Source organism: Acidovorax sp. ACV02 (genome assembly GCF_014851475.1).
GTDB lineage: Bacteria > Pseudomonadota > Gammaproteobacteria > Burkholderiales > Burkholderiaceae_C > Acidovorax > Acidovorax delafieldii.
Window position 1 is genome coordinate 509,312 of sequence record NZ_JACUZU010000003.1, and the last position, 115,343, is coordinate 624,654.

97 protein-coding genes and 2 tRNA genes (2 of these 99 running past the window's edge) are annotated in these 115,343 nt (G+C 65.1%); 37 read left to right on the forward strand and 62 right to left on the reverse strand.

Translation table 11 applies throughout. The features are described 5' to 3' along the window. From IB236_RS09700 to IB236_RS09710, 3 genes are all read left to right on the forward strand, one after another. On the forward strand, window positions 1-590 hold the end of the coding sequence (locus tag IB236_RS09700) for an autotransporter assembly complex family protein (protein ID WP_370539908.1). 1,348 nt of this gene lie to the left of the window's left edge; only the last 590 of its 1,938 coding nucleotides appear in the window; its start codon lies off the left edge, out of view; the stop codon is at window positions 588-590. Continuing rightward, on the forward strand, window positions 590-4,990 hold the full coding sequence (locus IB236_RS09705; protein WP_192420353.1) for a translocation/assembly module TamB domain-containing protein: 4,401 nt from the start codon (window positions 590-592) through the stop codon (window positions 4,988-4,990). Before IB236_RS09700 ends, IB236_RS09705 begins: the two co-directional genes overlap by 1 nt. Before the next feature lie 55 nt (window positions 4,991-5,045). Continuing rightward, window positions 5,046-5,120, forward strand: a tRNA-Arg gene (locus IB236_RS09710). A gap of 827 nt (window positions 5,121-5,947) precedes the next feature. Here IB236_RS09710 and IB236_RS24595 read toward each other — a convergent pair. Further along, window positions 5,948-6,196: a phage integrase N-terminal SAM-like domain-containing protein gene (locus IB236_RS24595; RefSeq protein ID WP_370539909.1), complete on the reverse strand. Its 249-nt coding sequence runs from the start codon at window positions 6,194-6,196 to the stop codon at window positions 5,948-5,950. Window positions 6,197-6,372: 176 nt separating this feature from the next. Between IB236_RS24595 and IB236_RS09715 the strand changes: the two genes are divergently transcribed. Both IB236_RS09715 and IB236_RS09720 read left to right on the forward strand, forming a co-directional pair. Continuing rightward, a complete protein-coding gene (locus tag IB236_RS09715; RefSeq protein WP_192420356.1) occupies window positions 6,373-7,056 on the forward strand; it encodes a hypothetical protein in 684 nt (227 codons plus the stop codon). Between the two features lie 97 nt (window positions 7,057-7,153). Next, window positions 7,154-7,981: a hypothetical protein gene (locus IB236_RS09720; RefSeq protein WP_192420358.1), complete on the forward strand. Its 828-nt coding sequence runs from the start codon at window positions 7,154-7,156 to the stop codon at window positions 7,979-7,981. A gap of 115 nt (window positions 7,982-8,096) precedes the next feature. Here the strand turns inward: IB236_RS09720 and IB236_RS09725 are convergent, their stop codons facing one another. From IB236_RS09725 to IB236_RS09785, 13 genes are all read right to left on the reverse strand, one after another. Next, window positions 8,097-8,837, reverse strand: coding sequence for a hypothetical protein (locus IB236_RS09725; protein ID WP_192420360.1), 741 nt, complete (start codon window positions 8,835-8,837; stop codon window positions 8,097-8,099). A 24-nt stretch (window positions 8,838-8,861) separates the two neighbouring features. After that, window positions 8,862-9,266 (reverse strand): hypothetical protein, encoded by a 405-nt coding sequence (locus tag IB236_RS09730; RefSeq protein WP_192420361.1) that lies wholly within the window; start codon window positions 9,264-9,266, stop codon window positions 8,862-8,864. Window positions 9,267-9,274: 8 nt separating this feature from the next. Then, the gene (locus IB236_RS09735; protein WP_192420363.1) at window positions 9,275-9,625 is read right to left on the reverse strand and encodes a hypothetical protein; all 351 of its coding nucleotides are present in this window, start codon (window positions 9,623-9,625) and stop codon (window positions 9,275-9,277) included. 9 nt (window positions 9,626-9,634) lie between these two features. Then, complete coding sequence (locus IB236_RS09740) at window positions 9,635-12,460, reverse strand: hypothetical protein (protein ID WP_192420365.1); 2,826 nt, start codon at window positions 12,458-12,460, stop codon at window positions 9,635-9,637. A 14-nt stretch (window positions 12,461-12,474) separates the two neighbouring features. After that, on the reverse strand, window positions 12,475-13,203 hold the full coding sequence (locus IB236_RS09745; RefSeq protein WP_192420367.1) for a toprim domain-containing protein: 729 nt from the start codon (window positions 13,201-13,203) through the stop codon (window positions 12,475-12,477). Continuing rightward, complete coding sequence (locus IB236_RS09750) at window positions 13,200-13,730, reverse strand: hypothetical protein (protein ID WP_192420369.1); 531 nt, start codon at window positions 13,728-13,730, stop codon at window positions 13,200-13,202. The genes IB236_RS09745 and IB236_RS09750 overlap by 4 nt, the downstream gene beginning before the upstream one ends. A gap of 2 nt (window positions 13,731-13,732) precedes the next feature. Then, window positions 13,733-13,969, reverse strand: coding sequence for a hypothetical protein (locus tag IB236_RS09755; protein ID WP_225581046.1), 237 nt, complete (start codon window positions 13,967-13,969; stop codon window positions 13,733-13,735). A 308-nt stretch (window positions 13,970-14,277) separates the two neighbouring features. Continuing rightward, the gene (locus IB236_RS09760) at window positions 14,278-14,565 is read right to left on the reverse strand and encodes an ogr/Delta-like zinc finger family protein (protein WP_192420373.1); all 288 of its coding nucleotides are present in this window, start codon (window positions 14,563-14,565) and stop codon (window positions 14,278-14,280) included. Further along, on the reverse strand, window positions 14,565-14,906 hold the full coding sequence (locus IB236_RS09765; protein ID WP_192420375.1) for an AlpA family transcriptional regulator: 342 nt from the start codon (window positions 14,904-14,906) through the stop codon (window positions 14,565-14,567). The genes IB236_RS09760 and IB236_RS09765 overlap by 1 nt, the downstream gene beginning before the upstream one ends. Window positions 14,907-15,236: 330 nt before the next feature. Continuing rightward, complete coding sequence (locus IB236_RS09770; protein WP_192420377.1) at window positions 15,237-17,483, reverse strand: S8 family peptidase; 2,247 nt, start codon at window positions 17,481-17,483, stop codon at window positions 15,237-15,239. Beyond that, window positions 17,483-18,586 (reverse strand): AAA family ATPase, encoded by a 1,104-nt coding sequence (locus tag IB236_RS09775; protein WP_225581047.1) that lies wholly within the window; start codon window positions 18,584-18,586, stop codon window positions 17,483-17,485. Before IB236_RS09775 ends, IB236_RS09770 begins: the two co-directional genes overlap by 1 nt. Before the next feature lie 896 nt (window positions 18,587-19,482). Further along, complete coding sequence (locus IB236_RS09780) at window positions 19,483-20,664, reverse strand: integrase arm-type DNA-binding domain-containing protein (RefSeq protein WP_192420379.1); 1,182 nt, start codon at window positions 20,662-20,664, stop codon at window positions 19,483-19,485. Between the two features lie 234 nt (window positions 20,665-20,898). After that, window positions 20,899-21,294: a hypothetical protein gene (locus IB236_RS09785; RefSeq protein ID WP_192420381.1), complete on the reverse strand. Its 396-nt coding sequence runs from the start codon at window positions 21,292-21,294 to the stop codon at window positions 20,899-20,901. 436 nt (window positions 21,295-21,730) lie between these two features. Between IB236_RS09785 and IB236_RS09790 the strand changes: the two genes are divergently transcribed. Continuing rightward, window positions 21,731-22,300 carry a hypothetical protein gene (locus IB236_RS09790; RefSeq protein ID WP_225581048.1) on the forward strand — a complete coding sequence of 190 codons (570 nt, stop codon included), beginning with the start codon at window positions 21,731-21,733 and terminating at the stop codon, window positions 22,298-22,300. 24 nt (window positions 22,301-22,324) lie between these two features. Here the strand turns inward: IB236_RS09790 and IB236_RS09795 are convergent, their stop codons facing one another. Beyond that, a complete protein-coding gene (locus tag IB236_RS09795; RefSeq protein WP_192420383.1) occupies window positions 22,325-23,227 on the reverse strand; it encodes an EamA family transporter in 903 nt (300 codons plus the stop codon). 100 nt (window positions 23,228-23,327) lie between these two features. Between IB236_RS09795 and IB236_RS09800 the strand changes: the two genes are divergently transcribed. After that, on the forward strand, window positions 23,328-23,819 hold the full coding sequence (locus IB236_RS09800; protein WP_056066136.1) for an Lrp/AsnC family transcriptional regulator: 492 nt from the start codon (window positions 23,328-23,330) through the stop codon (window positions 23,817-23,819). Between the two features lie 33 nt (window positions 23,820-23,852). Here the strand turns inward: IB236_RS09800 and IB236_RS09805 are convergent, their stop codons facing one another. The 3 genes from IB236_RS09805 to IB236_RS09815 form a co-directional block, all read right to left on the reverse strand. Next, window positions 23,853-24,845, reverse strand: a complete 993-nt coding sequence (locus IB236_RS09805; RefSeq protein WP_192420385.1) for a 2-dehydropantoate 2-reductase — start codon at window positions 24,843-24,845, stop codon at window positions 23,853-23,855. A 228-nt stretch (window positions 24,846-25,073) separates the two neighbouring features. Beyond that, window positions 25,074-26,438, reverse strand: a complete 1,365-nt coding sequence (locus IB236_RS09810; RefSeq protein ID WP_192420387.1) for an ATP-binding protein — start codon at window positions 26,436-26,438, stop codon at window positions 25,074-25,076. Window positions 26,439-26,562: 124 nt separating this feature from the next. Next, window positions 26,563-27,222, reverse strand: a complete 660-nt coding sequence (locus IB236_RS09815; protein WP_192420388.1) for a response regulator transcription factor — start codon at window positions 27,220-27,222, stop codon at window positions 26,563-26,565. Window positions 27,223-27,437: 215 nt separating this feature from the next. Here IB236_RS09815 and IB236_RS09820 point away from each other — a divergent pair, with 215 nt between their 5' ends. Then, complete coding sequence (locus IB236_RS09820; protein WP_167514365.1) at window positions 27,438-28,469, forward strand: ABC transporter substrate-binding protein; 1,032 nt, start codon at window positions 27,438-27,440, stop codon at window positions 28,467-28,469. A 51-nt stretch (window positions 28,470-28,520) separates the two neighbouring features. Here IB236_RS09820 and IB236_RS09825 read toward each other — a convergent pair whose 3' ends face one another. The 10 genes from IB236_RS09825 to IB236_RS09870 all read right to left on the reverse strand — a co-directional run bounded on the left by IB236_RS09825 (window position 28,521) and on the right by IB236_RS09870 (window position 39,799). Beyond that, complete coding sequence (locus IB236_RS09825; protein WP_192420390.1) at window positions 28,521-30,044, reverse strand: DegQ family serine endoprotease; 1,524 nt, start codon at window positions 30,042-30,044, stop codon at window positions 28,521-28,523. 265 nt (window positions 30,045-30,309) lie between these two features. Then, the gene (locus tag IB236_RS09830) at window positions 30,310-31,299 is read right to left on the reverse strand and encodes a catalase (protein ID WP_192420392.1); all 990 of its coding nucleotides are present in this window, start codon (window positions 31,297-31,299) and stop codon (window positions 30,310-30,312) included. Between the two features lie 70 nt (window positions 31,300-31,369). Next, window positions 31,370-32,482, reverse strand: coding sequence for an aldose epimerase family protein (locus IB236_RS09835; RefSeq protein ID WP_192420394.1), 1,113 nt, complete (start codon window positions 32,480-32,482; stop codon window positions 31,370-31,372). A gap of 9 nt (window positions 32,483-32,491) precedes the next feature. Then, a complete protein-coding gene (locus tag IB236_RS09840; RefSeq protein ID WP_192420396.1) occupies window positions 32,492-33,421 on the reverse strand; it encodes a DMT family transporter in 930 nt (309 codons plus the stop codon). Between the two features lie 83 nt (window positions 33,422-33,504). Beyond that, window positions 33,505-35,079, reverse strand: a complete 1,575-nt coding sequence (gene garD, locus IB236_RS09845) for a galactarate dehydratase (protein ID WP_225581049.1) — start codon at window positions 35,077-35,079, stop codon at window positions 33,505-33,507. 69 nt (window positions 35,080-35,148) lie between these two features. Continuing rightward, a complete protein-coding gene (locus IB236_RS09850) occupies window positions 35,149-36,441 on the reverse strand; it encodes a TRAP transporter large permease (protein WP_056066169.1) in 1,293 nt (430 codons plus the stop codon). 52 nt (window positions 36,442-36,493) lie between these two features. Continuing rightward, window positions 36,494-36,982, reverse strand: coding sequence for a TRAP transporter small permease (locus tag IB236_RS09855; protein WP_099729349.1), 489 nt, complete (start codon window positions 36,980-36,982; stop codon window positions 36,494-36,496). Window positions 36,983-37,071: 89 nt separating this feature from the next. Beyond that, window positions 37,072-38,049, reverse strand: a complete 978-nt coding sequence (locus tag IB236_RS09860) for a TRAP transporter substrate-binding protein (RefSeq protein ID WP_056066174.1) — start codon at window positions 38,047-38,049, stop codon at window positions 37,072-37,074. A gap of 41 nt (window positions 38,050-38,090) precedes the next feature. After that, window positions 38,091-38,972, reverse strand: a complete 882-nt coding sequence (locus tag IB236_RS09865; RefSeq protein WP_192420400.1) for an SMP-30/gluconolactonase/LRE family protein — start codon at window positions 38,970-38,972, stop codon at window positions 38,091-38,093. 8 nt (window positions 38,973-38,980) lie between these two features. Further along, entirely contained in the window at window positions 38,981-39,799 is an 819-nt protein-coding gene (locus IB236_RS09870) for an NAD(P)-dependent oxidoreductase (RefSeq protein WP_056637251.1), read from the reverse strand. A gap of 122 nt (window positions 39,800-39,921) precedes the next feature. Between IB236_RS09870 and IB236_RS09875 the strand changes: the two genes are divergently transcribed. The 3 genes from IB236_RS09875 (at window position 39,922) to IB236_RS09885 (ending at window position 44,631) form a co-directional block, all read left to right on the forward strand. Then, a complete protein-coding gene (locus tag IB236_RS09875; protein ID WP_056746871.1) occupies window positions 39,922-40,650 on the forward strand; it encodes a FadR/GntR family transcriptional regulator in 729 nt (242 codons plus the stop codon). A 303-nt stretch (window positions 40,651-40,953) separates the two neighbouring features. Then, window positions 40,954-42,393 carry an aldehyde dehydrogenase family protein gene (locus tag IB236_RS09880; RefSeq protein ID WP_192420402.1) on the forward strand — a complete coding sequence of 480 codons (1,440 nt, stop codon included), beginning with the start codon at window positions 40,954-40,956 and terminating at the stop codon, window positions 42,391-42,393. Between the two features lie 447 nt (window positions 42,394-42,840). Then, window positions 42,841-44,631 carry an ATP-binding protein gene (locus IB236_RS09885; RefSeq protein WP_225581050.1) on the forward strand — a complete coding sequence of 597 codons (1,791 nt, stop codon included), beginning with the start codon at window positions 42,841-42,843 and terminating at the stop codon, window positions 44,629-44,631. A gap of 37 nt (window positions 44,632-44,668) precedes the next feature. Here the strand turns inward: IB236_RS09885 and IB236_RS09890 are convergent, their stop codons facing one another. Then, complete coding sequence (locus IB236_RS09890) at window positions 44,669-46,306, reverse strand: iron ABC transporter permease (RefSeq protein WP_192420603.1); 1,638 nt, start codon at window positions 46,304-46,306, stop codon at window positions 44,669-44,671. 121 nt (window positions 46,307-46,427) lie between these two features. Here IB236_RS09890 and IB236_RS09895 point away from each other — a divergent pair, with 121 nt between their 5' ends. After that, the gene (locus tag IB236_RS09895) at window positions 46,428-47,492 is read left to right on the forward strand and encodes an ABC transporter ATP-binding protein (RefSeq protein WP_056066206.1); all 1,065 of its coding nucleotides are present in this window, start codon (window positions 46,428-46,430) and stop codon (window positions 47,490-47,492) included. Window positions 47,493-47,576: 84 nt separating this feature from the next. On the opposite strand, the gene IB236_RS09900 is transcribed toward IB236_RS09895, so the two are convergent. The 7 genes from IB236_RS09900 to IB236_RS09930 all read right to left on the reverse strand — a co-directional run bounded on the left by IB236_RS09900 (window position 47,577) and on the right by IB236_RS09930 (window position 53,665). Beyond that, complete coding sequence (locus IB236_RS09900; RefSeq protein ID WP_192420404.1) at window positions 47,577-48,809, reverse strand: Yip1 family protein; 1,233 nt, start codon at window positions 48,807-48,809, stop codon at window positions 47,577-47,579. A 186-nt stretch (window positions 48,810-48,995) separates the two neighbouring features. Further along, complete coding sequence (locus IB236_RS09905; RefSeq protein ID WP_099729343.1) at window positions 48,996-49,733, reverse strand: 1-acyl-sn-glycerol-3-phosphate acyltransferase; 738 nt, start codon at window positions 49,731-49,733, stop codon at window positions 48,996-48,998. A 33-nt stretch (window positions 49,734-49,766) separates the two neighbouring features. After that, window positions 49,767-51,062: a dihydroorotase gene (locus tag IB236_RS09910; protein ID WP_099729342.1), complete on the reverse strand. Its 1,296-nt coding sequence runs from the start codon at window positions 51,060-51,062 to the stop codon at window positions 49,767-49,769. A gap of 79 nt (window positions 51,063-51,141) precedes the next feature. After that, window positions 51,142-52,104 (reverse strand): aspartate carbamoyltransferase catalytic subunit, encoded by a 963-nt coding sequence (locus IB236_RS09915; RefSeq protein ID WP_056066217.1) that lies wholly within the window; start codon window positions 52,102-52,104, stop codon window positions 51,142-51,144. Window positions 52,105-52,116: 12 nt separating this feature from the next. Then, window positions 52,117-52,641: a bifunctional pyr operon transcriptional regulator/uracil phosphoribosyltransferase PyrR gene (pyrR, locus tag IB236_RS09920; RefSeq protein ID WP_060987636.1), complete on the reverse strand. Its 525-nt coding sequence runs from the start codon at window positions 52,639-52,641 to the stop codon at window positions 52,117-52,119. Continuing rightward, complete coding sequence (ruvX, locus tag IB236_RS09925; protein WP_099729341.1) at window positions 52,638-53,069, reverse strand: Holliday junction resolvase RuvX; 432 nt, start codon at window positions 53,067-53,069, stop codon at window positions 52,638-52,640. Before ruvX ends, pyrR begins: the two co-directional genes overlap by 4 nt. Next, window positions 53,066-53,665 (reverse strand): YqgE/AlgH family protein, encoded by a 600-nt coding sequence (locus tag IB236_RS09930; RefSeq protein WP_015015583.1) that lies wholly within the window; start codon window positions 53,663-53,665, stop codon window positions 53,066-53,068. The genes ruvX and IB236_RS09930 overlap by 4 nt, the downstream gene beginning before the upstream one ends. A gap of 21 nt (window positions 53,666-53,686) precedes the next feature. On the opposite strand from IB236_RS09930, the gene IB236_RS09935 reads away from it, so the two are divergent. Continuing rightward, the gene (locus IB236_RS09935; RefSeq protein WP_192420605.1) at window positions 53,687-55,171 is read left to right on the forward strand and encodes a deoxyribodipyrimidine photo-lyase; all 1,485 of its coding nucleotides are present in this window, start codon (window positions 53,687-53,689) and stop codon (window positions 55,169-55,171) included. A gap of 39 nt (window positions 55,172-55,210) precedes the next feature. On the opposite strand, the gene IB236_RS09940 is transcribed toward IB236_RS09935, so the two are convergent. The 7 genes from IB236_RS09940 to IB236_RS09970 all read right to left on the reverse strand — a co-directional run bounded on the left by IB236_RS09940 (window position 55,211) and on the right by IB236_RS09970 (window position 66,626). Further along, entirely contained in the window at window positions 55,211-56,383 is a 1,173-nt protein-coding gene (locus IB236_RS09940; protein WP_192420607.1) for a PilT/PilU family type 4a pilus ATPase, read from the reverse strand. 111 nt (window positions 56,384-56,494) lie between these two features. Continuing rightward, window positions 56,495-62,746: an Hpt domain-containing protein gene (locus IB236_RS09945; RefSeq protein ID WP_192420406.1), complete on the reverse strand. Its 6,252-nt coding sequence runs from the start codon at window positions 62,744-62,746 to the stop codon at window positions 56,495-56,497. 51 nt (window positions 62,747-62,797) lie between these two features. Continuing rightward, window positions 62,798-65,086: a methyl-accepting chemotaxis protein gene (locus tag IB236_RS09950; RefSeq protein ID WP_056746880.1), complete on the reverse strand. Its 2,289-nt coding sequence runs from the start codon at window positions 65,084-65,086 to the stop codon at window positions 62,798-62,800. A 21-nt stretch (window positions 65,087-65,107) separates the two neighbouring features. Beyond that, entirely contained in the window at window positions 65,108-65,635 is a 528-nt protein-coding gene (locus tag IB236_RS09955) for a chemotaxis protein CheW (protein WP_056066233.1), read from the reverse strand. Between the two features lie 15 nt (window positions 65,636-65,650). Then, window positions 65,651-66,016, reverse strand: a complete 366-nt coding sequence (locus tag IB236_RS09960; RefSeq protein ID WP_005796104.1) for a PleD family two-component system response regulator — start codon at window positions 66,014-66,016, stop codon at window positions 65,651-65,653. Continuing rightward, window positions 66,016-66,414, reverse strand: coding sequence for a PleD family two-component system response regulator (locus tag IB236_RS09965; RefSeq protein WP_005796099.1), 399 nt, complete (start codon window positions 66,412-66,414; stop codon window positions 66,016-66,018). Before IB236_RS09965 ends, IB236_RS09960 begins: the two co-directional genes overlap by 1 nt. Window positions 66,415-66,473: 59 nt before the next feature. Continuing rightward, window positions 66,474-66,626 carry a rubredoxin gene (locus IB236_RS09970; RefSeq protein WP_165836572.1) on the reverse strand — a complete coding sequence of 51 codons (153 nt, stop codon included), beginning with the start codon at window positions 66,624-66,626 and terminating at the stop codon, window positions 66,474-66,476. A gap of 115 nt (window positions 66,627-66,741) precedes the next feature. Here IB236_RS09970 and IB236_RS09975 point away from each other — a divergent pair, with 115 nt between their 5' ends. Further along, window positions 66,742-67,701 (forward strand): bifunctional hydroxymethylpyrimidine kinase/phosphomethylpyrimidine kinase, encoded by a 960-nt coding sequence (locus tag IB236_RS09975; protein WP_056746881.1) that lies wholly within the window; start codon window positions 66,742-66,744, stop codon window positions 67,699-67,701. Further along, window positions 67,685-68,995 carry a glutamate-1-semialdehyde 2,1-aminomutase gene (hemL, locus tag IB236_RS09980; protein ID WP_056066239.1) on the forward strand — a complete coding sequence of 437 codons (1,311 nt, stop codon included), beginning with the start codon at window positions 67,685-67,687 and terminating at the stop codon, window positions 68,993-68,995. Before IB236_RS09975 ends, hemL begins: the two co-directional genes overlap by 17 nt. 100 nt (window positions 68,996-69,095) lie before the next feature. Here the strand turns inward: hemL and IB236_RS09985 are convergent, their stop codons facing one another. Continuing rightward, complete coding sequence (locus IB236_RS09985; protein WP_056066242.1) at window positions 69,096-69,875, reverse strand: IclR family transcriptional regulator C-terminal domain-containing protein; 780 nt, start codon at window positions 69,873-69,875, stop codon at window positions 69,096-69,098. Between the two features lie 260 nt (window positions 69,876-70,135). Here IB236_RS09985 and pobA point away from each other — a divergent pair, with 260 nt between their 5' ends. Then, complete coding sequence (gene pobA, locus IB236_RS09990) at window positions 70,136-71,320, forward strand: 4-hydroxybenzoate 3-monooxygenase (RefSeq protein ID WP_192420408.1); 1,185 nt, start codon at window positions 70,136-70,138, stop codon at window positions 71,318-71,320. A 43-nt stretch (window positions 71,321-71,363) separates the two neighbouring features. Here pobA and IB236_RS09995 read toward each other — a convergent pair whose 3' ends face one another. The 5 genes from IB236_RS09995 to IB236_RS10015 all read right to left on the reverse strand — a co-directional run bounded on the left by IB236_RS09995 (window position 71,364) and on the right by IB236_RS10015 (window position 75,684). Then, on the reverse strand, window positions 71,364-71,873 hold the full coding sequence (locus IB236_RS09995; protein ID WP_192420424.1) for a c-type cytochrome: 510 nt from the start codon (window positions 71,871-71,873) through the stop codon (window positions 71,364-71,366). A gap of 41 nt (window positions 71,874-71,914) precedes the next feature. Further along, on the reverse strand, window positions 71,915-73,516 hold the full coding sequence (gene purH / locus IB236_RS10000; protein WP_192420426.1) for a bifunctional phosphoribosylaminoimidazolecarboxamide formyltransferase/IMP cyclohydrolase: 1,602 nt from the start codon (window positions 73,514-73,516) through the stop codon (window positions 71,915-71,917). Between the two features lie 95 nt (window positions 73,517-73,611). Next, window positions 73,612-73,845, reverse strand: a complete 234-nt coding sequence (locus IB236_RS10005) for a Fis family transcriptional regulator (RefSeq protein WP_015015597.1) — start codon at window positions 73,843-73,845, stop codon at window positions 73,612-73,614. Next, window positions 73,842-74,888 (reverse strand): tRNA dihydrouridine synthase DusB, encoded by a 1,047-nt coding sequence (gene dusB, locus IB236_RS10010; RefSeq protein ID WP_192420427.1) that lies wholly within the window; start codon window positions 74,886-74,888, stop codon window positions 73,842-73,844. The genes IB236_RS10005 and dusB overlap by 4 nt, the downstream gene beginning before the upstream one ends. Window positions 74,889-75,099: 211 nt before the next feature. Beyond that, entirely contained in the window at window positions 75,100-75,684 is a 585-nt protein-coding gene (locus IB236_RS10015; RefSeq protein WP_192420429.1) for a M15 family metallopeptidase, read from the reverse strand. A gap of 151 nt (window positions 75,685-75,835) precedes the next feature. Between IB236_RS10015 and IB236_RS10020 the strand changes: the two genes are divergently transcribed. Next, window positions 75,836-76,318 carry a YqaA family protein gene (locus IB236_RS10020; RefSeq protein ID WP_116747895.1) on the forward strand — a complete coding sequence of 161 codons (483 nt, stop codon included), beginning with the start codon at window positions 75,836-75,838 and terminating at the stop codon, window positions 76,316-76,318. Window positions 76,319-76,341: 23 nt separating this feature from the next. Here the strand turns inward: IB236_RS10020 and IB236_RS10025 are convergent, their stop codons facing one another. From IB236_RS10025 to IB236_RS10045, 5 genes are all read right to left on the reverse strand, one after another. Beyond that, complete coding sequence (locus tag IB236_RS10025) at window positions 76,342-77,982, reverse strand: bifunctional aminoglycoside phosphotransferase/ATP-binding protein (RefSeq protein ID WP_192420431.1); 1,641 nt, start codon at window positions 77,980-77,982, stop codon at window positions 76,342-76,344. Between the two features lie 167 nt (window positions 77,983-78,149). Continuing rightward, window positions 78,150-79,391 (reverse strand): diguanylate cyclase, encoded by a 1,242-nt coding sequence (locus tag IB236_RS10030; RefSeq protein WP_099729333.1) that lies wholly within the window; start codon window positions 79,389-79,391, stop codon window positions 78,150-78,152. Window positions 79,392-79,544: 153 nt separating this feature from the next. Continuing rightward, window positions 79,545-80,423 (reverse strand): EamA family transporter RarD, encoded by an 879-nt coding sequence (gene rarD / locus IB236_RS10035; protein WP_121942072.1) that lies wholly within the window; start codon window positions 80,421-80,423, stop codon window positions 79,545-79,547. A 153-nt stretch (window positions 80,424-80,576) separates the two neighbouring features. Continuing rightward, window positions 80,577-81,671, reverse strand: a complete 1,095-nt coding sequence (ychF, locus tag IB236_RS10040) for a redox-regulated ATPase YchF (RefSeq protein WP_056746891.1) — start codon at window positions 81,669-81,671, stop codon at window positions 80,577-80,579. Window positions 81,672-81,756: 85 nt separating this feature from the next. Then, window positions 81,757-82,629 (reverse strand): MOSC N-terminal beta barrel domain-containing protein, encoded by an 873-nt coding sequence (locus IB236_RS10045; RefSeq protein WP_192420433.1) that lies wholly within the window; start codon window positions 82,627-82,629, stop codon window positions 81,757-81,759. A gap of 92 nt (window positions 82,630-82,721) precedes the next feature. Here IB236_RS10045 and IB236_RS10050 point away from each other — a divergent pair, with 92 nt between their 5' ends. From IB236_RS10050 to mdoH, 12 genes are all read left to right on the forward strand, one after another. Beyond that, on the forward strand, window positions 82,722-83,864 hold the full coding sequence (locus IB236_RS10050) for an FAD-dependent monooxygenase (protein ID WP_192420435.1): 1,143 nt from the start codon (window positions 82,722-82,724) through the stop codon (window positions 83,862-83,864). Between the two features lie 29 nt (window positions 83,865-83,893). After that, window positions 83,894-84,622, forward strand: a complete 729-nt coding sequence (locus tag IB236_RS10055) for a DsbC family protein (RefSeq protein WP_192420437.1) — start codon at window positions 83,894-83,896, stop codon at window positions 84,620-84,622. A gap of 56 nt (window positions 84,623-84,678) precedes the next feature. Then, window positions 84,679-86,490, forward strand: a complete 1,812-nt coding sequence (locus IB236_RS10060) for a M61 family metallopeptidase (RefSeq protein ID WP_192420439.1) — start codon at window positions 84,679-84,681, stop codon at window positions 86,488-86,490. Between the two features lie 73 nt (window positions 86,491-86,563). Next, a complete protein-coding gene (locus IB236_RS10065; RefSeq protein WP_056066293.1) occupies window positions 86,564-87,343 on the forward strand; it encodes an enoyl-CoA hydratase in 780 nt (259 codons plus the stop codon). A gap of 25 nt (window positions 87,344-87,368) precedes the next feature. Then, window positions 87,369-87,445: transfer RNA gene (locus IB236_RS10070), tRNA-Met, on the forward strand. Window positions 87,446-87,613: 168 nt separating this feature from the next. Further along, on the forward strand, window positions 87,614-88,069 hold the full coding sequence (locus tag IB236_RS10075; protein ID WP_192420441.1) for a hypothetical protein: 456 nt from the start codon (window positions 87,614-87,616) through the stop codon (window positions 88,067-88,069). A gap of 101 nt (window positions 88,070-88,170) precedes the next feature. Next, entirely contained in the window at window positions 88,171-89,517 is a 1,347-nt protein-coding gene (gene miaB, locus IB236_RS10080; RefSeq protein ID WP_192420443.1) for a tRNA (N6-isopentenyl adenosine(37)-C2)-methylthiotransferase MiaB, read from the forward strand. 43 nt (window positions 89,518-89,560) lie between these two features. Beyond that, complete coding sequence (locus IB236_RS10085; RefSeq protein WP_192420445.1) at window positions 89,561-91,024, forward strand: ATP-binding protein; 1,464 nt, start codon at window positions 89,561-89,563, stop codon at window positions 91,022-91,024. Continuing rightward, entirely contained in the window at window positions 91,014-91,685 is a 672-nt protein-coding gene (locus IB236_RS10090; RefSeq protein WP_225581051.1) for a hypothetical protein, read from the forward strand. Before IB236_RS10085 ends, IB236_RS10090 begins: the two co-directional genes overlap by 11 nt. Window positions 91,686-91,699: 14 nt before the next feature. Next, window positions 91,700-93,112, forward strand: a complete 1,413-nt coding sequence (locus IB236_RS10095; protein ID WP_192420447.1) for a sigma 54-interacting transcriptional regulator — start codon at window positions 91,700-91,702, stop codon at window positions 93,110-93,112. A gap of 182 nt (window positions 93,113-93,294) precedes the next feature. Continuing rightward, entirely contained in the window at window positions 93,295-94,866 is a 1,572-nt protein-coding gene (locus IB236_RS10100; protein WP_225581052.1) for a glucan biosynthesis protein G, read from the forward strand. Continuing rightward, on the forward strand, window positions 94,839-96,926 hold the full coding sequence (gene mdoH / locus IB236_RS10105; protein WP_225581053.1) for a glucans biosynthesis glucosyltransferase MdoH: 2,088 nt from the start codon (window positions 94,839-94,841) through the stop codon (window positions 96,924-96,926). Before IB236_RS10100 ends, mdoH begins: the two co-directional genes overlap by 28 nt. A 134-nt stretch (window positions 96,927-97,060) precedes the next feature. On the opposite strand, the gene ffh is transcribed toward mdoH, so the two are convergent. Then, window positions 97,061-98,440: a signal recognition particle protein gene (gene ffh / locus IB236_RS10110; RefSeq protein WP_192420449.1), complete on the reverse strand. Its 1,380-nt coding sequence runs from the start codon at window positions 98,438-98,440 to the stop codon at window positions 97,061-97,063. Between the two features lie 98 nt (window positions 98,441-98,538). Here ffh and IB236_RS10115 point away from each other — a divergent pair, with 98 nt between their 5' ends. The 8 genes from IB236_RS10115 (at window position 98,539) to IB236_RS10150 (ending at window position 108,774) form a co-directional block, all read left to right on the forward strand. Beyond that, complete coding sequence (locus IB236_RS10115; protein ID WP_121942063.1) at window positions 98,539-99,336, forward strand: inner membrane protein YpjD; 798 nt, start codon at window positions 98,539-98,541, stop codon at window positions 99,334-99,336. After that, on the forward strand, window positions 99,333-99,560 hold the full coding sequence (locus tag IB236_RS10120; protein ID WP_192420451.1) for a PP0621 family protein: 228 nt from the start codon (window positions 99,333-99,335) through the stop codon (window positions 99,558-99,560). The genes IB236_RS10115 and IB236_RS10120 overlap by 4 nt, the downstream gene beginning before the upstream one ends. Window positions 99,561-99,582: 22 nt before the next feature. Beyond that, on the forward strand, window positions 99,583-101,286 hold the full coding sequence (locus tag IB236_RS10125) for a nitrogen regulation protein NR(II) (RefSeq protein ID WP_116747909.1): 1,704 nt from the start codon (window positions 99,583-99,585) through the stop codon (window positions 101,284-101,286). A gap of 11 nt (window positions 101,287-101,297) precedes the next feature. After that, window positions 101,298-102,863 (forward strand): sigma-54 dependent transcriptional regulator, encoded by a 1,566-nt coding sequence (locus IB236_RS10130; RefSeq protein ID WP_192420453.1) that lies wholly within the window; start codon window positions 101,298-101,300, stop codon window positions 102,861-102,863. Next, window positions 102,847-103,476, forward strand: a complete 630-nt coding sequence (ampD, locus tag IB236_RS10135) for a 1,6-anhydro-N-acetylmuramyl-L-alanine amidase AmpD (RefSeq protein WP_192420455.1) — start codon at window positions 102,847-102,849, stop codon at window positions 103,474-103,476. The genes IB236_RS10130 and ampD overlap by 17 nt, the downstream gene beginning before the upstream one ends. A gap of 377 nt (window positions 103,477-103,853) precedes the next feature. Then, window positions 103,854-106,793 carry a ribonucleoside-diphosphate reductase subunit alpha gene (locus tag IB236_RS10140; RefSeq protein ID WP_192420457.1) on the forward strand — a complete coding sequence of 980 codons (2,940 nt, stop codon included), beginning with the start codon at window positions 103,854-103,856 and terminating at the stop codon, window positions 106,791-106,793. A gap of 135 nt (window positions 106,794-106,928) precedes the next feature. Next, complete coding sequence (locus IB236_RS10145; protein WP_056066330.1) at window positions 106,929-108,125, forward strand: ribonucleotide-diphosphate reductase subunit beta; 1,197 nt, start codon at window positions 106,929-106,931, stop codon at window positions 108,123-108,125. A gap of 184 nt (window positions 108,126-108,309) precedes the next feature. Next, on the forward strand, window positions 108,310-108,774 hold the full coding sequence (locus IB236_RS10150) for a histone (RefSeq protein ID WP_369817000.1): 465 nt from the start codon (window positions 108,310-108,312) through the stop codon (window positions 108,772-108,774). A 149-nt stretch (window positions 108,775-108,923) separates the two neighbouring features. On the opposite strand, the gene IB236_RS10155 is transcribed toward IB236_RS10150, so the two are convergent. The 7 genes from IB236_RS10155 to IB236_RS10185 all read right to left on the reverse strand — a co-directional run. Further along, window positions 108,924-109,823, reverse strand: coding sequence for a carbohydrate kinase family protein (locus tag IB236_RS10155; RefSeq protein WP_121942058.1), 900 nt, complete (start codon window positions 109,821-109,823; stop codon window positions 108,924-108,926). Window positions 109,824-109,858: 35 nt separating this feature from the next. Further along, window positions 109,859-111,523, reverse strand: a complete 1,665-nt coding sequence (locus IB236_RS10160) for a DUF3426 domain-containing protein (protein WP_192420459.1) — start codon at window positions 111,521-111,523, stop codon at window positions 109,859-109,861. A 55-nt stretch (window positions 111,524-111,578) separates the two neighbouring features. Continuing rightward, window positions 111,579-112,481 carry a 50S ribosomal protein L11 methyltransferase gene (prmA, locus tag IB236_RS10165; RefSeq protein WP_056066342.1) on the reverse strand — a complete coding sequence of 301 codons (903 nt, stop codon included), beginning with the start codon at window positions 112,479-112,481 and terminating at the stop codon, window positions 111,579-111,581. 77 nt (window positions 112,482-112,558) lie between these two features. Beyond that, window positions 112,559-113,908: an acetyl-CoA carboxylase biotin carboxylase subunit gene (gene accC, locus IB236_RS10170; RefSeq protein WP_056066345.1), complete on the reverse strand. Its 1,350-nt coding sequence runs from the start codon at window positions 113,906-113,908 to the stop codon at window positions 112,559-112,561. 7 nt (window positions 113,909-113,915) lie between these two features. Next, window positions 113,916-114,368, reverse strand: coding sequence for an acetyl-CoA carboxylase biotin carboxyl carrier protein (gene accB / locus IB236_RS10175; RefSeq protein WP_056066347.1), 453 nt, complete (start codon window positions 114,366-114,368; stop codon window positions 113,916-113,918). 170 nt (window positions 114,369-114,538) lie between these two features. Beyond that, complete coding sequence (locus IB236_RS10180) at window positions 114,539-115,117, reverse strand: TlpA disulfide reductase family protein (protein WP_192420461.1); 579 nt, start codon at window positions 115,115-115,117, stop codon at window positions 114,539-114,541. Then, window positions 115,114-115,343: the 3' end of a hypothetical protein gene (locus tag IB236_RS10185; protein ID WP_056066353.1), read on the reverse strand. Its footprint extends 370 nt past the window's final position; 230 of the gene's 600 nt are visible here — the last part of the coding sequence; its start codon lies beyond the right edge, outside the window; its stop codon occupies window positions 115,114-115,116. Before IB236_RS10185 ends, IB236_RS10180 begins: the two co-directional genes overlap by 4 nt.

Genomic DNA, 115,343 nt, shown 5'->3' on the forward strand with positions numbered 1-115,343 from the left:
CGGGCCGCTACTTCAATAGCCTCACCGCCCCCACCCGGGGCCATGGCCTGGCGGTGGAGCTGGGCCTGGGCACCACCCTGCGGCCAGAGCGCGACCCGTTTGTGCGCACCCTGGTGCGGTGGCAGTCCTTCCTACCCGCAGGCCGCGTGCAGGACGATGCAGGCATGGGCCGCAATGCCCGCGTAGCACTGCGGGCCGAGGCAGGCGCCGTGCTGGCGCGCGAGGGGGCACAGATCCCCGTCACGCAGCTGTTTGTGACGGGCGGCGACACCACCGTGCGCGGCTATGGCTACCGCAGCATCGGCGCGCGCACCGACAACGGGCAACTCTATGGGGGCCGCTACCTGGCCGTGGGCAGCGTGGAGTGGCAGCGCCCCATCGTCTACCAGGGTGCCATGACCGACTGGGAAAGCACGCTGTTTGTGGATGCAGGCGCCGTGGCCGACAAGGTGGGTGACCTGAGCCCGCGCGTGGGCGTGGGTGCCGGTGTGCGCTGGCGCAGCCCCGTGGGCCCGCTGCAGGCCGACCTGGCCTACGGCGTCAAGACCAAGGAAGTGCGGCTGCACTTGCGCCTGGGGTTCAGCTTCTGATGGCGATGAACGCCCCGCACCTTCCCACACCCCGTGCCCGCACCCGCGCGTCGGACTTCAGCGCAGGGTCCTCGTCGGCCCCACGCCCTCCTGCGCCCCGCGCGCCGCGCGTGCTGCGGGCTCTGGGCTGGCTGCTGGTCGCCCTGGTGGCCCTGCTGCTGGCGGCCAGCGCGCTGCTGTGGTGGTGGGCGGGCAGCGGCACATCACTGGCCACCACGCTGGCCCGCGCGGCGCAATACCTGCCCGCCAACCAGCAACTGGAAAGCCGCGAGGTCAGTGGCTCGCTGCGCAGCGGCGGGCGCATTGGCTGGCTGCGCTGGAGCAGCCCCACCCTGGTGGTGGAAGTGACTGACATCCGACTGGGCTGGCAGCTGGCCCCCTTGCTGCAGCGCCGCCTGGAGCTGGGCGAGGTGCATGCCGCCCGCGTATTGATCACGCCCCAGCCACGCCCCGCCGACACGCCCGAGCCACCGCCCACGCCCCTCACCGACCTGGTGCTGCCGCTGCAGCTGGGCGTGCCGTTCCGGGTTGACCAACTGCTGTGGGCCGGCCCCCCCGCCGTGGAGGCCCAGGGCCTGGTGGGCGACTACCGGTTTGATGGCCGCCAGCACCGCCTGAACATCGGCGCGGTAGAACTGGCCCAGGGCCAGTACAGCGCTCGCGCCACGCTGGACGCACAAGCCCCCATGGCGCTGGATGCCACCGTGGACGGCACCGTGCAAACCGCCGTGCCCGGGGGCGGTGCCGCGCTGCAGGTGGGCGCCCACGCCACGCTACAGGGCACGCTGGCCACCGCCGCCGCCCAGTTGCAACTGCAGGCACGCCTGAAGCCCACGCCGACCAGCGAAGCCTCCACCCCGCCCATGGCCGCGCCTGCCAGCAAACCAGGCGCATCCAAATCCCTGCCCCCACGCGCGCCCCCTGCGCCTGCGGCCGACCCCATGCAGGCTGACCTTACCGCCACACTGGCACCGTGGGCACAGCAGCCCCTGCAGTCTGCCAACGCCACGCTGCGTGCCGTCAATCTGGCAGCCCTGTGGCCGCAGGCACCGGTCACGCAACTGCACGGCACGCTGCAAGCCGGGCCGACATCCGGTGGCACAGGCACGGCAGGCTGGAGCCTACAAGCCGCGCTGCGCAACGACCTGCCTGGCCCCTGGGACACCACCCGCCTGCCGCTGACCGCGCTGGACGCCAGCGCTAGCTACGACGGCACCCGCTGGACCGTGCCCAGCGCCACCCTGCAGGCGGGTGCGGGCAGCATCACCGCACAGGGCCACTACACCCCCGCCACCCATGCCCTGGAGGGCCAGGCCACCCTGCGCGCGCTGCGCCCCGACGCCCTGCACACGCTGCTGGCCGCCGCCCCGCTCTCCGGCCGCGTCACCGCACAAACCCAGGGCGACGCCGTGCGCTTCAGTGCCGACGTGCGGGCAGACACCGGCACGGCGGCGCGTGCAGCAACCGTAAAGACCCCGGGTGCAGCGGGCGCACCGCTGCGCATCAACACCTTCAGCACACAAGGCACCTGGCAGGCCACCGACGGCGGCACGGTGCGGCTGGACCGCTTTTTGCTGGACGCACTGCAGGCCCGCGTGGAAGCCACCGGGCTGCAGGTCGCACTGGGCACCCAATCTGCGCAAGGCAAGGTCACCCTGGCAGTGCCCGGCGCCACCGCACAGACACAAGGCACACTGGCCCCGCGCAGCGGCGCTGGCGACCTGCAGCTGCAGTGGGCCGATGCAGCACTCACGCAGCGTTGGCTGGCCGGCCTGCCCGTGGTGGGCACCACCGTACAGCGCACTCTGCACGGGGCCAGCGCCCAGGGCGCCTTACAGATCGGCGCGCGCTGGAAGGGCGGCTGGCAGACGTTGACTGAGCAACTTCAGACTGCCACCGCCAACAGCGCACCCGCCCGCAACCCCGACCGCTTTGATCTGCAGGCCACGCTGAACACCCCCCAGCTGGACCTGACGCTCCCGGCCACCACCAACGCCAGCGGCGGCACATCCGCCGGGCAAGCCCTGCAACTGCGCGCCTTCAAAGTCGAACTGGGGGGCAACCTGGCGCAGGCCTCCCTGGCGTTGACCGGCGAGGTCCGCACGCCAGCGCCCCAGGCCCTGCAGACCACGGTGCAGACCCGCCTTGCCAGCACCCTGGTGGGTGCCGGGCAATGGCAGTTGCAGGTCAGCGAACTGCGCCTGCAGGCCCAGGCCGCCCAACGCCCCGGGCCGTGGACGCTGCAACTGGCTGAGCCCCTGGGCCTGACCGTGCGCACCGGCACCCCTACCCCTGGAGCCCCCAGGTCACCGGCCAGCGGGCGTGCGGCACCATCGCCCACCACCAGCGCCCTCAGCCTGCAGGCATCGGCCGGTCAGGCCCGGGTCACAGGCCCCTTGCCGGGCACCGTGGCGCTGCGCTGGTCGCCGGTGCAATGGTCTGCCGCCACGGCATCCAACACCCCCCTGCGGTTGCAAACGCAGGGCACGCTGCAGGGCCTGCCCATGGCCTGGGTGGATGCGCTGGGCCTGGGCGAGACGCCCGCCGCCGCGGGCCGGCCCGCGCAGCCGTTGCTTGCGCGCATGGGGCTGGCCAGCAGCATCGTGCTTGACGGGCAATGGAGTGTGGACACCACGGGCGACGCCCTGCGCGCCAGCGCCAGCCTGCGCCGCGCCAGTGGCGACCTGCGCATCCTGGCGGGCGATGCCACGGCCGTCACAGCGGTGCAAAGCAGCGGCCAGGGCACCGGCGCCGGAGCCACCACCGTGCTGGCGACTGCGGCCACGCCGCCTGCAGGTGCATCCAGCACATCAAGCGCCCCAGGCACTCCCGCCGGTGTGCGCCAGGCAGAAATCACGGTCACCGCCGAAGGCGACACGCTGCGCGCGCGCCTGCTCTGGGCCAGCGACCGCGCGGGTGAGATCGACGCCACCGCCAGCACGCGCCTGGCCGCCGCCAACACCGCTGCCGCCATCACCTGGCCTGCCGACGCGCCACTGGCCGGCACCTTGCGCGCCCGCCTGCCCGACGTGGGCGTGTGGTCTGCGCTGGCACCACCCGGCTGGCGCGTGCGCGGCACTCTGGACGCCAGTGCGACCTTGTCGGGCACGCGCGATGCGCCGCGCTGGGCGGGCACCCTGGGCGCCGATGACATGGCAGTGAGATCGGTGGTGGACGGCGTGGACCTGCAAGGCGGCCGACTTCGCGCCACGCTGCAGGGCAACCAGCTCAATATCACCGAGTTCCGCCTGCAAGGCGGGCGGGGCAGCAGCGCGCGCATCGCAGGCTTCAGCGGCAACCGCACAGCCGCCGCGCAAGACGGCGGCACGCTGACCGCCACCGGCCGCGTGGCCTGGGGCGACAGCGCCACTGCAAGCACGGGCATGTCAGGCATCACCATGTCTCTGCAGGCCGAGGCCAAGGCACTGCAGGTGCTGGTGCGTGCCGACCGGCAGGTCAGCGTTTCGGGCCAGTTGCAGGCCCAGTTGCAGCAGGGCCAGATCAGCCTGCGCGGCAAGCTCACCACCGACCGCGCCACCATCATCCTGCCGGACGAATCCGCACCGCGCCTGGGATCAGACGTGGTCGTGCGCTCCGCCGCCAAGGACCGCGAAGACCAGGCCAAGGCCCAGGCCGCCGCCAAGGCCAACCAAGTGGCCGCGCAGGCAGAAACCGCCAAGCCGCCCGACATCGCCATCACCCTCAACCTGGGGCGCGACTTTGCGCTGCAGGGCCAGGGCATCACCACCCGGCTGACCGGCGAGGTGGACATCCGCAGCAGCGCTGTGCCCGGCGCCCCGCCGCGTGTGACCGGCGAGGTGCGCACTGACCAGGGCCGCTACCGCGCCTGGGGCCAGATGCTGGATGTGGAGACGGGCCTCATCCGCTTCAACGGCCCGTACAACAACCCCTCGCTCGACATCCTGGCGCTGCGCCCCAACATCAGCGTGCGCGCGGGCGTGCAGGTCACCGGCAGCGCACAGGCGCCACGCGTCACGCTGTATTCCGACCCTGAACTGCCCGATGCCGAAAAGCTGTCCTGGGTGGTGCTGGGCCGCAATGCCTCGGCCGGAGGCGCCGAAGCGGCCGTGCTGCAACAGGCCGCCTTGGCGCTGCTGGGCCGCAACGGCGGCCAAAGCCCCACGGCCAACGCCGCCAGCCGCCTGGGCCTGGACGAAATCGGCTTTCGCGGCGCCACCACGGGTGAGGACGCCAGCGCCGCTGCCCTCACCTTCGGCAAGCGCCTGTCCAAAGACCTGTACGTGACGTATGAGCGCAGCCTGTCGGGCACGCTGGGCACGCTGTACATCTTTTACGACCTGTCCCGCCGCCTCACCCTGCGCGGGCAAACCGGCGAGAAAAGTGCGGTGGACATCATCTACACCGTGAAATACGACTGAGGTCCAGACGGCCAGAGAGACAGCCGCGCGCCACTACAATGCGCGGCTGCCTTGCCTCCTCGTAGTTCAATGGATAGAACGAGTGCCTCCTAAGCGCTAGATACAGGTTCGATTCCTGTCGAGGGGACCAATTACCAGTCCGGAACCGTCCACACGGTTCCGGACTTTTTTATTTTCCCTTTGAAAACAGTATCTTAGCTGTCCATGGCAGTCCAAGGCAATCCATAGCCATCTGCGCAATGTGGGGGCATATCTGGGGGCATCATTCGCCAGATTGGGGGCACATCTATAGACATCGGTGCCCCCAAGAAGGTGCCCCCCAACAGCCGCGCACTCAGAAAACCACTTGCTCGCGCTTGGACGGTCGGCAAACCCCTCAAAGCCTACAAACCCCACCAGTCAGCCCTGGTGCACACGCCGCAAAACCCAGCCGCGGCCCTTTTCACTTGCTCGCGCTTCGACGGTCGGTAAACCCTCCAAAGCCTACAAACCCCACCACCTTGCCCGGCCTGCTGGTCTGCGAGTTGCCCCGCAGCTTTTTCACAGGCCCGCGTTTCGTCGGAAAAAAACCCTTCAAAACCCACCAAACCCTACCAAGCCACCCGGCAGGATGTAACCGCAAGCCACCCAACAACAAGCAGCACCAGCGAGGGAACTTGGGAGGCCAGCCACCGTTGACATGGCCGCAATCGGGCAGAAGCGACCCGGGTCGGCAGTTGAAAGCGCACGCTCAACGTAAGGGTGAGCGGTACATGAGGCATCGTGCGAGCGGCGCGGGCATCAAGGCTTCCTTGGAACATCAATCGAGGACTTTCCTGCCGGACGCTGACCATCCGGGAATTAGTGCGTCCTGTCCCACTCGCGTTGCCGCGAGTCATTGAGCGTCTTCACCAGCCACATTTGTTGGTGCGCAAACGCTGCACGCCATCGAGCGATGGCAGACTCATGCCCAGTACCTCACGGCAAAGGAAAAAGCTGTGCGCTCAACACTTGGTTCAGCATGGCAGCTGCTACCCGCCTCTCGTCGGCCCATATGGTTGGACAACCTTCGATTTCCTGCTGTCCCATGTCTCGTGGATGCCGCAAGCGATGCCATTTCACAAACATTCGCACACACCGCGCACAGGCCCGTTGTGTAAGCAGGCTATAGTGTTTGTAACGGTTTCGCACACGGACCTGGTCCTGCAACCGTGTAGCGCGCAACACAGGAGAGCAGCGGGTTTCATGGCTAAATTTGAATCTGTATTTTCATACAGCACACATGCCAAAAAGCCATGCCACAAAACCATTTACGCGTTTTTCCCGCGCCAGTGTAGACCGCAGGTGCCACATTGGCCTGTGGCTTGGTGCGGTCTGCATTACCTTAGACCACTGAGCTAACCATGACTGCACTTCCCCCGATTCAGGTAACTCAGCCTGAAACATTCATTCTTGAATCGCTCAATGTCGATGACGAATCCAATCAACGCATGGATGGTCGCGTCTTGTACGAGGTATTGCGTCTGCAAGGGAAGAACCCGATCTACTATTACTTTCGAACGCAGGTTGAGTTGATCAAGTTTGCTGAGATATTTCGTGCTTCTGGCTACCGATATCTTCATCTTTCGTGCCACGGGGATGAGCAGGTGCTGCAGTTCACGTTCGGCCAGACAACGTATGCAGATTTCGGTGCGATATTTGAAAAGAAGCTCAACAATCGTCGGCTTTTCATCTCTGGTTGCAGCCTTGGCAATGAGGCCTTCGCTAAGGCCGTCTTCGAAAAAAGTGGCGGCATGTACTCCGTGACGGCCCCAACTCGCAAAGTTTTCTTCTCTCAAACAAGTTCTTTTTGGCCAGCCTTCTACTACATGATGCACGCGTGGGACACTGAAGCAATGAAGCGTGAGCGCCTTTCCCAAGTGCTCGAACGTCTTACCGAAGTATTTGAGATGCCGATGGCGCACTTCTTCCGCAATACGGGAAAAAAGGGGGCGGTTGACTGCCGTCAGTTTGGAGGGGTTGCTGTCGCCGAGGCGCTTGTACCAGCAAAAGAAGCGCTGCCGGGTGAACCGTCAGCAGTGGTCTAACCACTTATTGCAGCGGGATCGCCTTCGGCGGCCGTCGAATTCAAACGCTAAGTCCCACAGAAGAAGTTCGATCCATCAGCAAACAGGAGAAGCCATATTGCCATACTCTGCAACCGTATTCCACGTCCTTATCGCGTCACCTTCAGATGTGCCAGCCGAGCGCGCCGCAATCGCGGAAGGTCTGCATGATTGGAATGCACTCAACTCACACGCGACGGGTTATGTACTTCTGCCTGTCAAATGGGAGTCCCACAGCGCGCCAGCGATGGGAGACCGCCCTCAAGCGATCATCAACGAACAGGTGGTTCGAAACTGCGACATGCTCATCGGTGCATTCTGGACAAGGCTAGGATCCCCAACAGGGGTCGAAGAAAGCGGAACGGTAGAAGAGATTCGATGGTTTTTGAAGCAAAACAAGCCAGTCATGTTGTACTACTCAAGACAGCAAGTGGATCTTGAAAACATCGACACGCAGCAACTCGAGAAGTTGAAAGAGTTCAAAAAGTCGATTCGAGACAAGGGTATCCAAGATCAATACGCTTCTATTGACGACCTCAAGCAAAAGCTCTCGCGTCATCTAACGATCGTTATGAGGGATATGACTGTTAATCCAGTTGTAGATGCTCGGATCGTCAGGGCCGCCAAGGAGTCAACCCGAGAAGAGCCGGAACGAGTGATAGAAAAGGTGGCACGTAAGCGAACAGCTGCGTCGTCAACAGAAAAAATTTGGCTGGAAGACTACACAGAGAAATCTTTTGCGGTGCGAGGAGATACGCGGGAATTCGCAGATGAGATTCGGGAGTTTGGGGGGAAGTGGATTTCTTTGAAGTCTGGTGGAAAGGGATGGATGTTCTCAAAGCGTAAGCTCGAGGAGGTAGCGCGGATCGTTGGAGTGCAACCGAAGCTTCGTCCCAGTGAGGCCTAATCCTTTATCGAGAGGACCGGCTCCAGTGAGCCTCTCTTGCCCCAAACCCATTTCCCCATAAAAAAGCGCGAAGCAGCCACGGCCACTTCGCGCCTTTCTCGCCTGACCCTGCGCCCTACAGCACCAATTCCCCGCCCCGCCGCACCTTATGAATCTGCGCAGGGGTCAGCACATCCTGCGCCGTCAGCGCCCCCAGGTCGAACACCCCCAGCACTTCCACCTGCGGCCGCGCGTTGTACTCTGGCAGCCCTTCGGCCATCGCTTTCAGCCCTTCAAGAATGAACGCCCACCGCGCAGCCACCATTTCCTCGCGCAGGGCTGCAGAGCTGGGCGGGCGCCCCAGCGAATCCTCGTGCGCGCTGGTGCTGCAAGGTGCGTGCGCCGCCAGCGCCATGGCCCTGGCCACAGCCTCCCCGGCCTCCTGCAGCACCTTGTAGCCCTCGGCCCGCGCGTGTGCGGTGTAGGCCCGCTCATACGCGGCCGCATAGGTGTGCGCCTGCCTGCTGGCCTCGGCCGCGAGCGCCTGCAGTTCCTTGGCTCCCTTGGCATGTGCCACCCGCATCACCTCGGCCATGGCCTGCGCATCGTTCTTGCGGTTGAGCGCGCTGCGCGTGGCTGCATCCTGGCTCTCAAACCCGCCGCTGGCAAACGCTGAATGGAACGCATCTGCCGCCGCATCGGCTTCATCTTCTGCCGCCTTGATCTTGCGGCCCAGCAGCTCCTGCGCCGCCTTGGCCTGGGCAAACCTCGGGCCTGCATCGTTGTCATAGGCCGTGCGCGCGCGGGCCAGCTCGGCCAGCGCTTCGTGCAGCGCAGCCTGGGCGCTGCGGGCGTGTTGTTGAACATCGAACGTCATGAATCACTCCTTGTGGACTGGGGGTTAAAAAAACACGCGGGAAGAAAGGGTTGAAGGCGGCGCGGCCGCAAGCTGTGGCGGTTCCTGTGGGGCGAGCCACTGCGCAGCGCCGCAGCCCTCCAGATGCCTGCGCACCACCTGCTGCGCGGCCGGGGTGAGCTTCGGCATCAGGGAGCGCACGGACTCGCGCAACTGCTGCAGCTCGCCCGCCCCGGCCTGCATCGCATCGATGCGCGCCTGCAGCGCTGCGGCCGTGCGCGTGGCCTTGTCGAGCTGGGCCGCGAGGCGCTGCACCTGGACCACGCTCTCGCGCTCCTGCGGCGTGGCGGGCACCACAGCGCGCAGCGCCTGCAGCTCGCGCTGGCGCTTTTGCCGGTGCTTGCGCTGCCGCTCGGCATCGGTCATGGGGGTGGGTTTGCTGGTGTCCATGGCCGTGCTCAGTACGGCAGTGCGCAGAACCGATGGCAACGCTGCAGCACGTCCTTGTGAGGCGTGTACCACTCGGGCACGCCCGGCAAACGCCCCTGCGCAGCCATGGCGCAGTTGCCCTTGCGCTGCAGGTGGTAGCAGTCGCGGCAGCGGTGGCGGTCGTCTTCGAGCACATCCACGGCCGCAGCCGACAGCAGCGCCAGCAGGCCGCTCTTGTGCAGCCGGATCAATTCGCTGGTGGCTTCATCGAGCCACACGGCGGGCCACACCTGCAGGTTGCCTTCGGCCGTGGCCGACAGATGCAGGCCCTTGTGGCGCAGGCGTTCCAGCAGCGCGGCGGCGGTCTTGGTGTCGCTCATGCGGCTACCTCAGAACGTGGCCACATCGTCGGCCGAAGGGATGCCCATAGCGTCGGCCGCAGGCATCGGCCGCAGCGCTGCCGACTGGTGCACCGCCCAGTGCAGCAACCCTGCCCGGTGCCCGATGCGCACAAACCTTTTGCCTTCCACGATGCGCCCCTGCATGCGCTCGATCCAGCGGCCCAGCATGCGCGAATTGATCTTGCCCGCCTGCCCTGCAATGTCATCCATGGCCATGGCCAGGAGCGCATCGGTATCGCTGCGCCGGATGGCACCGCCCACCGTGGTCTGGTCCGGGCCGAAGGCTGCAAACCACGCCTCCACCAGCGCGCGCAGCTTGGTGGTTTCCGGGTCTTGCTCAAAGGCGCGTGCAGCCGCTTCCATCGGGTCGGCCAGCATGGGCAGCCCTGCCCCTTCGGGCGTGCCCGCGATCGCGGCCACCTGCTGCGCCAGCCAGCAGATGGGCTGGCGCACCAGATCGTCCCAATGCTCAAAGCTGGCGGTGCGGCCCTTGGCCATCTTGGGCCGCCCTGCCATGATGTACGCCCGAACAATGGTCAGCGCAGCCACCACGTAGGCCAGCCGGTCCGTCTGCACCATCTGCGCGGGGTCGAATGAGAAGTCCCGCGTATAGGGCGTTTCGCTCTGCGCATCGATGCGCGCCGTCAGCACGCGGCGGCAGGTGTCCGAGGTCATGCGCAGGTTGTTGCCCGTGGCAATGAACAGCGCGCGGTTGGGCAGCGTGATGGTTTCGCTGCTGCCCAGCACCCGGTCGGCAAACGTGGGCGCGGTCAGGAACGCATCCAGCGATGCAGAGCCCAAGGGCTCGCGCACGTTGTCCCAGAGCACCACGCGCTGGCCTTCGCGCAGCACCGCAAACAGGCGCTTGCGGGTTTCTTCGTCGGTGTCAGCCGGGGGCAATATCGAAGGTTCAGAGCCCATGGCCAGGATGCCGATGCAGCGCGCCAGCAGGGTCTTGCCGCTGCCTGCGGCCGGGGCGTCGAAGCCCACGCCGGGCGCAGTGGGCAGGCTGGCGCGCAGCGCGGCCGACAGCAGGCCGTGCAGGGCCACGCCGTTGGCCACGGCATCCACCAGGGGGAACAGGGCCAGCGGCGCCCACAGAAAGCGCAAGGCTGCCAGGGCATCCTGCACGGTCGGTTTGACCGGCACACGCGGTGGATTGGGGTGTTCGCAATAGAACAGCAGGCCCGATGCTTCATCGTGGCCGGGGCGGTCCAGGATGCTGCCGTCAATGCGCAAGGTGGGCGCAGTGACCACCGCCACCAGCTTCTTGAATCCACGCTCGCCATGCTTGGCCAGGATGGCGCGGGCCACGCTCAGCGGCGCATCCTCGGGGCCTTCTTCGGGCGCTTCCTCGCCATCGGCTTTTCTGCGGTGGCGCATCGAATAGAACTCGCACACCCGGCCCATGTGGTCGGTGAGCCAGTCAGGGGTAACGGGGCGCGCCTTGCCGTCGCTCACATAGGCCACAGCGCCCTCGCCATAGTCGAACAGCTCGCCCCGTTCCTGCAGCACAGCCAGCACTGCGTCGGTCGTGGCCACGCGCATGCCGCGCCCTACCTGAATGCGCGCGCTCTGGCGCAGCAGCTCGAAGCGCATGCCGCCATGGCGGTGGGTGAACAGGTAGGGGCGCTGGCCGCTCTTGAGGTTGACCACCGCCACGCGCGTATCCGTGTCCGGGTCCAGCGGGTCGGCGAACTGGGCGTTGTGCCAGCGCTCCGGTCGGTCGAGGATTTCCCCCACGGAGACCGGCTTGCCCTGCTCTGCCATCAGCACGAAGTCGCCCATCAATACCCGCTGGGCGCTGGCACGCTGCAGCACGTCGCGGGCCTTGTCCACGGGGATGCCGCGGCGCTTGGCCAGGGCTGGGGCGTGGGTGGCCACCCAGCGCTCGCGCTGCGCTGCGCACTGCCCCGCCAATTGAACCCGCGCGGCCTTCTTGAGCGCCTGGGCCTGCTTGTGGGTGTCGGCATCGTGCGGGATCAGCGCGAGGTCGAACAGCGCCAGCGGGTCGCCAAAGATGCGCGGTGCAGCGTGCGGCCGCTGCAGGCTCTTGCCCAGCAAGGGCGGCGCGCAGAAGTCCAGGCGCTCGGGCTGCCACACGCTGGCATCGATCAGGGTGCGCTCCAGCGCCTGCCCTGCGCGGCCTACGTCGAACCAGCCATGGCCTGCAGCCCAGAGCAATTGCACCAGGGCGCGCCCGGCCTCGGGGATGCGTGACGCATCGCGCACGGGGATGTAGAGGCGGTGGCGCGTGAGTGCGGACAGCTCGCGGCCGTCAGTGGTGCACACACCGGCCGAACAGCTCGGGCGCCAGAGCATGGGCGCATCGGCCAGGGCCGGGCAAGCTTCTATCAGGCGCTGGCGGAACACATCCGCGCTCAGCTCGCCATCGGGCGCGCCGTCATGGTCGAGCATCAGCACGCCGGGCCCTACAGGATAGGCGAAGTGGCGCCGGGTGCGGGATATGGCGCCGGGTGCCTCGGCCACTTCGCGCTCGGGCACGATGGGCACGCTGGCACCTGCAGCAGCATCGCACACACCCCAGCTTGTGGCCTGCGCGGGGTCGAGGGTTTCCAGCACATCGGCCAGTTCCTGCAGTCCGTGCGCAACCGTTCGCACCGCGCTGCCGCGCATCATGTTGGCGGCGCTTTCCTTGTGCAGCGTGCCATCGGCGGCCAGGGTCAGAACTTTGGTCAGGCGGTCGGGGACCGTGGCGGTATAGACGGTGAACTGAAGTGCGCCAGCGGTTGGCGCGGATGGGGTGTTTTTTGCAGCGTCCGATCTGGGTGCGCTGGCCTTCTTTGTTGCCATGGTGTGGTCGTTTTCTAAAGCCGGGTGGCGGTGAATCGGGGTGTGTGGTGGGTGCCGTGGCTGCCGTCTGGTTGGCCCAGATCAGCCACCATCGGAAAGACCTGCAAGCCGCAGGCGCTGGCCTTGCGTGCCAGCTCGGCCGCGCTGCGCCATTGGTCGGGGTCGCATGCATCGATGAACACATGCAGATGCCGCAGCCCACGGGGCCAGCGCGCATGCGCCAGTAGCGATGCATCGGGCACGGCCCACACCGGCATGCGTGCGGCCTGGGCGATGCGCAGCGCGGTGGCGATACCCACGGCCATGCCCATCACGCGGCTGGTGCTGTCCGCATGTGCGAGGCGCGCGCAGGCGCCCAGCGCGGGGCCTGCCTTGCCGGTCAGCTTGACGGGCGCAGGCACGGGGGCCAGAGCTCCATCGGCCGCGAGGTAGATGCGTTGCAGCGCCACCGCGTGGGGCACGAGTGCGCCTTGCAGCCCTCGCGGGTAGGTATCCACCTCGAACAGGGCCAGCAGCGCAGGGAACTGGCCCAGGCACACCGGCTTGCGGTCGGCCTGCATGTGCCAGTAGTCGAGCGCGGGATGCAGGCGCAAGGCTGCTGGCCATGTGCATTGAGCGGCACCACTGCGCGCGAGGTAGCGGCCGGCCGCATCGCCCTCCGACACCGGCCGCGCCTCAGCCCACAGGCTGGCGATGCGCGCCCGGTTCACTTCGTAGGCGTGCCTTGCGCCTGCTGCGCTCATGCTGGCAGGCCTTCCTGCACCAGCACGGCATGCAGCGCGTCGAGCATGTCGTCCATGGCGGCGGTGCGCTCTGCCATCGCGTCGGCCAGCAGGCGCAGCGCGGCGGCGAGGTTCTCGCCGGTGAGTGTGTCGGCCGCGCAGGGCGCCATGTCGGCCACGGCTTCGAACGCGAGCTGGGCTTGGCACATGTGGGTGTGCTGGTCGCTGGCATCCATGGCCAGATGGCGGGCGCGGTCGCTGGTGTCGCGGGCGCCGGTGGCCGTGCGCAGCGCATCGATCCGCACGCCGATGGCGTCCAGGCGCTGTTCAATGGCGTCACTGTGCAGGTGCAGCAGTTCGCCCAGGCCGTCCATGTTGACGGTGGCGTGTGGGTTAGTGACGCCAGCGGCCAGCGCTGCGATGGCATGGCAGGCGCGCAGCACGGTGCGCAGGGATTCGGTGAAGTCCTGGGCTTCGAGCACCAGTTGCGACAGGCAAAGCTCCGCCTGCGCTGCCTGATGGGCAGCGTTGTGGGTGGTCGTGTGCATGGTTACCCCTCCAGGCTCAAGGCCACGTCCAGGCCGCGCAGTGCGGCCAGGGCCTGCATCACCTTGCGGCGTGCGCGGGCGGCGTCCACATGCGGCTGGCGCAGGTGGTGCAGCGCGGTGCCCAGCGCGTTGTGCGCGGTGGCGTGCAGCTGGATGAGGTCGGGTGTGCCCGATGTGGGCGATGAAGCGGGCGAGATGGTGCGCGCGACAAGTGCGCGTGCGGGGATACGGTCAGCCATGGTGGCCTCCAAGCGAGTGTGGTTTGCAGAAACCACCGCACCCAACGCCAATTGGGGGCGGCAGCTCGAACAGGTTGGCGTACCGGACACTCGCTTGCGCGAACCGGCGAGCCTTGCGGCTCCCTGTCCGAGCCGCCAAAAACTGGAGGCACGAACGAACAAGCCGCAGGTGCTCTGCGGGAGAGACTGCGGCTTGCGTCGCAGCGAGTGTGTCGGGACGCCAATCCCGATCACGCCTTTTTTTGACGTGACGGGGCAGTGTATCGCGCGGGAGGACTTCGGGGCAAGGGTTGGCATCGTGAAGTTCCTCACGGTTGGGCCCTCAATTGCCCGGAGCCAGCGCGCTGGTGTTCAGTTGATCGCGCATGCGCATTCACCAGCGCCTGCGGGGACTGCGGCAGGTTGATGGACGGGTCGGGCTTGCCGGAGGGCGACAGGGTGCGCACGGCTTCGGCCTGCACGACGAAGCTGTAGCTGCATTCCGGGTCTTCACATTGATAGATCAGCTCGCGCAGCGTGGGCGAGAGGCCCCGGCTGGTGCGTGTCTTGGTCTTGCCCTTGCAGTGGGGGCACAGGAACATCATGCGCGTGGCCATCAGATTGCCCCCATGGCTGCTGCGCGTGCGGGCCGGGGTGCGCGGCCTGGCTTGGCGGGTCTGGTGGGTGGTGCAGCTGGTGCTGGCGGCGTGGCGCCCACGGCAGGACGCGCGGCAATCCATGCGTCCACCTCGGTTTCGCGCCACGCCACGCTCGCGCCGTGAAGCTGCACCGGGCCGGGGAAGTCTGCGGCCTTGACCTTGGCGTAGATGGTGCTACGGCCCAGGCCGGTCATGAAGCACACATCGTCAATACGTAGCAAGCGCTCGCGGTACGGGCGCACATCGGACGGGCCGGGACCGGCCTGGATGGGTGTGGTTTGCGTGGCTGTTCTTTGCATGTCCCTATGGTCTTGTGTGGACTGCTGAAAGCCAAGAAACCTATCTTGTGGCTGCGCTAGCCACAGTTAGTGGTGGGGAAAGTGGGCGCAAAAGAGACGCGCGTGCCGTGGCTCCGCGTGAGGCAAGGCGGCTCAGATTCAAATAGTTAGGGAAAGGCCAGAAGGAGCGCAAGGGGCGCTACTGGCCTCAGCGCTGATGCTGACTAACTTTGGTCAGTCCACGGACCGATCGAGTGGAATCGACCAATTGCCGCTTCACATCCTCAGCAGAGAAGACCGTACGCAGCGAGTACCGTCGATCGGCTACTCATGATGCACTAGCTCTTATGACTAAGAGGAGGGCACGTCCACCTCAATGTCATTCACAGCGCTCTCCACGTAGTTTCCGAGGCTGGTTGCCACAGAGTTATAGATTGAAGCGCTGCCTCGTCCCGGAGGCGCGCTGAGTGTGAGTGCAAAAGCAACGCGGCTTTCTTCCAATTCAGCATTGCCACTGATACCGAACTGATACAAATCTCGACCAAAAACCCGGGCGCACACACGCAAAGTCCGACCACTGAATGCCCTGCCGCCAGGAATAGTAGTTGCGTGGTGACGAATCGGATTCCATTTCGCGTGTTCCGCACGGGCTTGCGCCTCTGGATCCGTGCTTTCTTTCATGGAACCGGCTAGATTGCCCATCTTCCCATCAGGCTTTGTGTATTGCAGAGCCACCTGAAGCCGAGTCGAAAAATAGTTCGCAGACCCCAGTTCGGAAACCTTTGGCCGAAGAATAGCGGTCAATGCAACACTGCCTTTTAGCTTATTTTCTGTAATGAATTCCGGTGGAATAGGAATATCTTCCCAATAGTGCCAAAGACCGGCTCGCAATGAAGAATTCCAAATTAAAGTGACACTTCCCTCTGGGCACTCCCAGGGTGTGGGTGATTTCAAACAAGGTGATCCCCACCCCAACCGATTGTCATACGCACTGCCATCTGCAGTATTAATCAGAAGCGCCTTCACCAAGTCAGGCGTAGGAGCCTTTAGTTGGTGGAATGTGTGAGCCGCGACGGCGGAGACGATGGCTGTTGCATAGCTTGTGCCAGTTTCCAAGTTTCCACCCAGTCCTCGCAGGGTAGAAAACCATGAAATCTCCGGCTTCGTCAAACCTTCTGGTCCAGGTCCGGGTAAGCATGCATCGCATGCAGCACCGGGGAGCGACTCATGGTGAATACGACCACCAACTGTGAGTGCGGCCTCACAATCTCCTGGTGGATTCAGACGTCTGTCGTTGTATTGGTCGACATTTCCAATCGAGATAACAGGGAGGATGTCAAACTCTCTCGCAATTTTATGGATTTCATGGCCTAGCTCACTCATCTCTAGGCTATCTGCACCATCGACCGGCTCATTAAAAGAGAAGTTCCAAACCTTGGTGTCGCCGTGATGACGCGCGATCACGGCGTGCAGGTAGCTGCGAAATGCCGTACGTGTTGCTGAGCCGGCCTCATCCTTTGCAATGGCTTGCGCAACTCCTATACGGCACACTAGAGATGGCAACGCTAGATGCGTATTCCAAGCTGCGCCATGCACTACCAAAGAACCTACTCGGTTGCCATGTTTGCGATTGGCAGCGATGTCAGACACCAACGAGGGAGCACGCCAAGCAACCATCGGTGAATACGTCTGCGCGAACATGCCTCCATCTACCACACCAACGATCGGCTGCCATTGCTCATCCGGGACTGGGCGTTCTGGGTCTGGCGCGGAAGGCACATCGGCAGCCTTCAAGGCCTTCACTGGTTCGATCCGGAAGACCGCGCCAGAACCTATCAATTTCGTTAGGGCTGAAGGATCACGCGCGACAAACTGCATGCGCGTGAAAGGATTCTGCCGGTATTCCCGGATCGCACGGATGATGCTTCCAGAGGTCTGACCACTCTGCACTTGCAGCTGGTCGGCGTCGGATCCCTGTTCTCGCGTAATGGCCACCAAATCAGCAAGAGGATAAATATCTTGGGCCCCTGCAAACTCTCCGATCTGAGCGGAAACCTCTGATCGGGCCATGTTCTCTTTATAAGGGGCTAGCCATAGCGTGAAAACACGCCCCCTCCCCTCATGAATCGCACGCTCCCAGAGAGACTGAACAGTCCGCCCCCGTAGCACGTCTGATTCTGTCTGCGCCTTAATTTCTTTGATCCGTGAAACTGTGACGCGAACGTCTGTTGTCGCAGCTGCTCGGACAATTTTCGAGAGATTTCCCAATGCTCTTCGATCTAGTTGAGCTAGATACCCGCCCTCAATCGGAGCGACAAGTTCTGATCCAAGCGTCTCTCTGAAAATTGACTCTGGCTCATAAGACGGAGCCAACGAATCATCGAACATCCTGACTGCGACTAGTAACTTACCCGCATGTGGTCGTTGTGTCTGATTTTCCAGACCTGAAATCTGCTCAGAGAGCTTTATCTTCTGAGCCTCAAGCCGCTGAACAACAACTTGACTTTCTTCCGCTGACCGACCTGTAACGCTAACGAGTCGAGGTTCGCGTTTAAATGAAAGTACAGGATTTAATACGGGGCGAGTTTCTGTAGGCATTAGGAGACCTTCAAATAACTAGACACTGCTTGACGACTAATTCCCAAAAATCTACCCACATCTGCCTGGGAAATTCTGTAATTAGAAACAAGCTCGCGGGTCATTCTCCGTCGAACTTCATTTGAGTTTCCATGAACTGTGCCTGAAATTTTATTATTTTCCAGAACCAAAGATTCGGCAATTGCTACTGCATCAATGGGCTGTGAATTAAGCGCCGCACGCCTTCGCGCTGCAAAGGCCCTTTGTTCGATATCAGCACCTGACTGCCCTTCGGATAAAGCACTTAGCACACGGCATACCAAATTTTGGTCGGGGCCGGTCTGCAAAAAATATGCCCAAAGTTCAGTCCGCAAATCTGCATCCGGAAGGGAAAATATTATCTTGTAATGGAAGCGCCGCCATATAGCGCTATCAAGCATTTGCGCATGATTAGTCGCCCCAATTACGACAGCTGAAGCATCCAAGGAATCTATACCCTGAATAACAGTATTGACAACTCTTTTAAGCTCCCCCAACTCAGCGCGGTCATCCCTCATTTTTGCAACCGCATCGAGCTCATCCAGGAAAAGCACAGCATTTTTTCCTGCTACAAAATCGAAAACACTTCTAATATTTTTTGCTGTGTCCCCTAGCAGAGAAGATATGAGGGAATCCAAACGAACCACATACAGTTTTCGGCCAAGCTGGGCAGCTACATGACCGGCCAGCAGCGTCTTTCCGGTGCCGGGCGGGCCTGCCAGCATCAAGGAGTGTTTGGATGCGATGCCAGCTGCGACCAATTTCTCGTGGTTCTTGATGTCCACGAGAAAAGCGGCGAACTGCTCGTTTCCTGCGTCGTCTAAAAAAAGTGGCGCATCGGGCCAAGGCTGTTCTTCTATCAGTGGCAGCCTCGACTTGTTGTCCACCGGGAGCATTTCGGTAAAGCCAGATGCCTGTAGCGGAACACCTTTCTTGTTCAAGACCAAGCGGAATCTGCGCGCGCCCTCGGGGTCTTCCAACTCAATAGCTTTAGATAGGCGCTGGCCAACTCGGCGCAGGCGCGTGTAGTCAGCCGCAAGGGCCGCATCAGCGAATTCAACTAAATCTGGAACAGGGAGGGACATTGGATAGGGCGTCAAGGGAATGACTTGCAAATGACAAGCATGTGGGTGGCATTGTCAATGTAAAACCATCACACGTCAACCTCATCATGAGCTATTGGCCCTTCAAATCACCCTTTGTCAATTGCTCGGCTTCGACTCGTTGGGTCTTTGACCAGCTTCGCTCCCATTCAACGCGTGCCTGTAGGCACACCACACTTGATCATTTCACCTAACCGTCCAGGTCAGTTGGTGGGGTTTGTAGGCTTTGAAGGGTTTACCGACCGTCGAAGCACGTGCCAGCGTTTTGTCCGTGACACCGACCTGCGCCCCCCAGAACTCCAGACCCATCACCCGGAAGCCAGTGCCGCACGACCTTCCAAGCTGTCTGCATTGGTGGGTTTGTAGGCTTTGATGGGTTTACCGACCGTCGAAGCGCGAGCAAGTGCATTGCCCAAGCCACCGGACCACACCCCACTGGAACCCATACCATTTCAAACTTGAGATACCCGAAAAGAACTACCTACAAAGCCTACAAACAGGTCTTCATTCGTGGGTTTGTAGGTAGTTGATTCCAAGTATTTCAAGTTTGAAAAAGGTTCTTCCCGTTACGTCACAGGCTCTGGTGCCACCCCTGGTCACGGGCTCAAAACTCCGTCAATTCCCGACAGCAAAAAGAGCCCTGTAACGTCCCGCAAGGCCGCGTCAGGCTTGGCGGTGCACCCAAGCGGCACCCCCGACGAAATCAACACATGAAGCCAGCAGGCGCGGCGGGGTCTCGACAGCGCGCCAGGGCATTTGGTCGTCTTGCATGGCGGCTGGGCTGGCCACGGTATGCCACCGGCCGCAGCGCGTCGCGTCGGCCGCAGGGCAGCGGGTGGCAGGTGGGTGCGCGCCAGCTCAGTGCGCGGCGGCGGTGGTCAGCCCTGGCGTGCGCCAGCAGCTTGCAGGTAGTCGGCCCACCACTGCATCAGCTTCGTGCGGTCGGCCATGTACGTGGTTCGGTGGTACGCGGCACGTATCTCATTGCGCTCCTTGTGGGCCAGTTGCCGCTCGATCACGTCGGGGTTCCATCCATGTTCGTTGGCCACTGTCGAGAACAGGGCACGGAAGCCATGGGCTGTGGCCATGGTCTTGTAGCCCATGCGGGCCAGGGCTGAATTGAAAGTGTTCTCGCTCAGCGGTTTGCTCGGGTAGTAAGGACTGGGGAACACCAGCTCGCGGCCGCCGCTGATCGCGTCGATCTTGGCCAGCACCTCCAAAGCCTGCTTGGACAGGGGCACGCGGTGTTCCTCGCGCATCTTCATTCGCTCGGGCGGGATGGTCCACAGCGCTGCCTTGAGGTCGAACTCAGCCCATCGCGCGCCGCGCACTTCGCCCGGCCTGCAGGCCGTGAGCATCAGCAAACGCAGGCCCAGCACGATGCTGGGGGCGCCGTCATAGGCAGCGAGCCTGCGCATGAACTCGGGCAGCTCTTTCTCGGACAACGCGGCCCGGTGCTGCACGGTGCGCGGCTTGAGGATTTCAGAGGGCACCAGATCAAGCATGGGGTTGCTGTCGATGCGCTGGTGCGTGACTGCCCAGCGGTAGATGGCCTTCACCCGCTGCAGCACGCGGCCGGCCTGGTCGGCCGCACCGCGCGCCTCGATGGCCTTCACCGCCTCCATCACGTCGCGTGCCTTCAACGTGGCCATGGGCCTTGAACCCAGCGCCGGAAATATGTCGTTCTCCAGCGATGCCTCAATCCGGCCCATCGTCACGGACTCCCAGCGGCCGCGCTGGTGCTCCAGCCAGTCGCGGGCCACCACCTCCAGCGTGTTGCGGCTTTCGTGGATGACCCGCGCCTTTTCCTCCTTGCGGGCTTCTCCTGGGTCTTGGTTGTCTTGCAGCAGTCGGCGGGCCTTGCTGGCCGCTTCACGTGCTGCCTTCAGGGTCACATCCGGATAGACGCCAAAGGCGAGGCGCTTTTCTTTCCCGGCGAAGCGGTACTTCATGCGCCAGTAGCGCCCGCCTGCCTTGGTGACCTCAAGATAGAGGCCCAGGCCGTCTGAATGTTTGCCGGGCTCGGTGAGGGTGCGTAGCTTCGTGTCGGTGAGTTTCAAGGGGCACCAGAAATGGCTGGGGGCACAAATGGGGGCACATTCTGGCACCGTGCAGCATGAATCTAGGCCCCATGCGGCCTAGCGGCCAGAATTTGATAGCTGTCGAGGGGACCAAATTCACAGCCAAAATGGCGGCAAGCGCTAGTGCAATATGTGCTGATAGCTATCAAATTTGGAGCAATCTCACACAGTACGTACGCTGCACCAGCCAGCCTGTAGTGAGCCCCGCACACCCTACTTCGGGTCTGTCCTGCCTTCCGGCCCTCCCAGGGGCGGCGCAAGGCGTTCTGCGGCCACAGCATCGGCCGAAGGATCATCCGGGCTGACCAGGGTGCCCGCTGCGGCACCACCCAGCGCACCGGCGATGCCGCCCAAGGTGCCCCCAACCACCACCCCCACCGGGCCCGCGACGGCCACGCCCACGGCGGCACCGGCTGCGGCGCCGGCCATCATGCCGCCGCCCATCAAGGCGGAGTGGGCTTCGCGCTCTGCGTCTTCAGGCTCTAGCGCGGTCTGTGCGCCGGTTCGGGGGTCTTGCGATGGGATGCCGTAGCCGGGGCGTGCTTGCTCGGCCAGGTCTTCGTCCACCGGTGTGGCGGTCGCAGCGGAATGGATGGTGGATGGAATCATGATCGGCTCCTTGGACATTGAGTGATGAAACACGAGCGGTCTCATCACTGTCTTTTGTATTCGCCGCTACCCGCCATCGACGCCATCTTGTGGACCGTGAGACTGTCGGACAATGCCCAGTGCCCTGGAAGAGATGCAGATGTTCCAATGAACGCGGCGCTCCCCGCCTAAGATCGAGCCCATGTCGGCATCACTGAATCCCTCGTCCCTACCCTTTTCCCCCCAGCCATCCGCCACCGCACTGGCACAGGCGCTGGGGGTTCCTGTCTTTGCGCCCCAATGGCACATGCCACAGTACCCCGACGGTGCCGTGGGACCGTGGCAGATGAAGCGCATGGGGGTGGGGATGGACCGTGGTTATTACAGCGGCCCATGTGTCACATCCGGCTCGACGCTGCTCCTGCGCCAGGGCTCCGAGGGCAGATGGGAAACCTGGATGTCACTGTCACCAATGGAAGTTGAAAGCCAGGAGCTGGCCTGTCACCATGCGCGAGGCCACACGGTAGTAATGGGCCTGGGCATGGGCTGGGTCGCTGCCAACATGGCGCTGCAACCCTCGGTGAACCGAGTGACCGTGGTGGAGCGGGATGGCGACGTGCTGGAGCTGTTTCGCCGCTGCCGGGTGCTGGAGGGACTGCCACAGTCCGCTGCAGCCAAGGTGGAGCTGGTGCAGGCCGATGCGCTGCAGTGGCAGCCCCCGGGCGCGCCCGTGGATTTTCTGTATGCCGACATCTGGCTGCACCTGGCCGAGCCGCAAGCGCTGGCCGAGGTGCAGCGCATGCAGGCCAATGTGCGCGCCGCGCAGGTCTACTTCTGGGGACAAGAACTGGTGCTGGGTGCCATGGCCCGCGTGCAGGCGGAGCCCGGTACGCCCCCCTGGCCCGACGCAGTGGACCGTGCCGTGCACGACACAGGCCTGCCGTTGCTGGCGCAGACCGAGGCGGGATATCCCCACCTCATCACACGCGTATTGGAATCGTGCAGCGCAAGGGCCGCCGTGCGGTAAGACCTACCCCGCCAGAGCCGCCGGTCAGGCCGCCTGCGGTGCCGCGCGGTCTACAGCAGCGGGCCGCGCGGCGGTCATTGCACTGCCCATCGACGCGGCCATGATGCAGCCAATGGCCAGCCACTGCACCACGCTCAGGTGCTCGCCCAGCAGCGCCATGGCCACCAGTGCAGCCACCGCAGGCTCCATGCTGATCATGATGCCGAAGGCCTCCTTGGGCAGGCGCTTCAGGGCCATCATCTCCAGCGAGATCGGAATGGCGCTCGACACCGCCGCCACCGCCACGCCGATGAGCAGCACCGTGGGCGACAGCAGCGCAGCACCCGCATGCACCACGCCCACGGGCACCACCACCAGCGCGGCCATCAGCAGGCCCAGCGATACCGAATGCCCCGCGTGCAGGTGCCCGGCGCGCTTGCCGAACACGATGTACAGCCCCCAGAACACGGCCGCGCCCAGGGCGTAGAAGACGCCCACCGGGTCCAGCGTGCTGCCGTTGAGCCCCAGCGGCAGCAGCATGCCCAGGCCCGCGATGGCCAGCGCCACCCACACAAAATCCACCGCGCGACGCGATGACCAAATCGCCACGGCCAGCGGCCCGGCGAACTCGATGGCCACCGCCAGGCCAAACGGCAGGGTGCGCAGCGACATGTAGAACATGAGGTTCATGCCGCCCAGCGCCGCGCCGTACAGCATGACGGCCCGCGCGTCGGCGCGCGACAGGTGCCAGCGCCAGGGCCGCCACAGCAGCAGCACCAGCAGCGCCGAAAAACCCACGCGCACGGCGGTGGTGCCCTGCGCCCCGACCACCGGAAACAGCCAGTGTTTGGCCCATGAGGTGCCAATGCCCAACGCGGTGACGGAACCCAGCACGGCCAGGAAGGGGAAGAACCGGTGCAGAAGAGAACGGAGGGGGGAAGCGCTCATGGGCTGAAAATATAGTGCGACCCCAGCGTGCTTTTGGCTCGAATTTCGGGGCTTGCGCGCAACTTTCGCTCACCCTGAGACCCCGTTCCAAGGAACCCCCATGTCCACCCCGGCAGCACTTGACCGCTTCGACCTCGCGATCCTCGACATCCTGCAGGCCGACAACACCACGCCCCAGCGCGCGATTGCGCAGGCGGTGAACCTGTCGGCGCCTGCGGTACAGCGGCGCATTCAGCGGCTCAAGGACAGCGGCGTGATCCGCGCCAACGTGGCCGTGCTGGACCCGGTGAAGGTGGGCAAGCCGCTGACCATCGTGCTGGAGGTGCACCTGGACAACGAGCGCCCCGACCGCACCGCCCCGCTGCGCGCGCGCATTGCGGCGGAAGACGCGGTGCAGCAGTGCTACAGCGTGACGGGCGAGGCAGACTACCTGCTGGTGGTGAACGTGGCGTCGATGGCGGACTACGAGGCGCTGACGCGGCGGCTGTTTGAGGGGGACGACAACATCAAGCGGTTTCGGACCTCGGTGGCGCTGGCCAGCCTCAAGACCGGGCTGCGCGTGCCGCTGGACAGCGCAGCACCCGCTGCCTGATCACCGGTCACAACCCCAATCCCAAATCCCAACTCACAGACCCAGCATCTGGCGCATCTGCCTGCCCGTGAGGCGCTGGCGCGGGCCACCCAGCAGCTCGCACATGCGCGCATTGAGCGGCACCGCCATGCCCTGTTGCGCCGCCAGCCGCACCACGGCGCCGCACAGCGCGTCGATCTCGGTCACGCGCCCGGCTTCCAGGTCGTCCCACATCGACGAGCGGGCCGTGGCGTCGATCTGCAGCATGCGCTTTGCCAGTCGTGTGAACAGCCAGTTGGGCAGGCGCAGCACATGGGGCAGCAGCGTGGGCGACACGGCAGTGACCTGGGCGGGCGTGATGCCCGCGCGCGCCATCACGCGCAGCGCCTCGGTCTGCAGCGCAGCAAAAACACGGCGGCAATCGCGGTCCAGCAGCTCTTGCCGCAGGGGCAGGTTGGACAGCGCATTGACCGGGTTGTTGAGGTTGAGCAGCAGCTTGCCCCACTGCACGGCACGGATGTCTGGCGGCAGCGTGGTGGCCAGGCCGGCGGCTTTGAACAGGGGCGCGATGCGCTCGGTGACCGCGTCGCGCTGCAGCTGCAGGTGGCCTGCGGTGGCGCGGTGCACCTGCGCGCCGCGCAGCACCACGTTGTAGGGCACCATGCCCGCCAGCACGTTCAGGCCGGGCGCCAAGGCAGCGATGCGGGCCACGTTGTCCACGCCGTTTTGCAGCGAAATCACCGGGGTGCCGGGCGCACAGGCCGCCGCCAGCTCGCGCGCGGCAGACTCGGTGGCGCCGCTTTTGACGCACAGCAGGATGATGCTGTCGACACCGGGCGCGGCGTCGGCCAGCGTGGTAGCCAGTTGCAGTGTGGACGTGGGCACGGTGCGGTCAAAGCCGTCCAGGTCAGTGACCTGAAGACCGCGGAGCGCAATGGGCTCCAGCGCATGCGGCCGCCCCACCAGGCACACCGGCTGGCCATGCGCGGCCAGGCGCCCACCCACATAACAACCAATGGCGCCTGCGCCCAAAACGATGAAGTTCATGCCGATGCGTGTGTACAGTGGTGGAAGTGGACGCAGGCGGACCAGGAACCGGCACAGCCTGCGCGCTACCCCCGCATTGTGCGGGGCAGGCCCCTGGCGGCGTGGCGCGCGCGTGACGAGGCGCTTTGAAGCACTCTGCGGGTGCTTTTGAGGGATTTTGAGCCGATAGCGCTAGTGCAATATGCCTGGACAGCTATGCAATTAATAGCAAACAGGGCATCACGCAGCTCAGGGCTTGGCAGCCGCAAACCGCACGGTCACCCGCAGGCCGCCCAGGCGCGCCGAGCTGTCCAGCGCCACGGTGGCGCCATGGCCTTGGGCGACGGCCTGCACGATGGCCAGACCCAGACCGCTGCCGGGCGCACCGTCGGCGGTGACGCGCACAAACCGCTGCATGGCCCGCTCGCGGTGCTCGGGGGCGATGCCGGGGCCGCTGTCTTCCACGGTGAGCACGGCGTGGTCGCCCTCGGGGCGCACCTGCAGGTCCACCTGGCCGCCGGGCGGGCTGTATTTGATGGCGTTGTCCAGCAGATTGCGGGCCAGCATGCGCAGGGCCTCGGCATTGCCGGTGACGGTGGCGGTGTCCGATTCGAGCAGGCCCACATCCATGCTGCGCGCCTGGGCGGCGGGGGCCACGTCGGCCAGCGCCAGTTGCGCCGTGGCGCGCAGGTCCACCGGATCGTTGACAGCCGTGCTGGCCTCCTGCCGGGCCAGCGTCAGCAGCTGCTCGACCAGCCGCGTGGCGCGCTCGATGCCGGCCGAGAGGCGTTCGATGGCGGCCGCCCGCGCGGCGTCGTCGCTCGCACGCTGCAGGCCCTGCAGTTGCAGGCGCAATGCGGCCAGGGGGGAGCGCAGCTCGTGCGCGGCGTCGGCCACAAAGTGCTGCTGCGCCTCGAACGCGTGCTGCACGCGCTCGAACAGCAGGTTGAGTTCGCTCACCAGCGGCTGCACCTCATCGGGCAGTTGTGCATCGCTCACGGGCGACAGGTCGTCGGCCTGGCGCTTTGCCAGCTGGCGGCGCACGCGTTCCACCGGGGCCAGCGACCGGCTCACGCCCCACCACACGGCCAGCACCAAGAGCGGCGCCATGATGGCCAGCGGCGCCAGCGTGCGCAGCGCCAGGCTGCGGGCCATGTCGCGCCGCGCAGCCATGTTCTGCGCCACCTGGATCACCTGCGAGCGCGTCTGCATCGAGAACACCCGGTAGGTGCCGCCGCGCGCCTGCACGTTGGTGAAGCCCAGCACGGCAATCTGCGGCAAGGCGGCGCCCACGGCGGATTCAAAAATGCGCAGGCCCTCGTTGGTCCACACCTGCACGATGAACTCGTGGTTCTCGTCCTCCGGGTCCAGGCCCGGGCCCAGGCCTTGGGCATCCACCGGCAGACCCGAGCGCAAAGCCAGCGCCGTCTGCTGCATGTGGTAGTCGAACAGCGCATCGGCCTCGTCCAGCGCGCCCCGGTAGGCCAGTGCGCCCTGCACTGCGCCTGCCAGCACGATGGCAGCCAGCAAAAACATCAGCAGCCGCATGCGCAGCGAGCGCGGGAGCATGGACTGCAGCGCGCTGCGCCAGGAGGTGGTTGGCACGTTCTTCATCTCTATCCATCCATCCCCGCCGCATGCTCAGGGCGGGAGATTGCGCGGGGGCAGCCAGCAAGGGCCGCCCCGCAGCAAAGGCTGTCGTCCCCTTGGGGGGAAGCGGCGAAGCCGCTCAGGGGGGTCATACCTTCGGCACGAGGTAGCCCACCCCGCGAACGTTCAGCACCAGCTCGGGCCCCAGCTTCTTGCGCAGGCCGTGGATGTAGACCTCCACCGCGTTGCTGCTCACCTCGTCGCCCCAGCCGTAGAGTTTGTCCTCCAGCTGCTGGCGCGACAGCACCATGCCGGGGCGGGCAATGAGCGGCTCCAGCACCGCCCATTCGCGCCCCGACAGCACCACGGGCGTGCCGCGCACCGTCACCTCGCGCGTGGCGGGGTTGATGCTGACGCCCTGGTGCTCGTACACCGGCTCGGCACGGCCAGCTGCGCGGCGCAGCAGGGCACGGATGCGGGCCAACAGCTCGTCCAGGTCATAGGGCTTGAGCACGTAGTCGTCGGCCCCGGCATCCAGCCCCTCGATGCGCTGCGCCACGGCATCGCGCGCGGTGGCCACCAGCACGGGCGTGCGGTTCTTGCGGGCGCGCAGGTCGCGCAGCACGGCCAGGCCGTCGCGTTGGGGCAGGCCCAGGTCGAGCAGCACCAGGTCGTATGCCTGGGTGCGCAGTGCCGTATCGGCCGCGTCGCCATCTCGCGCCCAGTCCACCGCGTACTGCTCGGCGCGCAGCAGGTCCAGCACGGCTTCACCGATCATGGAATCGTCTTCAACAAGCAGCAGGCGCATGGCAAGGGGGCAGAAAGGTCGGTCGGTCAGGAGTGCAGGAAATGGGCTGGCTGCCAAGGATAGCGGCGGCATGGGCGCTGGCGCAGCACCGGGTTGCCAGAACGACTTAAATTTGACACATCACTGTCACAATGAAAGCGCCACGCGCACACCGCCCGCCCCAGGGGCCGGGCCACTACGACAAAAGACAAGGAGCAAGACCGATGGCAATTCCGATGGCATTCCCCCCTCTCCACCACGTTGCTGCGGCCGTTGCGCTGGCCGCACTGGCTTCCACTAGCGCCCAGGCCCAGGGCGTGGTCAACGCGCTGTGCAGCACCGACGCGCCCTGGTGCGAAGCGGCCGCCAAGGAGTTCACCCGCAAGACGGGCATCAAGGTGAACCAGGCCCACAAGGGCACGGGCGAGATTGCCGCGCAGCTGCGCGCCGAGGCCAACAACCCCAAGACCGACATCTGGTGGGGCGGCACGGGCGACCCCTTCTTGCAGGCGGCGGAGCAAGGCCTGCTGGCCGAATACCGCCCCGCCTATCTGCATGACCTGCATGGCTGGAGCGTGCGCCAGTACGCCATGTCGGGCCACCAGGTGGGGGGCTTTTACAGCTCGGCCATCGGCTTTGGCTACAACACCGAAACGCTCAAGAAGAAAAAGCTGCCGGAGCCGCAGTGCTGGTCCGACGTGATCAAGCCTGCCTACAAGGGCGAGGTCGAAATCTCGCACCCTGCCTCCAGCGGCACGGCCTACACCGTGATTGCGGGGCTGGTGCAGCTGATGGGCGAAGACAAGGCGTTCGACTACCTCAAGGCCCTGCACAAGAACACCACCACCTACACCCGCAGCGGCCAGGCGCAGGCGCCCAACGTGGCCAAGGGCGAGGTGGGGGTGGGCATCACCTTCATGTTCAACTTTGAGAAGTGGAAGGCGGACAAGTACCCGGTGAAAACCCAGGCGCCTTGTGAAGGCACCAGCTACGAGGTGGGCGGCATTGCGCTGGTCAAGGGCGCACGCAACATGGACAACGCCAAAAAATACTACGACTGGCTGATGAGCCCCGAAGGCCAGGCCGTGGGCGCCCAGGTGGGCAGCTACCAGGTGCCCGCCAACAAGACCTTCAAGATGGACCCGCGCATCCCAACGCTGGACAACGTGAAGCTCATCAAATACGACTTCGAGAAATACGGCAAGGCTGCCGAGCGCCGGCGCCTGATCGACCGCTGGACCAAGGAAGTGGAGGCGCTGCCGCGCTGATGCACAGCGCCTGCCGCAGGGTACCAACCGACGGCAGGCGCAGGCCATGGATCAGCCCAGGCGCACGGGCACAAAGATCTTGTCGCCGTCGCGTTCAATCAGCAGCGCCACCGACTTGCCCGCCTTGGCCATGGCGGCACGCACCTGCGTGATGTCCTTGATGGGCGCGCCGTTGATGGCCAGCAGCACGTCGCCCGGCTGCACACCGGCCGCAGCGGCGGGGCCGCGCGCCTGCTCGATGACCAATCCCTCATTGAGGCCTGCCGCGCGCCGCTCCTGCGGGTCCAGCGGACGCAATGACAGGCCCAGTTGGCCCTTGCCCACGGCATCGTCGTTGCGCGCCTGCTTGATCGCCTTGTCGCTGGCGTCGCCCAGGGTGGCGGTCAGCTCCAGCGGCTTGCCCTGGCGCCAAATCGACAGCTTGGCCTGTTGGCCCGGCTGCGCCTGGCCCACCCAGGCGGGCAGGTCACCCGAGGCGACGATGGGCTGGCCGTCCACCTGGCGGATCACGTCGCCGGCCTGCAGGCCAGCCTTCTCTGCGGGGCTGCCCTTGCTGACGCTGGCCACCAGCGCGCCTTCGGGCTTGTCGAGGTTGAACGACTCGGCAAACGCCTGGTTCACCTCTTGCACGGCCACGCCCAGCTGTGCGTGGCGTACCTTGCCGGTGGCAACAATCTGGTCTTTGATCTTGGCCGCCAGCTCGATCGGGATGGAGAACGACACCCCTTGGTAGCCACCCGAGCGGCTGTAGATCTGCGAGTTGATGCCGACCACTTCACCGCGTGCATTGAACAAAGGCCCGCCCGAATTGCCAGGGTTCACCGCCACATCGGTCTGGATGAAGGGCACCAGGCTGTCGTCGGGCAGCGAGCGGCCCTTGGCGCTGACCACACCCGCCGTCACGCTGTTTTCAAAGCCGAAGGGCGAGCCGATGGCCAGCACCCATTCACCCACCTGCAGGTCGCGTGTGCTGCCCAGGCGCACCGTGGGCAGGTTCTTGGCGTCGATCTTGAGCACGGCCACGTCGGTCTTGGGGTCAGAGCCCAGCACCTTGGCGCGGAACTCGCGGCGGTCGGTGAGCTTGACGATGACTTCGCTGGCACCCTTGACCACATGGGCGTTGGTCAGCACCAGGCCATCGGGGCTGACGATGAAGCCGGAGCCCTGGCCGTGCGTGGGTACGTTGGGCTGGGCCTGCGGCCCCATGCCGCCCGGAAAACCGAACTGGCGGAAGAACTGGTAGAACGGATCGTTCGGGTCCATCTGCGGCGCCCGGCCCTGGCGCGCGGCGGGCTGGCCTTCGTCTTCGCCGTCGTCATCGGCCATGGCGGCCTTGGTGCTGCCCGTCACGCTGATGTTGACCACTGCAGGGCCGTTTTGCGCGGTGATCTGCGCGAAACTCGGCAAAGCCCCGCCGGGGGCTGCGGGCGTCTGGGCCATGATGGCGGGGGGCGGGGTCAAGGCGCGGGCCTGGTGCCCGGTGATGAGGCCTGCGCCCGTGGCACCCACCGCACCGGCGGCCACCAGGGCCAGGATGAGGCGGCGGGGGGTGGAGGTCAGCGTCGTCGTGTTCATGGTGTGTGCCTTTCCAATCGGAGTTGCGATGGAAGGCAGTGTGGGCACCAACACTTAGACGAAACTTAGAGCGGCTAACAAAACTCCCCTGGCGTCGTTGTCTCGCCTTGTCGTACTGCTTGTACTGCCTGCGGCGAAACGCCTAGCCAGGGCCGCTTCGCTGAGTTTTGTGAGCCGCTCTCAGACCGGGATTCAACACCCTCACTGTTTTTCTGAGTACCGCGGGGGCTTCCTCACGAAGCGCCCGGTCGCCGCACCCCGCAGGTCACGCAGCGCCACGGCCTTTCTGGCTTTCGAAATACACCACCTTGCGGGCTCGCATCACGTCGCCCAGGGGCCGGTGCGCAGCGAGCGCCTGCCAGGGGTCGAACACGGCGGCCTCCACCTCGGCGGCCAGGGCTGCGTCGGCAGCCGGGTCCTGCCGTGGCAGGGTGAGCCGGGCCACGGTGGTGTAGGGCGTGGGCCAGTCCACGCTGGCGTCTTCAATGGGGGTGGTGGCCTCGTCGACAAAGGGCTGCAGCTGCAGGTCCCACTGCAGGTCCTGCTGGCGCAGGCGGCCGGAGAATTCGGCATCCCAGTCGTGCTGCACCTGCTTGACGGGCGCCCCATTGGACGCATGGGGCACGAGGCGCACACGCACGGCATAGGGCCCGCAGGCAATGGGCGCAGCGCTGAACATGGCATGCGATGCAAAGCCCCCAAAGGGCCGCCCAAAGGTCTTGACCGTCTTGGCGATCTGCCGGGCCGCACCCAGCAAGCCATGGCGCTGCACCAGGAACTTGATCAGCGCGCCGCCGCCGTGCGACGCAGCGACCACAAAATCCACAAACTCTGCGCTCTGGGGGAAGGCGAACTTTTCCTGGTTGATGAGCAGGAAGTCCTGGCTTTTTGCGGGCCCGTTGCCCAAGGCAGAGTCGCCCTGCACTCCCCGCACACTGATCGCAAAGCCCCGGATGTCGGGCTTATGGTCCGCCGCCTTGTCCATGCCGCCGTTGCTCAGCCGCACCCGCACGTCGTACTGCGCCGGCTGCGCGAACAAGCCCTGGGCCGCAAACGCGGGCAGATCGCCCAGCACCTCCAGGCGGCCATACGCGGCGGTCAGCTGCTTGCGGTGCAACCCCCGCCCGGCGCCGTATTTTTGCGATTTGCGCGCCTGCAGCTCGGCAAACTGGCGCGCATAGCCCGCAAAGCGCTGCGCTTCATCGGGTGCCACCACTTCTTTCCAGTCGGTGCTGGGGGCGTTGGACATGTGCATGAGCCACCTCGGTTAAAAGCCAGGCGGCATGGTAGCGCGGCACGGGCTTGCCAGGCCAGCCCATCGGCCATCAGCCCCCGATGAAGCGGTACACGATGGCGCCCCGCACCACTTCGCCCGGCAGCCACCAGCGCACCGGAAAGCCCGCGTGGTTGGGCGCATCCGGGTACTCCATGGGCTCCAGGCAGATACCGTCGCCCGGCTGCCACAGCCAGCCGCCCTGCCCCGCACCACGCCCCAAGTCCCGCGCGGGGTCGGCCTTGAGGCCGTGGCCTGCATACACCTGCACACCCGGGGCGGTGCTCCACACCTCCATCGCGCGGCCGCTCACCGGTTCACCCAGCAGCGCGGCCAGGCGCAGGCCCGGTGGTGTGATGGATGACGAGGGAGGGGCAAGGGGTGCCGCCTGTTCGTCCAGCACCAGGTAGTGGTCCAGCCCGCCCGCCACGGCCAGCTGCTCATGGGGTGTTGCGATGGCATCCGCCACAGCACGGGCTTGGCGGAAGTGGAACGGCGTGCCCTGTACGGCCGCCAGCGCGCCGGTGGGGCACACATCGGCCGCCAGGGGCACATAGCGGCTGGCGGGCACCTGCAGGGTGTGGCCGTGGGTGCTGCCCTGGCCTGCCAGGTTGAAGAACGCATGCCCCGTGAGGTTGAGCACCGTAGGGGCATGGAGCACCTCGGCCGTCCAGGCCATGTGCAACGCGTTGTCCACTGTGACCTGCAGGTGGAGCTGCACGCACACCGTGCCGGGCACCCCGTCGTCCTCCGTGCGGAAGGTGTGGCTGAGGGAGAGGGCATCGGCCTGTGCGTGTTCCACCGCAAACACCTGGAAGCGGCTGCCGAGCGGGCCGCCGTGGTGATGGTGTGGCCCGCTGTTGGTGGGCAGTTGCTGGCGCGATCCATCCGGCAGGGTCAGCGTGCCCGCACGCAGACGCCCCGCCCAGCGGCCGATGAGCGCGCCCATGGAGAGCTGCCCGTCCAGGTAGCCCTGCAGGCTGTCGTAGCCCAGCGCCACATCGGCCAGACCGCCTTGCCCGTCGGGGACCGCCACCTGCACCAAGCGAGCGCCATAGTTGCTCACGGCCACCTGCAGGCCGCCGGGGCTGCGCAGGGTGAAAAGATCGGTGCGCTGGCCGTGCAGCGCGTGTTGAAACGCTTCGCGGGAAAGTGTGAAAGCCATGGGCCGAGTCTATTTGGTGGCGCTGGCCGTATGGCGCGTGACCAGCCATATGCCCACACACACCAGCACCAGGGCCAGCAGGTTTTTCCACTCCCACAGCGCCTCGCCCAAAAACAGTGCCGACAGCGCCGCGCCAAAGATCGGCACGGTGAAGTTGAACACCGTGATCTGGCTCACGCGGTTGTGCTTGAGCAGAATGCTCCACAGCGAAAACGCGGCCGACGACAGCAGCGCCAGGTACACCAGCAGCACCGCAGAGCCCCAGGTGAAGCCCGTGAGCGAACCACCCAGCGACCAGCCAATGGCCAACAACGCCACACCGCCCAGGCCCAGCTGCCAGCCCGTCATCACGACGGAATCCATGCGCTGCGACACCTGCTTGCCGTAAATGCTGGCCGCGGCCAGCACCAGGGCGGCGATCACCACGAAGCCTTCGCCCAGCAGGGTGACGTCCAGGTCCAGCGTGCCGCGCCCCAGGTTGACGACCATCACGCCCGCAAAGCCCACCAGGCAGCCCCAGAGCTTGGCATGGCTCAGGCGGTCGTTGTGATAGACCCAGTGCGCCAGCAGCACGCTGAAAAACGTGCCGGTGGCGTTCATGATGGAGCCCTTGACGCCCGTGGTGTGTGCCAGGCCCACGTAGAAGAACACGTACTGCAGCGTGGTCTGCGCCAAGCCCAGCACCACCAACTGGCGCCCGGCCCCGGGCCCCAGGCCCCAGATGACCTTGCGCGTGGCTACAGCCCAGGCCAGCAGGATCAACCCGGCGCCCAGAAACCGCCAGCCTGCGAATACGAGCTGCGCGGGGATGTCATTGCGTGAGATGCCGAACCAGGCGTACCCGGTCTTGATGGCGGGGTACGAGCTGCCCCAGAGCAGGCAACACAGCAGCGCCAGCGCCACCACGACCTTGCGGTGAGAAAATCGGGAATGCCCCATGAGATGCGGTCTTTCAAGGACAACAGCCCTTGCAGGCAAGGGCTGTTGAAGGGGGAACACAAAGGGCCGGGGCCGGGCGGGGTTTAGGTGACGGGCGCCGGGTTGAACAGCACCAGCGCGTTGTGCAGTTGCCACTGCTCCGCCCAGGTCTTTTTGCGGCCGCTGGCCACGTCAAGCAGCAAGTGGAACATCTCCCAGCCCAGCTGTTCGATAGTGGCCTCGCCATCGGCGATCTTGCCGGCGTTGATGTCCATCAGGTCGTGCCAGCGGCGGGCCAGATCAGTGCGCGTCGCGACCTTGACCACAGGGCACTCGGCCAGACCGTAGGGTGTGCCCCGGCCGGTGGTGAACACGTGCAGGTTCATGCCGGCAGCCAGTTGCAGCGTGCCGCAGATGAAGTCGCTGGCGGGCGTGGCGGCATACACCAGGCCGCGCTGGTCGCGGCGCAGCTTCTCGCCCGGGGCCAGCACATGCGCAATGGGCGCAGTGCCGCTCTTGATGATGGAGCCCATGGCCTTCTCGGCGATGTTCGATAAGCCGCCCGCCTTGTTGCCCGGCGTGGTGTTGGCCGCGCGGTCCACGCGGCCCCGGTCCAGATAGCGGTCGTACCAGCCCAGCTCCCGCACGATAGCGTCAGCCACTTCGGGCGTGGCTGCGCGGCTGGTGAGCTGCTCCACGGCGTCGCGCACCTCGGTGTTCTCGCTGAACATCACCGTGGCGCCCGCGCGCACCAGCAGGTCGGCGCAGAAGCCCACGGCCGGGTTCGCGGTGACGCCCGAGAACGCATCGCTGCCACCGCACTGCACACCCAGCACCAGCTCGCTGGCGGGGATGGTCTCGCGGCGGCGGGCGTTCAGGCGGTCCAGGTGCGGGCGCGCGCTTTGCACGATGTGGTCGAGCATGGACATGAAGCCCACATGCTCGTCGGCCTGCAGGCACACCGTCTCGGGGCCCAGCGCCGCGTCGCGCTCGTCGGTGATGGGGAAGCTGCCCGGGGGCAGCAGCCGGTCGGGCTGCAGCTTCTCGCAGCCCAGACTGACCACCATGACCTCGCCCCCAAAGTTGGGGTTGAGGCTGATGTTGCGCAGCGTGCGGATGGGGATGATGGCGTCGGGCGCATCAATGGCCACGCCGCAGCCGTAGGTGTGCTCCAGGCCGATCACATCGTCCACATGGGGGTACAAAGGCAGCAGCTCGGCCTTGATGCGGCGCACGGCCTGCGCCACCACACCGGCCACACACTGCACGGTGGTGGTGATGGCCAGGATGTTGCGCGTGCCCACCGAGCCATCGGCGTTACGGTAGCCCTCGAAGGTGTAGCCCGTCAGGGGTTCAAGCACCGGCGGTTGCACCGTGGCCATGGGCAGCCCCTCCAGCGCACGGGCCGAGGGCATCTGCAGCAGGCGCTCATGCACCCAGCTGCCTGCGGGGATGTCTTTCAGCGCATAGCCGATGGGCACGTTGTAGCGGCGCACCACCCCGCCTTTGGGGATGTCCGCCAGCGCCACCTTGTGGCCCTGCGGCACCTTGTCGCGCAGCGTGATGCCCGCGCCCGGCACACCGTCTGGCAACAGGGTGCCCGCAGGCAGGCCACCGTCGTTGGCGACGATGGCGACGTTGTCCTGGGCATGCATGCGGATGGTGAGAGCTTGTCGCATAGGTCCGTTCAATTCACAAGGTACGCGGGTTTCAATCCGCCCGGTGGCCGAGCCATCACTCCTGCCAGGTCAGCCGCCGCCCTTGAGCACCAGGTCTGGCAGCCACATCGAGAACTGGGGCACATAGGTCACCAGCATCAGCGCCACGATGAGCGCACTGTAGAACGGCCAGATGGTCTTCATCACCTCGCCCACCGACACGCCCCCGATGGTGCAGCCGATGAACTGCGTGGTACCCACGGGAGGGGTGTTCAGGCCCAGCGCGCAGTTGATCAGCATGACGATACCGAACTGCTCCGTGCTCATGCCGAACTGCTGGCAGATCGGCAAAAAGATGGGCGTGCAGATAAGGATGGTGGCCGCCATGTCGAGAAAGGTGCCCAGCACGAACAGGATGATGTTCACCGACAGGAAAATCACCCAGGGCGAGGTGCTCATGGACTTGAGCGCATCACCCGTGAGCTCGGCCACACCGTAGAGGCCGATGAGGTAGCCGAACATCGACGAGATGCCGATGAGCAGCAGCACTGTGCCCGTGGTCTTGACGGCCTTGGACGCGGCCTTGAGGAACTGCTCGCGCGTGAGCTTCTTGTAGACGAAGACCGACAGAATCAGCGCCCACAGCACTGCGACCGACGCCGACTCCGTCGCCGTAAACGCCCCCGACAAAATGCCCGCGATGATGATGACCACCACGGCCAGGCCCGGTACCGAGGCGCGGAACGAGATCCACACAATCTCCCAGCCCGGGAAGGTGCCTGCGGGGTAGCCGCGCTTGACAGCCACGAAGTAGGCGGCAGCCAGGTTGCAGATGGTCAGCAACAGGGCCGGCACGATGCCTGCAAGGATCAGCGCGGCAATGCTTACCTTGCCCCCAGCCGCCAGCGTGAAGATGATGAGGTTGTGCGAGGTGGGCATGAGCGCGCCCACCAGCGAGGCGTGGGTGGTCACGTTCACCGCGTAGTCAGCGTGGTAGCCCTCCTTCTTCATCTGCGGGATGAGCACGGCGCCCATGGCCGACACGTCGGCCACCGGCGAACCCGAGACACCGCCAAACAGCGTGCAGGCCAGCACATTGCTCATGCCCAGGCCGCCACGCACATGGCCCGCCACGCTCTTGGCAAAGTTGACGATGCGGTCGGCGATGCCGCCGTACATCATGATCTCGCCGGCAAAGATGAAGAACGGGATGGCCAGGAACGAGAACGGGTTCATGCCCGAAATCATTTGCTGGAAACCCACGGCCAGGGGCAGGCCTTCGTACAGGATGGTGGCCAGCGAGGACAGGCCGATCGAGAAGGCCACGGGCACGCCCAGCAGCAGCAATAGCGTGAAGCTCACGCACAGGATGGTCAACGCCATGATGGTGGAATCTTTGTAGGGACGTTAGGGGGCGGAGGGACAGTGAGGCCGCTCAATGCCAGGCGGGCTCTACTTCCGTGCCACGCAAGATGGCGATGATGTGTTCCAGCGAGAACATGGCCACCAGCACGCCAGCCATGGCGGGCGGAACGTACTTGAAGGCTTCGGAGATGCCCAGCGTGGGGATCTTGTACGGTGCCACCGATTCGGCCAGCACGCCGCAGTTCCAGGCCATGACGATGCCGAACAGCAGCACCAGCGCGTGGATCAGCAGCTCGAGCTTGGTGCGCAACCAATCGGGCGCCAGCACCAGGAACGATTCGAGACCGATGTGGCCCGCATCACGCACGCCCACAGCCATGCCCAGCATGGTCACGTAAAGCACTAGCAGCACGGCGCCGCTCTCGGCCCAGGTGGGTGTGTCATTGAAGATATAGCGGCCTATGACCTGGTAGAGCACGGCGCAAACCAGCAGGACTAGCCCTCCCACCCCGAGCTTCAGGCAGGCGCGCGCAATGAAAGCGCAGAGTCGCGTGTACATAGTGGACATTCAAAAACAACAACAACTGGAAACGGGCAGGCGGCGGGCTGTTCCCGGTCCCGCCTGCCCTGGAGACTCTGGCTTCTGGCTTATTGCACCGCGTCGATGCGCTTGACCATGTCCTGCAGCTTGGGGTCCTTGAGGAACTTGTCGTACACCGGCTTCATGGCAGCCTTGAAGGCCACCTTGTCGATATCCACCACCTGCGCGCCGCCAGCCTTCACCGTGGCCAGGGATTTCTCTTCGCGCTCGTCCCAGATCTTGCGCATGTAGCCCACCGACTCCTTGGCGGCGGCGCGGATGGCCTTCTGGTCGTCAGCGCTCAAGGTGTCCCACACCCGCTTGCTGAACAAGAGGATCTCAGGCGCCATGGAATGCTCGGTCTTGTTGAAGTATTTGGCGACTTCGAAGTGGCGCGAGCTTTCGTAGCTGGGGTAGTTGTTTTCTGCAGCGTCCACCAGGCCGGTCTTGAGCGCGGTGTAGACCTCGCCGAACGGCATGGGGGTGGCGTTGGCGCCCATGGCTTCGAGCAGGGACACCCACAGGTCGCTCTGCTGCACGCGCACCTTCAGGCCCTTGACGTCGGCCAGGGTCTTGATGGGCTTCTTGACGGTGTAGATCGAGCGTGCGCCGCTGTCATAGAACGCCAGGCCCACGAAGCCCTGCGATTCGCAGTCCTTCAGGATCTCGTCGCCAATGGCGCCGTCCAGCACCTTGCGCATGTGCTCCTTGTCGCGGAACAGGAAGGGCATGGTGGGCACCATGGTGGCAGGGCAGATGTTGTTCATGGGCGCGACGTTCACGCGCGTCATGGCAATCGCCCCCAGCTTGGTCTGCTCGATGGTGTCCTTCTCGATGCCAAGCGACCCCTTGGCGTAGACCTTGATGCTGTGCTTGCCGCCGGTGGCCTTGGACAGCGTCTCGCCCATGTGGCGCACGGCCAGCACGGTGGGATAGTCCTCGGGGTGGATGTCCGACGAGCGGAACTCGGTGGCCTGCGCGGCCAGGCTGCCGAGCAAGATGCCAGCGGCAATGGCCACGCGGCCAAAGAGGTGTGGAACGTTCATGGTGCTTTGTCTCCGGGGTTGAATCGGTTGGGGTGCCGCGCTCAAGCGGGCGGGTACGAGGCCTCTGCGAGCCCTTGGGCGCCCGGGCGGGTCACGAAGACCGCGCCGCCATGGGCTACATCGTTGCCCTGCGGCTGGCCGGGGCGGATGGAGGTGATGAAAAGCAGGTCCATGTCGGGCCCGCCAAAACTGCACATCGAGGGCTTGCTGACCGGCACGGCCAGCGAGCGGTCCAGCACGCCCGATGGGGTGAAGCGATGCACCATGCCAGCGTCGTTGGCGCAGGTCCAGTAGCAGCCATCGGTGTCGATGGCCGCACCGTCCGGCCGGCCGGGCAGCTCGCGCATATCCACCAACAGACGGCGCGGCCCCAGGCTGCCGTCTTCGTGCAGGTCCAGTGACCAGATCTTCTGCACGCTGGGGTGGCTGTCGCTGAGGTACATGGTGGCGCCATCGGGGCTGAACGCCAGGCCGTTCTGGGTGACCAGGCCTTCGATCAGCGGCGCCGAGAGGCCGCGCGCGTCCTGCCGGTACAGGCCGCCAGCGGGTTGCGCCAGCGACATGTCGCGCACCATGGTGCCGGCCCAGAAGCGCCCCTGGCGGTCACAGCGCCCGTCGTTGAAGCGCATGCCAGCTTGCGGGTGCTGCACGGCAGAGATGAGGGTGCAGACCAAAGTGCCGTCATCGGCAGGCTGCAGGTGGAAGATGCCCGTGTCCATGCCAGCGATGAGCCCGCCGCTGGCATGCAGCGCAATGCAGGCCAGCCGCTCCGGCGTCGCCCAGCTCATCAGTTGCCGGTCGGCCCAGCGCAGGCGGCGCAGCGCGCGGCCTTCGATGTCCACCCAGTACAGCGCCTGCTCGGCAGTGCTCCACAGGGGGCTTTCGCCCACCTGGTCCTGGTGGTGAGGCAACAGGAGTTCCATGGACCCACTCACTCGAACGGACCGGTGCGCACAAACGGCCCGCCCTGGTAGATCACGGCCGGGTCCGTCAGATCGGGCTGCGGGTCTGCAGCCTCCACCTTGGCGCGGAAGGGCTCGGAGCTGTCCTGCGGGCGGTAGCCGATGTGGCGGGCGAGTGTGTTGTCCCACCAGGTGGTGGTGTTGTCGCCCATGCCATAGATGATGCTGTGGCCCACCACCGGCGCTGTGAGGCTGGCCACGACCAGGCGCTCCAGGTCGTCGTAGCTCATCCAGGTGGCCAGCATGCGGCGGTTGCGCGGCTCGGGGAAGGAGGAGCCGATGCGCAGGCACACGGTTTCGATGCCGTAGCGGTCAAAGTAGAAGCGCGAAAGGTCCTCGCCAAACGCCTTGGACAGGCCATACAGGCCATCGGGCCGCGCAGGGTCGCGCAGGCCCACCACTTCGTCCTGGCGGTAAAAGCCGGTCACATGGTTGGAGCTGGCAAACACCACGCGTTTGACGCCTTGCTTGCGAACGGCCTCATAGAGGTTGTACGCCCCCACGATGTTGGCCTGCAGGATGGGGTCCCAGGGCTGCTCGGTGGACACGCCGCCCAGGTGCACCACAGCGTCCACCCCCTCCAGCAGCGGCAACATGGCACTGGCGTCTTCCAGCCGCGCGGGGCGCAGTTCTTCGCCGGGCGCCTCGCTGCCCAGGTCGGCGATGTCGGACAGGCGCAAGGTGGTGCAGTACGCCTTCAGGCGCGTGCGCAATTCACGCCCCAGCCCCCCGGCGGCCCCGGTCAATAACAAGCGTTGAAAACGGATCGGCGTCGGGTGACAGGGCATGGCTTTTGCGGAGGTTCTTGGTACAGTGGCGTTACAAGCAGTTGAACGTCATCAGTTGTCATACAACGAGGAGGCAATGTACTCCTTTCAACCCGTCCAACACATAGGGATAACACCGAGACATGAGCACCGACATCGCCCCACGCCGCAAGCCCCGCACCCTGGCCCTGGAGCTGGTGGACTCCCTGGGTGACCGCATCCGCGACGGGCGCCTGGCACTGGGCGACAAGCTGCCCACCGAGGCCGCGATCATGGCCGAGTTCAACGTCAGCCGCACAGTGGTGCGCGAGGCCATTTCCAAGCTGCAGGCGTCGGGCCTGGTGGAGACACGGCATGGCATCGGCACGTTTGTGCTGGGCCTCGGGCAGGCCCCGGGCTTCAAGATCACGCCCGACCAGTTCAGCACCCTGCGGGACGTGATTGCGGTGCTGGAACTGCGCATCGGCGTAGAAACCGAGGCCGCCGCACTGGCCGCGCAGCGCCGCACGCCCGCCAACCTCAAGACCATGCGCGAAGCGCTGGACACTGTGGCGGCGGCCGTGGACGCCGGGCGCGACGCGGTGGCGGCGGACTTCCAGTTCCATCTGGAGATCGCCCGCGCCACGCAGAACAGCCACTTCGCCGAGCTGATGGGCACACTGGGCAGCATGATCATTCCGCGCGCGCGGCTGGATTCGGTCGAAGCCCCGAATGACGAACGCAGACAGTACCTGCGCCGGGTCAATGGCGAGCACGAGAGCATCTACGACGCCATCGTGGGCCAGGACCCCGACGCAGCCCGTGCAGCCATGCGCACCCACCTGGCCAACAGCCGTGAACGCCGCCGGCGTGCGCAGGCCGAGGCTGGCTGAAGGCCGGGGGTCGTGGCAATGCCGCCCGCCGTATGTGCCGACCTGTCGCCCTGCGGGCCCGAGACACCCGGCGGGCCCAGGCGGCAGGAAGTGATCCCATGAGTAGTTACCCGGGGTGCCCAAAAATGCACTTATGTTGTACGATGACATACAACAACAAATCCGCAGCGGCCATGCCATGGCGTACGGCCTTGCCTGAATGGGCAGCCCCTGTGGCGGCCAGCGCTCCTGGCCACGCGATCACGGCACCGGGGCTGTGATTCGAATTTCTTCAACCACCCACCCTTTCACACCACCACCGCCATGCACGCAAACCTGATCGCCGGCAACTGGACCGAAGGCGTCCGCACGTACCAGAACACCAACCCCTCCGACACGCGCGACGTGATCGGCGACTACGCCGTGGCCAGCCGCGAGCAGGCGCTGGAGGCTGTGGCCTCAGCGCACGCGGCCTTTCCGGCATGGAGCCTGTCCACGCCCCAGCAGCGCTTTGACATCCTGGACGCGGTGGGCAACGAGATCATCGCCCGCAAGGCCGAGCTGGGCGACCTGCTGGCCCGCGAAGAAGGCAAGACCCTGCCCGAAGCGATTGGCGAAGTGGGCCGCGCCGCCGCCATCTTCAAGTTCTTTGCCGGCGAGGCGCTGCGCCCCGGTGGCGAGATGATCCCGTCCGTGCGCCCTGGCGTGGGCATTGAGATCACACGCGAGCCGCTGGGCGCCATCGGCATCATCACACCGTGGAACTTCCCCATCGCCATCCCGGCCTGGAAGATTGCGCCCGCATTGGCCTACGGCAACACGGTGGTGTTCAAGCCCGCCGAGGTGGTGCCCGGCTCTGCCTGGGCGCTGGCCGACATCCTGCACCGTGCGGGCCTGCCCGCTGGTGTGTTCAACCTGGTGATGGGCCGGGGTTCGGACGTGGGCGCCGTGCTGCTCGAAGACGAGCGCATTGCGGGCGTGAGCTTTACCGGCTCGGTCGGCACCGGTCAGCGCGTGGCAGCGGCCTGCGTGCCACGTGGCGCCAAGGTGCAGCTGGAGATGGGCGGCAAGAACCCGTTTGTGGTGCTGGACGACGCGGACCTGAACGTGGCCGTGGGCGCGGCCATCAACAGCGGCTTCTTCTCCACCGGCCAGCGCTGCACCGCCAGCAGCCGCGTGATCGTGACCGAAGGCATCCACGACCGCTTCGTGGCCGCCATGGTCGAGAAGATGAAGACCCTGAAGGTGGATGACGCCCGCAAGACCGGCACCGACATCGGCCCCGTGGTGGACGACCGCCAGCTCGCACAAGACCTGGAATACATCGGCATCGGCCAGCAGGAAGGCGCCAAGCTGGCCTTTGGCGGCGAAGCACTGGAGAAGAACGCCGACGGAGCCCCGGGCTACTACCTGCGCCCCGCCCTGTTCACAGAGACCACGCCCGGCATGCGCATCAACCGCGAAGAAATCTTCGGCCCCGTGGTGAGCGTGTTGCGCGCCAAAAACTACGAAGAGGCGCTGGCCCTGGCCAATGACACGCCCTTCGGCCTGGCCAGCGGCATTGCCACCACCAGCCTCAAGCACGCCACGCACTTCAAGCGCCACGCCCAGGCCGGCATGGTGATGGTGAACCTGCCCACAGCGGGCGTGGACTACCACGTGCCGTTCGGCGGCCGCAAGAGCAGCAGCTACGGCCCGCGCGAGCAGGGGCGCTACGCGGCAGAGTTCTACACCACGGTAAAGACGGCCTACACACAAGCCTGACCCAGGCCTGATGCAGGCCTGACACAGTCGCCCGCACCAGCCGCGACGTCCCAAGGCGACTGGACAGGGCGCCGGCGCAACCCTGCGCCCGCCCCGCAATGCCGTTTGGCATGGATTTACAGCCAAAATGGCAGCAAGCGCAGGTGAATCATGCATATATTGCTACACTATTTATAGCATATGTGATTCACCAATGCCCCCTGCGAAACCTGGGGACTCCCTTGCGTGGCAGAGACTGGGCGCCTCTGCCAGGGGCGTCACCTGTGGTGGGACGTAGTGTCGGTTGGGCACTGCCTGCGCCGTGCGGCAGTGCGCCTGACCAGCGCGGTGGCGGGATGACATGGCCTGCCGCACCGTTGCGTGAACCTCCCGCGCCCATCGTCCGCCCGTGACCAGGGCGGGCCGCGCGCCTATGATGGCTGCAGTTGCGTTTTGAAACACCCGCCCATGACGGCTCCTGCATCCCCCTCCGCAAGCCCCGCTGGGCGTCCGCTCATCGACGACCCGTCATCGCCGCACAGGCGGGCGTCCAGCCTGCCCCTGCGCACCATGGTGGCTTGGGGCACGGCCCTGGTCCTGGTGATGGCCTGGGTCACGGTGGCCATCCTGATGAATGTGTCCTGGCGTGACGCGATGAACGCGCAGGTCCGGCAGAACAGCAACCTGGCACTGAGCCTGGGCGAACAGACCGTGCGGGTGATGGCAGCGGTGGACCAGGCCACGATCCGCATGCGGGACGCGGTCCAGGCCAACGACTTTGAAAAGGCGGATTTCACACGGTTTGCCAACGAAACCGGGCTGGCGCCCAAAATCCTGACCCAGCTCTCGCTGGTGGGGCCAGATGGCCGGTTTGTCGGCAGCAACATCGACCCCTCCGGCGAAAAAACCGGCCATGTCGATCTGTCGGATCGCGAACATGTGCAGGTGCACCTGAACCCGAAAGCGGCAGAGGCCACGCGCCTGCAGCAGACACCCCATGGACTGTTTGTCGGCAAGCCGGTGGTGGGCAAGGTGTCTGGCAAGGCCACCATCCAGCTATCGCGAAAGATCCCGGATGCCAACGGCGGCACCGCGGGTCTGGTGGTGGCCTCCGTGAACCCCGGCTATTTTGAGGATGTCTATCGGGGGGTGCAGCTGGGGCGCATTGGGGTGGTGACCCTCATCGGCAACGACAGCACCGTGCGCGCCCGCGTCATGGGTGGGCAAAGCGTCGGCATGGGCAGCGTGGTGGCACGTGCTGCCAACAACAACATGGACGAACTGGGGGCCAACGGCAACTACGTGCGCTCCAGCGGCCTCGACGGCGTCGAACGCATCTATGCCTACAGCCGCGTGGGCGAATACCCCTTGCTGGTTGTGGTGGCCACCAGCACCGACGAGGCCTTGCAGGAATGGCGCGCCAGCCGCAATGTGGCCCTGTTCACCATGGCGCTGTTCAGTGTGGCGCTGGTGGGTGCAGCGATCATCTTCGTGCGCAGCGTGCGCAAGCTTGAAAGCACCAATGCCGCCTTGCGCATCAGCGAGGCCGAGGCCCGCTCGGCCAGCCAGGCCAAGAGCGAGTTCCTGGCCGCCGTGTCGCACGAGCTGCGCACCCCCCTCACCAGCATCCGGGGGTTTGCCGAGCTGATGGAACTGCGACTGGACCAGCCCCGATACAAAGAGCAGGCCGGACTGATCCGCAAGGCAGCCGACCATCTCAATGCCCTGCTCACCGAGATCCTGGACCTGGCCAAGGTGGAAGCCGGTGCCATGCCCCACATGCCCACCGAGCAGAACGTGGCCGAGATTGTTCAGTCCACCGCCGACTTCTTTGCCGTCACGGCCGCCAACAAGAACCTGGCGCTCCATGTGCGCATTGCCCCCGACGCCCCCCACACTTTGATGTGCGACGGACTGCGGCTCAAGCAGGTGCTCAACAACCTGCTGTCCAACGCCATGAAATTCACGACCGCAGGCTCGGTCACCATCGAAGTGGACGCCAGCAACGACGCCGTCCGCTTTCATGTGGTGGACACCGGCCCGGGCATCCCGGCGCACCTGCACGAAACGATCTTCGAAAAATTCCGCCAGGGCGACGACCAGGTGAGCTACCAGCACGGTGGCACCGGATTGGGCCTGGCGCTGTCGCGGGCGTTGGCGGTGCTGATGGGGGGCGCGCTCACGCTGTCATCCGCAGAAGGCCAAGGCGCGCGCTTTACGCTGACCCTGCCGCGCAACCCGGGCACTGAGCCTCAGTAAGCAGGTTCGTACTGGTGGGACCTACGGCGTTGCAGAGTCAGTGCCGGCTGCGCAACGTACGGCTGAGCAAAATCACCGGCACCAGCCCCACGGCCACCAGCGCCAGTGACGGCAAGGCCGCCTCGCCCAGGCGCTCGTCGCGGGCCAGCTGATAGGCCACCACGGCCAGGGTGTCGCTGTTGAAGGGGCGCAGCACCATGGTGGCGGGCAGCTCCTTCATCACGTCCACAAACACCAGAAGCGCTGCGGCGGCGGTAGAGCGCTTGAGCAGCGGCCAGTGCACGCGCGCCAGCAGGCCTGCGCTGCCCATGCCCAGCATGCGGGCAGAGTCGTCCAGGCTGGGCGGAATCCGCGCGTAGCCGCTCTGCATGGATTGCAGGGCGACTGCACAAAACCGCACCAAGTAGGCCCACACAATGCCAAAGGCCGTGGCCGTGACCAGCGCGCCCACGCCCCACTGCGGCATGGCCGCCTGCAGCCAGCCTACGGGCAACAACAGCCCCACCACGATGACGGCGCCCGGCACGGCATAACCCACGCTGGCCAGCTGCACCACGCCACGCGTGATGGCGTCGGGCTGGCGGCGCACCGCAAAAGCCAGGGCGAGCGCGATGGCGACGGCCAGCGCCGCAGTGATGCATCCTAAGCGCACGCTGTTCCAGGCCCATTCCATGAACCGCTCCCACGGCAGCACCGACCAGTCGGCCGCCAGCGGCCGCAGCATGAAGGCCACCGGGGCGACAAAACCCATGACCACCGGCACCGTACAGACCGCCCAGGCGGCCCACCGGCGCGCACCATGGAGCCGCAGCGGCTGCGCCTCGGCCGAGCCTGCGCGCCCGCCGCCGGTGGCAAAACGCATGCGCTTTTGCGCGCGGTGCTCCAGGTGCAGCAGCGCCATCACCACCACCAGCAGCATGGTCGCCAACTGCGCGGCGGCCAGGCGGTTGTCCATGGACAGCCAGGCCTTGTAGATGCCCGTGGTGAAGGTCTGGATGCCGAAGTAGCTGGCCACGCCAAAGTCGGCCAGGGTTTCCATCAGCACCAGCGCCACGCCAGCCGCCACGGCCGGGCGTGCCAGCGGCAGGGCCACGGCGCGGATGCGGCGCGGCAGCGGTGCGCCCAGCAGGCGTGCGGCCTCCATGAGGTGGGCGGCACGCTCACCCAGCGCCGTACGCGCCAGCAGGTACACGTAGGGGTAGAGCGAGAAGATGAACACCCAGACCGCGCCGCCCAGGCTGCGCACCTCGGGCAGCAGGCGGCCTTCCAGGCCGAAGGTATTTCGCAGGCCCACCTGCAGCGGGCCGCTGAACTGCAGAAAGTCGGTGTAGGCGTAGGCCGTCACGTAGGCGGGCATCGCCAGCGGCAACAGCAGCAGCCATTCAAAGGTGCGGCGGCCCGGAAAGTCGAACAGCGTCACGGCCGCAGCCGCCAGCGTGCCCACCACGGCCGCGCCCAGCGCAACCAGCACGCTGAGCCACAGCGTGGTCCACACATAGCCGGGCAGCACCGTGGCCGCCATTTCGCGCAGGATGGCGCCCGTCTGCGCATCGCCCTGCCCGGTGGGCGAGAACGGCAGCCACGACGCCAGCACCGCCAGCACCGGCAAGGCCAGAAAGCCTGCAAACAGGATCAGCGGGATGCTGCGAAAGACAGAGGACGGCGTGCGGCGCAAGGCGATGGGCTCGGCAGAGGAAAGAAAGCGCACACCTGCCGAAAGGCATGGGCACCGCAGCACCCAGGAATGCAAATGCGAATTTTAAGCATTCACTCCACCCCGCCTAAAATGCACAGATATGTTTCTTGAGGTCTCCCAACTCGAAGTGCACTACGCAGGCCGCGCACAGGCCGCAGTGCAAGGCGTCACGCTCAGCCTGAAAGCGGGTGACATCGGCGTGCTGATCGGCCCCTCCGGCTGCGGCAAGACCACCCTGCTGCGCGCCGTGGCCGGGCTGGAGCCCGTGACGGGGGGCGAAATCCGCCTCACCAAAAGCGTGGTCAGCAGCGCTCGCCTGAGCGTGCCACCCGAGCTGCGCCGTATCGGCATGGTGTTCCAGGACTATGCGCTGTTCCCGCACCTGTCGGTGGGCCGCAATGTGGCGTTTGGCATCCACCAGTTGCCCAAGGCCGAGCAGGCCGCGCGGGTGGCTGAGGTGCTGCAGCTGGTGGGCCTGACGGGCAGCGAGCACCGCTACCCGCACGAACTCTCTGGCGGCCAGCAGCAGCGTGTAGCGCTGGCGCGTGCGCTGGCGCCGCGCCCACAGCTCATGCTGCTGGACGAGCCGTTTTCCAACCTCGACGTGGACCTGCGCGAGCGCCTGGCACACGAGGTGCGCGGCATTCTCAAGGCAGCAGGCGCCACGGCGCTGTTTGTGACGCACGACCAGTTCGAGGCGTTTGCCATCGGCGATGTGATCGGCGTGATGAACGAAGGCCACCTGCACCAGTGGGACGATGCGTACACCCTGTACCACCGCCCCGCCACGCGGTTTGTGGCCGACTTCATCGGCCACGGCGTGTTTGCCCCCGCCACGCTGGTGCAGCGCGGCAACAACGTGGTGGCCCAAACACCCTTGGGCGACCTGACTGACCTGGATGAGTGCCCCCTGCCCAGCAGCTACCCTGCGGGTGAATGTGATGTGCTGCTGCGCGCCGACGACATCGTGCACGACGACCACGCGCCCGTGCAGGCGCAAATCGTGCGCAAGTCGTTCCGGGGGTCGGAGTTTCTGTACACCCTGCGCCTGGCCAGTGGCCACACGGTGCTGGCCCATGTGCCCAGCCACCACGACCACGCGCTGGGCGAGTGGATCGGCATCCGCGCCCAGGTCGACCATGTGGTGACGTTTCCGCGTGGCTGAGGCGGTGATGGAATCAAAATCGGCCGGATGCGCTAGTCGAGCATGCCTGAATAGCTATTGAATCAATAGCAACCACCCTTCCGCTCAGGACTTGCCCTTGCGCTGCAGGCCCTCCAGGCCGTTCAGGTCCACTTGCGACATCAGGCCCCGCAGCTCTTTCACGCCAATCTTGTCGCCCTCGATGCTGACCACAAGGCCGTTCTTCAGGATGGTCTTGAACTCTGCGTGGCTGCCATCCTTGTCGTAGCGCTGGTGCAGGGTGCGCCCCCCCTCTTGCCAGGTCTTTTCGGCGCTGGTCTGGTCTTCCTTCTCGCCCTGCACCATGCCCATGGCCATCACCGCCATCTGCCCCAGGCCGCCCACGTCCACGATCTCCAGGCGCAGCTGCTTGTCGTCCTTGCCGTATTGCGCGCTGGCCTGGCTGGTGGGCAAGCCCAGGGCGGCACCGTCCTGCACATCAAAACCCGTGCGGGGCAGGCCCGCCAGCTTCTCGGGCAGGGCCGCCTTGAGCGACTGGGCCGCAATGGCCTGACCACCACCCAGCACACCCGCAGCGGCCTTGGCGGCATCGCCCGTGGCGGCTGCGATGGCGGCCGGATCCTGGCTCTTCTGGGCCTCTTCCATCTTGCGGGCGGCTTCTTCCATCTTCTTGCCGGCAGCTTCCAGGCCGGCGGTGTCGATGGACACCTTGCCACCGGGCGTGTTCATGGTGATGGCAGGGGCATCGGCACCGCCAAACAGCGCACCGCTGCGCGGCATGAACAGCGCACTGACGGCACCGATGACCACACCCATCACGATGGCAGCAATGATGACCACCACCGTGTAGCCCACCGACTTTTCGGGCGCACTGCGCATGAGCACAGGCAGGCCTGTGTAGAGCAGGTAGATGGAGTACACCGCCGCCAGCAGGCCCAGCATGGCCAGCGATGGCAGCAGGCTGAATACTCCGCCCAGCAGGGCGGCCGTGCTGGCGTACACCGCCACCTTCTGTGCCTGGATGGCGTTCTTTTGCCCGCCGAAGGTGGGCGCCAGCGCATCGATGATGAAACCGAGCACCAGCAAGCCCACCAGGCTCAACCCGTATGACACGACCATGTTCACCAGCCCGGAGACAAAAGGCACGCGGATGGTGACCCCAAAACCGCCAAAGCCGATCAGCGACATGCCGATGAAACCGCAGACCGCCGGAATGGCGGCCAGGATCATGGCGTAGCGGGTGAACAGGGTGGCGGTGTGGGTGGCCTCCGCATCGATGGTGGCCCAGGCCTCTTTGGGTTGCAGAAGAATGCTTTTGGCGCGTTCAATCAGGTTCATGGTGCCCTCCCGGCAGTGTGCAAAGGCCTGCGATGACCCGCAGGCAAATGGAAAGCGCGGACAATACGGGACATTGCACCGGGCAGACCACCTGGACGGCCACCTGCAGGGCCCAAAGCGTGGAATATGCACGCTTTTGCCGCACAAAGACAGCTCGTCGGGAACCCAGGGAACCTGTGTGCGTTCTCAGGCCTTGCGCAGTTGATCGACCGTGTCGTGCAGGTGCTGCGTCCAGGTGCGGCGGTCGCGATCACCCGCCAGCTCGGGCAGGCCGTAGTGCACGACGGCCTCGATCGGCGGGGCGCTGAGCGTGCGCCAGATCGAGCCCACCAGGGTTTCGTCGCCGATGTAGCTGGGCGCAAAACTGGTGGCGCCCGTGGCCTTGTCGGCAAAGCGCAGGCCTACGGGCTGCACGGGCGCCTTTGCAGCCACGGCGGCCTGCAGCAGGTTGGCGTGGAAGGGCAGCATCTCGCGCCCGTCGCCCGTGGTGCCTTCGGGGAACACGGCCAGCACCTCGCCGCGCTCCAGCGCTTCCTGCATCAAGCGCACCATGCGCAGCGCATCGCGGCGCGAGCTGCGTTCGATGTAGAGCGTGCCCGCCGCCGTGGCCAGGGTGCCGATCAGCGGCCAGGCCTGCACGTCGGACTTGGAGACAAAGCGGCAGTGCCGCGCCGCGTGCATCACCGGAATATCGAGCCACGAGATGTGGTTGGCCACCAGCATCACCGGGCCAGTCACCGGGGGCTGCCCCAGGATGCGCAGGCTGATGCCCGCATGGGCCAGCAGCTCCAGCGACCACACCTGCACGCGGGCGTGTTGCTGGTCCGGCGACAGCGACGGAAACCGCAGCGCCACAATCCACAGGCCCTTGGCAATGTGGCCCAGCAGCCGCAAGAGGCGCCAGCTGGCGCGCAGGAACTTCACGGCCGGGCCTTGCTATCGCAGCGTCGCGCCGTCTCAGCTGCGGTCAAAAGCGACCTGTCCGCCGACCAGGGTCATGCGCACGCGGCCGGGCAGTTCGTAGCCCGAGAACGGCGTGTGTTTGCCCTGGCTGGCGAGCGCATCGTCCTGCACCGTCCACGCTGCCTGCGGGTCGAAGATGCAGAGGTCGCCCACGCCGCCTTCCACGATCTGGCCGACGCTGGCCTGCAAGGTGCCCAGCGCATTGCCCAGCACGCGTGCGGGCTCTGCCGTGACCACTGCCAGCGCGCGCTGCAAAGGCACACCACTGTCTTGCGACCACTTGAGCGCCAGCGACAGCAGCAGCTCCAGCCCCGTGGCGCCGGGCTCGGCTTCGGCAAACGGCAGGGTCTTGGCGTCTTCATCCACCGGGGTGTGGTCGGACACCAGCGCATCGATGGTGCCGTCGAGCAGCGCCGCGCTCAGGGCGTCGCGGTCGCGCTGCTGGCGCAGCGGCGGCGTCAGGCGCGCGCGGCTGTCGAAGAAGCCGATGTCGTTTTCGGTGAGGTGCAGCGAGTTGATACTGACATCGGCCGTGACCTTCAGGCCATCGGCCTTGGCGCGGCGTACCAGCTCCACGCCCGCAGCGCTGCTCAGGCGGCACAGGTGCACGCGCGCGCCGGTGGTCTTGAGCAGTTCAAAAATGGTGTGCAGCGCAATGGTCTCGGCCGCCACGGGCACGCCCGACAGGCCCAGTCGCGTGGCCAGCGCACCGCTGGCGGCCACGCCCTTGCCCAGGTGCATCTCTTGCGGACGCAACCACACGGTGTAGCCAAAGGTGGCTGCGTACTGCAGCGCGCGCTGCAGCACCTGGGTGCTGGCCAGTGGCACCTCGGCCTGGCCAAAGCCCACGCAGCCGGACTCGGTCAGCTCGGCCATCTCGGTCAGCACCTCGCCAGCGAGGTTGCGCGTGAGCGCGCCCAGCGGGAACAGGCGCGACTGGTGCAGCTTCTCGGCGCGGAACTTGAGCATCTCCACCAGGCCGGGCTCGTCGAGCACGGGGTCGGTATCGGGTGGGCAGACCAGGCTGGTCACGCCACCGGCCACGGCCGCAGCCATTTCGGATTCGAGCATGCCCTCGTGCTCGTGGCCGGGCTCGCGCAGGCGCGCGGCCAGGTCCACCAGACCGGGCAACACGATGCAGCCGGCAGCGTTGATGGTGCGGTTGGGCGCAAAGTCGGGCGGCACGCGGTTGACCCCCACGATGCGGCCCGCCGCCAGCGCGATGTCGCAGGTCTGGTCAAGGCCCGAGGCGGGGTCGATCACACGGCCGTTCTGGATCAGTATCTTCATGATTTCAAGCCAAATTGGCTGCTAGCGCTTGATTGATAAGCACGAGCAGCTATGAAAACAGGAGTATTCATCCTCAAGGTCACGCCTCGTTCCCCGCGACGATGGACATGACCGCCATGCGCACCGCGATGCCGAAGGTCACCTGCGGCAGGATCACGCTCTGCTTGCCATCCACCACGGCGGAGTCGATCTCCACGCCACGGTTGATGGGGCCGGGGTGCATGACGATGGCGTCGGGCTTGGCCAGTTGCAGCTTTTCCTGCGTGAGGCCGAAGCTCTTGAAATACTCCTGGCTGGAAGGCAGCAGCGCACCGCTCATGCGCTCGTTCTGCAGGCGCAGCATGATGACCACGTCGGCATCCTTGATGCCTTCTTCAAGCGTGTGGCACACCCGCACGCCCATCTGCGCCATGTCCGACGGCACCAGGGTGCGCGGACCCACCACACGCACTTCGGCGCAGCCCAAGGTGGTCAGGCCGTGGATGTCGGAGCGCGCCACGCGCGAGTGCAGCACATCGCCCACGATGGCCACCGTGAGGTTGCTGAAGTCCTTCTTGTAGTGGCGGATGGTGTACATGTCCAGCAGCCCCTGCGTGGGGTGGGCATGGCGTCCGTCGCCGGCGTTGATCACGTGCACATGCGGCGCCACGTGCTGCGCGATCAGGTAAGGCGCGCCGGATTCGCTGTGCCGCACCACGAACAGGTCGGCGGCCATCGCGCTCAGGTTGGCGATGGTGTCGAGCAGCGACTCGCCCTTGCTGGCCGAGCTGCGCGCGATGTCCAGGTTGATCACGTCGGCCGACAGGCGCTTGGCCGCGATCTCGAACGTGGTGCGCGTACGCGTGCTGTTCTCGAAGAACAGGTTGAACACGCTCTTGCCGCGCAAGAGGGGCACCTTCTTGACTTCGCGGTCGTTGACGCTGACGAAGTTGGCGGCCGTGTCGAGGATGTGCGTGACGATGTCGCGCGGCAGGCCCTCGATGGACAGCAGGTGGATGAGTTCGCCGTTGCCGTTGAGTTGGGGATTGCGCTTGTGCAGCACGGTCAGGCCTCTTTAGTCTTTGTCTTGGACTTGGAATTGGAAGGTGCCGCTGTCGCCACGCGCCAGGGCCAGCGAATGGGCGACCGGCAGGGCCACGCGGGCAGCAGCAAAGTCGGCCTGCACGGGCAGCTCGCGTCCGCCACGGTCCACCAGCACCGCCAGGCGCACGCTGGCGGGGCGGCCATAGTCGAACAGCTCGTTGAGCACGGCGCGGATGGTGCGGCCGGTGTAGAGCACGTCGTCGAGCACCAGCACGTCGGCACCGTTCACGTCAAACGGCAGCGCGGTCTGCGCACTGGCCGACAGGCCACGCTGGGCGAAGTCGTCGCGGTGCATCACCGATGACAACACACCGGCCGGGCCTTCCAGGCCCAGGTCTTTTTGCAGGCGCTCGGCCAGCCAGGCGCCGCCGGAGGCGATGCCCGCCAGGCGCGTGGTGGGAGTCAACATGCTGCGCACGCCGCGCAGCAGTTCGCGGTACAGCGCCTCGGCATCAAGCACCAGGCTGCCGGACATTCCGGGGGATGGGGTGGTCATGGGAGATTCCTCAAAAACTGTTCCAGGATGATGCAGGCCGAGGCGGCGTCGGCATCCTTGGCACCACCTGCAATGGCTTCGGTGGTGCTGTAGCGCTCGTCCACCTCGAACACCTGCAAGCCAAAGCGCCCGCGCAACTGGCGTCCGAACTTGAGAGCACGCGCGGTGTTTTCGTGGGCCGCGCCGTCGGGGTGGTAGGGCACACCGATCACCAGCGCATCGGGCTGCCATTCCTTGATGCGCTCGGCCACATGGGCAAAACGGGCGTCGCCCTCGGCCTGGATGGTGCGCTGGGGTGTGGCGCTCTTGAGCATGCGGTTGCCCGAGGCCACGCCCGTGCGCTTGAGCCCAAAGTCAAAAGCAAGAAAGGTCTGGAAATGCGCAGGAACGGCTGGCGGCTGGATGGACTGAGCGGGCGCGCCAGTCATGCGTGCCCCGCCTCGGGCGACAGCATCCAGGCCTGCAAGCCCAGAAGCGACAGGGCCCGGTCGTACCGCTCGGGCACGGGCGTGTCGAAGATCACCGACAGATCGGCGGCCACCGTGAGCCAGGCGTTCTCGGCAAGCTCAGACTCCAACTGACCCTCGCCCCAGGACGAATACCCCAGCGTGATGAGCACGCGGCGGGGACCTGCGCCCGTGGAAAGGGCTTCGAGCACGTCCTTGGAGGTGGTCATCTCCAGGCCACCGGGGATGGTCATGGTGGAGGCGTAGGCCGACTCGTCGGTTTCCCCCTTGTCCATGAGCATGGGTTCGTGCAGCACAAATCCGCGCTCGGTCTGCACCGGGCCGCCCTGAAAAACGGGCTCTTTGGTGAGGTCCTCGCGGCGCAGCGACAGGTCCACCTTGTCAAACAGGCCCTTGAGGGTGATATCGGTGGGCTTGTTGATGATGAGGCCAAGCGCACCGCGTTCGCTGTGCTCACACAGATAGACGACGCTGCGCGCAAAAGACTCATCTTCCAGGCCGGGCATCGCGATCAGGAAGTGATGCGTCAGGTTGATGGGCGCAGAATCGAAAGACATCCCGCAATTTTAACGGTGAACATGCCCCCCTCCCCCGAGCCCACTTACTCCCGTGGCCTGGTCTGGTTCCGCCGCGATCTGCGTGCCCACGACCAGGCGGCCCTGTACCACGCGCTGACGCGCTGCGAGCAGGTGTTCTGCACTTTTGTTTTTGATGAGGACATCCTCGATGCCCTGCCCCGCGCCGACCGGCGGGTGGAGTTCATCCGGGAGTCGCTGGTGGAGCTAGATGAAACCCTGCGCGCACTTTCGGGGCATGAAAGGGGAGGCCTCATCGTGTGGCACGCGGTGGCCAGCGATGCCATTCCGGCACTGGCCAACGCCCTGGACGTGCAGGCGGTCTTTGCCAACCACGATGACGAACCCCAGGCGCTGGACCGCGACCGCCTGGTGCGCACGCGCGTGGCGGCTGCAGGCAAGGCCTTCCATACGTTCAAGGACCATACCCTGCTCGAGCGCAGCGAGGTGCTAACGCAGACCGGCAACCCGTACAGCGTGTTCACACCGTACAAGAATGCATGGCTCAAGAAGATCGATGTGTTCCAGCTCAAGAGCTATCCGGTGGAGCGCCACGCCCACCATCTGGCCGCACGACCGGAAGCCTATTGCCAGCCGGTGCCCACTTTGCAGGACCTCGGGTTTGAGCCCACAGCGCTGTCCCAGCTGCGCCTGCCCACCGGCGCCCAGGGCGCACAGCAGTTATTCGACGATTTTCTCGGCCGCATCGAGCGGTATGAGGACACGCGCAACTTTCCGGCGGTGAAAGGGCCCAGCTACCTGAGCGTGCACCTGCGTTTTGGCACCATCTCGCCGCGCTTGCTGGCACGCACGGCGCACCGCCTGATGCTGGAGGGCAACCCGGGCGCCACGACCTGGCTCAGCGAACTGATCTGGCGGGACTTCTACTTCCAGATCCTGCACCACCACCCGCATGTGGTGGGCCAGAGCTTCAAACCGGCCTACGATGCCATCGCCTGGGAGACTGGCACCGGGGCCGACGCCCTGTTTGCCGCCTGGTGCGAGGGCCGCACCGGCTACCCGCTGGTGGATGCCGCCATGGCGCAGATCAACCAGACGGGCTACATGCACAACCGCCTGCGCATGGTGGTGGCAAGCTTTCTGGTGAAAGACCTGGGCATCGACTGGCGCCGCGGCGAGGCCTACTTTGCCACGCACCTCAATGACTTCGACCTGGCCGCCAACAACGGTGGCTGGCAGTGGGCCAGCTCCAGCGGGTGTGATGCCCAGCCCTATTTCCGCATCTTCAACCCGGTCAGCCAGAGCGAGAAGTTCGACCCGGAAGGCAAGTTCATCCGCCGTTACCTACCCCAGCTCGCAGCGCTCCCCACCAAGGCACTCCACGCCCCCTGGCTGGCGCGCCCGCTGGAGTTGCAGGAAGCGGGCGTGCGCCTGGGAGACACCTATCCCTTACCCGTGGTGGAGCACGATGCCGCACGGCAACGCACGTTGGAGCGGTATGCCGTGGTGAAGACGGCTGCAGGGTGACAACACACGGACCCACAGACTCAAGCAGGTCGCCGAGGGCTAGCGATGCGCGGTGGGCGGCGGGTCGTCCGGCGGGGGTTCCTCCGGCGCCATCTGCATGCTCTCACCGCCCAGCGAGGCACCGGCGGCCAGTCGCAGTCGCAAACGCACATCGGTGCGGTTGTCGGCGTTGGCGATGGCTTCTTCGGGCGATATCGCACCCGCCTCCACCATACCCAGCAGTGACTGATCAAAACTCCACATGCCCTGCTCACCACTGCGGGTGATGGCGGTCTTGAGTTCGTCGATCTGCCCCTTCTGGATCAGCTCGGCGACATAGGGCGTGAGCAGCATGATCTCGGTGGCGGGCACCAAGTGGCCCGCAAGGCCCGCCACCAGGCGTTGCGCCACCACCGCCCGCAGGTTGAGGGACAGGTCCATGAGCAGCTGGCGGTGCGCATCCTCGGGGAAAAAATTCACGATGCGCTGCACCGCCTGGTTGGCATTGTTGGCGTGCAGGGTGGACACACACAGATGGCCGGACTCTGCGTAGTGCAGCGCGTGCTGCATGGTGGCCCGGTCGCGGATCTCGCCAATCATGATCACGTTGGGCGCCTCGCGCATGGCACGGCGCAGCGCCTCGTCATACGACAGGGTGTCGAGACCCACCTCGCGCTGCGTCACCAGGGATTTTTTGTGGCTGTGCAGGTATTCGATGGGGTCTTCTACCGTGAGGATGTGCCCGCCAGTGTGCGTGTTGCGATGGTCCAGCAATGCGGCCAGCGTGGTGGTCTTGCCCGAGCCTGCCGAGCCCACCGTCAGGACCAACCCCCCTTTGAGAAACGCCAGCCGCTGGAGCACGGGCGGCAACCCCAGTTCTTCCAGCGTCGGGATCCGCGCTATCACATGGCGGATCACCATGCCGACCTGCCCGCGCTGCATGTGCACGTTCACGCGAAAGCGCTCCCCGTCGACGGTCTGCAGCGAGAGGTCGCACTCCATCGTCGTCTCGAACTCCTTGCGCTGGGCCTCCCGCAAGATGGAATAGGCCATATGCCGCACATCATCGGCCACCAGGACTTGCTGTGTGATGGGGACAAAGGCACCCTGCCGCTTGATCGTGGGCGCAGCGCCTGCCAGCAAAAACAGGTCCGAAGCCCGCTCGCGCGCTACCAGGGCCAGGCAGGCCAGCAGCCGGGGATCGGGGGAAGGGGATGGTGCCAGCGGGTCCATCACGGTGACACGGTCCGCCCTGTCGATGCACAGGACACCACAAGGCAAGGCAACAAGAGAGCACTCCCGACCCAGGCTGACTCGCAGGGTCGCGAGTGGGCCAGCATGGTGTCAGGCCTCGGCCGCCGCAGCGATGCGCGCGTAGTGCTGGATCAGGCTCAGCAGCTCTTCGTCCGAATAGGGCTTGCCCAGGTAATGGTTCACACCCAGCTCCATCGCGTGCTCGCGGTGCTTCTCAGCAATCCGCGAGGTGATCATGATGATGGGCAGATCACGCAAGGCACCGTCTGCCCGGATGTTGCGCGCCAGATCGAAGCCGTCCATGCGCGGCATTTCGATGTCGGACAGGACCACCGTCGGGCGCTCTTCCTGCAGACGCTCCAGCGCCTGCAGGCCATCGGCCGCCAAGGCCACACGGTAGCCTTCGCGCTGCAGCAGACGCTGCGTCACGCGGCGCACGGTGATGGAATCGTCCACCACCAGCACCAGCGGCACCTGGCTCAGTCCCGACAACTGCTGAGACACGACGGCCTTACCCGTGCCGCCTGCGGCGGGGGTGTCGGGCGCTGGTGCCATGTCGGCACTGGCCGCACGCACCTGGTCGCCATACACCGTGGCCAAGGCCACCGGGTTGTAGATGAGCACCACGGCACCCGATGCCAGCACGGACATGCCCGCCAGACCTGGCAGACGGGACAGCTGCGGCCCCAGGTTCTTCACCACCACTTCCTGGTTGCCCAGCACTTCGTCCACGTGCATCGCAACACGCTGGGCAGCGCTTCGGAAGATCACCACCGGGCGGGTCTTGCCCGCTGGCTCGGTGCTGCGGGTGGACGACTGCAGCAGGGCTCCTGACCAGAAGAACGGAATTTTCTCCATGCCGTCGTCAAACACGCCGGTACGGTAAGCCTCTGCCAAGTCAGGTGCCGAGGTGCGGCGGACGATCTCGACCACGTTGGCTGGAACGCCGATTGCCAGATCACCCGAGCGCAGCATCACCACCTGCGTCACTGCGGTGGTCAACGGCAGCACCATGCGGAATGCCGCGCCTTTGCCCGCCTCGGTGGAGGTTTCGATGCGGCCGCCCAGCGCATTGATCTCAGCACGCACCACGTCCATGCCGATGCCACGCCCTGCCAGACCAGTCACTTCTGAGGCCGTCGAGAAGCCTGGCATGAAGATCAGGTTGGCCGCATCCGCATCGCTCAGCTCCACGCCGGGCTCCACGATGCCCTGAGACACGGCCTTTTCGCGAATGCGCGGCAGGTTCAGACCCGCTCCGTCATCGCGGAACTCGACCGATACGTCATTGCCTTCGTGGTGCAGATCCACCGTGATGGTGCCCGACGCTGGCTTGCCGGCCGCCGTGCGCACTTCAGGCTCTTCAATGCCGTGGGCCACGCAATTGCGCAACAAATGTTCGAAGGCGGGCGTCATGCGGTCCAGCACGCCACGGTCCATTTCGATGGAGCCGCCGGTGATGTCCAGCTTGATCTGCTTGCCGGTTTCCTTCGAGGCCTGGCGCACCACCGCGTACAAGCGCTCGGCAATCCCCTCGAACTCCACCATACGTGTGCGCAGCAGATCCCGCTGCAGCTCACGCGCCTGGCGGCCTTGGGCAATCAAGTCATCTTCAGCGCCTTCCATGGCGCGTTGCAGATTGCGCTGCACCGTGGCCACGTCATTGACCGACTCGGCCATCATGCGGGTCAACTCTTGCACCCGTGTGAAGCGGTCGAACTCCAGCGGATCGAAGCCCGCAGCAGAGTCCTTGGACAGCGCCAGACGCGACTGCATCTGAGATTCGGCCTGCACCTCGATGTCGCGCAACTGCTGGCGCAAGCGGTCCAGATTGCCCGACAGATCGGTGAGTGAGCTGCGGAACTGGCCCAGGCGCGCGTCCAGGCGCGAACGGCTGATCATCACCTCGCCCGCCTGGTTGACCAGGCGGTCCAGCAGCTGTGCACGCACGCGCACCGACTGGTTGGCTGCCACCCGCAGGGGCGCCAGCTGGGACGGTCCGGGCAGGCGCACGGCCGGAGCCGTTATCGCCAGAGGCTTGGCAGAAGATGCTGCCGCCGAGGGGACGGAGGCTTCGGCCGCATCCGCCACATTGGCGCGCAAGGCCGGTGTGGCTTCGACCGGCAGAGTAACCACTGTGTCGGAAGGTCCCTGACCAATGGCACGCAGCGCCTCGAAGTTGGCTTGCAGTCCATCGAAACTGCCTTGCAACGGCTCGATCTGGTCGGCCGTGACGGTTTCTGCGTCCAGCTGCTCGATCGCTGATTCCAGCCGGTGGGCCATTTCGCCCAGGCGCATCGCCCCGGCCAGTCGCGAACTGCCCTTGAGCGTGTGCAGGGCTCGCAATACTTCGCTGCGGGCGCTGAGGTTGTCGGGGCGCGACGCCCATTGGCGCAACGCACCACCGAGCTGGGGCAGCAACTCGGCCGCCTCTTCCTCGAAGATGGGGAACAGGTCAGGGTCGATGACGTCGATCGCATCGATGTCGTCGTCCGCGTCCGGGATCGAGGCAATGGCGTGCGCGATGGCATCGTCAATGTGCTGATCGTGGTCGTGGATGACTGCAGACAGCGCGGGCGCCACATGGCCCACCACAGGGGCAGGCACAGCCGGTGCAACAGCCTCAGGCTCTGCATCCACCCCCGGCACCTCCTCCACCGGCTCAGGTGCCAACTCGGCCGCAGCAACTTCGGACGCTTCCTGCTCTGCGGCGTCGAGGTAGGCCTGCGCATCTTCCTCGGGTGGAGACTGGGTGCTGACCACCTCGGTTTCCAGAATCTGGCGCAGTTGGGCCAGCACTTCCGGGCTGGGCTCTTTGAGGAACCCTGCAGCAAACTGGTGCAACAGGCGACGGATGTCTTCCGCTGCTGCCATGAACGCAGCCGCTTGCTCCTCGGTGCCACCCGACTGCAGCTGCACATGCTGCAGCGTGTGCTCCAGCACTCGGGCCATTTCGGACAGCGCGGTGAAGCCCACCGTGGCCGAACTGCCGGCGAGCGAGTGCGACAGGGCCACCGCCGTGTCAGGCAGCGGCTCATGCAGTTCCAGCGCCCATTCCTGCAAACAGGTCACCAAGCGGCGAGACCATTCATCGGCCTCATTCAGGTACACGTTGTACAGCGGGATACCGATGCGCAGCGTGTCGATGACCTTCACCGCATCGTCGCTGCCGCCTTCTTCCTGCGGCAGGGCATCGAGCAGATGCGCCACTTCTTGCGCGGGCTCTACTTCAGCGATCAGGTCGTCTGGCAACGCTTCGGAACCGGCCACAGCCACGTCCTCGGGGGCAGGTGCAAGCAGTTCGGCAGCCTCGGCCGACTCGGCCGACTCGGCCTCCAGCAGCTTCTCCAGCTCAGCCACGTCCAGGGCTTCCAGCCCATCCGAAGGAATGCGGGCCTCTGTATCCACCGCGTTTTGCGGTTCGGCGGCATCGAGCACCAGGTCTTCTGGCAGCAATAGTTCGTCGCCCAGGGCGCCTGCGGGCGCTTGCAGCGGCGCATCGACAGCTTCTGCGTGATCCACTGCGGGCACAGGCGCTTCCGCAGACACAGGTTCCACGTCAGGCAGCTCCAGGTCGAGGACAAAGTCCACGCTGGACGGATCGACCACAGCTGCGGGTTCCTGGGCAGACTCGTTCAAAGCTGCAGTGAACACCGAGAAGTCGATCTCCTCGGCCACTTCCGGGGCAGCGTTGGCGCTCTCGACGGGCTGTTCGGGAACATGCTCGGAGATCTCGGTGGCCTGGAAATCCGGCACTGTCAGTTCTTCGCTGAGCACATCGGCGGAGAGGGCATCCACCGGCTCTGGCGCGGCTTCGGCAAGCTCCGGCGCGGCCTGTGGTGCTGTAGGTTCAGGCGAAATACCGCCACCCGATGACATCGCCAGCGGTACCAGCGTGCCATCCAGGCGCATGGCGTCTGCCGACCGGCGGAAGGACTCAGGGTCCCAGCCCGTCGCGCGGCCTGCGGCGATGTCGTCTGCCCAGCTGCTGAAAGCATGCAGTGCGTCGGTGGACAACTGCAACAAGCTCGGCTGCATGGGCTTTTGTTCGGCCAGCCAGACGTTGAGCACCTGCTCCATCGACCAGGCTGCTTCGCCAAAGTCGTTCAGCCCCACCATGCGCGAGCTGCCCTTGAGCGTATGGAACGCACGGCGCAGTGTGGTCTGCTCGCTCAGGTCACCAGGTTCACCCCGCAGCTGCTCAATGGCAGCCAGGCCGTTGACCACCACTTCGCGTGCCTCTTCGAGGAACACGTCGAGCAGTTCATCTTCGACATCAGGCACTGGAGCGGGCGCAGCCGCAGCCGCCGGAGCGGCTGCTTCCAGCGGTACGGGCGCGGCAACGGCGGGAACGTCAAAGGAGATGTCCGGGGCCAGGCCTGCGGGCTCTGCCGCCACGCTGGCATCGGCTGCGGGGGCCGACTCAAAATCAGGGAACGGCGCAAAGTCCGTGGGCTCGCTGACAGGCTCCTGCACCGGAAAGCGGGGAATCACGTCTGGCACCAAGGTGGCAGAACGCTCTTCCAGCTTGGCAGGCGCTTCTTCCACAGCATCAGAGGCGCGCGCACGGGTTTTACCCATGAGGATGCGCAGTTCGCCCAGTTCTTCGTCGTACACAAAGAGCTTGCGCGCCATGGTGCGCTGATAGCTCAGCATGTCGATCAGGAAACCCAATGCGCCCAGGCTGTTACCCAGCTTTTCAAACGCGCTTTGGCGTTCTTCTTCGGGCACCTCGTTGATCAGCAGACGCTCCACCGTGTCGCGCATGCGGACCACAGCCAGTGATGCCTGATCCAGCCCCAGCACCGACAGCACGCCACGCATCTGCGCAAGATGCCCTGGCACGGTCGCCAGCACACCAGTGTCCTTCGGGTTGCGGAAAAACTGGTCCATGGCCTTTTCGGCCTCGCCCAGGGTCACCCGGAGCTCATCGACCACGCTGCCCATGGTCTGGTTGTCGCTGACCCGGCGGTACAGCTCTTCCATCCATTGTTCAAGGGGTTCGGGTTCGGCACCCGCCGTGACCGCATCCAGACGCTCTGCAAGACGGCTGGCGCGGGCTTCCATCTGTTCGTCTGCCGTGTCCAACTCTTCAAAAGCTGCCTGCAGGTACAGCACGGAGGTGGCCACTTCCATCGCCAATGCGGGCGACGGGGGTTCGCCCGACCGGGTGGTTGAATCCAGGGCACGCGTCAGCGCCTGCGCCAGGTTCTCACTGCCCGGATGGAGCTTGCGCAGCGAATCGCACACCAGGCTGAACTGGTCTGCCGCTGGCTTGAGTTTGTTGCGGTCGCCACCCGCCAGGGCAGACCAGGTTTCCGTGGCCGAGGCAATGCGCTTGCGCGCCTGCGTCAGCACCGCCGGGTCAAAACGTCCGAAGCGGGCAGTCTCGTAGTCCACCGGCTTGAAGCGGTCCAGCGCAAAGGCCTGACGGACAGCACGCAATGAGGGCGCTGCGTCCTCTGCCAGATCGGCCACCTTGGCCTGCGAGCAGAAGAACAGCAGGTCCTGCACCAGCCGGTCGGCGATCGTCGGATCGCCCTTGGCCAACGTGGCGTACTGCATGAGCACACGGGATGCCACGCGCTTGACGTACACATCTGGCGGCAAAAGGCCCGAGCCAAACGCATCGAAGAAACCCGCGCAAATTTTCCAGAACGCACGCGCCTGCCGATCTGTTTGTGCGGCCACAAAGCCCAGGCAGGTGTCGCGCAGGCTCAGGGCGGCCTTCAGGTCCCCCGACTTGACGATGCGCAGCACAGCTGCATCCAGCCGCGCCCGCGCCTCGGGACCGTAGGGCAGAGGTGGGCGCGACACCGCACCTTCGGGTTCACGGAAACGGCGCTCTACCGGCCACAAGTCAGCGGGATGAACACGGTCAGCGCCTGCCAATGCCTGAGCATCGCGGTACTGCGGAAACAGGGCCACGGGCGATACGGCTTTGCCCGCCAGCACGGTTTCCAGATATTCGATCAGCGCAAAGCTGGCGCGCTCGATCACGGCGGCAGCGTCATCGCTGCAGGTTTCGGGGCGCTGAACAAACTTCTGCACCGCCGATTCCATGGACCGCAACACCAGCGCCGGAGGACCCATGCCCACCATTTCCAGCGCACCACAGGCTTGGTGCAGTTGCTGGCGCGCAATGCGCAGGGGGCCAGCGTCCAGCGCCGCCAGATCGGACTCGCGTGCTACCTCGGCATCACGCACAAAGCGCCGCATTGCCTTGACAGCACCGTCCAGCGATTTGCGCAGCTCGTCAAGCACCCAAGCCAAAGGACCCAGGTCCTGATCTCCCTGGGTCCCGTCGGCGGCCGGTGCATTGTTGACATCAATAGATGACATGGATTCGTCCCCGGCTGCAATGAGCCAGCTGGTTGATGACTAACTGCTGCGTCAGGCGATCTTGAAACGTGCCACCGATTGGCGCAGTTCCTCGGCCATGTGTGAGAGCTCGCGCACCTGTTGCGCTGTGGTGCGGGTACCTTCACCCGTCTGCTCGGTCACCGCAAAAATGTGCTGGATGTTGTCGGCCACTTCGTTGGCCAGAACAGCTTCCCGGGAAGTCGAAGACGAAATCTGCTCAATCAGTTCGGCCAAACGGCGCGACACGCGGTCAATCTCGGTCAGCGCAGTACCAGCGCTGTCGGACAGGCGTGCCCCTTCCACCACACCCTGCGTGGAGCGCTCCATAGCGGCCACGGCATCCTGGGTATCGGTCTGAATGGCTTTCACCAGGGCAGAAATCTGGCGCGTCGCATCGGCCGAACGTTCAGCCAGACGCTGCACTTCTTCCGCCACCACCGAGAAGCCGCGACCGGCTTCACCAGCGGATGCAGCCTGGATGGCAGCGTTCAGGGCCAGCACGTTCGTCTGTTCGGTAATGTCAGAAATCAGCTCGGTAATTTCACCGATCTCCTGCGACGATTCACCCAGGCGCTTGATCCGCTTGGAGGTGTCCTGGATCTGGTCACGGATGGAGTTCATACCGCCGATGGCGTTCTGCACGGCCTGCAGACCCGAGTCCGCGGCTTGCAGCGACTGACGGGCCACCGTGGCGGACTCTTGCGCTTGTGTAGACACCTCGTTAATGCGAGTCGCCATGTCCAGAACGGAGCGGCCGGTTTCGCGAATTTCACGCAGCTGCTCGGTCGATGCCGCCAGCAGTTCGGTCGAGGTGTTGTCCACCTGGGCAGTCGTCTGCGCCACGCGGGTCGCCGTGTTCTGCACGCTGCCCACCAGCTGGCGCAGCTCTTCCACCGTGTAGTTCACCGAGTCGGCAATGGCACCGGTGATGTCTTCCGTCACGGTGGCTTCTTGCGTCAGGTCACCTTCAGCGACCGACTGCAGTTCGTTCATCAAACGCAAAATGGCGGCCTGGTTGGCGTCGTTGACGCGCTTGGCTTCCTGCTCCTGGCGCTTGGCGTCGCGTTGCTGGTTTTCAGCCGCTGCCTGACGGCCACGGCTGTCCAGCAGCTGGACGCGCGAAATGCCGATACCGCACAGCAGCACAAACAAGCCTGCCAGCGCCAGAGCGGCGAACTGGCCAGCGCCCAGACCGGTCTGGGCGGACAGCTTGCTCTGCAGACCTTCCAGCTGGCGGCGCAGTGGCTCGCTGTCGGCAATGATGGCGGACTGTGCTTCGCGGGCAGACACCAGACCTTGCAGGTTGCCCAGAATCGCGCTGGCCTGGGTCCGGGTCTGTTCGTACAGCTTGATCAGCGCTTCCAGTTGTTCGCGGGTCTGCGCATCCTTGGTGGCCGACAGGCGCAACTCGGGGCTGCCTTCCAGCAGGCCCTGCGCGATTTCCTTGAAGGAGTTCAAGTCCTTGCCCAACAGGAACACGGCCTCAGGGCTCACGCCTTCCATGGTCTGGAACTCGTTGGCCGACTTGCCGATACGCTGGGTCAACATCACCAGCTGGCCTGCGGCGGAGATTTCGGCAGCGGGCGCATTTTGTTGCAGCTTGAGCGAGGAGACCGTTTCAGCGATTTCCAGCAGGTCGGACGACTGGCGGTTGATGGTGCGCAGAGCGTCACCCACTTGAGTCAGGATCTTTTGCTGACCCATCACCACGCTGGCGTTGCGCTCGGCGCGCTCCATCAGGGGGTTGACGGCGTCCAGATCGGGCTTGAAGGGCTCACCCAGCGACTGCACACCCAGCTCGTTGTCACCGGCATTCAGGGCGCGCACGTTGCGGGCCAGCACGCCAGAGCTTTCCACCACGTCCGGGAAGGCCTGTGGGCTACCCACCAGCGCCTGCGACACCGACTTGGCAAGACGTTGCGACTGCATCAGCGACTGGCCGGTAGCAGCCAATTGCTGTGCGGAACGGTCGGCCTGCTGCAGCACCCAACCGGCAATCAGCGCCAGCACCACCACACCCACGGCCAGCAAGGCCAGCAGTCGGCGCTGATGGCCGGCAGCGGTCGAGCGGCCCAGCAGGGGCAGGCTGATGAGGTCTTCTTCGGCCTCGGGCGCGGTCAACTCGGGCGTGTAGCCGTCGGGATCGCCCTGGACGCTGTTCATGGCTTCGGCCTGGTAGGAGTCGCGCAGTTGCGAACCATCCAGAGCCCCCGTGGCCAGGAGATCCTGCCCATCGTCGGTCGCGCCGGTGGCTGCGCCGGTGTCAGGCGTGGCGGGTTTCCGGTTGAACAGTTTTCCAAATTGATTGACGACGGACATGGTGCAGCCTTACAGAAAAACTCAAGCACTGATGCTCAGGAAAGCGGGATGTTGGGACAGGATCTGCAAGTTCAGCTCCTGCCAGCGTGTGCCACTGGAATCGATATAGGTGGTGCCGAAGAAGCTGGGTGAATCCTCGGCGGGCGGCTCGGACGACACAAACGCATCCGTGCCGCGCAGACCGGCGAGGCGGTCCACCAGCAAGGCAGCATTAACGTCGAGCGCCGCATTGAATGCCAGCAGGCTGGCCTCGGACAGGGCTTGCTCGGTGCGTGCTGCGGTGGACCCCAGCAACCCAGCCAGATCCACCACCCCCACCAAGCCACCTCGCAGGTTGGCCACTCCCAGAAACCAGCTCTGGGTGTAAGGCACGGCCTGCACCGATACCCAGGGGAAGATCTCCCCGGACTGCCCCAGGGGCAGCAAATAGAAATTCCCGGCGGACTCTACAGCCAGCCAGGAGGACACAGACGTACCTTCGGACCTTGCAGCCTGCAAACGGCTGGCAAGTCGGGTCTGGAGCTCCCGTAGGGCTTCGCGGTTTGCCATGAGCGCGCCGCTGCCTCAGTTCAGAGCGTCAATTTTGGCCTGCAGCTCTGCGGGATCCACCGGCTTGGTGATGTAGCCGCGCGCACCCTGGCGCATGCCCCAGACACGATCGGTTTCCTGATTCTTGCTGGTGCACATGATGATGGGCACATCAGCGTAAAGGGGGTCGCGGGTAATGGCACGCGTGAGCTGAAACCCGTTTTGGCCCGGCATCACCACATCCATCAGGATGAGGTCAGGCTTTTCTTCGGCCAGACGGCGAAACGCCTCTTCGGCATTTTCTGCGGTACGGACTTGCATGCCTTTTTTCTGAAGCAGGTCCGTCAAAAACATCAACTCGGTCTTCGAGTCGTCGACGACCAATACTTTCTGAATGGGCATTACATGGCTCCTTGTTGGGAATTGCCAAACTGCTGCACTGCCTGCAACAGCTGGTCTTTGGTAAACGGCTTGGTGAGATATTCCTGGCAGCCGACCATGCGCCCACGCGCCTTGTCGAACACGCCGTCCTTGGAGGACAGCATCACCACCGGGGTATCTGCGAAACGGGCGTTGCGCTTGATGATGGCGCAGGTCTGGTACCCGTCGAGCTTGGGCATGAGGATGTCGCAGAAAATCAGCTGAGGCTGGTAATCGTTGACTTTGGCCAAAGCATCAAAGCCGTCGTCGGCCAACAAGACTTCGTGCCCCCCCTGCTTGAGAAAAATCTCGGCGCTTCGACGGATGGTGTTGCTGTCATCCACCACGAGCACTTTGAAAGATGCGCCTGTTGTAGTCAATTGTCACTGCTCCCGATGGAGAAAATAAACAACGCAGCAGCGATTGGTGCTGGAGCGCCTCAGATCTGGACCATCTCGAAATCTTCCTTGCGGGCGCCACATTCTGGGCAGGTCCAGTTCATCGGGACCTGATCCCATGGGGTGTTGGGTGGAATGCCGTGTTCGGGAGACCCCTCAGCCTCGTCATAAATCCAGCCGCAAATCAAACACATCCAAGTTTTAAAGTCGGTCACAGCTTAAAGGGCCTTCACATAGAATGCAACGATTGTATCTAGTGATCTCCGCGGCCTGCAGCTTCCGTGCCACCCCTCCAGCAGGATCTGGTCCATGACCATCAAAGCCTCCCTTCCCCCCCCAGAAATCCCAGATATTGACGACGATGACGCGGAGGAAGCGAGCCCGGCCTGTGTGCTGGTGTTCAATGCCAGCGACCCCAGCGGAGCCGGCGGACTGACCGCCGACATCACCACCATCGCCTCGGTCGGCGGACATCCGATCGCCGTGGTCACCGGGGCCTATGCCCGCGACACCGCTCAGATTTTTGACCACTTCAGCTTCGACGACGAGGCTGTGTCCGAGCAGGCGCGGGCCGTGCTGGAAGACCTGCCCGTGCAGGCGATCAAGGTCGGCTTTGTGGGCAGCCCCGAGAACATCAGCACCATTGCCGAGATCACGACCGACTATGACGAAGTCCCCGTGATCGCCTACATGCCCAACCTGTCCTGGTGGCGGGACGAGCTGATCGACGAGTACCTCGACGCCTTCCGCGAGCTGCTGCTGCCCCAGACCTCGGTGTTGGTTGGAAACCACAGCACCTTGTGGCGCTGGCTGCTGCCGGACTGGACGGGCGAGCGCAGCCCCACCGCCCGGGACATTGCCCGCGCAGCGTCCGAGATGGGCGTGCCCTACACATTGGTCACTGGCATCCCCTTGCCCGAGCAGTTCGTCGAGAACGTGCTGGCCTCGCCGCAGACCGTGCTGGGCAGTGGCAAGTTCGAGCTGTTTGACGCCACCTTCTCGGGCGCGGGCGATACGCTCTCGGCCGCACTCACTGCCCTGGTGGCCAGTGGCAACGACTTGGGCGAAGCCACCAGCGAAGCGCTGGGTTACCTCGACCGCTGCCTGGACGCAGGCTTTCGCCCCGGCATGGGGCATATCGTGCCCGACCGCATGTTCTGGGCACAGCCTGAGGACGACGAGACCGACGGCGACGAAGAAGAAACCACGATTGATGAAACACAGGCCCTGGAGGGTTTTGTGATGCCACCCCATGACACCAAGCACTGATCTCAATATTCCCCTGTTCGAACGCGCCAAGGCGCTGATCCCCGGAGGCGTGAATTCGCCCGTGCGGGCCTTCAAGGCGGTCGGAGGCACACCCCGCTTCGTCAAGCGCGCGCAAGGCGCCTACTTCTGGGATGCGAACGACCAGCGCTTCATTGATTACATCGGCTCCTGGGGCCCGATGATCCTCGGCCACGGCCACCCCGCCGTGCTCGACGCGGTGCAGAAGGCTGCGCTCGAAGGCTTCAGCTTTGGCGCCCCCACCGAGCGCGAAGTCGAGCTGGCCGAGGAGATCCTGAGCCTGGTGCCGTCCATGGAGATGATTCGTCTGGTCAGCTCGGGCACCGAAGCGGGCATGAGCGCCATCCGCCTGGCCCGTGGCGCCACGGGCCGCAGCAAGTTCATCAAGTTCGAAGGCTGCTACCACGGCCATGCCGACTCGCTGCTGGTCAAGGCCGGCTCGGGCCTGGCCACGTTTGGCAATGCCACCAGCGCAGGCGTGCCGCCCGAAGTGGTGCAGCACACCCTGGTGCTTGAATACAACAACGTCGCCCAGCTGGAAGAAGCCTTTGCCCTGCACGGCAAGGAACTGGCCTGCGTGATGATCGAGCCTATCGCGGGCAACATGAACCTGGTGCGCGCGAGCGTGCCGTTCATGCAGCGCTGCCGTGAGCTGTGTACCGAATACGGTGCGCTGCTGGTGCTGGATGAAGTGATGACCGGTTTCCGCGTGGCCCTGGGCAGCGCGCAAAGCGTGTACGCCAAGAGCATCCCCGGCTTCCAACCCGACATCACCGTGCTGGGCAAAGTGATTGGCGGTGGCATGCCGCTGGCGGCCTTTGGTGGCCCGCGCGCCATCATGGAACACCTCGCACCTCTGGGCGGCGTGTACCAGGCGGGCACGCTGTCGGGCAACCCGGTGGCCACGGCCTGTGGCCTGGCCACGCTGCGCGAGATCCAAAAGCCCGGCTTCTTCGATGCGCTGTCGGCCCGCACCCGCTCGCTGGTCGATGGCCTGCAAGCCGCTGCCACGGCGGAAGGCGTGCCGTTCTGCGGTGACTGCGAGGGCGGCATGTTTGGCTTCTTCCTGCTGCCCGAACTGCCGCAGAACTATGCCCAGGTGCTCCAAACCGACAGCGCGCGCTTCAACCAGCTGTTCCACGGTCTGCTGGACCGGGGCATCTACATTGCACCGGCCTTGTATGAAGCGGGCTTCGTGAGCGCCGCCCACACCGCCGACGACGTGGCAGCCACCGTGGCTGCTGCGCGTGAAGTATTCAAGACGCTCTCAAAATAATAGCTAGCAGCGCATATTGCACTAGCGCTTCCTGTCAATTTGGCACCGAATGGCCCTCCCGAGGGCCATTTTTCATGGCGACGAGGCTTGTGGCGGACAGTCACAGCAGTCCGCGCAGTTCGCGGGCGGCCTCCTGCAGCAGCGGCAGCATGTCGCGCTGCAGGCTGCCCTCGTCCATCTGCTTGGGCGACGCCACCACGTTGAGCGCCGCCACCGTATGGCCCTGCAGGTTGCGCAGCGGCACAGCCAGCGCGTGCACGCCCAGCTCGTGCTCCTCCACGGCCAGGCAATAGTCGTCCCGCCGCACCTTGGTGATCACCTGCCGCAGCGGGCCTACCTGCGTAATGGTTTGGGGCGTGAGGCGGTGCAAGGGCCGGTTCTTGAGCCAGGCGGTCAACTCCGCCGGGGGCAGCGCCGCCAGCAACACGCGGCCGGTGGACGTAGGGTGGGCCGGCAGTCGCGCGCCCAGGTGCAAGCCATAGGCCAGCACCCGCGACGGCGCGCCATACACGCCGCTGCGCGCCACGATCACCACCTCATCCCCATCCAGCACCACCGCCGAGAATGACTGCTGGGTCTGGGCTGCCAGCCGGTTCAGCGTGGGTTGCAGCACGCGCGGCAGCCGGGCAGACGCAAGGTAGCTCCCCGAAAACCGAAGCACCTTGGGCGCCAGCCAGAAGTAGCTGCCATCCGTCTCCAGATACCCCAGGTGCGCCAGGGTCAACAGGTGCCGCCGCGCCGCCGCCCGCGTGAGGCCGGTGCGCTGCGCCGCCAGCGTGGCGTTCAGACGCTGGCGCTCGGTGTCGAAACTCTCCAGCACGGCCATGCCTTTGGCCATGCCTTCGATGAAGTCTGCCTTGGCAATGGGGGTGGAAGCCATGGGGGTGACGGGTTAGGGACCGGGGAATTGAGCGGGGTTCGAGCGCCGGGGCTACCGGGGCCCTGCAGCGACCCGGTGCACTCACCACCGGGCCTGACCACCCGCATCACCCCGGAGACTGCGCGATCATCGCACAAAGCATCGACTGATCGCACGCAATCGGCAGCGCCGGATATCGCTTTGATCTGGATCAACCTACGCTCAAGGCCACTGGTTTTCGGTATCTCCCCAGCTCCCCACCCCATTCCCAGAGGTTTCCCATGCGCACCCAGGTTGCCATCATTGGTGCCGGCCCCGCCGGCCTGCTGCTCGGTCAGTTGCTTCACAAGTCCGGCGTTGACGCCGTCATCATCGAGCAGCGCAGCCCCGACTACGTGCTCGGCCGCATCCGCGCTGGCGTGCTGGAGAAGGTCTGCATGGACCTGCTGGACCAGGCGGGCGTGAGTGCCCGCGCCCATGCCGAGGGCCTGCCCCACGACGGCATCGAGCTGCTGTTCAAGGGCCAGCGCCACCGCATCGATTTGCACGAGCTGACCGGCGGCAGTCGCGTGACGGTGTACGGCCAGACCGAAGTCACGCGCGACCTGATGGATGCGCGCGCAGCGGCCGGCCTCACCACCGTGTACGACGCACAGAACGTGCAAGTGCACGACTTTGACGGCCAGCACCCACGCGTGACGTACGAAAAAGACGGCCAGCCCCACGAGCTGGCGTGCGACTTCATCGCGGGCTGCGACGGCTACCACGGCGTGTGCCGCGCCAGCGCGCCGGCCGACCTGCTCAAGACCTATGAGCGCGTGTACCCCTTTGGCTGGCTGGGTGTGCTGGCCGATGTGCCACCGGTGTCGCACGAACTCATCTATGCCAACACCGAACGCGGGTTTGCGCTGTGCAGCATGCGCAGCGCCACGCGCAGCCGCTACTACGTGCAGGTGCCTACGACTGACAAGGTCGAGAACTGGACCATCGACCAGTTCTGGACCGAGCTGGGCAACCGCCTGGACCCCGAGGCCCGCGCCAACCTGGTGACCGGCCCCGCTCTGGAGATGAGCATCGCCCCGCTGCGCAGCTTTGTGGCCGAGCCCATGCGCTTTGGCCGCATGTTCCTGGCCGGTGATGCTGCCCACATCGTGCCACCCACGGGCGCCAAGGGCCTGAACCTGGCCGCCAGCGACGTGGGTTATCTGTGGACCGCGCTGACCGAGTTCTACAAAGAAAAGTCAGCCGTTGGCATCGACACCTACTCCGACCGCTGTCTGCGCCGCGTGTGGCGTGCCGAGCGCTTCTCCTGGTGGTTCACTTCGCTGATGCACCGCTTTCCGGAAACTGGCGAGTTCGGCCAGAAGATCCAGGAGGCTGAGCTGGACTACCTGGTGCACTCCCGTGCGGCCTCGGTGTCGCTGGCGGAAAACTATGTGGGTCTGCCGATGAACTTTGGGGCCTGAGCCCTAACGGGCCTCCAGACCCGGCCGCCATCGCCATCACCGTTCAGCGGGCGGCAGATGCGGGCTCTGCGGCCGACGCGCCCTGTGCCGCGGCGGACGGCACTGGCAGCGACGCCAGCCACTGCGCCATCCCGCGCGCCTGGGCTTCCGTGACTTGCGGGTGGCGAGGCATCACGGTGCGCCCCCACTCGCCCACACTGCCGTTGCGGATCTTGCCGGCCAGGTAATCGACGGCGTCGGCGCGGTCGCGGTACCGCGCTGCTATCTGCTGGAACGACGGGCCTACGTAGTAGCGCTCCATGCCATGGCAGCGCAGGCAATCGGATGCCTCCACCAGGCGAGGTCCGGCCGGTGCGGAGGGCGGTGAGGCAGCGCTGCCTTCTGACCCGCCTGCACCCGACGCGCCCTGAGCGGCACTCGCAGCGCCTGGCCCCGGCTGCAGCATGCGCCAGCCCAGGTTGAGCATGCCCAGCACCACCAGTGCCATGAACACCATCAGGGCCCACCCCAGCCAGCGGGGCCGGGGTGGCGGGGTCTCATCGTCGCGGTGCATGCGCGCGCACCGCCGCGAGCCCCGTCGCGATACCCATCATCTCAGTGGCGGAAGTGGCGCACACCGCTGAAGACCATGGCCACGCCACGCTCGTTGGCGGCGTCGATCACTTCGTTGTCGCGCATCGAACCACCGGGCTGGATCACGCAGGTAGCGCCCGCATCAACCACCACGTCCAGGCCGTCGCGGAAGGGGAAGAAGGCGTCGCTCGCTACAACCGTCCCTTGCAAGGTCAGGCCTGCGTGGCCTGCCTTGATGCTGGCGATGCGGGCCGAGTCCAGGCGGCTCATCTGGCCCGCACCCACGCCCATGGTCATGCCGCCCTTGCAGAAGACGATGGCGTTGCTCTTGACGTACTTGGCGACCTTCCAGGCGAACAGCAGGTCTTCCATTTCTTCCAGCGTGGGCTGCTTCTTCGTCACGACCTTGAGGTCGATGAGCGACAGCTCGTGGTTGTCAGCGGTCTGCAGCAGCAGGCCCGAGCCAATGCGCTTGGCGTCCATGGCGTTGCGGCCACGTTCCCAGTCGGTCTTGCCACCGTGTGCGGGCAGCGCGATCTTGAGCAGACGCACATTGGCTTTGGCCTTGAAGATCTCCAGCGCCTCGGCGGTGAAGTCGGGGGCCATCAGCACCTCGACAAACTGTTTGCTCACCTGGGCCGCCGCCTGGCCGTCCACCACGCGGTTGAAGGCGATGATGCCGCCGAAAGCGCTGGTGGGGTCGGTCTGGAAGGCCTTGCTGTAGGCACTCAGCGCGTCCAGGCCCACGGCTACGCCGCAGGGGTTGGCGTGCTTGACGATCACGCAGGCGGCCGCTTCAAAGCTCTTTACGCATTCCCAGGCGGCATCGGCGTCGGCGATGTTGTTGTACGAGAGCTCCTTGCCCTGCAGCTGCACGCCGGTGACCAGGGAGCCGGGCGCGGGGTGCAGGTCGCGGTACAGCGCGGCCTGCTGGTGGCTGTTTTCGCCGTAGCGCAGGTCCTGCACCTTGGTGAAGATGCCGTTGCTCTGGCCGGGGAACTGGGTGCGCGTGGGCACATAGGTTTCCGACAGTTTTTCTTCTTCAAACGTGACGGACGAGAGGTAGTCGCTGATGGCGCCGTCGTACTGCGCGATGCGGTTGAACGCAGCCACCGACAGCGCAAAGCGCAGCTTGTCGCTGAGCTTGCCACCGGCCTTCAGCTCGGCCAGCACGGCCTCGTACTGGTCGGCCGAGGTGATCACGCCCACGTCCTTCCAGTTCTTGGCGGCGCTGCGCACCATGGCGGGGCCGCCGATGTCGATGTTCTCGATGGCGTCGGCCAGCGTGCAACCGGCCTTGGCCACGGTGGCTTCAAAGGGGTAGAGATTGACCACCAGCAGGTCGATGGTGTCGATGCCGTGCTCCTTCAATGCCGCCATGTGTTCGGGCAGCTCGCGGCGGGCCAGCAGGCCACCGTGCACCTTGGGGTGCAGCGTCTTCACGCGGCCGTCCAGCATTTCGGGGAACTGAGTGACTTCGGCCACCTCGGTCACGGGCAGGCCCTTGTCGGCCAGCAGCTTGGCGGTGCCGCCGGTGGACAGCAGCTTGATGCCCAGCGCGTGCAGCGCTTGCGCGAATTCGACGATGCTGGTCTTGTCAGAGACGGAGAGAAGTGCGTTCATGGTGGTGGTGCGGAGGTTTTGAATAAAAACGGGCTGTAGCGCTAGTGCATCATGCGCAAGCAGCTACAAAATAAATAGCAATCAGACAAACCCGGTCAGAGCAGCTTGTGCTCGACCAGCTTCTTGCGCAGGGTGTTGCGGTTCAGGCCCAGCCATTCGGCGGCGCGCGACTGGTTGTTGTCGGCCTGCTGCATCACGACTTCCAGCAGCGGCCTTTCGACCACACGCACCAGCATGTCGTACATGCCATCGGGCGTCTCTCCGCCCAGGTCGCGAAAGTAGCCCTGCAGGCTTTCGCGCACGCATTCTTCGATGTGTTTCTTGCTCATGCAACCAATCCCTCTTGTTCTTCTGTGTCGGCATCCACGTCGGTGGCGGCAGGCAGCCGGTCCATCTGTTGGCCCAGGGCGTCCAGGTAGTCGGCCACGGCCTGCCACTGTGTGGTGCAGTCTTCGATCGTATTGATATGTGCCCGCAAGGCCTCGCCGCCCGGCAGCGCGCGCAGGTACCAGGCAATGTGCTTGCGCGCACTGCGCACGCCGGTCAGCTCGCCATACAGGCTGTAGTGGTCTTGCAGGTGGTCCAGCAGCAGGCGCCGCACCTCGGCCACCAGCGGTGGTGCCAGGTATTCGCCCGTGGCCAGAAAGTGGCCGATCTCGCGGAAGATCCATGGCCGGCCCTGTGCGGCGCGGCCGATCATGATCGCGTCGGCACCGGTGGCGGCGAGCACGTCGCGCGCCTTCTCGGGCGAGGTGATGTCGCCGTTGGCCACCACAGGCACCTTCACCGCCGCCTTGACGGCCGCGATGGTGTCGTACTCCGCATGGCCCTTGTAGCCCTGCTCGCGCGTGCGGCCGTGCACGGTGAGCATCTGGATGCCCACGCTTTCAAACTGCCGCGCCAATGCCACGGCGTTCTTGTGCTCCTGGCACCAGCCGGTGCGCATCTTCAGCGTGACAGGCACGTTGAAGGGAGCGCAGGCCTCGACCACCGCAGCGGCGATCTCCACCGCCAGCGCCTCGTTCTGCATCAGGGCGGAGCCCGCCCATTTGTTGCAGACCTTCTTGGCCGGGCAGCCCATGTTGATGTCGATGATCTGCGCGCCGCGTTCCACGTTGTAGACCGCAGCCTCGGCCATCATCGGTGCATCGGTGCCGGCGATCTGCACGGCAATGGGCCCCGGCTCCCCTTCATGGTTGGCCCGGCGCGAGGTTTTGAGGCTGTTCCACAAATCCTTGCGCGAGGTCACCATCTCGCTCACCGCATAGCCTGCACCCAGCGCCTTGCACAGCTGGCGGAACGGCCGGTCGGTGACGCCCGCCATCGGGGCGACGAACAACCGGTTCGCCAAAGGAATGTGGCCAATTTGCATGGGCGGGGATAGGGAGGGGGAGGCAGCAACAGATGCTGAAAAAGGAGGCGGGATTGTACCTGCTCAAAATTTCAGCAACTGAAATGGAGCACACACCTTATCTATCTGACGGTCGGGCTCCATTGAGTCAGCCCACTAGACGCCTCCCTCGCCCCCTCACTCGGGCCCGGTGGCGCAAGCACCGCAGCGTCTCAACACGCTGAGTGCAGGTTCACCGTGCGGCGAGATCGGTGTCTGCAGCCTGTGCGGGCGGTACACCCCGCTGCGCGAAATGCCACCAGGCATCCGGCAGGTTGTCGAACTGATGGCGCGCCATGAGCGCCCGCAGCCACTGGCGGTTGTGCAGCACGTCCGGGGAGAAACCGCTGGCGCCCGCCGCCGCCTCCGAGCGCGCAGCGCCCGCCGGAGTGCCCATGTCCACGGCCTGCCCGTCGGCCAGCGGCCCGCGCACCGCCTTGTGGGCCTTGGTGCCATCCACCACCTGTACCTGCACCACCCAGCCACCGCTGGCGGTGTCGCAGGTGGCCTGCAGCGCCATGCCCTGGGATTGCAGCTCGCGGCCAATGCGCTCCAGCGCCGGCCGTGCGGTGGGCGCCCTGTCGCAAGGCGCTATCGGCGTGTGCTCCCAAAGCGTTGGACCGCCTTGCAGTCCAGGGCTGGGTACGGCGGCCCGCGGGCTGTGCACGCAGGCCGCCAGCAACAGGGCCATGGCGACCGAAGACCAGCGGGTCGCGGGCGGCAAGGCAACCGAGGGGTTCAAGCGGCGTGGTTGGGACGTTGTGGGCAATACCGGCATGGGCGACCTCCTGGGGTTGTCATTCAGGGCCAATGTGTTTTCACGATACAAAAGACGCTGCAACCCGGCCATGCGCCGATGGCGCGCTCCCCTGTAGGACAGATCCCCCTGGGGCACATGGAGCCCCACCCGCCCCCTACACTCGACAGCTATGGAAATCTGGATGCACCAGCTGCTCGAATGGTTGGCCCTGCCGCAATTCGGACTGAGCACAGTCTTTGTGGTGTCTTTTGTCTCGGCCACGCTGCTGCCGCTGGGCTCTGAGCCAGCTGTGTTCGGTCTCATCAAGCTCAACCCCGACCTGTTCTGGCCCTCCATCATCGTGGCCACCCTCGGCAACACCCTGGGCGGCGGCGTGAGCTGGTGGATGGGCCTGGGTGCGCACAAGGCGGTGGACAAGGCGCGCGGCAATGCCACCGAGGTGCGGGCGCTGAGCTGGCTCAAGCGCTTTGGCGCGCGGGCCTGCCTCTTGAGCTGGCTGCCGGTGGTGGGCGACCCGCTGTGCGCGGTGGCCGGCTGGCTCAAGCTGCCGTTCTGGCAGTGTCTGGCCTATATGGCCGTGGGCAAGTTCCTGCGCTACCTGGTGATGACGAGCGTGCTGCTGTACTTCATGCCCGGCCACCTGGCCCCGTAGCGGCCCGCCGGTGCCACCGGGTGTCAGTGTGGCAGCAGACGGTCCCAGTCCACGGGCACTGTGGTGTCCACGTGCAGCGTGATGGCCTCTTCGTGAGGCTGCAAGGGGTGGGCGCGGGCCCACTGGGCGTCCAGCACTGCCACGTCCGCCTCTGACGCACCGCCTCCCGCCAGCGCGCGCTGGCGGACGCGCTCGCGCAGCACCGGAAGGGGGGCCTCGAACGACAGAATGTGGCAGGGCACTTGCGCGGCAGCGGCCAGCTCCAGGAAAAGTGCGCGGGCATCACGGTCCAGCAAGGTGGCATCCACAATCACGCAGTAGCCTGCCGCCAGCACCTCGCGCGCCACTTGCGCCAGCCGCTGGTGCGTGCGCAGTGTGGCCTCTGCGGTGTAGATGCCGCCCGGTATTCCGTCGCTGGCAGCATCGGGCGCCAGGCCAAACAGGCGCTTGCGCTCCACATCGGCCCGCACGCGCACCATGCCACGCTGGCACGCCAAGGCCAGCGCATGGGTGCTCTTGCCCGCGCCCGAAAAGCCATGGGCCAGCCACAAGCTGGCAGGGCACGCCGAGGACCAGCGTGCAGGCCGTTGTCCTGCAAAGCCCGCCGCCAGCTCCAGATACCCCTCCACGGTTTGCGCAGCGTGCCCGCTGCCACTACCGCCACCGGTGGCGTATATCTGCAGGGCTGCAACCCGCGCCCGCACCAGGGCACGGTAACAGCCGTAGTAACGCAACACCACCAGGGCTGCGTAGTCCCCGGTGTGTTCGAGCCACCGGTTCAAGAACCGCCAGGCCAGATCCGCCCGACCATGGGCCGCGAGGTCCATCACCACAAAGGCGATGTCAGCCAGGCAGTCGATCCAGCGCAAGGCGGGGCTGAACTCCAGGGCGTCGAACAGCTGGGCCTCACCATCGATGAGCGCAATGTTGGCCAAGTGCAAATCGCCATGGCACTCGCGCACCCGACCGGCTGCCCGGCGCGCCTCGAACGTGGGGGCCAGGGCCTGCCCCTCATGCTGGCACCAGCTGGTCACCTGCGCCAGCAATGGCCCCTGACCAGGCAGTGCGCCTGCCACGGAGGGGAGCAGAGCCGCCAGGCAGTCACCCACCGGCGCTTGCACCGCCGCTGCTGTGCCCCAGGTGGTGGCGCCTGCGGCGACGGCGGCCGTGGCATGAAACTGCGCCACATGGCGCGCCAGCTGGTCGATCTGCGCAGGTGACACACGATGTGCGTCCAATGCGGTAGCGAGCAGTGCCTCCTGGGCAAAACGCCGCATCCACACAGCGGGCTCGGCGCCTGGTGGAGCGCCTTGCCAGGGCACCACCCGCAGCGTGGCCGAAGCATCTTTTGCCGCATCGCTCACCAAGCCGACAACGCGCAGGTAAAGGCCCGGCGCCGTCCGGCGGTTGATGCGCAGCTCTTCCTCGCAGGCCGCATGCCGCAGCGCCCGCGTGCTGAAGTCCAGAAAATCCAGCTGCAGTGGCTTTTTGAACTTGTAGGCAAAGTCACCGGCCAGCAGCACCCACGAGATATGGGTTTCTATACATTCCACGGGCTCCATCGGGTCTACCGGATGCGGGAAAGCCTGTGGTTGCTGCTGCAGCATGCGCACGCGCTGCTGGGCAGTGGCGAATTCGGCCGACAGGTCAACGGATGGGGACATGGAACGGACGCGGGGCCTGGGCTTCGGCACCCACGCGCAGGCGCAGCACGGTGCGATGCCACCCAACGCGCAGGTGGGAACAGACCCTCAGTGTGGGCACCGCAAGCCGCTTGTCAACCCGACCAGCACAAACGATAGCCTGCACACCGCCAGCCGCTGGCCAGAAACTACAAGAAAGCGTGGCCGCTGGGGATCGACAGGTCCGACAGCTGAGAGTCGCCTTTGGCGATGGGCTCCTCGACCACCACCTGGTTGCGCCCACCCTCCTTGGCCATGTACATGGCAGTGTCCGCCCGCGAAAAGAACTCCAGCACCGACTCGCCCAGCACATACTGGGTCACACCGATGGACACCGTCACGCGGCCTTTGAGCAGGCCCGTCCAGGCGTGCGACTCGACCTGGGCCCGAATGCGTTCGCAGGTGTTGAGCGAGGGCAGCAACGAGGTCGCCGGGAAGATCAGCAAGAACTCCTCGCCACCGTAGCGCCCAAACACGTCGCCCCCGCGCACGCCCTGCTGCGCAATGCGCGCAAAGGTCCGCAACACCTCGTCGCCCCCCAGGTGACCCAGCTCGTCGTTGATGCGTTTGAAATGGTCGATGTCAAGCACGGCCAGGCACAGCGGAATCCCGCTTTCGTCGGCCAGCTGTTTTTGTTCTTCGAGCGCCGCGAGAATGTAGCGGCGGTTGAAACAGCCCAGCAAAGTATCGCGCTGCGCATCTTCCTGGATGTTCTTGATCTTGCGGCTGGCCTGGTAGAGGCTGCGGTACAGCCGCTGCACGCGGCCCATGAGCACGATGAACGCTGGCACGGAGACAGCCAGCGCCAGCAGGTGCATCAGCTCCAGCCGCAGCAGGGCGTCGTTGCCCTGCTCTGCGTAGTGCGCGGCTGCCACTGCCGCATAAGCGCACAACACCCCGGCCGTCAACACCAGCAACGTGCGCCGGGGTACGGTAAAGATGCCATAAGCCACTGCCACAAACATGAAGGGGGCCAACAGAATCTGCGTGACAGGCTCCAGGTAGAACAACCCCAGCATGCCGCTGATGGAAGCCACCACGATGCCCAGCTTGAGATGGCGCAGCCGCAGTTTGTGGTGCAGACCCAAACGGAACAAGGCACCAAACACCGCGAAGCCCGCCGCCGTCAGACCGGCCAGCACCCACAGCACCTGGACCCCCACCACGCCCAACGCATAGAACCCCAGCAGGGCCAGGGCGTACAGGCCAATGAGCCCCGCCACAGCCCACCACTTTGACTGCGCACTGCGCTCTCCCCGGGGGCCAAAGCCATCCAGCGCGCGCCGTCCAGGTCGCACGGCGACTGAAGACGAATCGTCGAACTCCAGCACGGCATCGGTCAACGGGAAGGCATCCGTCGCCGAAAACAGGTTTTTGCGTCCAAAAAGCATGTGGTGGCGGGCTCTGGCCTGGATATGTGGGTGGGCGGTGCAGCAACACACGCGCAGCGCCCGTCAGACAAATCGCAGGATCTTACGCGTGGCTGACAGAATCGAACTGCGCGTTTTCCAGTAGCCCAGGCGACAGGGACCGCCCCCGGCGATTCAGGCCACCGCCATCCGCTGACGCGTCCACCAGCCCTCCACGCTGTACACCAACAGCGCGGCCCAGATCAAAACAAAACCCACCAGCCGCGCGGGCTGAAAGGCCTCGTGGTACACCCACACTCCCAGCGCAAACTGGAGGCTGGGCGAGATGTATTGCAGGATGCCCAGCGTGGACATGGGAATGCGCCGCGCGCCCGCGGCAAACAGCAGCAAAGGTACGGCCGTCATGGGCCCGGCCAACAGCAACCAACCCACAGTAGACGCATCGCCCTGCACCAGAGCGCCCTGTCCTTGCCAGCTCCACCAGGCCAGCACCACTGCCGCCACCGGCGCCAGCATCAGGGTCTCCAAGGTAAGCCCCTCCAGCGCGCCCAGCACTGCTACCTTGCGCAGCAGGCCATAGAAGCCAAAGGTCAGTGCCAGCACCAGCGCGATCCAGGGCAGGCGCCCTGCCTGCACGGCCAGCCACAGCACACCGGCCGCAGCCACCGCCACGGCCAGCCACTGCCCGGGCCGGGGGCGCTCGCGCAGGAACACGAAGCCCAGCGCCACATTCACCAGTGGCAAGATGAAATACCCCAGGCTGGCATCGACCACATGGTGGTTCTGCACCGCCCACACGTAGGTCAGCCAGTTGCCCGACAACAGCACGGCCGACAACGCAAATGCGCCGAGCACCCGCGGCTGGCGCACCACAGACGCCATCCACGCCCATTGCCTGCGCACGGCCAGCAGCCCCAGCACCACGGCCAGCGACCACAGCGTGCGGTGCATCACCACCTCCAGCGAGGGCACATCGGCCACCTGCTTGAAGTACAGCGGGAACAGCCCCCAGGCGACATAGGCGAGGGCAGCGTAGAGGATTCCTGTATTCATGCGTGAGAAACCATCAAAGAGTGAACGAAGGCATGGCCTTGCCCGGGTTGCTCTGGAGCGGGAAGCCGCCAGAAAAAATCCCTGCCCGCCCGGGGGCAGACAGGGATGACGGGCAACACAGCGCACGCAGGCCCCGAGGAGCCTGCAGCAGGGTCAGACGTTGAACAGGAAGTTCAGCACGTCACCATCCTTGACCACGTACTCCTTGCCTTCGGCACGCATCTTGCCGGCATCCTTGGCGCCCTGCTCGCCCTTGTAGGCAATGAAGTCCTCGAAGGCAATCGTCTGCGCACGGATGAAGCCGCGCTCGAAGTCGCCGTGGATCACACCAGCAGCCTGGGGCGCGGTGTCGCCAATGTGGATGGTCCAGGCGCGCACCTCCTTCACGCCAGCGGTGAAGTAGGTCTGCAGGCCCAGCAGCTTGAAGGCGCCACGGATCAGGCGCGCCAGGCCTGGTTCTGTCTGCCCCATTTCGGCCAGGAACATGTCGCGGTCTTCGTCGCTCATCTCGGCCATCTCGGCCTCCATCTTGGCGCAGATGGCCACCACGGGCGCATTCTGGCTGGCGGCATAGTCCTTGAGGCGGTCCAGGAACGGGTTGTTCTCGAAGCCGTCTTCACTCACGTTGCCCACGAACATCGCGGGCTTGGCCGTGATCAGGCACAGGGACTTGAGCAGCGGCTGCTCTTCCTTGGTGATTTCGACCGAGCGGGCGGGCTTGCCTTCGTTGAGTGCGGCCTGGATGCGGGTGAGCAGCGCCACCAGCTTGGCGGCATCCTTGTCGTTGCCCGACTTGGCAGCCTTGGTGTATCGGTTCAGGGCTTTCTCGACCGTGCCCAGGTCAGCCAGGCACAGCTCGGTCTGGATCACTTCGATGTCGGAGATCGGGTCCACGCGGCCCGCCACGTGGATTACGTTGTCGTCTTCAAAGCAGCGCACGACGTTCACGATGGCGTCGGTTTCTCGGATGTGGGCCAGAAACTGGTTGCCCAGGCCTTCACCCTGGCTGGCACCAGCCACCAGGCCGGCAATGTCCACAAACTCGACGATGGCAGGGACGATGCGCTCGGGCGAGATGATCTCGGCCAGTTGCTGGAGGCGGGGGTCCGGCACTTCCACCACGCCGACATTGGGCTCGATGGTGCAGAAGGGATAGTTCTCGGCGGCAATACCAGCCTTGGTCAGCGCGTTGAAAAGGGTGGACTTGCCGACGTTGGGCAGGCCCACGATGCCGCATTGGAGGCTCATGGCAGGGCTTTCTGGTGTTCTGGAGACAAACCGCCGATTTTACGGGCGCGCCCAGTGCCCAGTGCTGATGGCCCAAATCAGACGGTCATTCAAACCGCAAATCGGCAGCAATGCGTTGCCCCACACGCAGCCACTGCCCTGCGCCGCTGCGCACGATGGCGTTTATGCCGAACGTGATGGCGCCGTCCAACCGTTTGTCCTGGCGGTAGGTGCGCAAGGTGTCGCCCACCGACGGATGGCTCTCGGCCGTGGCCGGGTCGATGTCGGGGATGGGGCATCGCGCGCAGGGCTTCACCGGTTGCAGGTGGACGTCGGCGGTGCCATCGCCCTCCACATGGATCAGATCCACGCGGTCCTCGTCGTGGGCATCCACCCCCGCCAACACCACGTTGGGCCGGAACCGCTCCATGCCCACCGCGCCGTGGCCGCCGGCCGTGAGCCGTGCGTTGAGATCGTTCAGGGATGCCTCACTGGTCACCAGCAGCGGAAACCCGTCAGCAAACTGGTTGGGAGCTTCCATGCCATCCGTCCACTCCAGGCTGGACAGCCGCCGATGTTCCGGGTCAAACCGCACCAGGCGGCAGGGCTGCCCCAGAAAGTCGCTGAACCACTGGGCCGCCACAGGGCCCATGTCCCACGCAGGCACCGTGTCGCGCCAGACAGTCACCGTGGCTGGTGCCTCCACTGCGTCGATCGCCACATGCAGCGCCAGCATGCCCGGAGCCCGCAGCACCATTTCGTCACTCTTGAGCTGGGGCCGGATCAGCGCCATGCGGGGCAGGCTGCGCTGGGTGAGGAACATGCCCTGTGCGTCCACCACCATCCAGGCGCGGTCCAGATCCAGCCCGGTCTCGGTAAGCAGCGCCTGCTGCACCTCGATGCCCGCACAGGATTTGACGGGATACACAAACAGCCGCGCAATGGTGCCGGACAGATCAGACTCGGAAGGGAAACTCACGCCGGGTGCTCCTGAAGAAGGGTGCCAGAAAGGCCAGACCGCAATTCTGCCCTGTCATTACAGGGGGTAAGACCCCTCCTACAATGCCTGTCATGGCCCCAACCTTTGATATCTGCATTCGTGGCACCGGCATCGTGGGCCGAACCCTGGCCTTGTTGCTGGCACGGGAACGACTGAGGGTGGCCCTGGTACCAGACCCGGCTCCACGCAGCGCGGTGGCCACCGATGTACGGGCCTATGCCCTGAATGCAGCGTCCCGTAGCCTGCTCGAATCGCTGCGCAGCTGGCCCGACGCCGAACACGCCACCGCCGTCAAGCACATGCAGGTGCAGGGCGATCAGGATGGCTGCGTGCATTTCGATGCCGCCCCCCAGGGGGTAGAAGCCCTCGCCTGGATCGTGGATGTGCCGGCCCTGGAAGAGCGACTGGCACAGGCTGTGCGGTTTCAGCCATTGGTAGAGGTGGTGGATATCCCGGTGGCTGCGCCCCTGACCGTCGTGTGCGAAGGACGCGCCAGCACCACCCGGTCCGAGTTTGGCGTGCACTTTGACGTGACGCCCTATGCCCAGTACGCCATTGCCACGCGGGTGCGCTGCGAACATCCGCATGCACAGGTCGCACGCCAGTGGTTTTTGCCACAAGGCATTCTGGCTTTTTTGCCGCTGGAGGGAGCCCAGGGGAACTCTGTGGCCGTGGTGTGGTCCGTCCCTGAGGAGCGGGTTTCCGCGCTGATGGCATTGCCTGCCGACACCTTTGCGCACGAGTTGCAGACTGCGAGCCAGCTGGCGCTCGGCAACATTGAGCTCATTGCCGAGCGTGCCACTTGGCCGCTGCAGCTGGCCAAGGCGGACCGCTGGTGCGGTGCTGCATCGACCAATGCGACCAATGGCCCAGCTGCGCGCAGCTGGGTACTGGCAGGCGACGCGGCCCACAACGTGCATCCGCTGGCAGGGCAAGGGCTGAACCTGGGCTTGGCCGATGTGGCAGCCTTGGCCGATGTGCTGCGCACCCGCGACTACTGGCGCCGCGTCGCCGACCTGCGGCTGCTGCGGCGCTACGAACGCCAGCGAAAAGCGGCTCTGATAGCGATGGGCCTGGCCACCGATGGGTTGCAGCAACTGTTTGCACGTCCGGAGGCGCCCTGGCAGGCGCTGCGCAACTGGGGCATGAAGGGCTTTGAACACAGCGGCCTGCTGAAGGATTTTGTGGCCCGCCAGGCCATGGGGATGCGCTGAACGCGCGAGTTTGATTGAACGGGAACATGATGAAATTGACCACTGCTTTGCTGACCGTCGCGGCAGCCACTCTGAGCCTGAGCGCCACGGCGCAAGAGGACGCCATCCGCAAGGCATTGGCCCAGCGTATTCCTCAGATGGACAAGATCGACGAAGTGCGCCCCACTCCCATGAAGGGTCTGTACGAAGTGCGCATCGGTACCGACCTGTTCTACACAGACGCCAAGGGCGACTATGTGATCCAGGGCGAGCTCATCGACTCCAAGGCGCGCCGCAATCTGACCGAAGACCGCATCAGCAAACTCACAGCTGTCAACTTCTCGGCCCTGCCCCTGAAAGATGCCGTAACCATTGTGCGCGGCGACGGCAAGCGCAAGGTGGCCGTGTTCGAGGACCCCAACTGCGGCTACTGCAAGCGCTTTGAGCGCGACTTGCAGCAGATCAACAACGTGACGGTGTACCTGTTCCTGTACCCCATCCTGAGCCCGGATTCGGCCGAAAAGTCGCGCAACATCTGGTGTTCCAAGGACCAGGCCACGGCGTGGCAAGACCAGATGGTGCGTGACAAGCCCGCACCGGCGGCTAGCTGTGACACCAGCGCGCTGCAGCGCAACCTGGCCTTTGGCAAGAAGTACAAGATCACCGGCACCCCCACATTGATTTTTGCCAACGGCACGCGTGTGCCAGGTGCGATCGGCGCCCAGGAGGTCGAAAAGCGTCTGGCCGAAGCCGCCAGCGAAACGCCCTCCGCCAATTGATAGCCGCTGAAAGCCCCTGACCGACGACCCCGCGCGGCCCATGCGTCGCACACGCCATGCCCCTCTCACGCCAAGCCTCTGCCGCAGACATTCACTACCGCGTCGAACCCACAGACCTGCACGCACATCTGTTCACCGTGACGCTGACGGTGCAGCGGCCAGCGGCATCGCAAGAGCTGTCTCTGCCGGTCTGGATTCCAGGCAGCTACCTGGTGCGGGAGTTCTCCAAGAATCTGCAGGTTCTGGCGGCTCGGCAAGGCCAACGCGCTTTGCAACCGGCCCAGCTGGACAAGCACCGCTGGCAAGTGCAATGCACGGAGCGCAAGCCTCTGGTGCTGACCTATCAGGTGTGCGCCTACGACAGCTCCGTGCGCACCGCCTGGCTGGACACCTCGCGCGGCTTTTTCAACGGCACCAGTCTGTGCCTGCGCGTGCATGACCAGGAGAAACAGCCCCACACACTGGAACTGGCACGCACGGCGGCCACGGCGACCTGGGCTGCTGCCACCGGTCTACGGCCCCTGGATGCCGACAAGCAAGGGTTTGGTCTGTACGCAGCGGCCGACTACGATGAACTGGTCGATTGCCCGGTGGAATTGGGTAACTTCTGGGTGGGGCGCTTCAAGGCCTGCGGCATTGCCCACCAGTTTGTGGTGGCAGGTGCAGCTCCGTCGTTCGATGGCAAGCGCCTGCTGGCCGACACGCAGAAAATTTGTGAAACCGCCATCCGTTTCTGGCACGGCGAAGGCAAGGCGCCGTTCAAAAACTACGTCTTCATGCTCAACGCCGTGGGAGATGGTTATGGGGGACTGGAACACCGCAACTCCACGGCGCTGATCTGCGGGCGGCGTGATCTGCCCCGCCAGGGCGATGTGCGAGCCAGTGAGGGCTACACCACGCTGCTGGGCCTCATCAGCCACGAATACTTTCACACCTGGAACGTCAAGCGCCTGCGGCCTGCCGAGTTCACCCGCTACGACTATGCGCAAGAGAACTACACCGAGTTGCTGTGGTTCTTCGAGGGCTTCACGAGCTACTACGACGACCTGCTGCTGCGCCGCGCCGGGCTGCTGGACGACGCAACCTACCTCAAGCTCATCACCAAAACCATCAACCAGGTGCTGCAAACACCCGGCCGGTCGGTACAAACCGTGGCCCAGGCCAGTTTTGACGCGTGGGTGAAGTACTACCGACAGGACGAGAACACACCCAACACCACCGTCAGCTACTACACCAAGGGCTCTCTGGTGGCCCTGTGCCTGGACCTGGCCCTGCGGCGCGAGGGCAAAGCCACGCTGGACGATGTGATGCGCGCACTGTGGGTGCGCTGCGCGGGCGGCCCGATGACCGAAGCGGATCTGCGCGCCGTGCTCCACGACCTGGCCGGCCGCCCATTCGACAAGGAACTGGCGCACTGGGTGCACAGCACAGCCGATCTACCCCTGGAGGAGCTGCTGGCCGCCCACGGCGTGGCGCTCAAGGCCGACCGGCCACAGCTGGCCCAGCGCCTGGGCCTGCGTGTGGCCGAGAACCACAGTGTGCAGATCAAGACCGTGCTGCGTGGCGGAGCCGCAGAGAAGGCAGGAATGTCTGCAGGCGACGAGTGGCTGGGCGTGGAAGTGCAGGGCCAGGGCTGGCGCATCAGCAAGCTCGACGACGTCACTTTCTACGCGGGCATCCACACCACCCTGCAGGCACTGGTGGCCCGCGACGGGCGACTCCTGCGCCTGCCCTTGGAGATACCACTGCTCCAGGCAGCTGGAGCCCCTGCCAAGGGCCGGCGCAACGCGACCGCCACAGCCATGGCGCCAGACACCATCAGCCTGACGGTGACAGACGCCGCTGCAGTGGGACGCTGGCTGGCCTGACGGCAGCAAAGCCCTACTGCCTTGGGTATATTGCTGCAGCTTTCATAACCAACCATAACCCCCAGGAGATTTCATGGCTTACGAAACCATCGAGGTGCGCATTGAAGCGGACAAGGTCGGCATCATCACCCTCAATCGGCCCAAACAGCTTAACGCGCTGAACGACCAACTCATGAATGAACTGGGCGCTGCCCTCAAGGCGTTCGACGCTGACGAGAAAATCGGCTGCATGATCGTCACCGGCAGCGAAAAGGCTTTTGCGGCGGGCGCGGACATTGGCGCCATGGCCAAATACAGCTTCGCTGACACCTACAAGGGCGACTACATCACCCGCAACTGGGAAACCATCCGCTCCATTCGCAAGCCCGTCATCGCCGCCGTCAGCGGCTTTGCATTGGGCGGCGGCTGCGAACTGGCCATGATGTGCGACTTCATCATCGCCGCCGACAATGCCAAGTTCGGTCAGCCCGAGATCAAGCTGGGCGTGATCCCTGGTGCGGGTGGCACGCAGCGCCTGCCCCGCGCCGTGGGCAAGTCCAAGGCCATGGACATGGCGTTGACAGGCCGCATGATGGACGCGACCGAAGCCGAGCGCGCCGGACTGGTCAGTCGAGTGGTGGCTTACGACAAGCTCATGGACGAAGCACTGGGCGCCGCCATCATGATTGCCGGCTTCTCGCAGATCGCTGTCATGGCAGCCAAGGAATCGGTCAACCGCGCCTTCGAGGGCACGCTCGCCGATGGCGTGATGTTTGAGCGCCGCCTGTTCCACGCGCTGTTTGCGACGCAGGACCAAAAGGAAGGCATGGACGCGTTCATGAACAAACGCGCTGCCAACTTCACACACCAATAATTTTTGTTCTATAATTCTGGTTTCCGGTCGTATAGCTCAGTTGGTTAGAGCGCAGCATTCATAATGCTGATGTCGGTGGTTCAAGTCCACCTACGACCACCAAATACAAAAACCCACAGTGCGGCAACCCACTGTGGGTTTTTTCTTTCAGGCGAGCCTCAGAACCTGTTTCTGTGCCCATCGAAGCACAGAGCCGCTTGACTTGTCAGAGGGATATGCCACGCTGGCAACCCCTTCTAAAATTGTGCCTTCAGCCCCTGGATGTAAACCATGAACCGCTGCACCACACCCTCTTCCAGCCGCTACCCCGTCCAGCGGGTGCCCCGCTTTTTCCATGCCGCATGGATGGCCGTGGTGACCTGTGCGGCCCTCTGCGCCGTGGCACCGGCCTCGGCTCAAGTCCAGCCAGGCCTGGGCCTCTCACGCCCCTTCCCCGAAGCCGCACTGCGGGGCACGCTGAGCATCAACACCGCATCCGAAGCCACACTCAATGGCAAGACCATCCGCATGGCCCCCGGCATGCGGCTGTTCAGCCCCCAGAACACCTTGGTCATGGCACACACGGTGCTGGGCCAGACCTTCAAGGTCAACTACGTGCTGGAGAACAGCACCGGCATGCTGCATTCCGCATGGATCCTGACCGAAAGCGAGGCCGCACAGCCCCGCAAGGGCAGCGACGCCATCGTCACCAACATCACGACCGGCTCGGGCGCCGCTCTGAAGTAACTCCTTTCCGGTGCGGCCGCACAGCCACCGCGCCGTTGTGACATTCACAGTCTCCGCACCACGCCAGGTGCGGTGTTTGCTTGCTCTTTTGCGAAATTGCCATGGCCAAAAAAGTCTTTATCAAAACCTTCGGCTGCCAGATGAACGAGTACGACTCGGACAAGATGGCCGACGTGCTGAACGCCGCCCAAGGCTACGAGCCCACGCAGAACGTGGACGAAGCCGACCTCATCCTCTTCAACACCTGCTCGGTGCGTGAGAAGGCGCAAGAAAAGGTTTTCAGCGACCTGGGCCGCATCAAGCACCTGAAGGCACGCGGCGTGAAGATTGGTGTGGGCGGGTGCGTGGCCAGCCAGGAGGGCGCCGAGATCATCAAGCGCGCGCCCTACGTGGACGTGGTGTTCGGCCCCCAGACCCTGCACCGCCTGCCCGAGATGCTCAACCAGCGTGAACGGCTGGACAAGCCCCAGGTGGACATCAGCTTTCCCGAAATCGAGAAGTTCGACCACCTGCCGCCCGCGCGGGTGGAAGGCGCGTCGGCCTTTGTGTCGATCATGGAAGGCTGCAGCAAATATTGCAGCTACTGCGTGGTGCCCTACACCCGTGGCGAAGAGGTGAGCCGCCCATTCGACGACGTGCTGGTCGAAGTGGCGGGCCTGGCCGACCAGGGCGTGAAGGAAATCACCCTGCTGGGCCAGAACGTGAATGCCTACCTGGGCAAGATGGGTGGCACGGCAGAGATTGCCGACTTTGCGCTGCTGCTCGAATACGTGTCGGACATCCCTGGCATTGAGCGCATCCGCTACACCACCAGCCACCCCAACGAATTCACGCCCCGACTGATCGAGGCCTATGCCAAGCTGCCCAAGCTGGCCAGCCACCTGCACCTGCCCGTGCAGCACGGCAGCGACCGCATCCTGATGGCCATGAAGCGCGGCTACACCGCCATGGAATACAAGAGCACGGTGCGCAAGCTGCGCGCCATCCGCCCCGACCTGGCCATGAGCAGCGACTTCATCGTAGGCTTCCCCGGCGAGACGGAAGACGACTTCAACAAGATGATGAAGCTCATCGACGATATCCACTTTGACAACAGCTTCAGCTTCATCTTCAGCCCCCGCCCCGGCACGCCCGCAGCAGGCCTGCACGACGACACGCCGCACGACGTGAAGCTGCGCCGCCTGCAGCACCTGCAGGGCGTCATCAACGCCAACATCAAGTCCATCAGCGAAAGCCGTGTGGGTACGGTACAACGCATACTGGTGGAAGGTGCCTCCAAGCGCGACGCCACCGAGCTGATGGGCCGCACCGAGTGCAACCGCGTGGTCAACTTTGTAGGCCAGCCCCGCCTGGTGGGTCAGATGGTGGATGTGACCGTCACCGAGGCCAAGGCCTATACCTTGCGCGGCGAGGTGCTGACGCACGAAATCGCCGCACTGGCCGGCTGACGCGCAGGCACAGACGCCGCGCACGCCGACCCACCTGGCTGCAATGCCCACCCAGAGCCCCCCACCCACGGCACCGCCACCCGCCGAAGGCCTGCTGCATGGCCTCTCCTTCCAGCAGCTGTTGCTGCTGGCATTCGTGCTGATTGCAGGCTTGCTGGGAGTCAGCTCACTGAGGGCCTTGCACACGCTGGAGCAGCTCATGGTGCTCAGCCGCCATGGCACGGCCGAGGCCACTGCACTGGCCACGGCCGCACAAGGCCTGAACCAGCGCGGGCAAGCCCTGGAACGTGCGGCGCGGCAGTCCCTGGTGCTGCGCGATGCGCCGCTGCGCCGCAGCTTCGACGACATGGCGGTCGATGCGCTCACCGTAGTGGACCACCTGCAGGTCGCAGGGTTGCCGTCCGCGCAGACGCAAGCGTGGCGCACCCACCTGGAGGCCGTCAAAACCTTGCTGGACGCACCGCCAGACCGTGCGCTCGACAATGAACGCCTGGTCGCCGAGGAATTCATGGCCCTGGAAACCCTGCACGGCACCATGGTGCAGTCGGTGCAGGACATCAACACCCAGCGCAACCAGGCGCTGCAGGACCAGGTGGAGAACAGCCGCCGCAACGTGACGCACCAGGTAGTGGGCGCCATTGTGCTGGCGTTGGTGCTGGCACTGTCTCTGGGCATCTGGCTGGCGCGACCGTTCAAGCGTCTCGAAGGCGCCATCCGGCAGCTGGGTGAAAACCAGCTGGACGAGCCGGTGCTGATCTCCGGCCCGGACGACGTGCGCCGGCTGGGCCAGCGGCTGGAATGGCTGCGGCTGCGACTGCTGGAGCTGGATGCAGACAAGGCGCGGTTCCTGCGCCATATCTCCCACGAACTCAAGACCCCTCTGGCCGCGCTGCGCGAGGGCGTGGCGCTGCTGCAGGACGGCGTGACGGGCGAACTCACCGCTGGCCAGCGCGAGGTCGCGCAGATCCTGCACCACAACACGCTGCAGCTGCAGGGCGAGATCGAGGCCCTGCTGCGCTTCAACGCCGCAGCCTTCGAGGCACGGCAACTGCAGCGGCGCGACACCGATCTGCTGGCCCTGCTGGAGGCCCAGGTCGAGACACAGCGGCTGCAGTGGCAAGCCAAGGGCCTGACCGTGCGGGTAGAGGGGCAGCCCGTGCGCATGCTGGTCGATGCCGACAAGATCACCTCCGCCGTCAGCAATCTGCTGTCTAACGCCATCCGCTTTTCACCTCCCCAGGGCACGGTGCGGCTGGTGCTCTCGCAACCTCCCGGCCAGGTGCGCCTGGACGTCTTCGACCAGGGGCCCGGCGTGGACCGGGTGGACCGCGACCGCGTGTTTGAACCCTTTTACCGGGGTGTTCGCCAACCGGACGATGCCGTGCGCGGCACCGGCATCGGGTTGTCCATCGTGCAGGAATATGTGCAGGCCCATGGCGGCAGCGTGCGCCTGGTGGACGAAGGCGCACACTCCTTCTTTCGCATCGAACTTCCCCATGCCGCCTAGCACTCCCCCTCTGTCCTCCCACGCGCTGCGATGGCCGCTGCTTGCCCTGGGCGCCGTGCTGGCAGGCTGCGCCACCACCGCGCCCCCACCTGCCCCCTCCAAGCCACCTCCGGTAGCCATGATCATTGCCGTGCCTGTAGCCCCGGCGATCGAAGTCGGCGCCACCGAAGCACGCGATACGGAGACCGATAGCAAAGCCCCCATTGCCCTGCTCCTGACCCAGACAGACCGTGTACTCAAGCTGCCCCCGGCCGAACTCGCCAGGGAAATTGCCCGACTGAGCGAAGCGGAGGACGCCACGGCCGACACGCCGTTGCTATTGGCCACGGCCCTGGCACAAACGCGCCAGGCCGTGGACACCGCCCGTGCGCTGGGCCTGGTGCAGCGCGTGCTGGGCAACACCGGCGCTGCAGCACAACCCTTGCACCCGCTGGCCCGGCTGCTGGAGGCTCGGCTGCTGCAACAACGCCGGCTGGAGGACCAGCTCGACCGCCAGGCCCAGCAGCTGCGCGACAGCCAACGCCGCAATGACCAGCTCAGCGAACGCCTGGAGGCCGTGCGCGCCATCGAGCGCAGCCTGAGCACGCGCCCAGCACCGTCACCCTCCGCCCCCGCCGCGCCTGCAGCGAGCAATGGCGCGGCGCCACGGCCCGCCCCCTGACCGACCTACCCGCCATGCCCTCTTCCTCCCCCACCCGCGCCGCCCCACCCGCCCGCATCCTGGTGGTGGACGACGACGCCGACATGCTGCGGCTGCTGTCGCTGCGCCTGAAAGCCGCCGGGCACGACGTGGTGGCCGTGGGCTCGGCCGAAGCGGCACTGGCGCAGCTGGACATTGCCCGCCCGCAGCTCGTGCTGAGCGATGTGCGCCTGCCGGGGCGCGACGGCCTGGCCCTGTTTGACGAAGTGCGCGCCCGCCACCCCTCACTGCCCGTGATCCTGCTGACCGCACACGGCACCATTCCCGATGCGGTGGAGGCCACGTCGCGCGGGGTGTTCACCTACCTCACCAAGCCCTACGACGGCAAGGAGCTGCTGGAGAAGATTGCGCAGGCGCTGGCGCTCAGCGCCCCTGCCGTTGCGCAGCCGCATGCCGACGAGGACTGGCGGGCAGAGATCGTGAGCCGGTCGCACCGCATGACGGACCTGCTGTCCGAGGCATACATGGTCGCCCAGTCCGACGCCAGCGTGCTGCTGCGCGGCGACAGCGGCTCGGGCAAGGAGCTGCTGGCGCGCGCCATCCACCGTGCCAGCCCGCGTGCGGCGCGTCCGTTTGTGGCCGTCAACTGTGGCGCCATCCCCGAGGCGCTGCTGGAGTCCGAGCTGTTCGGCCACGTCAAGGGCGCCTTCACCGATGCGGTGAGCAACCACAAGGGGCTGTTCCAGGCGGCGGATGGCGGCACCCTGCTGCTGGACGAGATTGGCGACATGCCCCCGGCCCTGCAGGTCAAGCTGCTGCGGGTGTTGCAGGAGCGCGCCGTGCGCCCCGTGGGTGCCAGCCAGGCCACGCCCATCGACGTGCGCATCATCTCGGCCACGCACCGGGACCTGGAGGCCGCCATGGCCAGCGCGCAGTTCCGCGAGGACCTGTACTACCGACTGAACGTGGTGTCGCTGGTGCTGCCCACCCTGGCCGAGCGGCGCGAGGACATTGCGCTACTGGCCAACCACTTTCTGGACCGCCTGTCCCGCAAATACGACAAGCGCCTGTCCGGCTTTGCGCCTGAGGCGCTCAAGGCACTGACCACCGCCGCCTGGCCAGGCAACGTGCGCCAGCTCTACAACGTGGTCGAGCAGGTGTGCGCCCTGTCCACCACCCCCCTGGTGCCGCTGACACTGGTGCAGCGCGCGCTGCGCACCCCGTCCACCCAGGTGCTGAGCTTTGCAGAGGCCCGCCAGCGTTTCGAGCGCGAGTACCTGGTGGGACTGCTCAAGATGACCGACGGCAATGTGGCCGATGCAGCGCGGCTGGCGCAACGCAACCGCACCGAGTTCTACCGCCTGCTGCAAAAGCACGCGCTGACGCCTGGACAGTTCAAGCAGGATGCAGGCGATGCGGACGATGTCGTGGATGAGCGACACGAGTAAGTCATTGATTTACATGGTGTTTTAATCAAAGCACCCACCCCTTGTCGCCATCCGGCGACAAAAAGCGGGGGCTGATAGGTGCCCACAGGCCATTGCACAACTGCTTACACGCAGAGGCCGCTCCAACCCATTGATTTCAAAGCGTTTTTTGCAGCTGGCACAGGGTTTGCCCTATGCCTGGCATGCACGCAGTTTTTCCCTCCTTTTTTCGCCAGATCGGCAGGCGCGCAGGGCCCGCAATAGCCCTGGCCACCGCCCTGCTGGCCGGCGGCGCGCACGCACAGGGCTTTGACTTCGAGAGCGTGACCCGACTCGCCCGCGACCGCGCCAGCCAACCCTACCGGCCGGTGAGCGACAAGCTCCCGGCCGACCTCGCACAGCTCAGCTACGACCAGGTGCGCGACATCCGCTGGCGCCCCGATCGCGCCCTGTGGCGGGCCGACAAGCTGCCCTACGAGGCCATGTTCTTCCATCTGGGGCTGTACCAGAAAGAGCCGGTGCTGATCAACGAAGTGACGCCCCAGGGCGTGCGCCACATCCCCTACAGCCGCGCGGACTTTGACTACGGCAAGAACCAGCTGCGGCCCGAGGCCTGGGGCGACCTGGGCTTTGCAGGCTTTCGTCTGCACAACCACCTGAACTCCAGTGCCTACAAGGACGAGCTGGTGGTCTTTCAGGGCGCCAGCTACTTCCGCGCTCTGGGCAAAGGCCAGCAGTACGGCCTGTCGGCGCGCGGGCTGGCCATCGACACCGTGGGCGGCCGGGGCGAGGAGTTCCCCCGCTTCACCGAGTTCTGGCTGGTGCGGCCCGACCCGCTGTCCACCCAGGTCACGGTGTACGCACTGCTCGACTCGCCACGCGCCACGGGCGCCTACCGCTTTGACATCCAGCCGGGCCCGCAGACCACCACCACGGTGCGCAGCCGCATTTTTGTGCGTGCCGCCTCCGGCAACCCATCCATCGCCACGCTGGGCGTTGCGCCGCTGACCAGCATGTTCTTCTTCGGCGAGAACCAGCCACGCAAGGAAGACTTCCGCCCCGAAGTGCATGACTCCGACGGACTCATGGTGGCCACCGGCGAAGGCGAATGGCTGTGGCGCCCGCTGCAGAACCCCCGGCAGACGCTGGTCACCTCGTTCGCCACCAAAAACCCCAAGGGCTTTGGCCTGATGCAGCGCGATCGCCAGTGGAGCAGCTACGAGGATGTGGAAGCCCGCTACGAACGCCGCCCGAGCGCCTGGGTGCGCCCGCTGCATGACTGGGGCGCCGGCCGCGTGGAGCTGGTGCAGCTGAACACCCCGGACGAGACCCACGACAACGTCGTGGCGTATTGGGTGCCCGCCCAGATGCCCGCCCCCGGCCAGCCGCTGGAATTTGCCTATGAACTGAGCTGGCAGGGCGATGAGCAGCAGCGCCCACCCAGCGCCTGGGCCACCCAATCGCGCCGCGGCATGGGCTACACCAAGTTGTCGGCCCAGGAACTGCGCCAGCAGGTGCAGTACGTGGTCGATTTCGAGGGCCCTGCCCTCAAGGCCCTGCCTGCCGAAGCCACTGTGAAGGCTGTAGTGACCAGCGATGCCAACGGCAAGGTGCTGGAAAACATTGCCTACGTCAACCCCGCCACCGGCGGGTGGCGCATGACCGTTCGCATCCAGCGCCTGCAGGCCGACCGGCCGGTAGAGCTGCGCGCTTTTCTCCAACACGATAACCACGCTGTGAGTGAAACATGGACGCACATCAGTCTTCCCGAGTAAGCCCTCATGACCCCCACGGCACCCACGCATCCACAGGCCCGGCCGTGGTCGCGCGGCGCGGTGTGGCCTACCCCCGGCCAACCCCCAGCCGACGCAGCACGTTGCGCGAAGAGCGTCACCCCAATGCGGTGACGGCACCGCCTCTGCACCGCGGCTCCATGGTGCCCCTGCCCTGGCGCGGCTTCTGGAACAGCGTAGGCACCGCCGTGCTGCTGCGCCTGACGGGCCGTACATCCCAACAACCCGCACCGGCCACGGCGGTACAAGCCCCCGCTGAATCCACCGCCGCCTGGCAGGGCGCAGCGCAGCGCCGCCGCTGGACGTTTGCGCTGCTCACCGTGCTGGCCACCGCACTGGCCAGCACCCTGTTTGCCAGCGTGCAGCCCGACTATGAAAACGCGTGGCTGGGCTACGGCCAGATTGCGTTGTTTGCGCTGCTGTCCGCCTGGGTGGTAACCGGCTTTTTGACCGGGCTCATGGGCTTTTGGGTGATGTTGCGCGGCGACCGGCATGCGTTGTCGGCACGCAGCGTGGCAGATCACGCGCTGGCTTCCGACGCCCGCACTGCCATCATCATGCCGATCTGCAACGAAGACGTGGCCACCGTGTTTGCCGGGCTGCGCGCCACCTGCGAGTCGGTGGCCGCCACCGGCCACGGCACCACGTTCGATGTGTTTGTGCTCTCCGACAGCAACGACCCCGCCATTGCCCGCGCCGAGCGCGCCGCCTGGGAAGAGCTGCGCAGCGCCCTGGCGCAGCACAGCCAGCAACCCCAGGTGCAGGTGTACTACCGCCTGCGCACACGCCGCACCCACCGCAAGGCAGGCAACGTGGCCGACTTCTGCCGCCGCTGGGGCAAGGACTACCGCTACATGGTGGTGTTGGACGCCGACAGCGTGATGAGCGGCGACTGCATCGTCTCCATGGCCAAGCTGATGGAAGCCAACCCCACGGCCGGCATCATCCAGACCGCTACGCAGGCCATCGGCCATGTGACGCTGCACGCCCGCGCGCAGCAGTTTGCCTCGCGCGTCACGGGTCGCCTGTTCACTTTGGGCATGCAGTACTGGCAGCTGGGCGAATCGCACTACTGGGGCCACAACGCCATCATCCGCGTGGCACCGTTCATGCAGCACTGCGCGCTGGCGCCCATCCCCGGCAAGGGGGGCCTGGCTGGCGGCATCATGTCGCACGACTTTGTGGAAGCCGCCCTCATGCGCCGCGCGGGCTACCACGTGTGGCTGGTGGGCGACCTGATCGGTAGCTATGAGCAACAGCCGCCCGACCTGCTGGCCGAGCTGCAGCGCGACCGCCGCTGGTGCCAGGGCAACCTGCAAAACGCGCGCCTGATGGCCGAGCCCGGCATCCACGCGGTGCACCGGTCCATGTTCGTCACTGGTGCCATGGCCTATCTGTCGGCGCCGCTGTGGCTGGCCTTCATGACTCTCGGTACGGCGCTGTGGCTGTCGGGCGCCAAGCTGGTAGCGGACTGGCACATCCTGCCCGCCGAACTGCTCGCCCTGTGGGTCTGGACCTTGTGCCTGCTGTTCTTGCCGCGCATCCTGGGCGTGGCCGCAGTGTTCATGCGCCGCGAGCAAAAGCAGTACGGCGGCGCTTTCAGCCTGCTCAAGAGCGCCGTGCTGGAGAGCGTGATGGCCATCCTGCAGGCGCCGGTGCGCATGCTGGCGCATTCGCTGTTTGTGCTGATCGCGTTGACCGGCCTGAAGCTGGAGTGGAAGTCGCCCCCGCGCGAAGCCCATGCCGTGCCCTGGCGCCACGCCGTGCGCCAGCTCGCTCCAATGAGCGCGGTGATCGCCCTGCTGGCAGCGGGCGTGGCGCTGATCGACAGCAGCGCGCTGTTGTGGCTGATGCCCGTGGGCCTGCCGCTGGCGCTGGCGATTCCGCTGGCGGTGTGGACAAGCCAGATCGCACTGGGCCGGGCGCTGCGTGCGCAGCGACTGCTGCTGATTCCCGAGGAGTCGTGGTCCCCTCCAGTACTGCGCCGTGCCTGGTTGCACGCCAGCCGGCTGGCACGGCCCGTGGCGTTGCAAGCAGCCTGAGGCACCGCGCAGAGCCACCATCCACCGACCCACAAAAAAAGCCGACGCATGTCGGCTTTTTTATTCACTCATATTTTCATAGCATTCCAGGCATATGGTTGTAGCGCCTGGTGCCAAAAAGGCTTGAAAACCCTTCAGAAAGGTATCTTGGGCATGCCTCCACCGCCCATGCCCTTCATGCCGCCCATCTTCTTCATCATCTTCATCAGGCCGCCGCCCTTCATCTTTTTCATCATGCCCTGCATCTGCTCGAACTCCTTGAGCAGGCGGTTGACTTCCTGCACATGCACACCCGCCCCGTTGGCGATGCGCTTCTTGCGCGTGGCCTTGATGAGTTCGGGCTTGCGGCGCTCCAGGGGCGTCATGCTCTGAATGATGCCTTCCTTGCGCTTGATGTCTTTTTCGGCCTTGTCCATGTCCAGCGAACCCGCCTTGGCGGTGAGCTGGGAGGGCAGCTTGTCCATCAGGCTCGACAGCCCGCCCATCTGCTTCATCTGCTGGATCTGCGAGAGAAAGTCGTTCAGGTCGAAGCCGTCACCGCTCTTGACCTTGGCCGCCAGCTTTTGTGCGGCCTCCATGTCCACCCCGGCGGTGACCTGCTCCACCAGCGCCACGATGTCGCCCATGCCCAGGATACGGCCTGCGTGGCGCTCGGCGTCGAACACTTCCAGGCCGTCGATCTTCTCCGAGACACCCGCAAACTTGATGGGCGCCCCCGTGATCTGGCGCACGGACAGTGCCGCACCACCGCGCGAGTCGCCGTCCAGCTTGGTGAGCACGATGCCGGTGAGGGGCAACGCCTCCTTGAAGGCCTTGGCCGTGTTGATGGCGTCCTGGCCCTGCATGGCATCGACCACGAACAAGGTTTCGACCGGGTTCAGTGCGGCGTGCAGGTCCTTGATTTCCTTCATCAAGGCTTCGTCGATGGCCAGGCGACCGGCCGTGTCGACCAGCAGCACGTCAAAGTAGTGCTTCTTGGCGTAGTCCAGCGCGGCGTGGGCAATGTCGAGCGGCTTCTGGTCGGGCGTGCTGGGAAACCATTCGGCGCCGGCCTGCTTGGTCACGGTTTTGAGCTGCTCGATGGCGGCCGGGCGGTACACGTCGCCCGACACGGTCAGCACCTTCTTCTTGCGCTTTTCAATCAGGTGCTTGGCCAGCTTGGCCGTGGTGGTGGTCTTGCCCGCACCTTGCAGGCCTGCCATCAGGATGACGGCGGGCGGCTGGGCGGCCAGGTTGATGTCGGCCACGCCCTCGCCCATGGTGGCGGCCAGTTCGCGGTTGACGATGCTCACCAGCGTCTGCCCGGGCTTGAGCGAACCCAGCACCTCCTGGCCCAGGGCCTTTTCCTTGACGCGGGCGATGAAGTCACGCACCACGGGCAGGGCCACGTCGGCTTCGAGCAGCGCCATGCGCACTTCGCGCAGCATGTCCGTGACATTGGACTCGGTGATGCGGGCCTGGCCACGCATCTCCTTGACGAGGCGCGTGAGTTTGTCGGTGAGGGCGGAGGCCATAGGGGTGTTTCCGGTATTGGCTGCGCGCCGTCAACAACGGCGTTGTGCGCGCGGCCCCGCCAGGGCGCTGGCGGTGGGCGAAAGGCTAAACTGTGCCCATGATTTTAACGAGTAGCTCTCCGGTCAGTTGGCTGCTGGCCCTGGCCGCTGCCGTGGCTTATGCCGTGCCTGCCGCCGCAGCCTCCCGCCTGGGGGCGGCAGCGGCGCGCAATGCACTGCTGGTGGCGTGGTTGCTGCATGGCGCCGTGCTGGTGTGGGGCCTGTGGGGCGAAGCGCCCCGATTCGGTTTTGCGCCCGCGCTGTCGATGACTGCATGGCTGGTGCTCACGGTGTATGCCGTGGAGCGGCAGTTGTTTCCGCAAATGCAGTCGCGCTGGGTGCTGGCAGGCCTGGGCGCGGCAGCCATTGTGCTGGCCATGTTGTTCCCGGGGCAGCCCCTGCACGTGGCTGCATCGGCCTGGCTGCCCTTGCACCTGGCGTTGGGCATTGCGTGTTATGGGCTGTTTGCAGCCGCCGTCGTGCACGCCTGGCTCATGACACGCGCCGAACGCCACATCCGGCAGGCCGAAGACCCGCACAGCGGTATCCCGCTGCTCACCCTGGAGCGGCTGACCTTCCGGTTCGTGACGGCAGGGTTTGTCCTGCTCACCGCCACCTTGATGGCCGGGTGGCTGTTTGGCGAGACGCTGTATGGCCGGGCCTGGCGGTGGGACCACAAGGCCGTGTTCTCGATGCTCTCGTGGCTGACCTTCGCCACCCTGCTGCTGGGCCGCGCGCGGTTTGGCTGGCGGGGCCGCAATGCGGTGCGTGTGTTGTATGCGGGCTCGGCCCTGCTGCTGCTGGCCTATGTGGGCTCGCGTTTTGTATTGGAAGTTGTTCTGGGCCGCAGTACATGAAATACCTGGTCTTGTTGGTCGTCATCGCGGTCGCAGTGGGTATCTGGCGCAGTCGCCGCGCTCCTGATGCCGCTGCGCCCAAGGTGCGCCCCGCCCCGCCGGCCCTGCCACAGGACATGCTGGCCTGCGCGCACTGCGGCGTGCACGTCCCGCAGGCCGAAGCCCTGATGCTGGGCAGCCAGGCCTATTGCAGCGCCGAGCACCGGCGCCTGGGCCCGGCCTGAGCGGCGCTGCACCGTTGTGACCATGCAAGCCGTGTCCGCAGGTTCCCTGCCGCCTTCGGCAGACGCGCCCTTCGCGCGGCTGTGGCTGGGTTTCCTCACCGGCCGCGTCATGGTGGCCCTGGCGCTCTTGGTGCTGCAAGGCGCAGGGCAGCTCATCAATCAAGCGGTGGGGCCCACCCTGCTGGCGGTCTGCGTGGCCTACCTGGTGGCTACGGTGGTCGTGCGTGTGCTCTCGCGCCGGGGCCCACCCTCGCCGAGCGCAGGGGCGCAGTGGCTACCCTCCATCGGGGTGGACCTGGCCGCGATCACCGCGCTGCAGCTCTTGCATGCGGGCACCATGAACTACACGCCGCTGTTCGGCCTGCCCATCTTGATCGCTGCGGTGATGGGCACGCTGACGCTGGCCCTGGGCACCACTGCCGCGGTCACCCTGCTGCTGCTGGGCTGGGCCTGGTGGGTGGGACAGTACAGCACGGGAGACGAAGGGCAGCGCTACCTGCAAAGCGCACTGACCGGCACGGGCTACTTCATCGTGAGCTACCTGGTGCACCAGCTGGCGACCCGTCTGGCGCGCGAACAGGAAGTGGCACAACAAAGCCAGGTGGCAGCGCGCGTTCAGACCCAGGTCAGTGCATTGGTCATCCAGAATCTGACCGATGGTGTGCTGGTGGTGGACGAGAGCGATGTGGTGCGCATTGCCAACCCGGCAGGGCTGCAGCTGCTGGGCGGCATGGCGCTGACCGAGTTGCCGTTTGCCCTCACATCCACGGCTCCGTGGCACCCCTTGGTGATCCTGGCGCGACGCACCTTCCGGCACGAACAACCGCAGACGGCCGACGTCGATCTCCTGCACGAAGGCCAGAGCCCTACCGGTCTGCATGTGCGCACCTGGCTCACATCCACTCGCAACGCGGCCTTGCAGACGCGCTCCGAGCGGCTGTGCGTGATGTTCCTGCACGACCTGCGGGAAATGGAAGCGCGGCTGCGCACCGAAAAACTCGCGGCCATGGGCCGCATGTCCGCCGCAGTGGCCCACGAGATCCGCAACCCGCTGGCGGCCATCGTGCAAGCCAATGCCCTGCTGGAAGAAGACCTGCACGACCCCGCACAAAAACGGCTGGCGCACATGGTGCAGCAAAACGCCGACCGCCTGGCCCGCATCGCCGAAGAGGTGCTGGACATTGCCCGCGTACAGCACCAGATCAGCCATGCCCCTGCCTCGACCGTAGCGCTGGACGAGACGGTCGCCCAGATCTGGAACGACTGGCAGGCCCAGGACCCCGCCCGGCGGCGCGCCCTGGTGTCGCTGGACACGGGCGCCACTCAGGTGGAGTTTGACGCCGAGCACCTGCGTCGGGTGCTCGTCAACCTGCTGGACAACGCCCTGCGCTACATGGGCCCGGAGCCCGACTCGTTGTCAGTGACCACGCGCAACACGCCCGCTGGCCAGGTCAGCCTGCAGGTGTGGAGCGACGGTGCCCCGATGGACAAATCCGTGGAGCGGCATTTGTTCGAGCCCTTCTTCTCGTCGGAGAGCCGCTCCAGCGGCTTGGGTCTCTATATTTGCCGGGAGCTGTGCCAGCGCCATGGCGCCTCCATCAGCTACCAGCGCCTGAACCGCCACACCGCACGCGGTGACATCGGAGGCAACGCCTTTACTGTGGGCTTCCGCCGCACGACCCGCCCCGCCGACAATGCCACCTTGTTTGACACCATCGTGGTCTGACTGCCGCCTCCATGAACGCCCCTGCCGCCTCCATCCTTGTCGTTGACGACGAACCCGATCTGCGCACCCTGTACGAGCTCACCCTGCTGCGCGAGGGGTACCGGGTCGAGACCGCGTCGAGCGTCCAGGAGGCGCGTGATCAACTCAAGGCCCACCGCTTTGACGCCGTGATTACCGATATGCGGCTGCCCGACGGGTTTGGCATGGAGCTGCTGCAGGATCTGCGCGACCAGCAACGGCGCGAACGCTGCGTGGTCATGACCGCCTACGGCTCGGCAGAGAACGCGGTCGAGGCGCTGCGCGCAGGGGCCTTCGACTACCTCACCAAGCCCGTGGACCTCAAGCAGTTCCGCTCGGTGGTGGCCTCAGCCATCCAGGGCACGGGTGGGGTTCCACCTCCGCGTGCGTCACGCAGCAACGGCTCCAGCCGGTCTACCAATGCAGCGGCGGCGACCGGCGAATTCGGCAATGCCAACGCCGCCCTGGACCGCCTCGTGGGCGAGTCCGACGCCATCCGCAACGTCAAGCAGCGCGTGGCCAAGGTATCGCGTGGCATGGCGCCGGTACTGATCCATGGCGAGTCGGGCACGGGCAAGGAGCTGGTGGCCCAAGCCCTGCATGCCAGCAGCCAGCGTGCTGACGGGCCCCTGGTCGCCGTGAACTGCGGGGCCATCCCCGAGAACCTGCTGGAAGCTGAATTTTTTGGTGCCCGCAAGGGCTCCTACACCGGCGCGTCGCAAGACCGCGACGGCTACTTCCAGGCTGCACGCGGGGGCACATTGTTCCTCGACGAAATCGGCGACCTGCCGCTGGCCATGCAGTCCAAGCTGCTGCGCGCCATCCAGGAGCGCAGCGTGCGGCCACTGGGCTCCACCCAGGAAGAGACGGTGGATGTGCGCATTGTGAGCGCCACCCACCGCGATCTGGCGGCCGATGTGCAGGCCGGCCGGTTCCGCCAGGACCTGTACTACCGGCTCAATGTGATCGAGATCGTCATCCCGCCGCTGCGCGAGCGCCGCGAGGACCTGCCCGCACTGTGCGCAGCGCTGCTCACCCGCATTGCCAACGAGTCGGGCATGCCGGTGCCCCAACTCACCGACCGGGCACTGAACGCCATTGCCGCCCACCCGCTGACCGGAAATGTCCGCGAGCTGGAAAACCTGCTGCACCGTGCAGTGGCGTTGAGCGATGGGGACGAGCTGCAGGTGGACGCGCCAAGCGGCGCGTCAGATGTGCAGATGGCACGCCCGGCACCGCCCACGCTTGTGCCAGCGCCCGAGGGATCGGCGGTGTCCGCCGCCTTCTCTGCCGGACCCCACGCTTCGACGTCTGCAGACACAGGCCTGGGCCCTCAGCCCCTGGCCAACGGCTGCACGGTGCCACTGCCCAGCGACCTGCAGGCCTGGTTGGACCAGCAGGAGCGGGAGATCCTGATCCGCGCGCTGAAAGAAGCCGGGTTCAACCGTACCGCCACAGCCGCACGCCTGGGCATCAGCCTGCGCCAGATTCGCTACCGCATCGCCCGTCTGAACATCGCCGTGCCCAATGACCAGGACCCGCATGACGAACTGGGCTGACGGTGCACCAGCGGCAGACATGGCGCCCTGGGAGGGCGGCTGGTACAGGACCGCTCAGCGGCTCGCATCTCCGAACCACGGGCCGCGCCCGGTACAGACCTCACAAGTCGATCTGATCGTGGTGCATTCCATCAGCCTGCCGCCGGGCGAATACGGCGGCGGTGCCGTGCAACAGCTGTTCACCAACACGCTGGACTGGGATGCGCACCCCTACTACCAGGGCATCCGCGGATTGCAGGTGTCCGCGCATTTTTTCATCGAGCGCACCGGGGTGCTGTGGCAGTTTGTGGATTGTGACCTGCGCGCCTGGCATGCCGGGCAATCGTTCTACCGGGGGAGGAGCCAGTGCAACGACGATTCCATCGGCATTGAACTGGAAGGCCTGGAGGGCCTGCACTTCGAGTCGGCACAGTACGAAACCCTGGCCAGGGTCTGCCAGGACATTGCGCTGCGCTATCCCATCGAGTACATCGCAGGGCATGAACACATTGCCCCGGGACGTAAGTTGGACCCAGGCCCGGGCTTTGACTGGCCACGACTGCAAGGGGCGTTGGACTGGCCTGCGCAGCGATTCCCGCTGAACACGCGGGCGGACCCCTTGCAGCTTCGCTGACGCCGCACTTTCACTGTCGCACGGGCGCATCAAGACATTTTTTTCTTTGTGCGCTCGCACATATTTTTGCAGCCAAGCGCTGCGCGGCCTGGCGCAGGAAATCCGCCTCCAAGGTACGCCACTGCACGGTTTTGCGCCGTTCACATCGCATTCACAAGGGCTCGCCGCAGGCACCGGTTGCGTACGCAACGGGGTTGGGAACATGCTGTTTCGGTTTTGGGGACTCATTCCGGCGGTACACTACCGGTAGTGTCTTGAACCGCCTCGACACACCATATATAGTGTGCACCAGACTGAAGTCCGGTGCAGCACCCACACACTGCGGCGGCACTCCAGGCCGCACGCCCACTCCAGACAGCCCACAGAAGAGGACCCCCATGCAAGCTGCTTTGAACACGCCTTCCCCATCGCCCACCGCCTCTGCGGATGCCGCCACGCACGCTGCGGCGGTCGCAGCTTCCGGGCACCCGCTCACGCATTACCAGATCATTCGCCGCAACGGCGCGGTGGTGCCGTTCGAGCCCCAAAAAATTGCGGTGGCGATGATGAAGGCGTTTCTGGCAGTGCACGGCACGCAGGGCGCTGCCTCTGCCAGCGTGCGTGAGGTAGTGGACACGCTCACCCAGAACGTGGTCCGCGCCCTCATGCGCTCGCGTCCTGGCGGCGGCACCTTCCACATTGAAGATGTGCAGGACCAGGTCGAGCTGGGCCTGATGCGCGGCGAGCACCATGAAGTCGCCCGTGCCTACGTGCTGTACCGAGAGCGCCGCACGCAGGAGCGCGCTCACCACCTGGAACAGCTAGCACCCGCCACCCCGGTGCTGCACGTGATCGACAACGGCCAACGCGTGCAGTTGGACATCCTGCGCCTGCACGCCTTGATCGAGTCGGCCTGCGCCAACCTGGGCGCTGACATCCAGGCAGCCCCCATCGTCGCAGAGACCATGCGCAACCTGTATGACGGCGTTCCCATGGACGAGGTCTACAAGGCGTCCATTCTGGCGGCCCGCACCCTGATCGAAAAAGATCCTGACTACACCTACGCCACGGCCCGCCTGCTACTGCACACCATCGTGCGCGAGGTGCTGGGGCGTGACGTAGCCCAGAGCAACATGGGCCAGGCCTACAAGGACTATTTCCCCACCTTCATTCAGAAGGGGGTGGACAACGAGCTGCTGGACGAGCGCCTGCTCAAGCAATACGACCTGAACCGCCTGGGCGCCGCGCTCAAGGCCGAGCGCGACCTGCAGTTCGACTACCTGGGCCTGCAGACGCTGTACGACCGCTACTTCCTGCACGTCAAGAAGACCCGCATCGAGCTGCCCCAAGCCTTCTTCATGCGCGTGGCCATGGGCCTGGCGCTCAACGAAACCGACCGCGAAGCCCGGGCCATCGAGTTCTATGAAGTGCTCTCGTCGTTCGATTTCATGTCGTCCACACCCACGCTGTTCAACAGCGGCACGCTGCGCTCGCAGCTGTCGAGCTGCTACCTGACCACGGTGCCCGACGACCTCGATGGCATTTACGAGTCGATCAAGGAAAACGCCTTGTTGTCCAAGTTTGCTGGTGGCCTGGGCAACGACTGGACCCGCGTGCGTGCCCTGGGCTCGCACATCAAGGGCACCAACGGCGAATCGCAGGGCGTGGTGCCCTTCCTCAAGGTGGTCAACGACACGGCCGTGGCCGTGAACCAGGGCGGCAAGCGCAAGGGCGCCGTCTGCACCTACCTGGAAACCTGGCACCTGGACATCGAAGAGTTCCTGGAACTGCGCAAGAACACCGGCGACGATCGCCGCCGCACGCACGACATGAACACGGCCAACTGGATTCCTGACCTGTTCATGCGCCGCGTGATGGAAAAGGGCACCTGGACGCTGTTCTCCCCTTCTAACGTGCCCGACCTGCACGATCTGTTTGGCGCCGACTTTGAAAAGGCCTATGTGGCCTACGAAGAAAAGGCTGCACGCGGCGAGATCAAGCCCGCCAAGACCATCCAGGCCACGGACCTCTGGCGCAAGATTCTCACCATGCTGTTCGAGACCGGCCATCCCTGGATCACGTTCAAGGATGCCTGCAATGTGCGCTCGCCCCAACAGCACGCCGGTGTGGTGCATTCCTCTAATCTGTGCACCGAGATCACGCTCAACACCAGCGACACCGAAACTGCCGTGTGCAACCTCGGCTCGGTGAACCTGCTGCAGCACATCAAGAACGGCCAGATCGACCACGACAAGCTCAAGAAGACCATCACCGTGGCCATGCGCATGCTGGACAACGTGATCGACATCAACTACTACGCAGTCAACAAGGCCCGCGACTCCAACCTGCGCCACCGCCCCGTGGGTCTGGGCGTGATGGCTTTCCAGGACAGCCTGTATGCGCTGCGCATTCCTTACGCCTCGCAAGAGGCGGTGGAATTTGCCGACAAGTCGATGGAAGCCATCTGCTACTACGCCTATTGGGCGTCCACCGAGCTGGCCAAAGAGCGCGGCAAGTACTCGAGCTATAAGGGCTCGCTGTGGGATCGCGGCATCCTGCCTTTCGACACGCTGGACATGCTCTCGCAGGCCCGTGGCGGGTATGTGGAAGTGGACCGCTCGTCCACGCTGGACTGGGATGCCCTGCGCAAGAAGATTGCACTGGACGGCATGCGCAACTCCAACTGCGTCGCCATTGCCCCCACGGCCACCATCTCGAACATCATTGGCGTCGATGCCTCGATCGAGCCTTCGTTCGGCAACCTATCGGTCAAGTCCAACCTGTCGGGCGAGTTCACGGTCATCAACGGCGGCCTGGTGCGTGACCTCAAGCGCCTGGGCCTGTGGGATGACGTGATGATCATGGACCTCAAGCACTTCAAGGGTTCGCTGCACCCCATCGACCGCGTGCCCCAGGACATCAAGGCGCTCTACTCCACAGCCTTCGAAGTCGAACCCCAGTGGCTGGTGGAAGCCGCATCACGCCGCCAGAAGTGGATCGATCAGGCGCAAAGCCTCAACATCTACATGGCCGGCGCGTCGGGCAAGAAGCTCGACGACACCTACAAACTGGCGTGGGTGCGCGGCCTCAAGACCACCTACTACCTGCGCACCCAAAGCGCTACGCACGTCGAAATGAGCACCGTGAACACACGCCAGCTCAATGCAGTGTCATCGGGCAATGACAGCGGCGCATCGGCAGCTTCAGCCACCGCAGCGGCCAAGCAAAACCCGCTAGAAGCCGCTGCCGCGACGGCCTCTCAGCAGGCTGCAGCTGTGCCAGCCACGGACGTCAAGTTCTGCGCCATCGACGATCCTGGCTGCGAGGCCTGCCAGTAAGCACATTGCCAGCAACGCATCGGGCTCGCCCGAGGCGTTGCTCCGGTGCTGTGAAGCAACAAAACCTTGCTGCACAACGCTTCAGTGCTTTCCTTTTCGCAGCACTGCTTTCATAATCCGAACACTGGAAAATCTATGTTGACCTGGGACGAAGAAGTCAAGCCCTCATCGCAAAATCAACTGGACGGCGGTCTGCCCAACAACCGCCAGGTGGGACAACCGCCTCTCGCTTTCCAGACGCCTTCGCTGCAGCCTTTGAGCACCTCGGCCCCAGCAGCAAGCGCCACCACCACACCCGTCGCCGCAGCAGCACACCGCCGTGTGAACGCTGCCGACAAGCGCATCATCAACGGCCAGACCGACGTCAACCAGCTGGTGCCTTTCAAGTACAAGTGGGCGTGGGAAAAATACCTCGCCACCTGCGCCAATCACTGGATGCCCCAAGAGGTGAACATGACGCGCGACATCGCGTTGTGGAAGGACCCCAACGGCCTGACCGAAGACGAGCGCCGCATCATCAAGCGCAACCTGGGCTTCTTCGTCACCGCCGATTCGCTGGCCGCCAACAACATCGTGCTGGGCACGTACCGCCACATCACGGCCCCTGAGTGCCGCCAGTTCCTGCTGCGCCAGGCGTTCGAAGAAGCGATCCACACCCACGCGTATCAGTACATCGTCGAATCGCTGGGTCTGGATGAAAGCGAAATCTTCAACGCCTACAACGAAGTCCAGTCGATCCGCGACAAGGACGAATTCCTGATCCCCTTCATCGAAGCGATCATGGATCCGTCTTTCAAAACCGGCACGCCCGAGACCGACCAGACCCTGCTCAAGTCGCTGATCGTTTTCGCGTGCCTGATGGAAGGCCTGTTCTTTTACGTGGGTTTCACGCAGATCCTGGCATTGGGTCGCCAGAACAAGATGACCGGCGCTGCTGAGCAGTACCAATACATCCTGCGCGATGAGTCGATGCACTGCAATTTCGGCATCGACTTGATCAATCAGCTCAAGCTCGAAAACCCCCACCTGTGGACCGCAGAGTTCAAGGCCGAGATCAAGGCACTGTTCCTCAAGGCCGTCGAGTTGGAGTACCGCTACGCCGAAGACACCATGCCCCGTGGCGTGCTGGGCATGAATGCTTCCATGTTCAAGGGCTACCTGCGCTACATCGCCAACCGCCGTGCCACGCAGATCGGGTTGGAGACGCTGTTCCCCAATGAAGAGAACCCGTTCCCGTGGATGAGCGAGATGATCGATCTCAAGAAGGAGCGCAACTTCTTCGAGACCCGGGTTATTGAATACCAGTCCGGTGGTGCGCTGTCCTGGGACTAGCGCCTTTTTTGCAGGCCACACCACCATGGATTTTTACACCACGCCCAGCAACGACAGCGCCGCAGAGCGCTGCCCTGCGGGGCGTTCCCGTGTTCATGGAGATGGAGTTTTCATCCATCTCCATGGATCGCTCTCTGTCCACTGCAGACAGGAAGTGCTCTTTGCAAATTGACCCAAGGAGAACATGATGGCAACTGCGAAAAAACCGGCCGCTAAGAAGGCTGCTCCCGCGAAAAAGGCTGCAACGGCCAAACCCGTAGCCGCCAAGAAGGCTGCACCTGCCAAGAAGGCAGCAGCACCGGCAAAGAAAGCCGCTCCTGCCAAGAAGGCCGTAGCTGCGAAGAAGGCTGCACCCGCCAAGAAGGCAGCAGCACCGGCAAAGAAAGCCGCTCCTGCCAAGAAGGCCGTAGCTGCGAAGAAGGCTGCACCCGCCAAGAAGGCAGCAGCACCGGCAAAGAAAGCCGCTCCCGCCAAGAAGGCCGCAGTAGCCAAGAAGGCCGCAGCACCTGCCAAGGCAGCCCCCGCAAAGAAAGCTGCCCCGGCCAAGAAGGCCCCCAAGGCGCCTGCCCCTGCGGCCGCTGCCCCTGCAGCACAAACCACGCTGAACCCTCAGGCAGCCTGGCCTTTCCCTACGGGCAACAAGCCCTGATCCTGGCGCGCCACGCGCTCAACCCGGTGCAAACGCACCGGGTTTTTTTCGTCTGTATGCAAGTCTGGGCACTCCCAAGAGCTACCTGGCAAGCAAGCTGCGTTGTACAGCACTGGGCAGCACAACGCAGACGACACTGGCTCGGAGGATTAACCCAACGGATCGAAATCCAGCGTGTAGTTCTGTGGGCCACGTTGCGCGATCTTGAGAGCGCCAACCCGGTTGCCCAGCTCCGCACAACGCACGAGGGACCAGCCCTTTTCCAGACCAAACAGCAGCGCGCCGCGCCAGGCATCGCCGCAACCCGTGGGGTCCACCACCGCTGCAGGCGCCACAGAGGGCACATGGGTTTTTTCACCATCCACCCAGACCTCGCAGCCCTCTGCGCCCAGCGTCACCACCAGCCCCTGCACCTTGCGGGAGATATCGGCCAAAGACCAGCCGGTGCGGTCGCAGAGCATTTTCCCTTCATAGTCATTGACGGTGACCCAGGTGGCCTGGTCGATGAACTGCGCCAGCTCCTGCCCATTGAACATGGGCAAGCCCTGACCTGGATCGAACACAAACGGGATACCCGCCGCCACGAACTGGGCCGCATGCTCCAGCATCGCGTCACGCCCGTCCGGCGCGATGATCCCCACGCTGACACTTTTGTCTGCACCAATTCGATTGGCATGGGCCTGCATCATGGCGCCAGGATGGAAAGCCGTGATCTGGTTGTTGTCACGGTCCGTCATGATCATCGCCTGCGCGGTGTAGGTGTCCTGCACCTGCCCGACGTGTCGGGCGCTGATACCCAGCGACTGCAGTCGCTGCAGATAGTCAGCACCGTCACTGCCCAACATGGCCATGGGCAGCGGCTCGCCACCGAGCAGCTTGAGGCTGTAAGCAATGTTGCCAGCACACCCCCCGAAGTCGCGGCGCAACGACGGGACAAGGAAGGACACATTCAGGATATGGAGCTGATCCGGCAGGATCTGCTCCGCAAAACGCCCCTCGAAAGTCATGATGGTGTCGAACGCCAGGGAACCACAAATGAGGGCAGCCATAGATAGTGAAACTCAGTAAGTTGTTGGGAGAAAAATCAGGGATAGAACGCAAGCAGCCGGTAGCCCGCCACGCGCGCACCGCCGGTGGTCACGAGCACCGACACCGAGGTGCCCCACTCACCTTTCGCGGGCAGCTCCGCTGGAGCCGCCATGTCGGTAGGCAGCAGAACCCGCCGCAATACGGCCTGATCCTGCGCATCTGTAAGGGTCAGCTCCACCGCAGGCATGGCCAGTGGAATGGTGGCGGTGCTCTTCATCGTCAGCGCTAGCTGGTAACTGTCACCCCGGGCTTTGTTGAAAGAAGAACTGTCGATGACCACATCGGCAATCTGGCGCACAGGGGCAAGTTCGCAGCGCAAAGGCTCGCACAGTTTCACCAACCAGGGCCGGGTACGCACATCCAGGGCTGCAATGCGGTCACGCTCCTGCACCGCAATCTGCAAAGCCAGCCCCAGCAAGGAGACGATGAACCCCAGCCACAAAACCATCCGCACGACCGGCTTGCGCCAAAACGCCTTGCGGCGCGCAGCCACCACAAAACTGACCTCGGGGTCTGACGCCTGGTTGTTGGCCTCATCGTCGTCGTCAACAGCGGGTCTGGGGCGCGCCTGCAGGATGGCGGCATGCGAATCGTCCTTCACCAACTCCATCGCCGGAGCCTCTGGCGCAACCTCCTTCGACACAAAGTCCACAGAAGGCAACGCGGGCGCAGGCGGGGTGGGCACAGCAACGGGCGACGCAAGCACAGATTTCTGAGCATCGCCTGAAAGTCCAGCACCGATATCGGATGACGGAGCGAGAGCAATAGGCGCTACCGGAGACTGTGCAAACTCTGCTGAGTGACTCGCGCGCTGCTCTGTGGCATCCACATCCATGGTTGCGTTCAGCGCTACCTCGGAATCGCGAAGTTCGGCAAACGGCAGTTCATAGCCTGCCAGGCTGGGGGACGCAGGAACCGGTGGCACAGCTCCACCAAACAAACTGCCGCGTCCATCAGCGACATCCTGCGCCACGTCGGATGGCATCGTGACGGCGGAATGCTCTTGCCTGGCCACATGAACGGCAGGGGAGTGATCATCCAAGCGGAGCGCCGTGTCCGGTATCACCACCGGCTCTGGAGCATCAGCAGGCGCTGTGACGGATGGCGATGCCCCAGCCTCCGCCGCTGTCGCAGTCCGCGATGCACTGTGGGCTTTCCATGCAAACGGCGCGGCGACCGCCTCGCCTAAGACATCCGACGAGACTTCCGTGCGAGCCGCGGCAGTAAGAAAAGCAGGTACCGCAGGACTGGGAATATCGAGCACCGGAGCAGCAGGTAAATCACTGTCCATGCCATACGGAAATGCGTCCATGGCGGCGGTTGCGGCAACCTCGGTGGCGGAGGTTGAAGCACTGCGGATGGCGGGAGTGCCTGACTTGTCCACATCCTGCGGGGCAGGCGGGGTACCGGTGGGCGACTTGCCTCCACCCCAGGCTCCCAGTGCATCCGGCTTGCGCGCTATGGGCGCAGTGGGCGCGCGCAGGTCCGTGAGCGATACATCGGGCAGTAGCGCAGCCGGTGCCACAGGCAGCAAATGGGCCGAGGCATCGAATACCTCCTTGCATTGGCCGCAGCGCACCCATCCTTCAGAGATGCGCAATTGGTCCGCCACAACCTTGAAGGTGGTGGCGCAGGACGGGCAGCGGGTGATCTGGCTCATCAGCGATGGATTGTAGAGGCCGTGCCACGGCTGCCAGAACGGCGCTCGCGCACCTTCAGCGGCGCGCAGTCATCAAGATCCAACCGTCCTCGGCATCCGCCACTTCCAGCGGCAGCCAGGGCGCGTAGGCCTCCTTGAGCTCATCCGCCTGGCGCTCCAGAATGCCTGCCAAAACCAGATTCCCACCCACAGCCACATAACTGCACAGCAGTGGGGCCAATACACGCAACGGAGTGGCCAGGATATTGGCTAGCACGGTCTGGTATTCGCCTTGCGCCTTGTCGGGCAGGCCCGCTTTCAGCGTGACCTGATTGGCCTGGGCGTTTTGCACCGTGGACTCCACGGCAGCCGGGTCGATATCCACCGCATCGATGTCCGTGGCACCGAACTTGGCAGCACCGATGGCGAGGATGCCGGAGCCACACCCGTAGTCCAGCACGCGCCCCAGCAGGTTGCCCTGCTCAGGTTGCGTTGCGCCATGGCGCGCAATCCAGCGCAGGCACATGCGCGTGGTGGGATGGGTGCCCGTGCCAAACGCCAAGCCAGGGTCCAGCCGGATGCTCCGCACTGCCTGGGCGGGCAACTCATGCCAGGTAGGCACGATCCAGAAATCCGGGGTGATGTCCACCGGCGCAAATTGCGACTGCGTCAGCCGCACCCAGTCCTGCTCGGGCACCTGGGTGACACCCAGCACCTGGCAGCCCACAAAAAAGTCCTGCACCACCAGCAACTGCTGCGCTTCACGGGCTGCCACCTCGGAGGGGAACAAGGCCACCACGCGGCTGCGTTGCCAGCCATCCTTGGGCGGAGGCATGCCAGGCTCGCCAAACAGCGCCTGTTCAGCGTCGGTCTGGGCATCGGCGTCTTCTACCGACACGGACAGCGCATCCAGCGCGTCCAGCGCATCGCTGACCGCTTCAATCCGGTCCTCGGGGCACATCAGACTCAGCTCAAACATAGGCATCTCTCAGAAAAAGTGAAATGCTGGCACCCGTTGCCAGGAGCCAGCATGTGAATGACCTGCTGCGTGCCAGCTCAGCGTTTGTGCTGCGACAGCCACTCTTCCAGGTAATGGATGTTGGTGCCGCCCGCCATGAACTTGGCGTCCACCATCAGCTCGCGGTGCAGCGGCACATTGGTGTTGATGCCTTCGATCACCGTCTCGGACAGGGCCGTGCGCATGCGGGCCAGCGCCTGCTCGCGCGTGTCGCCGTGCACGATGATCTTGCCGATCATCGAGTCGTAGTTGGGTGGCACGAAGTAGTTGGTGTAAGCATGCGAGTCCACGCGCACGCCGGGGCCACCTGGTGGATGCCAGGTGGTAATGCGCCCGGGCGAAGGGATGAACTTGTACGGGTCTTCCGCGTTCACCCGGCACTCGATGGCGTGGCCACGGATTTCGATCTGGCGCTGGGTGAAAGGCAGCTTTTCGCCCGCCGCCACCATGATCTGCGTTTTCACGATATCCACGCCCGTGATCCACTCGGTCACGGGGTGTTCCACCTGCACACGGGTGTTCATCTCGATGAAGTAGAACTCGCCGTTCTCGTACAGGAACTCAAACGTGCCCGCGCCCCGGTAGCCGATCTTCTTGCAGGCAGCGACGCAACGCTCACCGATTTTCTCTATCAGCTTGCGAGGAATGCCTGGAGCTGGCGCCTCTTCGATCACCTTCTGGTGGCGGCGCTGCATGGAGCAGTCGCGCTCGCCCAAATACACCGCATTGCGGTGCTTGTCGGCCAGGATCTGGATTTCGATGTGGCGTGGGTTCTGGAGGAACTTCTCCATGTACACCGCAGGATTGCCAAACGCGGCACCCGCCTCGGCCTTGGTCATCTGCACGGCATTGACCAGTGCGGCCTCGGTGTGGACCACGCGCATGCCACGGCCACCGCCGCCGCCTGCGGCCTTGATGATCACCGGGTAGCCCACTGCCTTGGCGATGCGGCGGATCTGCACCGGATCGTCGGGCAACTCGCCCTCAGAACCCGGCACGCAGGGCACGCCTGCGCGGATCATGGCCTGCTTGGCGGACACCTTGTCGCCCATGATGCGGATCGACTCTGGCGTGGGGCCGATGAACTGAAAGCCACTCTTTTCCACGCGCTCGGCAAAGTCGGCGTTCTCGGACAGGAAGCCATAGCCGGGGTGAATGGCCTCGGCGTCGGTCACCTCGGCCGCCGAGATGATGGCGGGCATGTTGAGGTAGGACAGCGGCGAAGGCGCTGGGCCGATGCAAACGGCCTCTTCGGCCAGCTTGACATACTTGGCGTCGCGGTCGGCCTCGGAATAGACCATGACGGCCTTCACGCCCAGTTCATGGCAAGCGCGCTGGATACGGAGAGCAATCTCTCCGCGATTCGCAACAAGAATCTTCTTGAACATGAGCGCCTTATTCGATGACGAACAGCGGCTGTCCGTATTCCACGGCTTGGCCGTTCTCGCCCAGGATGCGGGTGACCGTGCCCGACTTGTCGGCTTCGATCTCGTTGAGGATCTTCATGGCCTCGATGATGCAGATGGTCTCGCCTTCCTTGACCTGGCTGCCCACCTCGACAAAAGCCTTGGCGCCAGGGCTGGACGAGCGATAGAAGGTGCCCACCATGGGCGACTTGACGATGTGGCCGGTGGGTGCGGCGGCCGCAGGGGGCGCGGGCAATTCCGCCACAGGCGCGGCAGCAGGCGCAGCGGCAGGAGCTGCAACCGGGGCGGGCACATACTGCTGAACCACGGCACCACCGCTCTTGACGATGCGGACTTTGCCCTCGGCCTCGGTAATTTCGAGTTCGGACACGTTCGACTCGGACACGAGATCGATGAGGGTTTTGAGTTTTCGCAGATCCATGGAAGCTCCAACGGCTATAAAACTGAATAGGGCGCGAATTTACTCCAATTTCACCCTATCGCAGTCTTCCACACCCATTTTTCATGAACTTCGGCATGGGAATTGCCATCTCTCAGAGAGAAAGACGCACCCGGAAAGCCTGAAGGGCGGCTGCTTTTCGACGCGAACCCTCAGCCCATGCCTGCCCAAAGCTGCAAGTCCCGGGTGGTCACTTGCCCCATTTTACGATGCAGCACCTTTCCCTCCCCACCAAGGACCACGGTGAAAGGCAGGCCTCCCGTCAGGTTGCCCAGCGACCGGCCCAGATCCGTGCCACCCAGTCCCGCCAGTCCCACAGGGAAATCCAGCGGGATACGCGTCAGAAACTTGCGTACTGCTGACGGCTGGTCAATGGCCAAACCCAGCACTTGCCAGCCTTTGGCAGATTGTTCGCGATAGAAGGCGTTGAGCATGGGCAGCTCTTCCACACAAGGCGGGCACCACGTGGCCCAGAAATTGAGCAGCAACGGCTTGCCTGCCAATGACTTCATGGCCAAGGTACTCCCGGCAGGTGTTTCAAACTCCAGCCCCCAGAGCGCCTGCTCGGCCCCTTGCTCCACGGCGTGGGGCTGAAACTTCCACCATGCCAGGCCCGCGCCCCCCAAAGCGGCGGCGCCTGCCACCCCGGCATACAAAAAGCGCCTGCGAGCGGCGTTGGGCGCAACGTCGCCAGGAGTCACAGGTTCGGGGGATTCAGCAAGCTGGGTCATGGGGTCGTGTTTTCTTGAAGCAAGCGGCGCACTGCCGTGATGTCACCACGCGGGGTTCGGCCCTTGGTGTCGGGCCGGAGCGCACCTCGCAGGTCGTCAAGGTCGTAAATCAGCAGGTGCACGCCGATCATTTCGTTGAGTTCGGGCGATTTGCTGCCAAGACTCAACGCCTCCACCGATTCACCGTGGAAGCCAGTGACCGTGCGGGGTTCGTAGTCCACATGAT

What these genes read in the sequence shown, in the direction of transcription:
- IB236_RS09950 (WP_056746880.1), bottom strand. Translation starts at nt 65,086, where the DNA reads ATGTCCGTCGTCAATCAATTTGGAAAACTGTTCAACCGGAAACCCGCC.
- IB236_RS09875 (WP_056746871.1), top strand. Translation starts at nt 39,922, where the DNA reads ATGAGCACCGACATCGCCCCACGCCGCAAGCCCCGCACCCTGGCCCTG.
- IB236_RS10030 (WP_099729333.1), bottom strand. Translation starts at nt 79,391, where the DNA reads ATGCTTTTTGGACGCAAAAACCTGTTTTCGGCGACGGATGCCTTCCCG.
- accC (WP_056066345.1), bottom strand. Translation starts at nt 113,908, where the DNA reads ATGTTCAAGAAGATTCTTGTTGCGAATCGCGGAGAGATTGCTCTCCGT.
- IB236_RS10180 (WP_192420461.1), bottom strand. Translation starts at nt 115,117, where the DNA reads ATGACCCAGCTTGCTGAATCCCCCGAACCTGTGACTCCTGGCGACGTT.
- IB236_RS10085 (WP_192420445.1), top strand. Translation starts at nt 89,561, where the DNA reads ATGCCCACCCAGAGCCCCCCACCCACGGCACCGCCACCCGCCGAAGGC.
- IB236_RS09960 (WP_005796104.1), bottom strand. Translation starts at nt 66,016, where the DNA reads ATGCCCATTCAGAAAGTATTGGTCGTCGACGACTCGAAGACCGAGTTG.
- IB236_RS09730 (WP_192420361.1), bottom strand. Translation starts at nt 9,266, where the DNA reads ATGGACACCAGCAAACCCACCCCCATGACCGATGCCGAGCGGCAGCGC.
- IB236_RS09865 (WP_192420400.1), bottom strand. Translation starts at nt 38,972, where the DNA reads ATGGAACTCCTGTTGCCTCACCACCAGGACCAGGTGGGCGAAAGCCCC.
- IB236_RS09985 (WP_056066242.1), bottom strand. Translation starts at nt 69,875, where the DNA reads ATGGCTTCCACCCCCATTGCCAAGGCAGACTTCATCGAAGGCATGGCC.
- IB236_RS09820 (WP_167514365.1), top strand. Translation starts at nt 27,438, where the DNA reads ATGGCATTCCCCCCTCTCCACCACGTTGCTGCGGCCGTTGCGCTGGCC.
- IB236_RS09870 (WP_056637251.1), bottom strand. Translation starts at nt 39,799, where the DNA reads ATGCCCTGTCACCCGACGCCGATCCGTTTTCAACGCTTGTTATTGACC.
- IB236_RS09900 (WP_192420404.1), bottom strand. Translation starts at nt 48,809, where the DNA reads ATGAACCTGATTGAACGCGCCAAAAGCATTCTTCTGCAACCCAAAGAG.
- ruvX (WP_099729341.1), bottom strand. Translation starts at nt 53,069, where the DNA reads ATGACTGGCGCGCCCGCTCAGTCCATCCAGCCGCCAGCCGTTCCTGCG.
- IB236_RS09830 (WP_192420392.1), bottom strand. Translation starts at nt 31,299, where the DNA reads ATGCACATGTCCAACGCCCCCAGCACCGACTGGAAAGAAGTGGTGGCA.
- IB236_RS10120 (WP_192420451.1), top strand. Translation starts at nt 99,333, where the DNA reads ATGAAATACCTGGTCTTGTTGGTCGTCATCGCGGTCGCAGTGGGTATC.
- rarD (WP_121942072.1), bottom strand. Translation starts at nt 80,423, where the DNA reads ATGAATACAGGAATCCTCTACGCTGCCCTCGCCTATGTCGCCTGGGGG.
- IB236_RS09750 (WP_192420369.1), bottom strand. Translation starts at nt 13,730, where the DNA reads ATGCACACGACCACCCACAACGCTGCCCATCAGGCAGCGCAGGCGGAG.
- IB236_RS10020 (WP_116747895.1), top strand. Translation starts at nt 75,836, where the DNA reads ATGGAAATCTGGATGCACCAGCTGCTCGAATGGTTGGCCCTGCCGCAA.
- IB236_RS10090 (WP_225581051.1), top strand. Translation starts at nt 91,014, where the DNA reads ATGCCGCCTAGCACTCCCCCTCTGTCCTCCCACGCGCTGCGATGGCCG.
- ffh (WP_192420449.1), bottom strand. Translation starts at nt 98,440, where the DNA reads ATGGCCTCCGCCCTCACCGACAAACTCACGCGCCTCGTCAAGGAGATG.
- IB236_RS09755 (WP_225581046.1), bottom strand. Translation starts at nt 13,969, where the DNA reads ATGGCTGACCGTATCCCCGCACGCGCACTTGTCGCGCGCACCATCTCG.
- IB236_RS09860 (WP_056066174.1), bottom strand. Translation starts at nt 38,049, where the DNA reads ATGAACGTTCCACACCTCTTTGGCCGCGTGGCCATTGCCGCTGGCATC.
- miaB (WP_192420443.1), top strand. Translation starts at nt 88,171, where the DNA reads ATGGCCAAAAAAGTCTTTATCAAAACCTTCGGCTGCCAGATGAACGAG.
- IB236_RS09770 (WP_192420377.1), bottom strand. Translation starts at nt 17,483, where the DNA reads ATGCCTACAGAAACTCGCCCCGTATTAAATCCTGTACTTTCATTTAAA.
- IB236_RS09940 (WP_192420607.1), bottom strand. Translation starts at nt 56,383, where the DNA reads ATGGACCCGCTGGCACCATCCCCTTCCCCCGATCCCCGGCTGCTGGCC.
- IB236_RS09800 (WP_056066136.1), top strand. Translation starts at nt 23,328, where the DNA reads ATGTCCACCCCGGCAGCACTTGACCGCTTCGACCTCGCGATCCTCGAC.
- IB236_RS09880 (WP_192420402.1), top strand. Translation starts at nt 40,954, where the DNA reads ATGCACGCAAACCTGATCGCCGGCAACTGGACCGAAGGCGTCCGCACG.
- IB236_RS09715 (WP_192420356.1), top strand. Translation starts at nt 6,373, where the DNA reads ATGACTGCACTTCCCCCGATTCAGGTAACTCAGCCTGAAACATTCATT.
- IB236_RS09795 (WP_192420383.1), bottom strand. Translation starts at nt 23,227, where the DNA reads ATGAGCGCTTCCCCCCTCCGTTCTCTTCTGCACCGGTTCTTCCCCTTC.
- IB236_RS10075 (WP_192420441.1), top strand. Translation starts at nt 87,614, where the DNA reads ATGAACCGCTGCACCACACCCTCTTCCAGCCGCTACCCCGTCCAGCGG.
- IB236_RS09790 (WP_225581048.1), top strand. Translation starts at nt 21,731, where the DNA reads ATGTCACTGTCACCAATGGAAGTTGAAAGCCAGGAGCTGGCCTGTCAC.
- IB236_RS09970 (WP_165836572.1), bottom strand. Translation starts at nt 66,626, where the DNA reads ATGTGTTTGATTTGCGGCTGGATTTATGACGAGGCTGAGGGGTCTCCC.
- IB236_RS09765 (WP_192420375.1), bottom strand. Translation starts at nt 14,906, where the DNA reads ATGCAAAGAACAGCCACGCAAACCACACCCATCCAGGCCGGTCCCGGC.
- IB236_RS09745 (WP_192420367.1), bottom strand. Translation starts at nt 13,203, where the DNA reads ATGAGCGCAGCAGGCGCAAGGCACGCCTACGAAGTGAACCGGGCGCGC.
- IB236_RS09740 (WP_192420365.1), bottom strand. Translation starts at nt 12,460, where the DNA reads ATGGCAACAAAGAAGGCCAGCGCACCCAGATCGGACGCTGCAAAAAAC.
- IB236_RS09815 (WP_192420388.1), bottom strand. Translation starts at nt 27,222, where the DNA reads ATGCGCCTGCTGCTTGTTGAAGACGATTCCATGATCGGTGAAGCCGTG.
- IB236_RS09705 (WP_192420353.1), top strand. Translation starts at nt 590, where the DNA reads ATGGCGATGAACGCCCCGCACCTTCCCACACCCCGTGCCCGCACCCGC.
- IB236_RS10100 (WP_225581052.1), top strand. Translation starts at nt 93,295, where the DNA reads ATGCACGCAGTTTTTCCCTCCTTTTTTCGCCAGATCGGCAGGCGCGCA.
- IB236_RS09805 (WP_192420385.1), bottom strand. Translation starts at nt 24,845, where the DNA reads ATGAACTTCATCGTTTTGGGCGCAGGCGCCATTGGTTGTTATGTGGGT.
- IB236_RS09935 (WP_192420605.1), top strand. Translation starts at nt 53,687, where the DNA reads ATGCCCCCCTCCCCCGAGCCCACTTACTCCCGTGGCCTGGTCTGGTTC.
- dusB (WP_192420427.1), bottom strand. Translation starts at nt 74,888, where the DNA reads ATGCAAATTGGCCACATTCCTTTGGCGAACCGGTTGTTCGTCGCCCCG.
- pyrR (WP_060987636.1), bottom strand. Translation starts at nt 52,641, where the DNA reads ATGACCACCCCATCCCCCGGAATGTCCGGCAGCCTGGTGCTTGATGCC.
- IB236_RS10145 (WP_056066330.1), top strand. Translation starts at nt 106,929, where the DNA reads ATGTTGACCTGGGACGAAGAAGTCAAGCCCTCATCGCAAAATCAACTG.
- IB236_RS09810 (WP_192420387.1), bottom strand. Translation starts at nt 26,438, where the DNA reads ATGAAGAACGTGCCAACCACCTCCTGGCGCAGCGCGCTGCAGTCCATG.
- IB236_RS09930 (WP_015015583.1), bottom strand. Translation starts at nt 53,665, where the DNA reads ATGTCTTTCGATTCTGCGCCCATCAACCTGACGCATCACTTCCTGATC.
- IB236_RS09945 (WP_192420406.1), bottom strand. Translation starts at nt 62,746, where the DNA reads ATGTCATCTATTGATGTCAACAATGCACCGGCCGCCGACGGGACCCAG.
- IB236_RS09825 (WP_192420390.1), bottom strand. Translation starts at nt 30,044, where the DNA reads ATGAACACGACGACGCTGACCTCCACCCCCCGCCGCCTCATCCTGGCC.
- IB236_RS10015 (WP_192420429.1), bottom strand. Translation starts at nt 75,684, where the DNA reads ATGCCGGTATTGCCCACAACGTCCCAACCACGCCGCTTGAACCCCTCG.
- IB236_RS09760 (WP_192420373.1), bottom strand. Translation starts at nt 14,565, where the DNA reads ATGGCCACGCGCATGATGTTCCTGTGCCCCCACTGCAAGGGCAAGACC.
- IB236_RS09895 (WP_056066206.1), top strand. Translation starts at nt 46,428, where the DNA reads ATGTTTCTTGAGGTCTCCCAACTCGAAGTGCACTACGCAGGCCGCGCA.
- prmA (WP_056066342.1), bottom strand. Translation starts at nt 112,481, where the DNA reads ATGTTTGAGCTGAGTCTGATGTGCCCCGAGGACCGGATTGAAGCGGTC.
- IB236_RS09885 (WP_225581050.1), top strand. Translation starts at nt 42,841, where the DNA reads ATGACGGCTCCTGCATCCCCCTCCGCAAGCCCCGCTGGGCGTCCGCTC.
- IB236_RS09840 (WP_192420396.1), bottom strand. Translation starts at nt 33,421, where the DNA reads ATGGGGCATTCCCGATTTTCTCACCGCAAGGTCGTGGTGGCGCTGGCG.
- IB236_RS10025 (WP_192420431.1), bottom strand. Translation starts at nt 77,982, where the DNA reads ATGTCCCCATCCGTTGACCTGTCGGCCGAATTCGCCACTGCCCAGCAG.
- IB236_RS10125 (WP_116747909.1), top strand. Translation starts at nt 99,583, where the DNA reads ATGCAAGCCGTGTCCGCAGGTTCCCTGCCGCCTTCGGCAGACGCGCCC.
- IB236_RS10130 (WP_192420453.1), top strand. Translation starts at nt 101,298, where the DNA reads ATGAACGCCCCTGCCGCCTCCATCCTTGTCGTTGACGACGAACCCGAT.
- IB236_RS10155 (WP_121942058.1), bottom strand. Translation starts at nt 109,823, where the DNA reads ATGGCTGCCCTCATTTGTGGTTCCCTGGCGTTCGACACCATCATGACT.
- accB (WP_056066347.1), bottom strand. Translation starts at nt 114,368, where the DNA reads ATGGATCTGCGAAAACTCAAAACCCTCATCGATCTCGTGTCCGAGTCG.
- garD (WP_225581049.1), bottom strand. Translation starts at nt 35,079, where the DNA reads ATGCGACAAGCTCTCACCATCCGCATGCATGCCCAGGACAACGTCGCC.
- IB236_RS09910 (WP_099729342.1), bottom strand. Translation starts at nt 51,062, where the DNA reads ATGAAGATACTGATCCAGAACGGCCGTGTGATCGACCCCGCCTCGGGC.
- IB236_RS09785 (WP_192420381.1), bottom strand. Translation starts at nt 21,294, where the DNA reads ATGATTCCATCCACCATCCATTCCGCTGCGACCGCCACACCGGTGGAC.
- IB236_RS09835 (WP_192420394.1), bottom strand. Translation starts at nt 32,482, where the DNA reads ATGGCTTTCACACTTTCCCGCGAAGCGTTTCAACACGCGCTGCACGGC.
- IB236_RS10050 (WP_192420435.1), top strand. Translation starts at nt 82,722, where the DNA reads ATGGCCCCAACCTTTGATATCTGCATTCGTGGCACCGGCATCGTGGGC.
- IB236_RS09995 (WP_192420424.1), bottom strand. Translation starts at nt 71,873, where the DNA reads ATGCACCGCGACGATGAGACCCCGCCACCCCGGCCCCGCTGGCTGGGG.
- IB236_RS10115 (WP_121942063.1), top strand. Translation starts at nt 98,539, where the DNA reads ATGATTTTAACGAGTAGCTCTCCGGTCAGTTGGCTGCTGGCCCTGGCC.
- IB236_RS10065 (WP_056066293.1), top strand. Translation starts at nt 86,564, where the DNA reads ATGGCTTACGAAACCATCGAGGTGCGCATTGAAGCGGACAAGGTCGGC.
- IB236_RS10005 (WP_015015597.1), bottom strand. Translation starts at nt 73,845, where the DNA reads ATGAGCAAGAAACACATCGAAGAATGCGTGCGCGAAAGCCTGCAGGGC.
- purH (WP_192420426.1), bottom strand. Translation starts at nt 73,516, where the DNA reads ATGAACGCACTTCTCTCCGTCTCTGACAAGACCAGCATCGTCGAATTC.
- IB236_RS09975 (WP_056746881.1), top strand. Translation starts at nt 66,742, where the DNA reads ATGACCATCAAAGCCTCCCTTCCCCCCCCAGAAATCCCAGATATTGAC.
- IB236_RS09735 (WP_192420363.1), bottom strand. Translation starts at nt 9,625, where the DNA reads ATGAGCGACACCAAGACCGCCGCCGCGCTGCTGGAACGCCTGCGCCAC.
- IB236_RS10150 (WP_369817000.1), top strand. Translation starts at nt 108,310, where the DNA reads ATGATGGCAACTGCGAAAAAACCGGCCGCTAAGAAGGCTGCTCCCGCG.
- IB236_RS10140 (WP_192420457.1), top strand. Translation starts at nt 103,854, where the DNA reads ATGCAAGCTGCTTTGAACACGCCTTCCCCATCGCCCACCGCCTCTGCG.
- pobA (WP_192420408.1), top strand. Translation starts at nt 70,136, where the DNA reads ATGCGCACCCAGGTTGCCATCATTGGTGCCGGCCCCGCCGGCCTGCTG.
- IB236_RS09855 (WP_099729349.1), bottom strand. Translation starts at nt 36,982, where the DNA reads ATGTACACGCGACTCTGCGCTTTCATTGCGCGCGCCTGCCTGAAGCTC.
- mdoH (WP_225581053.1), top strand. Translation starts at nt 94,839, where the DNA reads ATGGACGCACATCAGTCTTCCCGAGTAAGCCCTCATGACCCCCACGGC.
- IB236_RS09955 (WP_056066233.1), bottom strand. Translation starts at nt 65,635, where the DNA reads ATGGCAAACCGCGAAGCCCTACGGGAGCTCCAGACCCGACTTGCCAGC.
- IB236_RS09725 (WP_192420360.1), bottom strand. Translation starts at nt 8,837, where the DNA reads ATGACGTTCGATGTTCAACAACACGCCCGCAGCGCCCAGGCTGCGCTG.
- IB236_RS09850 (WP_056066169.1), bottom strand. Translation starts at nt 36,441, where the DNA reads ATGGCGTTGACCATCCTGTGCGTGAGCTTCACGCTATTGCTGCTGCTG.
- IB236_RS10055 (WP_192420437.1), top strand. Translation starts at nt 83,894, where the DNA reads ATGAAATTGACCACTGCTTTGCTGACCGTCGCGGCAGCCACTCTGAGC.
- IB236_RS09775 (WP_225581047.1), bottom strand. Translation starts at nt 18,586, where the DNA reads ATGTCCCTCCCTGTTCCAGATTTAGTTGAATTCGCTGATGCGGCCCTT.
- IB236_RS10095 (WP_192420447.1), top strand. Translation starts at nt 91,700, where the DNA reads ATGCCCTCTTCCTCCCCCACCCGCGCCGCCCCACCCGCCCGCATCCTG.
- IB236_RS10160 (WP_192420459.1), bottom strand. Translation starts at nt 111,523, where the DNA reads ATGAGCCAGATCACCCGCTGCCCGTCCTGCGCCACCACCTTCAAGGTT.
- IB236_RS10060 (WP_192420439.1), top strand. Translation starts at nt 84,679, where the DNA reads ATGCCCCTCTCACGCCAAGCCTCTGCCGCAGACATTCACTACCGCGTC.
- hemL (WP_056066239.1), top strand. Translation starts at nt 67,685, where the DNA reads ATGACACCAAGCACTGATCTCAATATTCCCCTGTTCGAACGCGCCAAG.
- ychF (WP_056746891.1), bottom strand. Translation starts at nt 81,671, where the DNA reads ATGAGCCTCCAATGCGGCATCGTGGGCCTGCCCAACGTCGGCAAGTCC.
- ampD (WP_192420455.1), top strand. Translation starts at nt 102,847, where the DNA reads ATGACGAACTGGGCTGACGGTGCACCAGCGGCAGACATGGCGCCCTGG.